Source organism: Arthrobacter sp. D1-17, from assembly GCF_054130535.1.
In genome coordinates this window covers 112,902-226,173 of sequence record NZ_CP096382.1, presented here as the reverse complement: position 1 = coordinate 226,173, position 113,272 = coordinate 112,902, and the positions used below count along the sequence as shown (strand labels likewise).

The following is a 113,272-nucleotide window of genomic DNA, read 5'->3' as shown; positions in this document are numbered from 1 at the left end:
CTCCTCCCGGCTCTGGGCCAGCTCGGCGGATTTGGCGAGCTCCTGCTGCAGGTCCGCCACCCGCGCGGCCACGAGCTCCAGTTTGGAGGCGTTGTCGAAGCCGAGGACGTAGTCCTGGCGGCTTGTGAAGCGGTCGTCCTTCTCTACGGTGTGCCGGTTGCGCTTGACCACGCCGCCCAGACTCAGGCCCTTGTCGAGCCCGGCGAGCTCGTCCGGGTTTTCGACGCAGGGGTAGGCGAAGTCCAAGGCGATGCGTTCACGGATCCAGGTGCTGGCGTGGGCGGCCGAGCCGTCCTTGTGCCCGGTGGTGAGGATGTCCAGCTTGGTCAGCAGGTCGCCGTCGGCCACGTCCTCAACAGCGAGCGCGCCACCCGAGAGCGGCTTGGACACGTCCACAGCACGCAGGGCGCCGCGGACCGCGTGGTCGTTCAGGTACCGCGTGACGGCGGCGAAGTGCTCCCCGGGCACCAGCAGCGTGGTGGCGAGGCTGCGCAGCGCACGCTCGGCGGCGGGCCGCCACCGTTCCTCCCCCTCGGCCACGTCGATGAGCTCGCCCCCGAAGGGCATCAGCTCCTCCGGGACACCCGTCGCTGCCGCGATGGCGGCACGGTTTTCAATGCTCGACGGCGGCAGCAGGGACTTCCGTGTCCTCAGCGACACGAGCTCCTGCTCCGCGGCCGCCAGCTCGCGCTTTTTCGTCGCGTGGAGGTCGAAGGCTTCGAACCGGAGCTCCTTCAGGGCCTCCGAGTCGTCCTGGAGCTCCGCCGACCGGGCAGCCGCCTGCTCGTGCGCCTGCTCCCAGCCCCCAGCCGTCCAGTCAAGCTCCAGACCGGCCTCGGTGAGCGCCTGGCGGGCCGCCTCCTCCACCTGCTGCCTCAGCTTCAGCCCGACCCGCGCATTCTCCAGCGACTGTTCGATGGAGGAGATGGCGTTGCCGCCCTGGTTGTTGTACTCGGCTTCCAGCTGGCGCAGTTCCTTGGCCAGGCCGTCACGGACAGCCCGTTCGGCACTGAGCTCCTTCGCTTTCGCCTGCGCGAGCGCCTTGAACCGGTCCAGCGTCTTCTCGTGGACTCCGACCGCGAGCTGCTGCCGGTACGCCTCAAATTCCTCGCCGGCCAGTTCCCGGAGCCGGTTGGCATCGAGCAGCGCCTGCGCATACTCGCGGTTAAGCTCAGGCACCGGAGCCAGCTGGTCACGCTGCTGGCGGACGTCCTCGAGGCGCTGCCGGATGGACATCAGGTTGCTGAATTCCTCGACCACGTCGTCCGCGGCGGCAAGCGTCGCCGGCGCATCCAGGACCTGGTCGCGAAAGAAGGTGTTGACGCTGCCGCCCAGGCCCTTGCCGGCCTGGATGACGCGGAGCAGCGGAAGCGCCTGGTCCGAGTTGATGCCCAGGAGCCGGCGGAAGCGTTCAGCGAAGGCCTTGTGCACGTCGAAGACCTGGGCCTCGGGAAAAATGCCCTCCAGGGCTGCCTTCGTGAACCGCTTCCCGGCGATGCCCTCGATCGCCGGGAGGTCCAGCGGCTTGTTATCGATCAGGTAGTACCTGCCGACGCTCGACTCCGTGCCGTTCTTTGGCAGGTCAAACAACGCCGAAACCGTCACCTTCGTACCGGCGGCGTTATCGAACGTCAGGGCGACGGCGGACCACGTCGCCCCCGGACGCTGGAAGGCACTCGCGGAGCCTTCACCGACAGCCTTGTCGCCCACCTTCCCCCGCATGTAGGTGAATGTGGTCCTCTTGTCCTCCACGGCACCACCGGAACGCTGGGCGGCGGCCTCGTTGGAGCGCGGCCTTGCGTCGAAGACGCGCAGCATGGCGTCGAACAGCGTCGACTTGCCGACGCCCGAGTTGCCGGTCAGCAACGTGCCGTTCCGGTCCACGTGCATTGTGTGCGCCCCGTGGAACGTGCCCCAGTTGACCACCTGAACCAAGGCCAGGCGCATCTGGCCCGGGTTCACCAGCTCGCTCATCGGCAGCATGGTTGCGATGCTCATCTGGCCTCCTCCGCTTCCTTGGTTGCCGGGCCGTCGGTCTCGGTGTCTTCTGAAGCGTTATCGCCGTCGAGCTCTATCAGCGGTTCTGTTCCTGACTGGTCCGCTGTGGCTGCCATGAGGGCCTCGATTTGGGACGGGATGTCACCGATGTTCTCGTACGGGAGGGCCAACGGGAGGGCGTTGGAGATTGTGTAGACGTCATCCAGTCCGGTAGTGAGCAGGAGTTGGCGGGCCAGGAGCTTGGCAATGGCACGGTTGACCACATCCGTGTCACGGAGCGCATCCTGCTGGCCTGCGGGCTGATAGTGCGCCACGAGCTCGCCGATCTCCTCACGGGTGATCGTCGGGTCGGTCTGGGCAGTGACATGACGGTCCAACAGCAGCCGGAGGCGGAGCAGCACAATTGTTTCCACCCGGCTCAGGGCACGCTGCTGGCGCAGAATGCTGGAGCGGGTGCTGCCGCCGATGGCTTCAGGGTCGACCGGACGCAGCACGGCGACCTTGCGCTCATGGTCCAGCTGCAGGGTGAGGAACAGTTCGGAAAGCCGGCTGCGGAGGATGAGCTGGTTGTCCAACAGGGTGGTCCACAGTTTTTCGTCCCGGCCGCCGTCGACGTACGGGCCTTTCAGCAGCTTCACCAGCGCCTGGCGCACCTTCATCGGGAGCACCCCGGTGTCACCGGGGAACAGGGCAGCGCCATCGACGAAGGTGTCCCTCGGGCGGACCGGGAAGGGGTCGGTTCGGGTATCGCTCCCCACCTCCCCCCTCACCTCGCCAGCTTGGCCAGGAAACCCGGCAGGTGTGGGTCCAGGGTCAACCAGCGGGGTTTCTTCAGTCATCAGAGTCCTTCGTGAGGGTGACCGCCGGCAGGTAGGCCTTGCGCGTGGTCCCGTCGATCTGTTCAAACTCGACGAGGTCCCAAACTTCGCGGTTGAAACCGGCGCCGTCGTGGAGGGCGTGCGAGAGCAATGCCCTGATGGAGTTGATGTGCCGTTCCTCTGAAGGGAGCTGCTGCCAGGCCTCTGCCAGGGTCGAGGCTCCGGCCATAGCGGTCCTGATGGCCTCGGGACGGGCTTTTGCCGTGCGGGGCGACCGCACGCGGTCGGAGTCGCTGAACGCGATCGGGTCGGCGAGCTTGGGCGGGGCCGCGAACTCATCGGGATCAAACAGCTTCACCATGGCCAGGGATTCGAAGCCGGCGTTATAGAGCACCGGACCCGGAACCAGGCCGGAGCGTTCGCGTTCGTACGGCAGGGAGCGGATGGCCTGCTCAGCTTCACGCAGCACCTTGCGGAGCCGGACGGACTGGCGGAAGTCATCGCTTTGAACATACGTGTTCAGGCTCTCGCTGAGCTTGCCGTAAATGCGCTGGATCTGGCTGTGCTGCTGGCGGAGCTCCGCGACGAGGTTCTTCAGGGTCTCCCGGTCCTCCGGAGACAGATCGTCCGCGAACTGGCGGCTGAGCACCTCCCCGATGGCCGACCGGAAGCGCAGCTGCTGCTGCGGGTCCTCAAGGAAGGCCGTGAAGGAGCGGAAGGTCCTGCCCTCGGGGCTTTGCCGCAGCCTTTTGTCGGCTTCGAGGACCTGAGCCATGGTGGCGCCCTTGGTCAGGGATTCCTCGATGATCTGGTTCCGGAGCTCACCCACAAGCTCCTCGATGCGGTCACGCATCTTCTTGTAGTCGGCGGGGAGACCGGCGGCGAGATCCAGAATGTTGCCGGCGGCTTCCACGGCTTCATCGTCGTCGAGCAGCCCATCAAAGTCGCCGGAACTGATGTCGTGGATAAGCTGTTGCCGCTCCTCGATCTCCTCCTCAAGCGCCTCCAGGCGGGCACTCTGATCCGGATTGGTCTCATTGGCGAGCTTTTCCACATCGCCAAGCAGCGTGCCCAGGCGGGATCCATTCAGGGTCGAACGTTCGCTGGACAGGCTATCCAGGAAGGCGAGCACGCGGGCGGCGGGCTCGGTGACTTCGTAGACGATCTGTCCGGACTGGTTCCGCCTCGTCAGGAACTGCTTCCGCGTCCATTCATCGCCGAAGGCCTTGCCGCTTGCGGCGCCGCCCAGCCCAGGGTCGTGGCGCCGGAGCTGCTCAAGGAAAGAGTCGACGTCGGCATGGAACTCTTCCAGCGGGAGCTGCGGCCGGACGCGGGTGAAGGAGGCCTGAAGCACCGCAATAACCCAGGGTGCGGAGCGGGTGAGCGCCCAGGCGGGTCCCTTGGTCAGGAGCTCGAGGTCCCGGAGCCGTGCGCTGATGGCATCAGCGGAGGACGTAGCGGACCGGGGCACGCACTCTCCTTAGGCAGGCGTCGGGGATGGTTGCGGCAGCGGGAAACACGAAAACTGCCAGATACAAGGTTAACGCAGAGCCACTTTCCACCGGCGCACTGGCAGGAATGGAGCTGACCCGCCTTCGGGATGGATGGGCGGGCAGCTCTGTCACCGAAGAAACGCAACGCATGTGGCTGATGAGGTTGGTGTGATCGGACTGTGACCTACGAAAGAGTATGGTTTCGATCCCGTATCAACATGGACGGCAGGCGCGGTCAGCTCTGGATGTGGCCGGGTCAGCGGACCTAGGCTCTTGCTACTGATCGAACCGCAGCAATGGCGCAGGGGGAAAGCATGGAGTTTGACCTAAGTGCAGTGGAAACAGCCACATTGGTGTTCATCGGGACTTTGGTGTTCGCCGTGGCCCTGGTTTTGTTCGTGACGGTAGCGGCTATGGCCGCTCTTGTCCTGGTGGGGGTCGGACGGCTCGCCTGGCTGATCGTCGCAGGCAGTCTGCTGGGCTTGGTGCACGGTATCAACCACCTGTGGGACCGGCTGGTGCACCACGCTTCCGGGGTGGAACTTCCGGCCGATTTTCAGGGCCAGCATTCCCCTAGCACGGGTACTTACCCGCGGGTAGCATTGAGGGACAGCTGAAGGGTTCTCCACCCGCGGCGGACCCATGGCTCGAGCCGTCTGACGGTTAGAGGAGATGTCCCATGAGCTCCGCCACCGAGAGTCCCGCCACTGAAGACCAGGCCGGACAGACCCGAACCGTTCGGCCCGTCGACAGCCCAGCCTCCGAGACTCCGGTCGCTGCTGAGAATATCGGGGCGGGTGCTTCCGCCGAGGATGCCCGGGCAGTCGCCGAGGCGGCCCGTGAAACAGCGTGGGAACGGCCCAGCTTTGCCAAGGGGCTGTACCTCGGCAACTTCGACGTGGGCCTCGTCCACCCTTGGCCCGCCGCCAAACCCGATGACGTGGAGCGCGGCGAGGCCTTCATGGAACGGCTCACCGCCGCGTGCCGGACGATGTCCGGCCGCGTGATCGAACGTGATGACAAAATTCCGGACGAGTATCTCAAACTGCTGGCAGACCTTGGCGTCTTCGGGATGAAGATTCCGCAGGACTACGGCGGCTTGGGGCTGTCCCTCGTGTATTACGGCCGGGCCCTTGGGTTGCTGGGATCGGTGCATCCCAGCCTCGGGGCCCTGCTCTCCGCCCATCAGTCCATCGGCGTGCCTGAGCCGGTCAAGGTCTTCGGCACCACCGAACAGAAGCAGGAGTACCTGCCCCGCTGTGCGGCAGGCGCCATCACTGCATTCCTCCTCACGGAACCCGATGTCGGCAGCGACCCCGCCCGGATGGGCAGTACAGCAGTTCCCACGGACGACGGCGAGGCGTACCTTCTGGACGGCGTGAAGCTTTGGACCACCAACGGCGTGATCGCCGAACTTGTGGTGGTGATGGCCGTGGTGCCGCGACACACCGATTCCGGTGGCGCCGTGCACAAGGGAGGCATCACGGCTTTCGTTGTCGAGATGGATTCGCCGGGCATCACCGTGGAAAACAGGAATGCCTTCATGGGCCTGCGCGGCATTGAGAACGGCGTCACCCGCTTCCACCAAGTGAGGGTTCCGGCAGCAAACCGGCTGGGCCGCGAGGGTCAGGGCCTGAAGATTGCCCTCACCACCCTCAACACCGGGCGGCTCTCCATTCCCGCACTCTGCGTTGCATCGGGCCGCTGGAGCCTGAAGATCGCCCGTGAATGGTCCAATGCGCGCACCCAATGGGGCCGGCCGGTGGGCAAGCACGAGGCCGTGGGCAAGAAGATTGCCTTTATCGCCGCATCGGCCTTCGCGCTGGACGCCGTCTTTGAGCTGTCCGCCGAGATGGCTGATGCCGGGCAGAAGGACGTCCGGATCGAAGCAGCACTGGCCAAGCTGTGGTCCACGGAGATCAGCTGCCGGATCGCGGACGAGCTTGTGCAGATCCGCGGCGGTCGCGGCTTCGAGACCGCCGACTCGCTGGAGGCGCGCGGAGAACGCGCTGTCCCCGCAGAGCAGCAGCTGCGCGATCTTAGGATCAACAGGATTTTCGAAGGCTCCTCGGAGATCATGAGGCTGCTCATCGCCCGGGAAGCCGTAGACGCCCACCTCACTGCAGCCGGCGATCTGGCATCGGCGGAAGCGAGCCTGCAGGACAAGGCCCGGGCCGCCGTCGGGGCTTCAGGCTTCTACGCAAAATGGCTGCCCAAGCTGGTGGCGGGCCCCGGCATGGACCCCCGGTCCTACAGCGGGTTCGGCCGGCTTGCCCGGCACCTGCGCTTCGTGGAGCGGTCCTCGCGGCGGCTCGCCCGCCAGACGTTCTACGGCATGGGACGGTGGCAGGCCGGGCTCGAACACAAGCAGGCATTCCTGGGACGGATCGTGGATATCGGCGCGGAGCTTTTCGCCATGGCCGCGTGCTGCTCCCGCGCGGAGATGCTGCTGCGCACCGCACCCGAGCGGGGCGCCGCCGCCTTCGAGCTCGCCGGGGCCTACTGCGATCAGGCCCGCGTCCGCGTGGACGAATACTTTGACCAGCTGTGGCGCAACACCGACGACGGCGACCGCGGGCTGTCGCGGAAGGTCCTAGCCGGGGATTACATGTGGCTGGAGGCCGGCGTGCTGGACCAGTCCGAGGGCACCGGACCCTGGATCGCGGACACCACACCCCGGGCTTCCGACAGGGAGAACCTGCACCGCAAATACCGCTGATTGCGGGAAGTGACCCCTCCGCCCGCGCCCTGGACGGCGCGAAAACCTGAATAGTAAGCATCCTTGCTATCAGGGATTGAACGGAGTTAGCTAGAAGTGGGGCCGCGGTTCGGTCCCAGCATTGCGTTGCCCGGCTTAGACCTTAAGCCAGGTCCGTTCAGTGAAAGTGAGATGTTCATGAGCAGCCCGATCGGTTCCGAGGAAAGACGGCCGCGGCATAACCAGCCCGAGCACAGCGCCGAGGACACTCCCGTGTACGACGCCACGCACTCACGCGATGCGGATGCGCGGAACAGCGGCAGCAGCGGACGGGACACCGACACAAGCACCAGAGCCATGACCACCCCGGTTCCCCGCTCTGAGCGGGAGAACGATGCCGACAGGGCGTACACGGCCGAGCGGGACTACACCCCCGACACGGGCAGTGATGGCACGCGGCCGCACTCCGACCCCAATCTCGCCTCACGCGAGACCGCGATCGCCCGCGAGAAGCAGGCATTCGGAGGGGTCAAAGTCGGCTCGGCATTCTTCGGCTGGCTGGCGGCCACAGGCATGGCAGTCCTGCTGACAGCCCTCGTTGCGGCAGCGGGAACGGCTGTGGGACTGGCCACCAACCCTGACATCAACTCCGCCCTGGGGCAGGCGGCCTCAAACCAGACGGTGAGCCTCGTGGGCATCATCGTGCTTCTCGTGATCCTCTTCGTATCCTATTACAGTGGGGGCTATGTGGCAGGCCGGATGGCGAGGTTCAATGGTGCGAAGCAGGGCATGATGGTCTGGATCTGGGCGCTTATCGCCGCGGTCATCATCGCCGTTCTGGGAATGATCGCCGGTGAACAGTTTAATATCCTGGCCCAGCTGAACAGTTTCCCGCGGATTCCGGTCAATGAAGGCCAGCTCACTACCACCAGCATCATCGCCGCGGTTGTGGTCGCGGCAGTTGCGCTCGTGGGCGCCGTCGTCGGAGGAATGGCCGGCATGCGCTTCCATCGCAAAGTGGACCGCGCCGGATTTACACCAACAGCAGACTACGAAGAGCACTAGATTCGTCCCGCACGCAGGTGCGCTGACACAGTTCCGGCTCAGCCACCGTCCGGACGCCAGTACCGCAGTCCGCCGCTGGTGGTGCCGTCCGGAGCGACGTCAACCACGGCGTAAGGAAACGCACGACGGTCCGACTGGTCAGGTCCGCGACCGCGGACATCCGAAGACCACGTGCCGGTGTTGACGTACCGGGTGGGGCACTCCTCAAGCGTCGACTCGAAGGCCCGGTGGGTGTGGGCCGAGACGTACCAGGCCACCCCGAAACCATGCGCCTCGAGGGTGCGTGCGAACCGGCCCGCTGCAGCAGGAGCCTCCGCGCCGCCGACCCTGCGCCCCGCGGCCGCGAGCGCCATGCGGGTCGCGGCGACCGGAAGCGCCGACACTGTCCGGAACCGGGACAGGCGCGCCAGGTCCCGAACGGCCAGCCCGTCCAGCGCGAGCCTCAGTGACTCGGTCTGCAGCAGCTCGTCGTATGCCAGTTCGCGGACACGGCGTTCCGCGCGCTCCGACGCCAGGCAGGCCCGCGCAACGGCCCGGGCACGGCTCAGGCGCGACCCCGACGGATGGGCATTCCACGCAGCGAGCGGAGGCAGGTCCAGCTCGTCCGTGCCGTTGACCGCCGCGCGGAGCACTTCGGGGATCCGATGCAGCGCGTGGTGCTGGTGCCCATGCTCGGCCACCAGCACGCGGGGCACGTGGAGGAACCACGGGTACACCCGGACCCGCGTCCGGTCGGCGGGTGACAGCAACGCCGCCAGCCGCGCGGCAACCGAGGGCCGGGCCAGCTCCACGTCGTGATTGCCGCACACGAAGTGCAGCAGCACGCCGCGTGCCGCACACTCCTCCAGCGTCTGGAAGGTATCCGGATGACGGGTAAGGATGGCCTCGAGCCGGGCCAGACTCTCGTCCTCCCCGAACCCGACCAGCTCGAACGTGTCACCAACGAAGGCGACGTGCTGCTGCGGTCCGGAGGCAGCGAGCACTTCGCAGCGCAGGAACTCGGGCAGCATTCTGCCAGGGCACCGGGGGTCATCATCCGATAAACCCAGATGGATGTCGCTGAGGAGCCACCACCGGGCCGCGCGGCTCACGCGAGCAATCCCAGCACGCGTGGCATGAAGAGGACGAAGTACATGACCCACATCACGGCGACGACCCCGCGGCTCACCGTTCGTCCGAGCAGCCTTTGGCGCGGGGGCTGCCCGGTGTTTGCTCCCGCGGTGTTTGCTCCGGCGGTGTTTGCTCCGGCGCGGCGCACCTCGAGCGCGATCAGGGTGATGAGCAGGGCGGCAGCGGCGAGCAGTCCCGCCAAGTCGATCAGCACGTTGATCATGACGCAGCCTCCTGCCTTGCGCGTGCCATGCACGCGAGGACGGTTATGATGCCCATCGTGACGACGCACGCCTGCCACGACCACACAGCGAGGTAGAACATCGCCGTGGACACTGCCGTGAGCGTGGCAAGGCCAAGTACCAGGACGAGCAGCGCGCCGAGCGCGAGATCGGTCACCTGCGTGAGCCGGGTCAGTGCCTGCCCCGGAAGCAGGACGAGGACCGCTATCGCGGCGACAGTCTGCAGTGGTGTCGGCAGCCCGATGAGTGTCACCAGCGACAGCGCGACGGCCGCGAGACCGAGCGCCGCAGTGAGCCGGCTGACGCCGCCGCCGCTCATGGCGTCACCCGGTAAGCGCGTGCATCGACGTTGCTGAAGGCGAGCTCCACGCCGTCCTGTGCACTGAGCCATTTCTCCAGCTCAGCGAGGTCGTGCTCGCTGCTGGCGCCCTGGAGCACAAGACTCGCCTCCGACGAGCGTGTGAGCAGCACCAGCGCACCGGCAGAGTTCTTCCGGGCGTAGTCGTACACGACGGGGCCGCATGTCGCCGTCGAAAAGTCGGACTGGCACAGGTCATCGATCGTCCGATACCGGTGTTCGAGGTAGGCCTCGCTGCGCCACGGGGTCGGATGGGCAACCGAGATCATCGCCGAGCCGGGGGGCGCGAGGCCCTGCACGGCCGCGACAGCGGCAATCTCATCGTCGCTAAAGACGTCATACTGCGCGTTTCCGAACCGGCCCGTCACTGTCAGTACAGCCAGCAGGAAGCAGGTGAGCGCAAGGCCTCCCGCGGCAAGGACGGACGAGCGTGTGCTGCCGCTCGTGGGAAGGGCGTCCGGGGAAAGGGAGGAGGGGCGTGTGTTGCCGTCCGTGGGAAGCAGGACGGAGCATGCCTGCAGGGCGATGAAGGGCAGCGCGAACAGCGAGACGCGGATGAGCATTTCCCCGCCGTACACCTGCGCAGGGAAGAGCAGCAATGGGGTGACGGCGAGGAGAACCACCCGGATGTCGAGGCGCCCTCTGCGCCAGTCGCGCACCGCCCCCGCTGCGGCGAGCGCCCACAGCGCGAGGGTGAGAACAACCCGGAGCTGCACCACGAGCACGTGCCCATCGGTCCCGCTCCAGCGGTCGACGACGTTCGCCTCAGCCGCGGCCTGCAGTCCTGCCTCCGCCAGGGGTGGGTGCCCGAGGAGGTATTCACTGGCGGGGTAGGCGAGCCATAGTGACAGCATGACGGCGGTGATCAGGGGCAGCCGGCTGGGCCAGACACGCCCGCTCAGGGTGAGAGCCGTCATGGCGATGAGCACCACGAACGGTGTCAGCTGATGGCTCGCGCAGATGACCGCCACGAGCAGGAGGGCCACCGCGAGTGCGCTTGCCCGGTGCCGGGGCCGTGACTCGGCGGGTGACCGCCCTTGCCACCACGCCGCCAGGTCGGGGCGCCGGAAGCTCCGGATCCCGGGAGCCCGCGCGGCCAGCGGGCCGACGAGCAGCGCGATCACGACAAGGTACAGGAAAAAACCGAAGGCCTGGGGAGACAGGTAGTCCTGGTCATGCCAGTTGCCGAGGCAGAAGAGCCAGAGGGCGAGCCAGCGCCGTCGCGGGTCGCGCGTCAGGTATCCCGTCAGCACGCCCAGGGCAGCGAGCCAGAGACCCATGTTGAGCACCGGTGCCCAGAGGGCAACGGCCACAGGGTCGAGACCGGTCGCCCTGAGCACCGTTGCCAGGAGGGCGAAGAAACCCGGCCAGTTGAAGTACCCGTCGATCTCCGGGTCGATCCCTTGCATGCGCGAGAGGGCGTCGGCGATACCGAGATGACGGAATGCGACCTCACCCCGCGGTACGTCCGTCACGAAGGCTGCGGTCCCAAAGAGCATGAGCACGAGCACCACGACGAGCCCCATCATGACTGGTCGGCGCGCAGGTCCTGTGGCATCCCCCCGCAGCGCCACCACGAAGGCGACGTTCAAAAGCAGGACCCCCACCCAGAACGGGTAGGGCAGCACGGCGACGAGTCCCAAGTCGCTGTTCACGGGCACGGCCACCGTAGAGGCGGCCCCCGCGGCAAGCGCCAGCGACACGATGCCCGCCACTGCGCACCATACGTCACGGGGCTTCCAGCGTCCCTCGTTGCGGCTTGTCGCATCAAGCGTGTCGATCATTGCGCGACTCATCGCTCCTCCTGAGTAACGTGCCGAAGGACTGCGACCAGCCGGAGACCGGCCGCCGCGGCCCCGATGGAGAGCACTACCAGCCAGGCAAGGGCCATGGCGCTGGCGCCCCGGTCGGCGGCCGACAGCGCTGAGGCGCAAAGGGCCACGCCGAGCGTCACGCCAACCACAATCGCCTCCGTGTAGAGGCCGCGGGCCCTGCACACGGCGTTGTAGGCCTGCAGCACCGCGTACGGCACCAGTCCGGCCGCCAGCCACCGCAGAGCGCCGGAGGACGCGTCGGCGTACCGCTCCCCCAGCAGACTGAGCAGCGGGTGGGCGAAGATGACGAGTACGACGGCTGCCAGACCTCCTACAGTGAGCGACCAACGAAGACTCGCCCAGGTGGTCGACACCAGGCGGTCCGCGTCCCGGACACCCTCGGAGAACTGGACGATGCCCATCAGCGTCGGAGCGGTATAAGCGGCCCATGCCATCATCCACGCCGGATACCAATAGGCGGCGGCCTCCGGCGCCACCATGTGCGCGAGCAGGAGGGGCAGCACCAACCCGGGGGCGCGCTCGCTAAGGGTAAGAAGCTGGTGCGGAAGGCCCAGCGCAAGCAGTGGACGGCCGCGCGCCGGGCGCAAGGACGGTCGCGGCCGGTAGCCGACAAGTCTTCGCAGCTGGACCGCACCGACGACGCACGCCACCGTCGCCCCCAGGGTCCAGCAGGCCAGCAGCACGTCGGCGGAGGCGCCGTGCGCCTGCCAGGCCACGATCGCTGCAGCCCCGAATGCGACCGTGCCGCCCAACGCATACCTCAAGGACGCGCTGGCACCGTGTCCCAACGCCACGAGCGCCTGATCCAGCACGATGACCAGGGTGCCGGTGACGGCAGCCACGAGGAACGTGAGCCAGAAGAGCACCGATGCCGAGCCCGTGTCCGGCATCACGGCTGACTGCAGCACGAGGTAGCCGAGGGCCAGCACGGTGCCGGCTACACCCACAATGGCGAATGCTGCGTCCAGCACCCGCGCAGGCGGCTCCCCTCGCCCCACCGCGACGATCACGGCCGACCCGGCGCCCAACACCGCGAGCTGCGTGCAGATCATCACCGCCGAGACTGCGGCCGTGGTGAGCCCGACCTCACGGTCGGACGCCGCGTGCGCGGCCACGATCCAGAAGGCGAAGCCCGCGCCGGTCTGTGCGGCCTTGCCCGCAACGAGACCGAGCGAGCTGTGCAGGGGGGAGTGCCGGACGGTCGGGGCGTCCGTGACAGCGGTCTCCCGCTTAGCCCTCATGACGCGACACCCCTGGCCAGGCCCACGTAGTTGTACCAGCAGAAGGCGACGTAGTAGCGCAGCCACCGAGGCTGGCCAGCGGCCAGGCTCAAGGCGCTGCCCCGGACTGCCGCGGCGGCGGGCAGCAGCGCCAACCTCGCACCGCGCCAGCCGTGCTTGCGGATCATCCTTCCCAGTCCCGTTCCGTCCATGAGGAACTGGTCGAGCGCGAAATTGAAGTCGTCTGCGGCGAAGCGATGTTCGACGAAGACCCGGCGTGACACAGCCGTTCGCAGCCCCGAGTCCCGCATCCGCCAACGCAGCTCGATGTCCTCCCCTGACTTGAACGCGTCGTCAAAACCCACGCCCAGCATCAGGTCTCGGTCGACGAGCGTCGCCACGAGCCCGAACCAGTTGCGGCTGCGCCCGGTGCGATGGTGATGTGCCAGCGCCTGCCCCCAGTAGCCCGGCCCGGCGACACTTTCCAGGCCCGCCTGGAGGGCGTCGTAGCCGCCCTCGACCAGCTCGGTGAGCAGGTCGGCGACCCCCGTGGGCCCGAACACGACGTCGGCGTCGACGAGTAGGACCCAGCGGGTGCTGCTGCTCTGCACTCCGAGCGTTCGCGCCAATGGCAGGCCGCGGCCCTCGTCACTCAGGACCCGGGCACCGGCCGCGAGGGCGATGCTGACCGTGTTGTCGGTGGAGCATCCGTCCACCACGATGATCTCGGCGACGCCGGACTGACGCAGGGCCTCCAGGCAGCGCGGTAGCAGGTGCTCCGCGTTACGGGCAGGAACGACGGCGGTGACTTCGGCAGGGCTGTGGTCCACTGTGTCCCACCCCTCAGGCTTGCTCTTCGAGGACCGACGGCAGCAGCTGCTCGAGATACCGGACGATGTCGTCCGACGCCTCGTCGGCCGTGTATGCGGAGGGCACCTGCAGCAGGTGGCAGGGCCGTCCGTCGAGCGCCTTGCTCAGCACGATCCCCTTCGCCACGAAGTGCTCCCGCCACGGGAGGACGGATGTGGCCGCCAGACCGGTCACGACCTGCTGCGAGAATCCCGCCATCTCAATGTGGAAGTTTCCAAGCATGCGGTCGACCATCCACTCGCTCGTCCGCTCGGCAATCCGGGACCGGGCGCCCTCGAAGCGCTCGACGTAGATGGCGGCCGCGAGCGGGGCCGACGTCGTTACTTCCCGGTCCGGGAACGCGGTCCCCGGGGCGACCATGCGGTGCTCCGGCGACCATCGCCGGGAGAAGTCCGCGAGTCGCGGATAACGGATGACGTACGGGTGCACCACCGTGGTGAGACGGCCGACGCTGTTTGAGAGCCGTGACGGGATGAGGGGCTTCCGGACCCCCTGGAACAGGTGCGGGTAGATGGCCCTGTGGTGCGGTTTGATGAACATCGGCTTTGCGTATCCAAGCAGCGTGGCGTCCTCGGCGAGGAAGGCCCAGTCGTCGCCCATGAACGACCACCCCTCGCGCCGCATCAGCTTGGCGACAGTGCTCGTCTTCCCGGTCCCTCCGGCAGCGGGAAGCGCGATCGCGTGACCCCGGTACGCCATCGTTGCCGCGTGGATCATGCCGGCTCCCCGTCCGACCATGGCAGCATCGAGGACAGGGACCACGGAGGTCAACAGCTCGCCGGGTCCATGAATGCGCCATTGCTCTGCATCCCTCACGACCTGGACCCGATCGTCTTCGAAACGCACGCTGTTCCCCGTGTACGCGAGTTCGTGCTCTAGCAGACCGGCGTCCGGCATCGGCTCGGGCCCGTCATCGACGACGATGTCGGCCGGGCGTTCGATGTCGGTGGCGAAGCAGGCCAACATGCTCTGAAGCTGGGTCGCTGCCGGCGCCTTTGCGTCAACGCGGATCGCGACGCGGCCGTGGATGTCGAAGTGCAGTGCCTTGGTCTGCCTGGTGCGCATGGTCGTCCCCTGTCTGGTGTCTTGTCGGTCTGGTGGTGTTGCTGGTATGGCCGGTGTCGAAGATGTCCCCTACTTCACTGTGATCACCAGTTTGGGTGCGGCTGTGCTGCCGGCTTCCTTGGAGTTGAGGTCCAGGCCGTCGCTGCTGCTGGAATCCAAGCCCAGTGAGAGCTGTTGGCCGAGTTCACCGGTCAGGCCGCTGACGGTCAGAGGAACGCTGTAGTTGGTGTTGGTCGTTGTCGGGCCGAGCGTGCCGATGCTGGTGCCGAGCGCCGGGCGGTTGCTGTACGTGATCGCACCGGTCCCGCTCTCGGTCCAGGTGTCGGTGGTGACCAGCTTGACGTTCTGCGTACCCGTGGAGCCGCTCCCGGCGCTGCGCAGCTGCAGCGTTGCGCTCTCCAGGGTCCTGCCCGCGTAGGCGGACAGGTCGAACTTCAGGTACGCGACCTCCACCGGACTGTTGTCCACGCCCAGCAGGGTGCTCGTGCCGTAGTTCGTCGTCGTCGCCCCGCTGGAAACGTAGCTGTCAGCGGTGGCCGTGAGCGTGACGGTCTCCGACGTGCCGCCGCCCGCGGCAGCCGTGGTGAACGTCCACGTCCTATCCGCCGCCAGCGCGTTACCGGCAACATCCTTCACCCCGGCGGAGCCGCCCTTGATCGTCGCCGTGTACGTCGTACCTGCTGCCAGATCGGCGTTGGGGTTCAGCGTCGCGGTCCGGTCCGTGCCGGTGTACGTCACAGCGGCCGGCACCGTCGTCGTTCCCGTGCCCGTCCCCGTCGTCAGCGTGAACGTGTCCGTCGTGACCGTCGCGGCATCCATCGCCTCGGAGAAGGTCCCGGTCACGTTCGCCGTCACCGCCACGCCGGTTGCACCGGCAGCCGGAGACGTACCCGTCACCGTCGGGGCGGTCGTATCACCAGGGGTGCCGCCACCACCGCCACCGCCGCCGCCCAGCGTGATCACCAGTTTGGGTGCGGCCGTGCTGCCGGCTTCCTTGGAGTTGAGGTCCAGGCCGTCGCTGCTGCTGGAATCCAAGCCCAGTGAGAGCTGTTGGCCGAGCTCACCGGCCAGGCCGCTGGCCGTCAGGGGAACGCTGTAGTTGGTATTGGTCGTTGTCGGACCGAGCGTGCCGATGCTGGTGCCGAGCGCCGGGCGGTTGCTGTACGTGATTCCGGTTTCGGTCCAGGTGTCATCAGCGACCAGCTTGACGTTCTGCGTACCTGTGGAGCCGCTCCCGGCGCTGCGCAGCTGCAGCGTCGCGCTCTCCAGCGTCCTGCCCGCGTAGGCCGACAGGTCGAACTTCAGGTACGCGACCTCCACCGGACTGCTGTCCACGCCCAGCACGGTGCTCGTGCCGTAGTTCGTCGTCGTCGCCCCGCTGGAAACGTAGCTGTCAGCGGTGGCCGTGAGCGTGACAGTCTCCGACGTGCCGCCGCCCGCGGCAGCCGTGGTGAACGTCCACGTCCTATCCGCCGCCAGCGCGTTACCGGCAACATCCTTCACCCCGGCGGAGCCGCCCTTGATCGTCGCCGTGTACGTCGTGCCCGCTGCCAGGTCAGCATCAGGGTTCAAGGTCGCAACCCGGCTAGTGCTGTCGTACGACACAGCGGCCGACACCGCTGTCCCCGTCCCCGTCGCCGTCCCCGTCCGCAACGTGAATGTACCCGGCGTGACCGTCGAGGTATCCATCCCCTCCGAAAAGGTCCCCGTCACATTCGCCGACACCGCCACACCCGTCGCACCATCAGCCGGAGACGTACCCGTCACCGTCGGAGCCGTCGTATCACCACCGCCGGCGGTAGCCGTGGTGAACGTCCACGTCCTATCCGCCGCCAGCGCGTTACCGGCAGCGTCCTTCACCCCAGTGGAGCCGCCCTTGATCGTCGCCGTGTACACCGTGCCCGCTGCCAGCTCCGCATTCGGGTTCAACGTCGCAACCCGGTTCGTGCTGTCGTACGTCACAGCGGCCGACACCGCTGTCCCCGTTCCCGTCGCCGTCCCCGTCCGCAACGTGAACGTGGCCGGAGTGATCGTCGAGGTGTCCATCGCCTCCGAAAAGGTCCCCGTCACATTCGCCGACACCGCCACACCGGTCGCACCATCAGCCGGAGAAGTACCCGTCACTGTCGGAGCCGTTGTGTCGCCGCCGCCGCTGCCGCCGCTGGGGTCGTAAGCGTGCCAGTACCGGCTGGTGGCGTTCACATCGGCCAGCAGCAGCAGACCGCTGTTCGCGGTGCCCCGCGCCGCGCTGTTCAGGTTTTGCTTCGTCGAGGTCACGTTGTGGACATACTGGTCGGCGTCCACGATATGAGCCGTCTTCGTGGTGGTGAAGCTGAAGTTGCCGGTGATGTCGCTCAGTGACGCGGACTTCTCGTAGATCGCACCGCCCGAGGTGGTGCAGACACCGGCGTTGGTCGTGCCGCTGGGCTTCGGATAGGTAGCGAAGGTCCGCAGCCTCTGCGTGCTCTCATCAATCAGGACAATCACCCGGTTCGGGCACTCCGCCACCGTCGCGATCGTGTGCGCCGACCATGCCGAGGTCGCATTATTCAAGGCCAACAGCTGGATCAGCGGCTGGGACGCCGACGTGAACGACGTCTTAATGGCCGCGAACACCCGGCCGCCGGAGGAATCCAGCCACTTCAGGTTCATATGGTCATCACCGCTGCGCTGCCCGTCCACCGCCGCCACAGGAGTGGTCCAGGCGGTGTTCGCCGCTCCGTCGACGTGGTAGCTCCAGTACATGCCGTCGGTGGCGTCACCGACCTGCCGGCTCCACATCACCCCGATCTTGCCCGGCCCGAACGCGATCACAGCCGAGGTGTCATCCACCGACACGTTGCTCAATGCCGCAGGATGCGGGAACGGCGTCCCCCACGTTGCTCCGTCCGTGCCGGTGACGTTCAGGTAGATCCGGTTCCCCTGCTGCCAGGTAGCCCACACCCGGCCCGTGGAGTCCTTATCGATGGTCAGGGCCTCAACACGGTGGTTGTTGATGGTTGACGAACCCCGCAGCGTGTACGTCTTGCTCGTCGCGTTGTAGCTGTAACGCCGCATCGTCGTCGGATAGTTCGGCTCGGCCGGCAGGCCGTCGTTGACGAACCGGTAGCTCGCCACGTACAGCGTTGTCCCGTCCCACAGCACGTCATGATGGGTGTTCGCCCGCGTGTCTGTCGCCACACCGGTATCAACCCACGAGCTGGTCGCGGCATTGAACCGGAAGATATGAAAATCCGAGCTGGCAGTGTCCCACAGGTTCCCCCACCAGGACCCGTCGTTGAACCACAGGCCACTCGTCGCCCGCTTCGAACCCGTCGGCGTCCCCGTCCCCGTATGCGAGGGACCCTCAACCCCAACGTCACCCGGGGCGGCCGACGCCGGGACCGGCACCACCAGGACACCACTCAACGCAAGCAGCACCGCTGTCAGCAGTGCCGGGAACCTTAAGTTCCGCGACGCGCGTAGACGAAGACCACCTCCACGCCTTACGCCAAACCAGGAAGTCCTGCGACCCCCAGCACGCCCGCCCATGTGAAAAGAGGTATCCAGCGACACTAGCCTCACCACTCATTGGAGTTGTTTGCCTATGCCAGTCCCTACCAACCTTCCCGGTTGGGTACGAGAACTCGAAGCCCCTGCTGCTGCGGTCCTGGCAACTTGCTTACACTCCCCCCTCGGAACATGTTCAGCCGAGCAAGTTATAAAAAGCTTGGGATTTCTTGAGCCGGCCCCAGTGTTAGGGGTTTAAAAATCTTGGGAACCGTGCATGGGGCGCTCAACCGTTCAACGCTGGTGAAGGACGACGGCATCAATGTAGTACCACTGGCCGTGCGCCTTGAGGAAGCGGCTGGTTTCGTGTTGGACGCCCCGTTCGCCGTTCTGCCTGAAATGGGCCTTGAACTCCACGGTGCCTTGGTGGTCCAGCGGACCGCCGCGGTGCGTGGAAAGAATGTCCAGCCGCCGCCACTCAATGCCGGGATCCAGTTCAAGCTCCGAGGGCCGGGTATCCGGATGCCACGTGTTCATGAGGTATGCGGCATCCAGGAGGACGAAGGCGGTATAGCGGGAACGCATCAGCTGTTCTGCAGTCGCTGCCTTCGCGGCTGCACTGTGGAAGCGGCCGCAGCAATGGACGTACTGCTCGCCCGAGAGGCACGGGCAGTTGCCCGAATAGGACTGGATGCGAGTCACTGATTCCCCTAAAAGTGTGGTGGTTGCATGCTGTTTCCGACTATAGGCGTCCGGCGGACAGCGCATCCTGTAACAGGTTCAAAACAACACCTGGCGGACCTTGCCATGCGTGCGTGTCGGCAGTAAATAGTCCGTATGGTGGTAAAGGGCAGTTGGCCGCCGGGACTGCAGCGGCATCAGGCGGCTGTTAGGAGGGTGAAGTGGAAGATCCGGCAACAATTGCACTGAACCTGACCTTTTTCGGCACCGTGTTCGTGGCTTTCCTCATGTTTCTTGGGCTGTTCATTGCCTTCATCGTGATGCTGGTGCTCGCCGGGGTGAGCCGCCTGCTCGCGTTGGCCGTCATGGCCCTGTTCGGCAGGTTCCCCAGGAATGAGACCATCGAGGTTGTCCGTCTGCCGGCCCCCGGGCAACAGGCTGCGGTGTCACCCGAAGCCGGGCAGTCTGGGCCGGCCAAGGAACGGCCCGCCAACGCCAGACCTGCCAAGCAACGTACCGCCAAGCAGCCACGCCCGCCCCGGCCAGTGCTGGCACCCCGTGCGGCAGTGGACTGGAAGGCGCTGCTGACCCGGGCGGGACTGCGGGAGGCGCTGCGCAACGCCGTCGCACATCACCCCCTGCTGACGGCGGCGCGGCCTGTGCCCCCGGTCCTGGCCAGGGACTGGGCAGAGGCGGTCGCCGCCGCCGACGCCCGTGCCGTGGCACGGGCCAGGGCTACCGCTCCCGTGCTCGGCAATCCCGTGCCGGAAGCGCCCATTACAGGGGTGGTCGAAGTGGTGAAGGTTGCGCCGCTCGTCAAGACCGCGCTGAACGAGGGTCTGCACGACGGCAGCCGCGCGCCCGTCGTTCAGGTCCCGCCGCAGCCCGCCCGCCTGCCGGGTGCTGCGACGCCGAGCCGCGCGGCTCAGGACGCCGAGGCTCCGAAGCAGGTCCAGCCCGTCAGCTCCTCACTCGCGAAGCCGGCTGAGCCGGCGCGCCCTGAGAAGAAGCCGGCGGACGCCGGGCACATGGCCATTCTGGACACGGGCTCCATGGTCTCGCTCGCCCAGCACACGGAAGCCCGCGTCCGTTCCTGAGGGAAGCCCGTCTTTAGGGAAACCCGTCTTTACGGGTACCCGTGCGGATGAAAGACGCCGCAAATGATGCTCAGGAATCCCTTACCCCGAGCAACCATCTCCGCTAGCGTGAAACCCATGGACTTCAGATACCTCGGAAACAGCGGCTTCAAGATTTCGGAAATCACGTTCGGCAACTGGCTGACGCACGGCTCGCAGGTGGAGAACGACGTCGCCACCCAATGCGTGCGGGCAGCGCTGGATGCCGGCATCAGCACCTTTGACACCGCCGATGTCTACGCCAACACGGCCGCCGAGACCGTGCTGGGTGAAGCGCTGAAAGGCGAACGCCGCCAGTCCGTCGAAATCTTCACCAAGGTCTTCGGTCCCACCGGCCCGAAGGGTAAGAACGACCTCGGGCTGTCCCGCAAGCACATCATGGAATCCATCGACGGCTCGCTTAGCAGGCTGCAGACGGACTACGTGGACCTCTACCAGGCACACCGCTACGACTTCGAGACGCCGCTGGAAGAGACCATGCAGGCGTTCGCGGACATCGTGCGGCAGGGCAAGGCGCTGTACATCGGCGTCAGCGAATGGACGGCGGAGCAGCTACGGAACGGACACGCACTGGCCACGGAGCTGGGATTCCAGCTGATCTCCAACCAGCCGCAGTACTCCATGCTCTGGCGTGTCATCGAAGAAGAGGTGGTCCCGGCCTCGGAGGAGCTGGGCGTCTCCCAGATCGTGTGGTCCCCCATGGCGCAGGGCGTGCTGAGCGGCAAGTACCTGCCCGGCAAGCCGGTGCCGGAGGGCAGCCGCGCGACCGATGACAAGGGCGGAGCCAAGACGATCCAGCGCTGGATGCGCGACGACGTCCTGGCCGCGGTGCAGGAACTGCGGCCGGTGGCCAGGGAAGCCGGCTTGACGATGCCGCAGCTTGCCGTGGCCTGGGTGCTGCAGAACCCGAACGTGGCCTCGGCCATCATCGGCGCGTCCCGTCCGGAGCAGATCGCGGATACTGTGGCGGCTTCCGGAGTCAGGCTCGAGCCGGAAATCATGAAGAAGATCGATGATGCGGTGGGTGCCCTGGCCGAGCGCGATCCGGCCCAGACCAAATCCCCGGCCAAGCGCGAGGCATAGGCAGCTAGGCACCTTGGAATGTGCGCGGGCAGAAATATGGATTGACGGCGTAGCGGACGCGGCGTAAACCTGTGACGGAGGGGGCATGCCCGTCCGCATCGAGCAGAATCGCAATGCCATGTCCAAGCTGACCTACCGTCGCCGCCAATCCACCAGACCCTCCCCGCATTCCGGGGAGCCAACCTACGGGCCACTCACGCCTGAGGAACTGCAGCTCGCGGTGCGGAACCACTCGCTGCCCCTGGAAGCACTCCGTTACGACGTGACGCCGCCCGGGCTGCACTATGTCCTGACGCACTTTGACATTCCGCACATCGATCCCTCGGCGTGGCATCTGAGGATCGGCGGCGCCGTGGAGCGGTCACTGGAACTTGGCATGGGCGCCCTCAGGAGGGACCCGGCCATCAGCGTTCAGGTGACGCTGGAGTGCGCAGGCAACGGACGGTCGCTGCTGAAGCCGAGACCGCTCAGCCAGCCCTGGACGGCCGAGGGCGTCGGCACTGCGGTGTGGACCGGGGTTCCGCTGGCCTACCTGCTCGCTCAGGCAGGCGTCGGGCCCGACGCCGTTGAGGTCGTTTTCACGGGAATGGATGAGGGGATCCAGGGCGGCATCCGGCACCAGTTCGCACGCAGCCTCCCGATCGCAGAGGCGATGCGCGGCGACGTCGTGGTGGCGTACAAGATGAACGGCAGCGAGCTGCCGCCGCAGCACGGTTACCCGCTGCGGCTGGTGGTTCCCGGCTGGTACGGCATGGCCAGCGTCAAGTGGCTGCAGTCCATCCAAGTGGTGACGGCGCCGTTCCTCGGCTTCCAGCAGTCGGTTGCATACCGCTACCAGCACAACGCGGACGACGTTGGCACACCCGTCACGCGCATCAGGGTCCGTTCGCTGATGGTCCCGCCGGGCATTCCCGACTTCTACACGCGGCGACGGCATCTGGCCCGGGGCCCGGTCATGCTGCACGGCCGCGCCTGGTCCGGTGAGGGCGCTGTGACAGGCGTGGAAGTGGGCATCGACGGCAAGTGGGCACCCGCCCAGCTGGACAAGCCGGCGGGTGCGTTCGCTTGGCGCGCCTGGACCTTCCCGTGGGTAGCCGACCCGGGTGAGCACGAGCTGCTGTGTCGGGCCAAGGACGCCACCGGGGCCGTCCAGCCGCTCGAACAGCACTGGAACTACCAGGGCATGGGCAACAACGTGGCCCAGTGCGTCCGCGTCACGGTGGACTAACGGCGTAGTTGCCGTACGTGAACACCACACCGGCTCCACTCTCGGCGGCTTTGGCCACGGTGTACGCCTGTTGCGCGGACGGTGAGGTGAAGATGTTCCCCACGACGGCGCCGTCGGCGAAGCCCGGACCGACGAGCCCGGCGAAGGCCGGATAGTGGCCCGAGCCTCCCCCGGCGAGGACCGCCACCTTGGGTGTCGCCGGCCGACGGCGGCGGGCTGCGCCGCCGGGGACCTGGCGGACCAGTCCGGAGTGAAAATCGCAGAACCCGGCGAGGGCTTCCTCGGCGAAGTCCGCGGGATTGCTGAAGATTCTGGTCACGGCTGACTCTCTAGGCTGGGTCGGAGCCCGGCTGGGCAGGTTGTTCAGTGCTGCTTGTTCAGTGCTGCTTTGCGACGCGACTGCGCTGGGCGGCACTGTCAGTGCATGTGGCTTCCGCCGTTGATGTCGATGGTGGTGCCGGTCAGGTACGCCGAGTCTTCGGAGGACAGGAAGGTGATGACGGCAGCGACTTCTTCGGTGGTGGCGTTGCGGCCCAAGGGAATGCCGGCATTGATGGCGGCTTCCTGCTCCTCGGTGCTGCCGACGCGGATGTTGGTGTCCACGGCGCCCGGGGTGATGGCATTGACGGTCACGCCGGTGTCGCCAAGCTCGCGGGCCAGGGCCTTGGTGAAGCCGAGGATGGCGGCCTTGGCTGAGGAGTAGGGGACCTTGCCGAACACGCCGCCGCCACGCTGGGCGGAGACGGAGGACATGTTCACGATCCGGCCCCAGCCGTTGTCGATCATGTCCGGCAGGAAGGCCTTGGTAACGAGGTACGTGCCGGTGGCGTTGACGTCCATCACCTTGTGCCAGAGCTCAAGGGTGGTCTCCAGGAACGGCAGCGGCGAGGTAATTCCGGCGATGTTGGCAAGGGCGCCGACTGCGGGCAGGCTGCCGGAGCTGACTTCGGTGGCCACGGCCTTGTAGGCGGCGTTTACGGAGTCCTCGTTGGCGACGTCAATCTCGTATCCGAATGCCGGGACGTTGAATTCGTTGCCGATTGCGGCTGCGACCTTCGCGGATTTCTCGCCGTCGAGGTCCAGGATCACCACGCCCCAGCCCAGGCTGGCGTAGCGGCGGGCGGTGTTGAGGCCGATGCCCCGCTCGGAGGTTGCCCCGGTGAGGACGGCGGTGCGCTGACTGGTGGTCATGATGCTCCTTGTAGTACGTGAGGTGTTTTTTGGTGGGATAAAGGTTCAGATGACGTCGGTGATGAAGCTGGCTGCCTTGGCGGCGGCGGCCGGACGTTCGTCATGGGTTACGTCGCGGGTCTCGAGTTCCAGGCTGAAATGACCGGTATAGCCCTGCTCAGCCAGTGAGCGCAGCCCTGCGGCGAAATCAGCCTGGCCGTTGCCTATGCTGAGGTTGATGTTGCCCGGCACGGCGTCGCGGAGGTGGACGTGGGCAATGCGGCCGACGTGGCGCCGCAGGTACTCCTGCGGATCCTCGCCGGCCGCAACGATGTGGCTGAAGTCCATGACGATTCCGACGCCGGAGCCTGCCAGCCGCTGTGCCAGCAGGTCCGCACGGTCCAGGTTCCAGCAAAACCTCAGGAAGTGCAGCGATTCGGTCCAGAGCCCGACGCCGAACTCCGCAGCCCGACGCTCGGCCCGGATCAGCTGGGTAGCTATTTCGTCCAGATCCTCCTCGAGGCTCCGGACCGGTCCATGGCTCAGGCCGCCACAGGGAAGAACCAGTGCTCTGGCTCCGGTTGTGGCCGTCAGGGTAAGCAGTGCCTCAAGGTGACGGTCTCGCGCATCCTGCCCGCCGGCGTCGAGCACTGCGTTAAGATCTCCGATGTCCCCGTTGACGGAGCGGACCCGTAGCCCGGACTCGCCCACGTCCTGGGCTACTGCCGTCACTGCGTCCGCGTCCAGCTCGTAAGGAACGTGATCGCAGACGCCAGGAAGGGCGCCCAGGTCGATCTCCTCGAAACCAAGGCCGACGATGGTCCGCAGGGCGGTGGGCAGGTCCTGGTGCCTAAAGCTGATGGATGAGCACCCAAGTCTGGAATGGAACATCGTCATTGATCCTCTGGTCGCGCCCGGCAGGCGGTAGTGATGGGCACCACAATATCCCCGGCAACTGTTAACAGTCAACTATAGAGGTTGACTGTTGACAGTGAAGATGACCCCGGTCACACTGGACGTATCTTGTTAACAGTCGACAGCGCTGATAGCTCTTCAGCCGCTCTTCGAAAGGGAACCACTATGAGCAACGAAGCTCTGAAAATGCGGGGCCATGTCCATGGCACCAAGGACGCCAAGCGGGTCGCGATCGGCTCTGGCGTCGGCGCCGTCATTGAGACGTATGACTTCATCGGCTTCGGCACCGCGGCCGCGCTGTACTTCGGTACGGCGTTCTTCCCGACCGGCGACCCGGTCACCGGAACGCTGGCCGCATTCGCCACGCTGGGTGTTGGCTTCGCAGCCCGTCCGATCGGCGGCATCATCGGCGGTCACCTGGGCGACAAGGTCGGGCGTAAGCCCGTCCTGGTCACCTCACTCATCCTGATGGGTATCGCCACCTTCTTTATCGGCCTGCTGCCCACGTACGAGCAGGTCGGGCTGCTGGCTCCGGCGCTGCTGGTCTTCGTCCGCATCGTCCAGGGCCTGGCCTTCGGCGCCGAGTGGGGCGGCGCCATCCTGATGAGCTACGAGCACGCACCCTGGAAGTCGAAGGGCAAATACACCGGCATCGTCCAGGCCGGCTTCCCCGTCGGCCTGCTCCTGGCAAACCTGGTCTTCCTGGTCAGCGTGAACCTTGGCGGCGAGCTCGCCTGGCGCGTCCCCTTCCTCGCCAGCATCGTTCTGGTGGTTGTCGGCCTGATCATCCGCTCCAAGGTCCCCGAGTCCCCCGTGTTTGACGAGGTCAAGGACAGTGGCTCGATCGTTAAGAACCCGATCATCGAGGTCATCAAGACGGACTGGCGCAGCATTGTCCGGGGCATCGGCCTGCGCATCGCGGAGACCGCCGGTTACGCCGTCTCCATCACGTACATGATTTCCTACCTTCACACCCAGCAGCTGGCTGACAAGACCGAGACCCTCGTGGCACTCTGCATCGCCTCCGCCGTCGGTATCTTCGCCACCATGGCCTGGGCACGGCTTACCGACAGGATCGGCCGCCGCCCCCTCTACATCTGGTCCTGCCTTTTTGCCGCACTGTTCGGCATCCCCATGTTCCTGCTCGTGAACACCGGAATGTTCATCTTCGTCATCGCCACCATTGTCATCTCCTACGCCGTCTGCCAGAACTCCCTCGCCGGAACCCAGGGCCCGTGGTTCCCCGAACTGTTCCAGGCCAAGACCCGCTCCTCCGGAGCCTCCCTCGCCTACCAGATCTCCGCCATGGTCTCCGGCTTCACCCCCTTCATCACCACCCTGCTGTTCGTGTCACTGGGCTGGATGGGCCCGGCCCTGCTCTTCAGCTTCTACGCAGCCATCGGCCTCTGGGCGGCCCTGGTCACCCGGGAAACCTGGGGCAAGCGCGAACGCCAGCTCGCTGACGAAGCCACCAAAAGCACCCCTGTACCCGCAGGCGTATAGAACGCATCCCGAAGCGGGCCCCTCGAAGGCACCGCCCACAACGCATCCACCACTTTCGAAAGGCAGAACTGTGGTCCTCACACAGGAAACAACGTCCACGGGCACGGCGCCTGAACTAAGCGCAGAACGCCTCGAGCGGGTCAGTGCCGCCGCCTACCGCATCCGGCACCACGCCCTGAACATGGGCGAAGTCCAGGGCCAGGGGTATGTGGGCCAGGCCCTCGGGGCAGCGGACATGTTCGCCGCGGTCTACGCCGACCAGCTCCGCTACAAGGCCCAGGACCCGCACTGGGAAGCCCGGGACCGGTTCCTTCTCTCCACCGGCCACTACGCCATCGGCCACTACGCAGCCCTCGCCGAGGCCGGCGTCGTCCCGGTCCAGGAACTCGAAACCTACGGCTCCGATGATTCCCGGCTGCCCATGTCCGGCATGTCCACCTATACCCCCGGCATGGAAATCTCCGGCGGCTCCCTGGGCCACGGACTGACCATCGCCGTGGGCATGGCCCTGGGCCTGCGCTACCAGGGCTCCAACGCCCGGGTCTATAACTTCCTCTCCGACGGGGAACTGGACGAAGGCTCCACTTGGGAAGCGGCCATGGGCGCCCACCACCACCAGCTCGGGAACCTCACCGCCATGGTGGACATCAACGCCCTGCAGGCCGACGGCAAAACGGACACCGTGCTGCGGACCGAGCCGGTCACCGAGAAATGGGAATCCTTCGGCTGGTACACCCAGCGGGTGGACGGGAACAATATGGGCGCGCTGCTGGCCGCGTTCGACAACGCCGCCGCGCAGGCCGCCGCCAAGGGACGTCCCTCCGTGATCCTCTGCGACACCAAGGTCGGCCGCGGCGTGCCGCTGCTGGAAGAACGCGAGAAGGCGCACTTCATGCGCATCGAAGAACACGAATGGCAGAGCTGCCGCGAGCAGCTGACCGCAGGATACGAAGGAAAGGCTGCCCGATGAGCACCACCACCGCAGTGAAGGGTACCGCCCCCAAGCTCAAAACCTCCGCCATGATCGCCTCCTTCGCCGATCCCGGCCAGAAAACCGCCCCGGCGCCGTTCGGGCACGCCCTCGTCAAAGCTGCGCAGGACAACGACAAAATCGTCGGCCTCACCGCGGACCTGGGCAAGTACACCGACATGCACATCTTCGCCAAGGCCTTCCCGGAACGCTTCTTCCAGATGGGCATGGCCGAACAGCTGCTCTTCGGCGCAGCGGCCGGCCTCGCCGAAACCGGCCTGGTGCCTTTCGCCTCCACCTACTCCGTGTTCGCCGCGCGCCGCGCCTATGACTTCCTCTGCCTCGACGCCGCCGAACCCAACCTGAACGTCAACATCGTCGGCGGCCTGCCCGGGCTCACCACCGGCTACGGTCCCAGCCACCAGGCCACCGAGGACATGGCGATCTTCCGGGGCATGCCCAACCTGACCATCGTTGATCCCTGTGACTCCCTGGATATCGAGCAGGCCGTCCCGCAGCTCGCCGCCAGCGACGGACCCACCTACCTGCGGCTGCTGCGCGGCAACGTCCCCACCGTCCTGGACGAATACGATTACACCTTCGAACTCGGCAAAGCCAAGGTCCTCCGGGGCGGCAACGACGTCGTGTTTATCTCCTCCGGACTCATGACCATGCGGGCCCTGCAGGCAGCCAAAGCCCTGGCCGAACACAACGTGGACGTCGCCGTCGTCCACACCCCCACCATCAAACCCTTCGACGCCGCCACAGTCCTGGCCGAAATCAACACCGACAGGCTCGCGGTGACTTTGGAGAACCACAGCGTGGTGGGCGGCCTGTTCGAAACCGTCGCCTCCACTGTGGTCACCGCCGGCCTGGGAAAGCGTGTGGTACCCGTGGCGCTGCCGGACCAGTTCCTGGACGCCGGCGCCCTGCCCACCCTCCACGAACGCTACGGCCTCACCGTCCAACGGATCGTGGCCAAGGTCCTCGCCGAACTCAGCTGAGCAGCTGCAGAGGGTGCGGGCGGCACCTGCAGCCCGCACCTCTGCCGTGGCATCATTGTTAACATCGAGACTGTAAACAGTCGACCTTTGAGTTTGGGAGATCATCCGATGGCCGCGACGACAGCGTCCCTCCTGGGACTGCAAAAGAAGAGCCTTCGCGAGCAGGCCCTGGCCGCACTGCGCGCCGCCATCACCAGCGGCGCCTTGGAGCCCGGCCGCCATTTGGTGGAGACCGAACTTTCCGAGATGCTGCAGATCAGTCGCGGAACCCTTCGCGAGGCCCTGCGCCAGCTCGAGCAGGAAGGCCTTGTGTCCCCAGGTCCCCGCGGGCGGCTGTCGGTCCGGCACCTGGACGCCAAGGAAATCCGCGACATCTACTCAGTCCGGGCTGCGCTGGAATCCCTGGCCGCCCGTACCCTCTGCGAGCTTCCTGACCGCCAGCGCGTCATCGATTCGCTCCGGTCGGCCATCCAGGCGATGGAAGAGGCCACCCACGGCAGCCTCGAGGAGCGTGTGGAATCCGACCTCGAATTCCATCGCACCATGTGCCGGCTCACCGGCAATGAGACGCTGCTCCACTCGTGGGAGTCGCTGGAGGGGTCCATCCGGATGTCGATCATGTTCGCCGGGCTGGAAAAGGGCGTCAAGAACATGAGCGTGGCCCGCCATCACGACATTGTGGCCGCCATCGAAACGGGCGACGCGTCCCTTGCCCGCAAAACCATCCGCGAACACATGGACACTGCAGCAGCCGTCCTGGTGGCGTAGGCCTCCATCCAGTCTGGACCGCCTGGACCGTCAGTCGTCCGTTTAGCCCTTCGCCCAGGTGGGTACGGGAAGCTGTGCACGGCCCGGACAACCTGATATCCCGGAAGGTGGTGAACCGTGAATCGCCGCACATCTGCCCAATGGGCAACAGGACCAGCGTCCGAGGATTCCGCCATTGACGTCCTCATCCCTACCTGCAACAGGACGGCCGAACTCGCCGTCACGCTCGCTGGCCTCGCAGCGCAGGACAGCCCGGCATTCCGCGTCGTTGTCAGCGACCAGTCAGACGGATCGCCCGCCTGGGACCTGGCGCCGGTCCCGGCCATGGTCCGGCTGCTCAGGGCGCAGGGCACGGAAGTCGAACTGCTCCAGCATCTGCCGCGGCGGGGCATGGCAGAACAGCGCCAGTTCCTCCTTGACCATGCCCGCGCGGACAAAGTGCTCTTCTTGGACGACGACGTGTGGCTGGAGCCCGGTGCTCTGGCCAGGATGAGCGAGGCCCTGGACCAGCTCGGCTGCGGCTTCGTGGGGATGGCACCCCAGGGCCTCTCCTACCTTTCCGACCGCAGGCCTCAGCAGACCGAGGTATTTGAGCCCTGGGAGGGGACGGTCAGGCCGGAACGGATCCGGCCGGATGAGCCCGCCTTCCAGCGGTGGCCCCTGCACAGTGCAGCCAACTTGACCCATGTGAGTGCTGACCTGCACCTGGAGCCCGGGCGGTGGCTGCCCTACAAGATTGCGTGGCTGGGCGGCTGCACGATGTTCCGGCGCCAGGCGCTGGAGGAAACCGGCGGCTTCCGCTTCTGGGAGCAGCTGCCGCCCGAGCACTGCGGCGAGGACGTAGTGGCCCAGTGGCGGGTCATGGAATCCTTTGGCGGCGCCGGAATCCTTCCTGCAGGTGCAGTGCACCTCGAGTCTCCGACCACGGTTCAGGACCGCCGGGTGGAGGCCTTCGAAGTAGTCCTCTCCGATACCCCGCATGAAAACGGCCTAACCCATCATTAAGGAAAGGAACTGACATGAGCGAGACCCCCAACCCGATCCAGATCCAGAAATTCCTCGGCGGCATCGATTACCCGGCCACCCGCGACACGCTCGTCGAACGTGCTCAGGAATCCGGCGCCGACGGCAATGTGATCAGCGCCCTTGAGAACCTTCCAGACAAGGAATACGACAGCCCGACGGCGGTCAGTTCCGCCATCTCGGATTCCTAGCCCCTGAGCAATCCGGCCTTGCCGACATGGAACGTCCCGCTCCTGCCTGCGGGGCGTTCCGTAAGGGCGCTATTATCGGCGCCACCGACCCCGGCGGTGGGAATATACTCGGCAGAAGCATGAGCAGTCTTCCTTCAGCCCCAGCAACCGTCCGGATAGATGCCTGGCTGTGGGCAATCCGTGCCTACAAAACCCGGTCTGCGGCTACCGCCGCCTGCCGGGCAGGGCATGTCCGGCTGAACGGCAACCCGGCCAAGGCCTCCCAGTCCGTCGTGCCTGGAGACACGGTCCGTGTACGGCAGCCGGGCTACGAGCGGATCCTCGAAGTGCGCCGGCTGATCGCCAAGAGAGTGGGCGCCGAGGCCGCTTCACACTGCTTCACCGACCACACACCTCCGCGCCCGGTCCCTGCCGAGCTCGGCCTGCCGCTGCGGGACCGCGGTGCCGGCCGGCCCACCAAGAAGGACCGGCGGGAAATGGAACGGCTTCGCAGGAGTTAGGTAACCTGTCCTGAACCGACGGGAGGTCCGCCGCCAGGCCTATTCCTTGATCTGCTCCCGCCCCTCCCGCACTTCGAATTCCCCCACTTCCAGCTCGGCGGCTCCGAAAGCCGCAGGAACCAAGGTGAGGTGGACGGCGCCGGCCGATGTGGCTTTGTGCCCGGCCAGGGTGTAAGCGGAGGGCATGGCGCCGCCGTCGAAGAGCCGTTTCCCTTGACCCAGCACCAAGGGAAAGACAAGGATCCGGTATTCGTCCACGAGCCCTGCGTCATGCAGCGCCCGGGCAAGGCGGTGGCTGCCATGCACTTGCAGCTCCCGGCCCGGCCCGGACTTGAGGTCATCAATCGCCTCGAGGAAGTTGCCGGAGAGGACGCTGGTGTTGCTCCACGTCGGGTTGCTGATGGTGTTTGAGACCACGTACTTAGGCAGTGAGTTCAGGGCGGCGGCCACGGCGTCGTCCGGGTCGGTGACCTGCTCCCAGTAGGGCTGAAACATCTGGTACGTCGTGCGGCCAAGCAGGATTGCGTCGGCCGCAGCGAACCAGCCGTCGACGAGGCGGCCAAAATCGTCATCCACGTACGGGACCAGCCAACCGCCGAATTCGAACCCGCCGCTGGTGTCCTCCTCCCTGCCGCCGGGACCCTGCATGACGCCGTCGAGGGTCACGAACGTATGGACGGTGAGTTTCATGATTGGCCTTTCGATGCGTCGGCACGCCCAGTGCCGACCGGGTTGGCTGGCGGGGCCCCGGTGCGCCGCCTCTTGGTCTGCTCGCCCTTTACAGGCTGGGTTCGCAGGGGCTCTCCTTTGAGCGGATAGCTCTTGCGGGTGTGGTCCAGGGCTGCGGGTGCATGGCCGCCATTGGTATTGCTGCCATGCGGGTGCGGCGGATCCAGGATCCGCAGCGGGCACAGCAGCCCCTTGTTGCCGGACGAGACGGCGAGATTGTTGAGCTGGACGGGGTCGTGAAGAACGTTGACGGCTTCGGTTGCAGCCCTCGCATGGGTGAGGTCAATGACGATTTCCCGGCCGGGCAGCAAGGCACTGGTCCTGCGCGCGATGACGTACAGTGCGCGCAGGTTGGCCACCGTCAGCGTACCGCGCACCTCGATGCTGGCGGTCTGCAGGCGCTCATCGATGTGAACGTGGATCTTAAGCCGGTGCTGGATAACGTTGCGGTCCACGGACGTCACACCCTGGCCGATTGCGATGGAAGGTCACGATGACCGACGAGGGTACTGTGCATAACGGCTGGATCCCCATTTCCTGCTGCTGGACGGGAAACGGCCCGGGCGGCCACGCCATTCCCCAACTATGGCGAGACCGGTCATCAACGGACCGCGGCCCCTCCCCCGACTTCTTTGTCGGAACCGCGTCCGTGTCCAGAATGCATGATTGCGCCGTTGCTGGGAAGAGGTGCCCTTAAATGTTGCAGGCCCGGGTCCGCCCCTAGCCTGTTCCTACTGCTTTACGATGCTCCCACCTCCATCGGGCACCGACCTGGTGCTGGCCTCCGCCAGGCAGCCCAAGTCGGCCGCGGTCACTGCTGGGCGCCAGGGCGGTGCTGGTGCTCGGCTCGGATGCCCGTTGCCGCGATGCTCGTGGCGGGCAGGTTTAGGCACCGCGCCCGGCGATGTAGCTCACGGACCGGGGAAGCGGATGGCTGTGTGCGGGGCTGGGCGACAGTGCCGCCTGTACACCTGGTGGTGCCAGTCGTAGAGTTAAATTTCTCCTTTAATGGAGTCTAGAAAGTCCTCAGGCCGACTGCATGGCCGGAACGAAAACCGCTGCAGCAGAACGGCGGCCAGGAAGCACCCCGCGGAAAGCGCCACCCATGGCCTCAACGCAGAAGCAGCTTATCCAAAAAGCATCGGCAGTCAGAACAGCGGGCACCGGCGCCACACATTCCACAGATGACCAGCGGATCCACAACCGCAGGTCAGTGTCCAGCCCTGTTCGCGCGGCCTAGCATGTCCTTCATATCCAATGGACACAGGCCAGGGGACCCGCGGCCGCCCAAGCCGCACCGCCTCCGCTGCGAAGAATGCGGCACCGAGCACAACCTGGCCATCCGGGCAATAACGGCATTGGCAGCCGGTGACGGCGACTTGGTCACGGTCGCCTACACCTGCATGGACTGCCTGCACTTTCATGAACATACCGCGTACATGGGCGACGTCACGGCAGCTTTGCGGCAAGTGCTCTGGACCCCGGACGTACTCATTTTCGGTGAGGAGTACATCCACTGCGGCTGCCCCATGGAGATAACCGGCCACGAGCTCGAGGTGCTGCATTACTGGTTCAGCAACGGCCCTTTTCCCGGCCGGCTGCGCAGCGTCTTGCTCCCCGTTCAGATGCTGGACTGCACCTGCGGCTTCCGGCTGGAAATTCCGGAGTGAGATGGAAGTCCACTGGCACCGGTGCTTATCGTTGCCTCACAACGCGTGAACCGAAAGCCAAGGCCGGAAGGGAACCGTACTCATGGTGAAAATAGCAGTGGTCGTCGGCAGCACACGGCCCCAGCGCCGCAGCAAACAAGTTGCCGACTGGGTGCTTTCAAGGGCTTCTGCCCGGGGCGGTGCAGAGTTCGAAATGCTCGACCTCGCAGATTATGACCTTCCGCTGCTGGATGAACCAATGCCGCCTTCTATGGGGAATTACACGCAACCGCATACGAAAGTCTGGGCCGGGGCCGTCTCAAGGTTCGACGGTTTTATCTTCGTGACGGCCGAATATAACCACTCCGTTCCCGGTGCTTTGAAAAATGCTTTGGATTACCTCTACGCGGAATGGAACAACAAGGCTGCGGGGTTTGTCAGTTACGGCAGCGCCGGCGGGGTGCGTGCTGTCGAGAACCTCCGGCTGATCACTGCCGAACTACAAATGGCCGGAGTGCGCGCTCAGGTGGCGTTGCCCTTCACCACCGAATTCGAGAATTTCACCACCTTCACCCCGAGTGAAAGCGCCGAAGAAGCTTTGGAGCCGCTCCTGGAGCAGCTCATCTCCTGGTCGACGGCGCTCAAGACGACACGCCTCTGAGCTGGGAAACGGCGGCCGGATATGTCCCCACCATCGCTGTTCGAGGTTGTCGAAGCTGTAAAGGTCAATGCCTGCAGGAGGCGGACGCGCGGCGGAGAGCTTGGAGATAAGGGACTCGGAAGAGTAGCTCCCTGAGGTCAGGAGCCTGCGGGAGAGTGGGTTCAGTGTGGTCTTGGTCACGGGCAGGTGTCAAAGCGAGACCTGTGTGCAGGTGTCCTGGCCGGTTCGAATCGAATGCTTCAAGAGCCGTCTACGGCCTCGATTTGGCCTCCGAGAAAATCTCCGGTAAGTTGTGAGCCGAATCACCACATTTTTATAGCCTTTCGAGCCGTGGCGGGAGAGTCCTCCCAGTCATTCACCGGGCAGGCGCCGTAGGAGCAAATCCTCCCCAGGAATCTCTCAGGCCCATGTACCGCTGCGGCGAGGCAACTCTGGAAAGCAGTCAGGCGACGTCCTGGCTCACCGACGGTGCAAGCGGAAGACCATCTCCGCGGAATCTCTCAGGTCCAATACAGAGCGGGGAGGAACCCAACCGACGCCGCGCCCCTCAGGGCCGGCCAGACCTGGAGTTCCTCATGACGATTCAATCGCTTCCGTCAACTTTTGCCGACCGGCACATCGGTGCCCGGCGCCAGGCCGACGTTGACATCATGCTCAAGAGCATCGGTTACGACTCGGTCGATGGCCTCGTTGAAACGGCCGTCCCGGCCTCCATCCGCCAAGAGAACGCCCTGCAACTCACCGCCGCGCTCAGCGAAGTCGAGGTCCTCGCCGAGCTCCGCAGGCTGGCCGCGAAGAACAAGACCGCGGTTCAGATGATCGGTCAGGGCTACTACGACACCGTGACGCCTCCGGTGATCCGCCGCAACATCCTGGAGTCCCCTGCGTGGTACACGGCCTACACCCCGTACCAGCCGGAGATCTCCCAGGGCCGCCTTGAGGCGCTGCTGAACTTCCAGACCATGGTCCAGGACCTCGTTGGCCTGCCAATCGCCAATGCCTCGCTGCTGGATGAAGCAACGGCGGTGGCCGAGGCGGTGCTGCTGATGCGCCGGGCCAACAAGAACAAGCAAGCCCGCGAGGGCAAGACCGTCCTGGACGCTGACTGCCTGCCGCAGACCATCGCCATCGTCAAGGGTCGCGCCGAGGCGCTGGGCTTCGAGGTCGAGGTCGCGGATTTGTCCTACGGACTGCCTGACGGTGACATCAACGGCGTCGTCCTGCAGCAGCCCGGAGTCTCCGGCCGGGTCTGGGACCAGTCCCCCGTGATTGCCGCCGCCAAGGAACGTGGTGCCCTGGTCACGGTCTCAGCTGACCTGCTGGCCCTGACCCTGATCACGCCTCCCGGCGAGCAGGGCGCGGATATCGCCGTCGGGTCCGCGCAGCGGCTGGGTGTGCCGCTGTTCTTCGGCGGACCCCACGCCGCCTACATGGCCGTGCGCACCGGCATGGAGCGCACGCTCCCCGGCCGCATCGTCGGCGTCTCCAAGGACAACGCCGGTGCCACCGCTTACCGGCTGGCGCTGCAGACCCGGGAGCAGCACATCCGCCGTGAAAAGGCGACGTCCAACATCTGCACCGCGCAGGCGCTGCTGGCCATCGTGTCCTCCTTTTACGCCGTCTACCACGGCCCTGACGGCCTCAAGGCGATCGCTGAGACGGTCCACAACAACACGCGCGTCCTGGCCGCCGCCCTGAAAACGGCAGGCCGCGAACTGGTCAGCGAGTCCTTTTTCGATACCCTCACCGTGCGCGTCCCGGGCAAGGCCCGCAGGGTCATCACCGCCGCGGAAGCCCTCGGCATCAATCTGCGCTTCGTTGACGAGGACACCGTGGGCGTCTCCGTTGATGAGACCACGACGCCGGCAACCCTGTCCGCTGTTGCCGTCGCCTTCGGCGCCGGGCCCGTGCGTGACGCAGCAGGCTTTGACCTGCCCAAGTCCGTCCTGCGCACCTCCGGTTACCTGGAGCATCCGGTGTTCAATACGCACCGGTCCGAGACGCAGCTGCTGCGTTATATCCGGCGGTTGTCGGACCGTGACCTGGCGCTGGACCGCACGATGATTCCGTTGGGGTCCTGCACGATGAAGCTGAATGCGACGGCCGAGATGGAGGCCATTTCCTGGCCGGAGTTCGCCTCGATTCACCCGTTCGCGCCGGATTCCCAGACGGCGGGCTGGCGTGAGCTGATCGCTGATCTGGAGGCGCAGCTGACCGAGATCACCGGCTATGACCAGGTCTCGATCCAGCCCAATGCCGGGTCCCAGGGTGAGCTGGCGGGTCTGCTGGCGATCCGCGGTTACCACCGGTCCCGTGGCGAGGGACAGCGGAACATTTGCCTGATTCCGGCCTCGGCGCACGGCACGAACGCTGCCTCGGCGGTGCTGGCGGGCATGAAGGTCGTGGTGGTGGCCACCGCGGCGGACGGCACCATTGACCACGCGGACCTGTACGCGAAGATCGAGGCGCACAAGGACGCGCTGTCGTGCATCATGATCACCTACCCCTCCACCCACGGGGTGTACGACGGGGACGTCCGTGAGGTCTGCGACGCGGTGCACGCCGCGGGCGGGCAGGTCTACGTTGACGGCGCGAACCTTAACGCCCTGGTGGGGCTGGCCCAGCCGGGCAAGTTCGGCGGGGACGTGTCGCACCTGAACCTGCACAAGACCTTCTGCATCCCGCACGGCGGTGGCGGGCCCGGCGTCGGCCCGGTCGCGGCCAAGGCGCACCTGGCACCGTTCATGCCCGGCAACGCGGCGTCCTGGAGTGAGGGTGATGACGTGCCGATCTCGGCCTCGCGCTTCGGCTCCGCCGGGGTGCTGCCGATCTCCTGGGCGTACGTGAAGCTGATGGGCGGGGACGGGCTGACCGAGGCCACGAAGTCGGCGCTGCTCGCGGCGAACTACGTCGCTGCGCGCCTGGATGAGCACTTCCCGGTGCTGTACACCGGTGAGGGCGGCCTGGTGGCGCACGAGTGCATCCTGGACCTGCGCGAACTCACGGCCCGGACCGGTGTCACGGCCGAGGACGTGGCCAAGCGCCTGATCGACTACGGCTTCCACGCCCCCACCCTGGCGTTCCCGGTGGCCGGGACCCTGATGGTGGAGCCGACCGAGTCCGAGGACCTGGCCGAGATCGACCGGTTCATCGAGGCCATGGTTTCCATCCGCCGCGAGATCGACCAGGTCGCCAACGGTGACTTCACTGTGGAGAACAGCCCGCTGCGTAACGCCCCGCACACCGCGGCCGCGGTCATCAGCTCCGACTGGAACCGTGACTACCCCCGCGAGCAGGCCGTGTTCCCCGTGCACTCCCTCAAGCAGGACAAGTACTTCGCGCCCGTGGGCCGCATCGACGGCGCAGCCGGGGACCGGAACCTGGTCTGTTCCTGCCCGCCGCTTTCCGAATTTGAGAGCTAAGGACTTCACAATGACTGAGAACTACACCGCGCTCTATGACGCGCATAAAGCGGCCGGCGCCTCCTTCACCGACTTCGGCGGCTGGCAGATGCCGCTCAAATACACCTCCGAGCTGGCCGAGCACCACGCCGTCCGCAACGCCGCCGGCATCTTCGACCTCTCCCACATGGGCGAAGTCTGGGTCACCGGGCCGGACGCCGGAGCCTTCCTGGACTACGCCCTCGCGGGAAAGCTCTCTTCCATTGCTGTCGGCAAGGCCAAGTACTCGCTGATCTGCAACGAGGACGGCGGCATCATCGATGACCTCATCTCGTACCGCCGGAGCGACGACAAGTATCTGGTGGTGCCGAACGCGGGCAACGCTGCCACCGTCGCCGCCGCCCTCGTCGAGCGCGCGGCAGGATTCGACGTCGTCGTGGACGACGTCTCCGCCGAAACCTCGCTCATCGCGGTCCAGGGACCCAACGCCGAGGCCATCCTGCTGGGACTGGTCCCGGCCGAACAGCACGAGCTCGTCACCGGGCTGAAGTATTACGCTGCCGTGGAGGTAGGAATATCCGTCAACAGCACCGTCCACACCCTGTTGCTGGCCCGCACCGGCTACACGGGAGAGGACGGCTTCGAAATCTACGTTCCCAACGCTGACGCATCCGGATTGTGGGAAGCGCTGCTGGACGCGGGCGCTGTGCACGGGCTCATTCCGGCCGGCCTGGCCTGCCGCGATTCCCTCCGTCTGGAGGCCGGCATGCCGCTCTACGGCAACGAACTGTCCCTCGACGGCGACCCCTTCGCCGCGGGCCTGGGTCCCGTCGTCGCGCTGTCCAAGGAAGGCGACTTCGTCGGCAAGGCAGCCCTGGCGGCCAAGAAGGAAGCCGGAGCCGGAACCAGCACGGGACGGAAGCTCGTAGGCCTCAAGGGCCTCGGCCGCCGCGCCGGCCGGGCACACTACCCCGTACTCAAGGACGGCAACGTCGTCGGTGAAGTGACCTCCGGCCAGCCCAGCCCCACCCTGGGTTACCCCGTCGCTATGGCCTACGTCGACGTCGAATACACCGAGCCCGGCACGCCCTTGGACATCGACCTCCGCGGCAAGGCAGAACCCTTCGAAGTCGTGGCACTCCCGTTCTACAAACGCGCCACGTAGCCTGCGGGACGGTTCCGGGACCACCCCCGGACGCTCTCTCACTTTCTGCACGGTTCAACCCGGCGCTCTCTCACTTTCCGAAATCACCGAAACCTAAGGAACCAACAACATGGCAAAAGTCGCCCCTGAACTTCAGTACTCCGACGAGCACGAATGGGTGTCCCGTGATGGCGGGAACCTGATGTCGATCGGCATTTCCGCCGTGGCCACGGACGCCCTCGGCGACATTGTTTACGTGGACCTGCCCGAGGTCGGCTCCACTGTGACTGCCGGCGAGACCTGCGGCGAGGTGGAGTCCACCAAGTCGGTCTCCGACCTGTACTCCCCCGTGTCGGGCGAGGTCACGGAAGTCAACGACGTTGTTGTTTCCGATCCGGCTGTCATCAACAACGACCCGTACGGTGCAGGATGGCTCTTCAAGGTTGCAGTTGAGTCCGAGGGCCCCCTGCTGTCCGCCGAGGAGTACGCGTCCAAGAACGGCGGCGAGCTGTGAGCGCCGCCCGTGCCGCAGGCATAGAGAGAATGGCCTTCCAGCAGGTTCTCTCCCCGAGCCTCAACGCCGAACTTGGCGAGCTGGACCCGGAGATCGCAGCGAAGATCGACGACGAGCTCGTCCGCCAGCGCGACGGCCTGGAGATGATCGCCTCTGAGAACCACACCGCTGCCGCGGTGATGCAGGCTCAGGGATCGGTTCTGACGAACAAGTACGCCGAGGGTTACCCGGGCAAGCGCTACTACGGCGGTTGCGAGCATGTGGACGTCGTCGAGCAGCTTGCGATCGACCGGGTGAAGTCCCTCTTTGGCGCCGAATTCGCCAATGTCCAGCCGCACTCGGGCGCGCAGGCCAACGCCTCGGTGATGCATGCGCTGATCAAGCCGGGGGACACCATCATGGGCCTGAACCTGGCCCACGGCGGCCACCTGACCCACGGCATGCGGATTAACTTCTCCGGACGTCTGTACAACGTGATCCCGTACCAGGTCCGCGAGGAGGACCACCGGATCGACATGGCCGAAGTGGAGCGCCTGGCGCAGGAGCACAAGCCGCAGCTGATCGTTGCCGGCTGGTCCGCCTATGCCCGGCAGCTCGACTTCGCTGAGTTCCGCCGCATCGCGGATTCGGTAGGCGCGTACCTGATGGTGGACATGGCTCACTTCGCCGGCCTGGTGGCAGCAGGCCTGCACCCGTCCCCCGTGCCGCACGCGCATGTCACCACCTCCACCACGCACAAGACCCTCGCCGGTCCGCGCGGCGGAATCATCCTGACCAATGATGCCGGCATCGCCAAGAAGATCAACTCGGCCGTGTTCCCGGGCCAGCAGGGCGGCCCGCTGGAACACGTCATCGCCGGCAAGGCCGTGGCATTCAAGATCGCAGCCTCAGCCGAGTTCAAGGAGCGCCAGGAGCGCGTGCTTGCCGGCGCCAGGATCCTCGCCGAACGTCTGGTCCAGCCGGACGTCACCGCCAAGGGAATCTCCGTGGTCTCCGGCGGAACCGACGTGCACCTCGTGCTCGTGGACCTCCGCGACTGCGAACTCGACGGGCAGCAGGCCGAGGACCGCCTCGCCTCCATCGACATCACGGTCAACCGCAACGCCGTGCCGTTTGATCCGCGCCCGCCGATGGTCACCTCCGGGCTCCGCATCGGTACCCCGGCCCTCGCGACGCGGGGCTTCGGCGAAGCCGCGTTCGCTGAGGTCGCGGACATCATCGCCGAGGCTTTGACTGCCGGCGCCGGTGCTGACCTCTCGGGCCTGCGCACCCGCGTCGAGGCTCTCGCCGCCGCCCACCCCCTCTACCCGGGCATGGCCAACCTCTCTCATTGAGCTTGTCGCAACCCCGGCCCATCACCTCCATTACTAACTTTTAGGAACTGATCATGGCTGTTGGTGTCTTTGACCTTTTCTCCATCGGAATCGGCCCGTCGAGTTCGCACACTGTGGGGCCGATGCGTGCTGCTGCGGTGTTTGCGGAGGAGCTTAGGGCGTCCGGGGTGTTGGAGCGGGTGGCGTCGTTGCGGGTGGATCTGTACGGTTCGCTGGCTGCGACGGGTTACGGGCACGGGACGATGACCGCGGTCCTGTTGGGCCTGGAGGGCTTTCATCCGGAGTTGATCCTGCCGGAGGAGGTGGAGTCCCGGCTGGCGGACATCGCGGAGACCGGGATGCTGCAGCTGGCCGGCGCGGGCGGCGGTGTGCGGTTGCCGTATGGGGTGGAGGATATGGTGTTGCGGCCCTTGACCGTGCTGCCCCGGCACACCAACGGGATGACGTTTACCGTGTCCGACGCCGCCGGCGAGGTGCTGCACAGGGCGACGATCTTCTCGGTCGGGGGCGGGTTCATTGTCCGGGAGGGCGAGGAGGACGCGGCGCTGCAGGAGCTGGAGGAGTCCAAGAAGGAGCTGCCGCTGCCGTTCCGCACGGCCGCGGAGCTGCTGGAGCATTGCCGCGCCCAGGGCCTGTCGATCAGCGAGGTCATGCTCGTCAATGAACGCGCTTCCCGTTCGGAGGAGGAGATCCGGGAGGGGCTGGGGCGCATCTACTCCGTGATGGAGGAGTGTGTGCAGACCAGCCTGAAGCGGGAGGGACTGTTGCCGGGCGGGCTGAAGGTCCGCCGCCGCGCCCCGGACTGGCATGAGCGGCTGCTGAAGGAAGACACGGACCGGGACGGCCGGTATTGGCAGGAATGGGTGAACCTGATCGCGCTGGCGGTCAATGAGGAGAACGCTTCGGGCGGGCGGGTGGTCACCGCCCCGACGAACGGGGCCGCGGGCATCATCCCGGCGGTGCTGTATTACGCGCTGCACTACGCCCCCGGCATGGACCAGGCGACCCAGGCCGACCGGGACGATGTGGTGGTGAAGTTCCTGCTCGCCGCCGGCGCGGTCGGGGTGCTGTACAAGGAACAGGCGTCCATTTCCGGGGCGGAGGTCGGCTGCCAGGGCGAGGTCGGGTCGGCGTCCTCGATGGCCGCCGCGGGCCTGGCCGAGGTGATGGGCGGGTCCCCGGCGCAGGTGGAGAACGCCGCGGAGATCGCGATGGAACACAACCTGGGCCTGACGTGTGACCCGATCGGGGGCCTGGTGCAGGTGCCCTGCATCGAACGCAACGCGATCGCCGCGGCGAAGGCCATCAACGCCGCGAAAATGGCGCTCTGGGGCGACGGCACCCACCGCGTCTCACTGGACGAGGTCATCATCACCATGCGCGAAACCGGCAAGGACATGAGCGATAAGTACAAGGAAACCGCCATGGGCGGCCTCGCCGTCAACGTCGTCGCATGCTAGTCGAAGCCCGGGGCCACGCCCCGCTGCGGCTGTCGACGTCCCATAACAAGAAAAAGCATTTCATCTCCGAAGGAGTTCTCCTGTGACACTGGCACCAGAAGGCCGGAAGATGCTGCGCATCGAGCAGCGCAATGCGGCCACCCCGGTGGAGCGCAAGCCGGAGTGGATCAAGGCCAAGGTCCAGATGGGCCCGGAGTTCGTCCAGCTCAAGAACCTGGTGAAGAAGGAAGGCCTGCACACCGTCTGCGAGGAAGCCGGGTGCCCGAACATCTTCGAGTGCTGGGAAGACAAGGAAGCGACGTTCCTGATCGGCGGCTCCGAATGCACCCGGCGCTGTGACTTCTGCCAGATCGACACCGGCAAGCCCTCCCCCGTAGACAGGTTCGAACCGACCAAGGTGGCCCGCTCGGTGCAGACCATGGCCCTGCGCTACGCCACCGTCACCGGCGTCGCCCGCGACGACCTCGCCGACGAGGGCGTCTGGCTCTACGCCGAAACGGTCCGCAAGATCCACGAACTGAACCCGGGCACCGGCGTCGAACTTTTGATCCCGGACTTCTCCGGCAAACCCGACCACATCGCCGCGATCTGCGACTCGGCCCCCGAGGTGTTCGCCCACAACGTCGAAACCGTGCCGCGGATCTTCAAGCGCATCCGCCCGGCGTTCCGCTACGAACGCTCCCTGGACGTCATCACCCAGGGACGGAACCTGGGCATGGTCACCAAATCCAACCTCATCCTGGGCATGGGCGAGACCCGCCAGGAAATCTCCGAAGCCCTGCAGGACCTGCACGAGGCCGGCTGCGACCTGATCACCATCACCCAGTACCTGCGCCCCTCCGAACGGCACCTGCCGGTGGACCGCTGGGTCAAGCCGCAGGAATTCGTGGACCTGCAGCAGGAAGCGGACGAGATCGGCTTCCTCGGCGTCATGTCCGGCCCCCTGGTCCGCTCCTCCTACCGCGCCGGCCGGCTCTGGGCCACCGCAATGCGCAAGAAAGGCCGGGAAATCCCCGCCGAACTCGCCCACATCGAATCCTCCGGAACCACCCGCCAGGAAGCCAGCACCCTGCTCGCGGGATAAGCCCGTCCGGGAGAATGGAGTCCCGCGAGAAGGAGTCCAGAGAAGGCGAGCCGGGGACGAATTAGGGCACATGATTGGGTCTTTTTGATCGGCCCGGACCGGCATACCGTGGACCCAAGGCGCTGCCCGTCCCGGGCAGCCGGACCAGGAGGAATCTCCCATGACAACGCACGTCGCAGACTGCAGCGTAACGAACTGTTCCTTCAACGACCACACCAACTGCAACGCCGCCGCCATCACCGTCGGCGGAGACGAAAACCATGCCCACTGCGCCACCTTCATCGACACCGGCTCCCACGGCGGACTCCCCAAGGTCCTCGCCGACGTCGGAGCCTGCCAGCGCTCCGAATGCGTCCACAACGACCACCTCATGTGCGGAGCCTCCGAGGTACACGTGGGCCCCGGCCGCGACAACGCCGACTGCCTCACCTACGCCCACCGGTAACCGCCGTCCTTACAGGGCTGGCCGCCTATTTCGCGGCCGGCCCTGTTTGCTTCCCGTACCCGAATGAACTGATGTTGCATTCCTGACTGGGACGAAGGAGTCCGCCATGAACCCGTTGCTTGCCTTAGTGGATGCCATTGAACGATTTGACCGCCTCGACGGGGTCGCATCCTCCGTTTCAAAGGTTGTGGGACAGGCGGTGCAGCCGCAGTTCGTCCGCAACCTGCTGAGCGGGACACCCATCGGACATCCCCTGCATCCAATCATGACCGACTTGCCTATTGGGGCGTGGAGCATGTCGACCGTGCTGGACTCGATAGGCGGGAAAGATTCCGAGCCTGCTGCCGACATCCTCGTGGCGGTGGGAATTGCGACAGCCATTCCCACCGCTGCCTCAGGGCTCAATGACTGGTCGGACACGACGGGGAAAGCGCGCAGGGTGGGCACGGTTCATGCCTTGGCGAACAGCACGGCGCTGTGCCTCTTCACCTCATCAGCAGTTGCGCGGGCCAAGGGCAGCCGGTCGGTCGGGAAAATCCTGGGGCTGGCGGGCTTCGGCATTCTGATGTTTGGCGGGTTCTTGGGCGGCCATCTCAGCTACAGCAACGCAGTCAACATCAACAAAACGGCCGGCAGGGCGGGGCCGAAGGAGTGGACGGCTGTCCTGGCGGAATCGGAACTCGCCGACGGCGAGCACCGGAAAGTGGACGCCGGCAAGGTAACCGTTCTGGTGCACCGTGCGGGCTCCAGATTTCTGGCGCTGGACAGCGTTTGCAGCCACATGGGCGGCCCTCTGGAAGAGGGAAACATCGAGGCCGGTTGCGTCACCTGCCCCTGGCACGGAAGCACGTTCCGGCTCGAGGACGGCGGGATAGTCCGCGGGCCCGCAAGCAACCCGCAGCCCAGCTACGAAACGCGGGCAAATGACGGCCAGATCGAGGTTCGCCGGCGCCGGTCCGTGAGCTGAAGCTTGTCAAGCCGCCGGGCTCGGCCTGATCCCCCACCCCTTTTGCATGCACTACTAAGCGTGCTTATGATGTTGTTCTGGCGGTATGCAGAGTCCGTCCCCGATCGCCCCCTCTCCGGAAAACCATGGCGGTGAAGTCCATGCGGTTCCGGGGGTGAACCCGACGGAGTGCATATGCCCGAGAACCAGCATCACGTCTATGACGTTATCGTTATTGGTGGCGGAGCCGCCGGGTTGAGTGCAGCTGTCACTCTCGCCTCCGCACGCCGTTCTGTGCTGGTCGTCGACGCCGGGAGCCCCCGGAATGCTGCATCGTCCGCCGTGCATGGCTTCCTGTCCCGCGAGGGAACGTCACCCCTGGAACTGCTTGCCGCAGGCCGGGAGGAACTCCATGGCCGGGGCGGGGAGTTCATTGAAGGCACGGCGGTCGCGGCCAGCGGCAACGCGGGAGAATTCACGGTGCGCCTGCAGGACGGGCGGTCGCTGACCTCGCGCAGGCTGTTAATTGCTTCCGGTTTCGGCGACGAGCTGCCCGACGTGGCGGGGGTTAAGGAGCGGTGGGGCCGGGATGTGGTGCACTGCCCGTACTGCCACGGCTGGGACCTTCAGGACCGGGCCGTAGGCGTTTTGGCCACAGAACCGGCGGCAGTGCAGGAGGCGCTATTGTTTCGGCAGTGGGCCGAGGACGTCACTCTTTTCCAGCACACCATGCCTGAACCAAGCGACGTGGAGCGCAAACAGCTCGCAGCCCGGTCCATAAGGATCATTGAGGGCAGGGTGAAAGCCCTTCATATCGTTGAGGACGCGCTCACCGGTGTGATTTTGGAATCAGGCCGGCTGGTTCCCTGCGGGGCCTTGGCGGTCAGTCCAAAGCCGATCACAGAGTCGCCCCTGCTGCAGTCGCTCGGCCTGCAGGAACATGATCCCGGCCACGCCTCCAATCAACATGTGAAGACCGACGAAAGCGGAGGAACCCCCATAGCCGGCGTGTGGGCCGCGGGTAACATCACGGATCCAGAGGCGCAGGTCATCACGGCAGCCGCCTCAGGACTGAAAGCGGCAAGCGCAATAAATACAGACCTGGTGGCAGAGGACACGCGGTGCGCGATCATGGCCGCACAAGGCGGCCTGACTTCTGGTGGAAGCCTGTGAGATCATCCGATATGAGCGAAAACCGCAGCGCCCGCGACGACGATTCCGTTCCAGCAACCGGAGTGAATGACCACGCGTGGGAACGGGAGCACCGCCATCCCACTGCTGCCCAGGCAAGGGCCATTGGCTACCGCCGCCGGGATGCCGAAGCGAAGCTGGAGCAGCACCTGCAGGACGCCCGGCACAAAACCGAGGAAGAGACGCAGGGGCAGCACGAGTAGGTGGACACCCGGAAGCTGAAGTGCCCGCCCAGGGGGTAGCCCGGGCGGCCACTTCCGTGTGAGCGTGCTCTGCGTCCGAATTTCTTCTGCCGCGACAAGAATCGCCCCTTGACTCAAGATACCCCCCGGGGGTATCTTTTCAGTGTTGTCAGTGAAGTGGTATGTCCAGGGGATGCCCTCCCCGTCACAGCCGTTCAACCCCAGCGCCCTACCCGTTTTCGAGGAATGGAACTGACATGCGTGATTCACAGAAGGACCTCGGGCTGGCGGAGTCCCGCTCCTCCGCCGGACACGCCCACGAAGAACACGGCCACCAAGAACAGGGCCACGGCCACACCGGTCATCAGCTGGACGACGACCACGTTGTACATACGCATGGCCAGCACGCCGGGCACAGCACGGCCATGTTCAAGGACAGGTTCTGGCTGACCCTGGCCCTGTCCGTCCCCGTCGTCTTCTTCAGTCCCATGTTTGGGCACTTACTCGGCTACACCGCGCCCCGGTTCCCAGGGTCGACGTGGATACCGCCGGTCCTCGGGACGGTGATCTTCCTTTACGGGGGCCAGCCGTTCCTCCGGGGCGGATTGAGCGAACTCAAGGCGCGGCGCCCCGGCATGATGCTGCTGATCGGCATGGCCATCACGGTCGCATTCATCGCGTCCTGGGTAACCACCCTGGGCATCGGCGGCTTTGACCTGGACTTCTGGTGGGAGCTTGCCCTGCTCGTGGCCATCATGCTCCTGGGCCACTGGATCGAGATGCGCGCCCTCGGCTCCGCCCAGGGTGCCCTCGACGCCTTGGCGGCATTGCTGCCGGACGAAGCGGAAAGGATTACCGACACCGGCACCGAAACGGTCAGCGTCTCCGCGCTTAGGGCAGGGGACGTGGTGCTGGTCCGCTCGGGTGCGCGGATGCCGGCGGACGGCACCATAACCGACGGGCAGGCCGAGTTCGACGAGTCCATGATCACCGGCGAGTCTAAAACGGTGCCCCGCTCGGCCGGGGATGCAGTGGTCGCGGGCACCATAGCAACGGACAACACGGTCCGGGTCCGGATCACCGCCGTCGGCGATGACACTGCGCTGGCGGGCATCCAGCGCCTGGTGGCAGAGGCCCAGGCCTCGTCCTCAAGGGCGCAGGCCCTGGCGGACCGGGCCGCCGCATTCCTCTTCTACTTTGCAGCCGGGGTGGGTGTCCTGACATTCATCGCCTGGACCCTCTTGGGCAGCCTTCCGGAGGCGGTAACCCGCACGGTCACCGTCCTGGTGATCGCTTGCCCGCACGCCCTCGGCCTGGCCATCCCGCTCGTGATCGCGATCTCCACAGAGCGCGCAGCCCGCGCCGGCGTACTGATCAAGAACCGGATGGCGCTGGAGCGCATGCGCACCGTCGACGTCGTGCTGTTCGACAAGACCGGCACCCTTACCAAGGGTGAACCGGAACTGATGGACGCCGCCGCCGTCGATGGCACCAGCCAGGAGGAGCTGCTGGCGCTGGCCGCGGCGGTCGAATCGGACAGCGAACACCCTGTTGCGCGAGCGATCGTGCGCGCCGCCAAGAACCAGGCCTTGGACATCCCCCGGGCATCAGACTTTAACTCGATGACGGGCAGGGGCGTCCGCGCAAGCGTTGCCGGCCGGGCCCTGCAGGTCGGCGGACCGGCATTGCTGCGGGAGCTGGCCGTCAGCGAACCTCCTGCCTTGGCGGAAACAACCCGGGCGTGGAGGGACCGCGGCGCGGCCGTGCTCCACGTCCTGGCGGACGGCAAGGTACTCGGCGCCGTCAGCCTCGAAGACGCCATCCGGCCCGAGTCCCGCCAGGCGGTGGCCGCCCTCCAGGAGCGGGGCATCAAGGTGGCCATGATCACCGGCGATGCCCGGCAGGTCGCCCAGGCGGTCGCCGACGAACTGAACATCGATGAGGTCTTCGCCGAAGTCCTGCCCGCCGACAAGGACAAGAAGGTCACCGAGCTGCAGCACCGCGGGCTGAAAGTAGCCATGGTCGGCGACGGCGTCAACGACTCCCCCGCCCTTGCCAGGGCAGAGGTTGGTATCGCCATCGGAGCGGGAACCGACGTCGCCATGGAGTCGGCGGGAGTTGTGCTGGCCGGCAATGACCCCCGGGCCGTGCTCTCCATGGTGGACCTGTCCCGCGCCAGCTATCGGAAGATGTGGCAGAACCTGATCTGGGCCACCGGCTACAACATCCTCGCCGTCCCGCTCGCAGCAGGTGTCCTGGCCTTCGCCGGCGTCGTGCTCTCCCCGGCGGCGGGCGCGGTGCTGATGTCAGCCTCCACGATCGTGGTCGCCCTCAACGCCCAGCTGCTGCGGCGGCTGAAACTGAACCCGGCTCAGGTTCACTAAGCCGCCGGCACCGGGACAGATCACCCACAGCTGCCGGTCACCGCGAGGGGCCTGACGGGCACAAGGATCTCCGCCAGGCCCTCCGGTACGATTAACGCTCGTCGGCAAGCTCACCGGGAACTGGCAGAAGGCCTGCCGAAGCAGCAGAACGAATCTCCCCGCGCACCCCAACCGCCAAAAGCGTACAGTGGAACAAGACGCCTGATTCTGGACGCCTTGCTGCAGAGGGAGAGATCGTGACGATTGACTGGGACGAAAAAAAGGCCCTGCTACAGGAACCGAACATCGCTGCAGTGACGCAGCTGTGCGACGAACTCATGGAAAAGAAGCCGGGATCCGTCGTTCCCTACATCGACCCGATCCACGACGAGGACGAATGCCGGATCGTGAGCCTGCACGTCAGTCCGGGCAAGGGCACCGAGTCGGGGTTCGTATCTCATTTCAATGATGACGAAGCCGCGCGCCGGGCCACGCAGATCTACGACCTCGCGGAGCTTGACCCGCGTTACGTCATGCCATGGAACGCCTACCCCTGGGTGCGCGACCCGGACATGCCGTCCGCACTCAGTGTCCAGGAGAAGACCGACGGGCTGCGCCCCTTCCGCCAGTTCCTGAAAATCAACAAACGTGTCTCCGCCATCATCGCCCACGGCACAGACGCCGCGACGTTCCTGACCCTCTTCGAGAAGACCTACCATTACTCACTGAAAAACAGCGGCATCAAAATCTACAAGGCCAGCGCGCTCGGCGGGCGGGCCTTTGCTGTTTCCGAAGCCAAGCAGGAAGAGCTCCTCACCAAGAGCGTGGCCATCTACAAGGACGCGATGCAGCGGGCGGGCATCCAGCACCTCTAATCCCTGCAGAAGAGGACGACGGCGCGAGCACACCCGGGAGGGCGGCTTGCCTCACGGCGTGGCTCACTTGAGCGCGGCTCCTTGGGAGCGTGGCTCACCCCTCCAGCAGCCTCCGCCGGTGCCTGAGCTCCTTGACCCACGCTCTGGTGACCATGTCCGGAAATGGCGAGCCGCCGTCGTCGTTTGTTGGTCCGAACGCGGTCCCGGCCTCCAAATCCGCAAGCAGCGGGCCTGCCGCTTTCAGTGCGAGCTCCACCGCCTGGACCGCGGCGCGTTCGGTCAGCCCCAGGCCAATGGCCCAGCCCACGAAGTGCTTCCGCGAGATGCCGTTACGCTTGCCGCCGAGCGTCAGGGCGAGAGTCCTGTCCCCGTAAACCACCGTGGAGGGGATGTCGTACACGGGGGCGATGGACCATTCCCCCTGCGGCTGCTGCACCATAGACACGTTCTTCGCGTGCAGGTCACCGTTGCCGCTGAGCCATGCGAAAGCCACCTGGATGGCCAGGTTCCGCAGCGCAGGCAGCGGCGCGGCGCAGTATTCGGCGAGGGCACGGCACACCGTCCCAAAACCAACGTTGTACTTGTCGGCCGGATACAGCTTCAGCACCTGCGCTCCGTCCTCGACGGCCAGGCGGGCCACGCGGTCACCGTCACCTGGCCCTCCCACCAACGGCACCCGGTCGAACCGCTCCACCAGCAGCCCAGGCCGGCCGGCAACGTCCCGCATCAGCTGCACCCGGCTCAACGGAATCCGCAGCCTGGCCGCATACCGGAACATGATGAACTCGTTCTCCACCACGTGCGGGAACTCCGGGGCATTGAGCTTTAGGATGAACCGCCGGCCCGCACTGGCCACCGGCATGGAGATCATTCCCGCGGACAGTTTGTCCTGCACACCCGCGAGCGCCACCGGGTCGATCAGGCCCGAGTCCCCCAGCAGCTCGTCGAAGTCCACGGGCTTTCGCGGGTCCACCTCCACCGCGTGCTCCTCCGGGTCCAGCAGCTCGCCGTGCCCCACGATCTGCACGTCGCCGACAGGGTTGCCGCCCGCGGCGATCAGGAGGGAAAGGTCGTCGTCGGCGCTGGTCTTGATGGACCGGCGCAGCGCGTTCAGCCGGCGCCCCTCGGGGAGCAGCCCCGTGAAGTACGGCGGGGCTGCCCCTGCCCCGGAGATCACCGGTTCCGGTGACAGCGGCAGCGAACTCGCGACGGCGGGGCGGCCGCTCTGCAGATAGGCCGGCACATAGCTGAACCTGGTGCCGCCCTCGTGCCGTTCCAAGCGTGCCGCGAGCACGCCCTGCTTGTAGATATCGGCGACGCGGTGCCTCATGGCCGGTTGTCCCCCGGGCTGCTGCTGACTTTTTGGCCGGCTTTCGCCTGCGGGGACGACGGCGGGGCGGCCGGCGGCTGGGGTGACGGCCGCGCCGGCGGCGGCTGGGGCACCGTCGCGTGGGCGGCGTCCCTGGACCTGGTGCCGAGCCTCAGCTCCAGGCCGAGTGTTTCCAGAACGGCCAGCAGCGAGTCCAGCTGGATGCTTGGCTTGCCCTGCTCCACGAACCGGACGAAGCGTTCGGAGACTCCGGCCATGTCCGCAACGTCCTGCTGGTTCAGCCGCAGCGCGGCTCTGCGGGCGCGGACTTCTGCACCGAGGGCTTCTGGAAAGGAGGCAACCACTCTGCCCTCCAAAGAATAGGAACGATCGTACCGATATCAGCAGGACAACAGTCTAAAACGTTTGGTGCTCTGTGCAAAGGGATCATCCGGCACGAACGTTCCGAAAGTTGGGCGGACCCCATATCCGCTGCCGCGGTTATTTGACAGCCTTGTGTGACCCGTGCCATATTCTTAATCGTGAACCTGTCAGACAGCCGGACAGCCGGACAGCAAGGAGCGGCTCCTTTGCCACTCGCCCGCCTAAGCGCCGCCGAAGCTGTCTTTAACGCTATCCGGGGCGACATCGAATCCGGGAAGGTTGCGGTCGGCGACAAGCTGAATTCCGAGGCGGCGCTCGCACAGGAGTACGGCGTCAGCCGCTCTGTAATCCGCGAAGCTCTGCGGTCCTGCAACGCCCTGGGCCTGACCGTCACCCGCACCGGCCGCGGCACCTTCGTCGTCGCCGACCACGTCGCAAACGATCTGGTCCTGGGCCAGTTCTCCGCCCGCGACCTGAATGAGGCACGTCCGCATATCGAAATCCCCGCCGCCGGCCTGGCAGCCGAACGCCGCACTGCCGATGACCTGGACATCCTGCGCGCCATGGTGGCGTCAATGGCCGTCGAAACCGATCCCGAAGCCTGGGTGGTGCTCGACTCCGGCTTCCACGCGGCCATCGCCCGCGCCAGTGGCAACAAAGTCTTCGAAAGCGTGGTTGCAGACATCAGGGACGCCCTCACCCACCAGTCCGAAACCCTGAACATGGTCACGGAAGACCGCCAGCACGCCTCAAACATGGAACACCAGCGCATCCTCGCTGCCATCGAGACCGGCTCAGCCGCGGAGGCCAGTGCCGCCATGAGCGATCACCTGCGCGCAGTCGGCGACGCCCTCGACTCCATCCTCAAGCAGTAAACGCCAGCAGCAACCCATCACCCTAGGACTCCATGCCCTCCCCCGCCATGCCCGCAAGCCCCCCGTTCACCGCGCCCGCAGACGCTGCCTCTTCCGCCGCCCGCCTCCCTCAGCACGAACCGCTTGCCGTCCAGACCCGTGACGGCCTCGTGGAAAGCATCCATTACGGCTCGCTCGTCGCCACCGCACCGGACGGCAGCATCCTGCTCTCCGCCGGCGAGCCGGCGGCAGCCTTCTATCCGCGGTCCTCACTCAAGCCGCTGCAGGCCGTGGCATTGGTCCGGGCCGGGCTGGACCTTCCGGCGGACCTGCTGGCCCTCACTGCCGCAAGCCACTCGGGAGCTGCCGAACACCGCGACGGTGCCGCCCGAATCCTGGAAATGCACGGGCTCACGGACGCGGCCCTCGAGAACAGCACCGACCTGCCCTACGGCATCCTTGAGCGCGAGGACTGGCTGCGCGCCGGCGGGCGGGCCACCCGGATCACCCAGAACTGCTCAGGCAAGCATGCCGCGATGGCCGCCACCTGCGTAATCAACGGCTGGCCGGTGCAGGGCTATCTGGACCCGTCCCATCCCCTGCAGCAGCTTGTCGCCGCAGCCGTGGCGGACCTGACCGGCGAGGAGCCTGCCGGCATCAGCACCGACGGCTGCGGGACCCCGCTCTTCGCCCTGACACTGGCGGGAATGGCCCGCGCTTTCGGCCGGCTCGCCGCGACTGGATTTCTGGAAGGCACCTCCGGCACCACTCCAGCCGCCACCCAAAGCCCGGAAGCCGCCGTCGCACATGCGATGCGGCGCCACCCGGCGATGGTTGCCGGCGAAGACCGCGACGTCACCGAGCTCATGCGCCGCATGCCCGGCCTCCTCGCAAAGGACGGCTTTGAGGGCATCCAGGCGGTAGGTCTGCCGGACGGCCGGGGCGTCGTCATCAAGATTTCCGACGGCGGGGACCGGGCGCGCATGCCGGTCACCGTCCGCGCGCTGGAGGTGCTCGACGTCGACACAGCACCGCTCCAGGACATCGCCGCCGGCATTGTCCTGGGGGGCGGCAAGCCTGTCGGCCTGCTCCAGGCCCTTGATTTTCCTCGCTCTGTCCCTGCCAACGACGCCAACTAAGGACTGCACATGACCGAAACCCAAACCCTCCCGGACGCGCAAGACCTGCACGTCAGGTCCGAGCATGACCTGCTGGGTGACCGCGACGTCCCCGCGGGCGCCTATTGGGGCGTCCACACGCTCCGGGCGGTGGAGAACTTCCCCATCACAGGACAGCCGCTCTCCACCAACATGCACCTGGTCCGCGGCCTGGCGGCAGTGAAGATGGCCGCCGCCCGGACGAACCTGGAACTGGGGCTGCTGGACGCTGAGCGCGCTGCCGCCATTGAGCAGGCATGCAAGGACGTTCTAAACGGCCAGCTCCATGACCAGTTCGTGGTGGACGTCATCCAGGGCGGCGCCGGTACGTCGTCGAACATGAACGCCAACGAGGTCATCGCCAACCGCGCCCTGGAAATCCTCGGCCACCCCAAGGGTGACTACGCGCGGCTGCACCCTAATGACCACGTGAACCTCAGCCAGTCCACCAACGACGTCTACCCCACCGCCGTGAAGCTTGGCACTATCTTCGCCGCGCGGGAACTCCTCGAAGCCCTGACCGAGCTGGAAGACGCCTTCGCGGAAAAGGCACTGGAGTTCCGCGCTGTGGTGAAGATGGGGCGCACCCAGCTGCAGGACGCCGTCCCCATGACACTGGGCCAGGAATTTGGCACTTATGCGGTGACCATTGGTGAGGACCGGCTGCGGCTGGCCGAGGCGGACCTGCTCATCCACGAGATCAACCTCGGCGCCACAGCCATCGGCACCGGCCTCAATGCCCCCGCCGGCTACGCTGAAACCGCCTGCCGGCATCTTGCCGAGATCACCGGCCTGCCGCTCGTGACCGCCGTCGACCTCATCGAGGCAACCCAGGACGTCGGCGCGTTCGTCCACCTCTCCGGCGTGCTCAAGCGCGTAGCCGTCAAGCTCTCCAAGATCTGCAATGACCTCCGCCTGCTCTCCTCCGGTCCCCGCGCCGGGCTCGGCGAGATCAATCTTCCCGCCGTCCAGTCCGGATCGTCCATTATGCCCGGCAAGATCAACCCGGTGATCCCGGAAGTAGTCAGCCAGGTGGCCTACGAAGTCATCGGCAACGACGTCACCATCACCATGGCCGCCGAAGCCGGGCAGCTGCAGCTCAACGCCTTCGAGCCCATCATCGTGCACAGCCTGCATAAGAGCATCTCCCACCTCGAGGCCGCCTGCCGCACCCTTACGGTACGGTGCGTCCGGGGCATCACCGCCAACACTGAACGGCTCCGCCTCACGGTGGAACAGTCCATCGGACTGGTCACCGCGCTGAACCCGCACCTGGGCTACGCCACTGCCACAGCCATCGCCCAGGAAGCCCTTGCCACCGGCCGGGGCGTCGCCGAACTCGTCCTTGAACACGGCCTCCTCACGGCAGAGCAGCTCCAGGAGCTCCTCAGCCCCGAGCGCCTGGCCAACCTCAGCAAGTAACGCCCCACCCCACCCGGAAACCGGAAACCAAAGGATCCCCATGTCCAATTCCCAACAGGGCACTGCTAGCCCGACGGCCGTCACGGACCACACGGTCCCGGCGCAGGCGCATGCCACCGAGACCCTCCTGCACGCCGAGGATAAGGGTTACCACAAGAGCCTGAAGCCGCGGCAGATCCAGATGATCGCGATCGGCGGTGCGATCGGCACCGGCCTGTTCCTGGGCGCCGGCGGGCGCCTGAACGCCGCGGGCCCCTCCCTCGTGATCGCCTACGCGGTGTGCGGGTTCTTCGCGTTCCTGATCCTGCGCGCCCTGGGCGAGCTGGTCCTGCACCGGCCCTCCTCGGGCTCGTTCGTCTCCTACGCCCGCGAGTTCTACGGCGAGAAGGCCGCGTTCGTCTCGGGCTGGTTCTACTGGATCAACTGGGCCACCACCACCATCGTGGACATCACCGCCGCAGCCCTGTACATGAACTTCTTCGGCAACTACGTCCCCTGGATCGCCGCCGTGCCGCAATGGGCCTGGGCGCTGATCGCACTCGTCATCGTGCTGTGCCTGAACCTCGTCTCCGTGAAAGTCTTTGGCGAGATGGAATTCTGGTTCGCCCTGATCAAGGTCGCAGCCCTGGTCGCGTTCCTGATCGTGGGCACCTACTTCGTCATCTTCGGCACCCCCGTCCCCGGGGCCGAAACCGGCTTCAGCCTCATCACCGACAACGGCGGGATCTTCCCCACCGGCCTGCTGCCCATGATCATCCTGATGCAGGGCGTGCTGTTCGCCTACGCCTCCATCGAACTCGTCGGCACCGCCGCCGGCGAAACCGAAAACCCCGAAAAGATCATGCCCAAAGCCATCAACTCCGTGGTCTTCCGCATCGCGGTGTTCTACGTCGGCTCCGTGATCCTGCTGGCCCTGCTGCTGCCCTACACCTCCTACGAAAAAGGCGTCAGCCCCTTCGTGACCTTCTTCGGCTCCATCGGCATCCAGGGCGTGGACGTCATCATGAACCTCGTCGTGCTCACCGCGGCCCTGTCCTCCCTGAACGCCGGGCTCTACTCCACCGGCCGGATCCTGCGCTCCATGTCCGTCGCCGGCTCCGCCCCCAAATTCGCCCAGCGCATGAACAAAGCAGGCGTCCCCTACGGCGGCATCGCCATCACCGCCGGAGTGTCCCTGCTCGGCGTGCCGCTAAACTACCTCGTCCCCTCCCAGGCCTTCGAAATCGTCCTGAACGTCGCCTCCGTAGGCATCATCGTCACCTGGGCCACCATCGTGCTGTGCCAAATGCAGCTCAAACGCTGGGCCGACAAGGGCTGGCTGAAACGCCCCTCCTTCCGCATGTTCGGCGCCCCCTACACCGGCTACCTCTCCCTGCTCTTCCTCCTCGGCGTGCTGGTCATGGTCTTCATCGACTCCCCCCTGACCCTGCTCGTCACCCTCGTCGCCTGCGCCCTCATGACCGCCGGCTGGTACGCCTGCCGCAAACAAATCCACGACATCGCCCAAACCCGCGAAGGCTTCACCGGCATGTCCCCCGTCATCGCCAACCGCCCCGGCCCGGGCGGAGCCGACCGCATCTGACCCCTCCTGTGAGGTGCGAACGGACACTTGAGGCCCCGCTCCTAAGGGCGCCAAGTGTCCGTTCGCGCCTGATCCGGAAGGTCCGGAAGGCTTGAAAGCAGGGCCGAAGAGTACGACGGCGGCGCGTCCGGTTCTGTCCCCACGGAACCGGACGTGCCGCCGTCGTACTGCTTTTAAGCAGGTTCAGGTCCTCTTGACGGGCGCACCGCCCGGGTCTACCGTCAGCCTCATCCCGGGTATTCAACGACGAATCAACGTAGGGAGCGTCATCATGCCGGAATTCATGGATGTCCACCACAATATGAAGGGGATTACCAAGGAGGACCTGCTGGCAGCTCACAATGCCGATCTCGCTATTCAGGACGAGGAAAAGGTCAACTTCAAGAGCGCCTGGGCAGACCCCGAATCAGGACTTGTCTACTGCCTCTCCGAGGCGCCTTCCGCAGACGCGGTGCAGCGCATTCACGAGCGCGCAGGCCACCGCGCGGACGAGGTTCACCCCGTCCCCCTGAAGGTCTGACCCCGCAAGACCACCACCGGCATTTCTGCACCACTTCCAAGCGTCCGCGGACACCCCGCCTGCATCCACCCGGGCCTGCATTGCGGGAAGCCGGGCAAAGTGGTGCAGATCTGCACGGCTTATGAATCCACATCCAGGATCGCTGCCTTGAAAGGAAGCGGATGCATGGACGTCGTCGTCATCGAAACCCCGCAGCTCGGGGACCGCAGCTATCTGGTGCACGACGGCCACGTGGCCCTGGTGATTGACGCACAGCGGGACACCGACCGGATCGAGGAAGCGGCGAGCGCGGCGGGAGTGCGCATCACCCACGTTGCCGAGACCCACATCCACAACGACTACCTCACCGGCGGACTGGTCCTCGCCCGTGCCCATAGCGCAAAGTACCTGGTCAACGCTGCAGACGCAGTCGGCTTCGAGCGGGAACCCATCTCGGACGGCCAGACCCTGCAGATCGGCCGTCTTTCCCTCCGCGCCCTGGCCACTCCCGGCCATACGCACACCCATTTGTCCTATATCGTCACATCCGATGATGGAAAGCAGGCTGTATTCTCGGGGGGCAGCCTGCTGTACGGGTCGGTGGGTCGGACGGACCTGCTCGGACCCGGGGATACTGACGGGCTGACGAGGGACCAGTACGCGTCGGTGCGCCGCCTCGCCGATGAGGCCGGACCGGAAGCCGGCCTGTTCCCCACCCACGGATTCGGATCGTTCTGCTCGGTGGGACCATCGACTTCCGCCACGGCCTCCACCATCGGTGAGCAGCTCGAGGTCAACCACGCGCTCAAGGATCCCGATCCGGACCACTTCGTCGCTGAACTCCTCGCAAACCTCGCGGCCTATCCCTCCTATTACGCCCACATGGCACCGATCAACTTCACCGGCCCGCGGGAGGCAGACCTGGGCCTGCCCGAACCGCTGGATCCTGAGGAACTGACCGGCCGGCTGGCCAGGGGCGAATGGGTGGTGGACCTGCGCCGCCGCATAGCGTTCGCCAGCAGCCATCTAAAGGGCACCGTGAGCTTCGAATACGGCTCGGGATCGTCGTTCAGCTCCTACCTAGGCTGGGTCCTGCCCTGGGGGGAGAAGCTGACGCTGGTGGGCAGCCGGGACGACGTGCAGAGCGCCATCCGCGACCTCTCCCGCATCGGCATTGACCGGCCCGGCGCCGCCATCGGAACGGACCCGGCAACACTCGCGCCCGGCGCTCCGGTGGCTTCGTACCCTCGGGTTGACTGGGCGGCAGTGATGCATGAAAAGCCTGCAGGAGACACGGTCCTGGACGTCCGGCGGGAGGATGAGTATGCCAAGTCCCATGTCTCCGGAGCTGTGAACGTGCCGCTGCACGAGCTGCTGGGCCGGCTCGGCGAACTGCCGAAAGGCCGGCTCTGGGTCCACTGCGCCTCTGGATACCGTGCCGCGGTAGCAGCCAGCCTCCTGCAGCGGGAGGGCCGGGACGTGGTGCAGATTGACGCCCGGTTTGGTGATGCCGCGGCAGCCGGCATGCGGCTGGAAGCGGCCCGGTTGGAAAAGGTTCGGCTGCATGCGCACGGGGCCCCGGAGGATCAACACGTCGAAGGAGAACAGTGATGGCAACGGAAGGAAAAGTAGTCGTCGGCGTCGACGGCTCGGAATCGTCCATACAGGCACTGCGCCTGGCGGCGCGGCTGGCGCCCGCCCTCGATGCCAGGGTCCACGTGGTCGCGTGCTGGGACTTCCCGCAAATGTATGCCGGCTATGTTCCGCCGGACTTCGAGGCGTTCGAGACGGCAGCGGCGAAAACCCTGGCCGAAACCCTCGACAAGGCCTTTGGTTCCGACACTCCTGAGGGCATCACCCAGGACCTGATTCGTGGACCGGCGCCGGCAAAGCTCGTCGAGGCCGGGGCAGGTGCTGCGATGCTGGTTGTGGGACGGCGCGGCCACGGCGGGTTCCTCGGCATGCACCTGGGATCGGTGAGCTCGGCGTGCGTCTCACACGCTGACTGCCCCGTGCTGGTGGTTCACACAGACGGCAGCCACCGCACCCACCATCTGTGGAAGGGCTCGAAGGGCCACAGACAGCCCGACGCTTGAGCTCCGTCGACCACTTGAGCTCCGTCTAACCGTCCCGTAACGCAACGCCCCCGCAACCCCGTGCGGGGGCGCGATCCCCTATGCTCAGCAGAGCACCTCAGCCTGGCTCAGCGACGAACCACAACAGGAGAAACCTCATGACCAACTGGCGGATCAGGGATTTTCACACGTCGGACCTGGACGGCATCCTGCACCTCTGGGAGTCGCTCAAGGCCAACAACGTCGAACCCGTCTACGCGCTCTCCGAGGTGCTGGCATCCTGCGAGAAGGACCACGCCGTGGTGGCCGTGCAGGGAGACCTCGTAGTGGGTGCCGCCGTCGGCCGCGCCGCCCATGACCAGGGCTGGATCGTCTTCCTCGCGACCCTTCCGGAATACCGTGGCCGCGGAATCGGCACCTCGCTGCTGGCCGGCGTCGAAAACCGGATGGCCCCGCTCGGGCTGAACAAACTCTCGGCCCTCATGCCCGAATCGGAGACCCGGGTGGAAGCCTTCCTGAGCCAGGGTTTCCTGCTGAAGAAGAACCTGCGCTACTTCGAGCGGACCATTCCCGTGCAGCGCCAGGAACTCGAGCCGCTCAGCCTGCTCGGCGGCCGGGTCCTCGCACGGGACCTGTGGGAAAACGTGGCCGGCATGCGCCGCGAGAAGGAACTACTGGAGCGCCGCCTGGTCCTCCCCCTGGCGGAGGCCGACCTCGCTGATGAGTACGGCGTGGTGCCGCCGCGTGCCGTCGTGCTGTTCGGTCCGCCCGGCACGGGCAAGACGACCTTCGCGAAGGCGATCGCCTCGCGACTGGAGTGGCCCTTCGTGGAGGTGTTCCCCTCCCGGCTGGCTTCCGACCCCAAGGGCCTGGCCGGCGCGCTTCGGGAAACATTCCTGGAGATTGCCGAGCTCGAGCATGCCGTGGTCTTCATCGACGAGGTGGAGGAAATCGCGGCCCAGCGGTCCGGCGAGCCTCCGTCGCCGCTGCAGGGCGTCACCAATGAGCTCCTCAAAATCATCCCGGCTTTCCGTGAACAGCCCGGGCGGCTGCTGGTCTGCGCCACCAACTTCATCCGTGCGCTCGACTCGGCGTTCCTGCGCCACGGCCGCTTCGACTACGTCATCCCCATCGGCCTGCCAGACCGCCAGGCCCGCGAAGCCATGTGGCAGCGCTTCATCCCGGCCACCGTCGTGGATGACGTAGACGTCGAGCTGCTTGTCGACCGCACCGAGGGTTTCTCCCCGGCAGATATCGAGTTCGCGGCACGCAGCGCCTCCCAGCGCGCTTTGGAGAAGGCAGTGTACGACGACGGCGGGCTGGCGTCCGGAGGCACCGTTGCCGTCCGCGATGCTGTCCGCAAAGGACCCGCGACCCAGGATTACCTTGATGCCGTCGCCGAAACTCGGACCACAGTGAGCAAAGAGGTGCACGAGCAGTTCCTCGAGGACATCGACGCCCTGGGCCGCGTGTAGCAGGGCCCGCCGCTTCGACGGTTCCCTGCTGACTCGACGTTCGCCGACGTCTAGCTGGCACGGAACCGTCGAAACGGCCGGCGGGAGGGGCAGCTACTGCTACACGCCCGGCCAGACCCACGCCTCACGCGGCAAGATTGCCGGACTGAACACGCGCAGCGCAGCTTCCAGGCCGTCGCCGGGCAAGCCGAGCGACACCAGAATTCTCCGGCGCGCTTCGGTGGCAGCGATCCCGACGGCGGCGAGGTCGGCGAGCGTGACCGCTCCGTCACGCTTGGCCAGCCGGACGCCGCGGGAATTCAGCACGAGGGGCACGTGAGCATATTCCACCGCGGGAATATTCAGGAGAGAGGCGAGATATGCCTGCCTGGGGGTGGAAGGCAGCAAGTCATCGCCCCTGACCACCTGGTCTACGCCCTGCGCCGCATCATCCACCACGACGGCCAAGTTATACGCCGTGACCCCGTCGTTCCGGCGCAGCACGAAGTCATCCACCACCCCGGTAAAGCTCCCGTGCAGCGCGTCCTCCACCATCCAGTGGTTCACCGCGGAGCGGAGCCTGATGGCGGCAGGCCGGATATGCCGCTTAGCCTGGAGTTCTGCCATGGACAGGTTCCGGCAGGTTCCCGGGTAGGCGCCCTGAGGCGCATGCGGCGCGGACGGGGCCTCCTGAATCTCCCGGCGGGTACAGAAGCATTCGTATGTCAGCCCGGCAGCGTCGAGCCTGCTGATCGCTTCCTGGTAAAGGCGCCCACGGTCGGTCTGGTGGACCACGGGCCCGTCCCATGTCACCCCTATCGCGGCCAGGTCCCGCAACTGCTGCGCCTCGGCACCGGCGCGGGCACGGTCCAGGTCCTCGACCCGCAAGAGGAAGCGCCGGCCAGTGGACCTCGCGAACAGCCAGGCCAACACGGCGGTGCGCAGGTTCCCGACGTGCAGCTCACCGGACGGGCTGGGGGCGAAACGGCCGGCGTGGGTCATGCCCTCCAGCCTAAAGCCGAACACCACAAGAGCCCCTCAGCTACCGTGCGGTCCGGATAGAATCCGGGGCTCGGTGGCTCAGGGGCTCTTGCCGTGCCGGTTCCGCCTGCGGAGGTTCGGCACTGCTTGCGGAATGACGATGCGTGAACAAGTGTCAATCAGCGGCGGCTTCTTTGCGGGAAGCGTCGTCCAGAGTCCGGGTGGTGTGCCGGAGCCCTGTAAGCCTTCGGGCTCCGGCGGTAGCCGTTGCCTTGTTGCCACTATTTGAGCAGAGGCCCTACAGTAGGCGCAACGCGCACTTGCAGCAGTAGTCAGAATGATCAACTGCAGGGGGGCAGAACCAGTAGGAAGTGATCATATTGCAGCAGCTGGACTCGACGGACAGACGGATCCTGGCAGCCCTGGACGAGGACCCGCGGCTCCCCATCATGGTGCTCGCCCAACGTCTCGGCCTGGCGCGCGGGACTGTCCAGTCCCGGCTGGAGCGGATGACGGCGTCGGGGGCCTTGCGGCCCAACAGCAGCCGCGTGCTTCCGGCCGCGCTGGGCCGGGGGGTCGCCGCGGCGGTCAGCGCCGAACTGGACCAGAGCCACCTCAATGAGGCTATTGCAGCCCTCCGGGAGATTCCCGAAGTGCTGGAGTGCCATGCCCCTGCCGGGGACACAGACCTGCTGATCAGGGTAGTGGCCACGAGCCCGGATGATCTCTACAGGGTCTCGGAGGAGATTCGGCTGTGCCCCGGGATCGTTCGTACGTCAACCAGCATGTTTCTCCGCGAGGTCATTCCTTACCGGACCACCGGGCTGCTGCGCACCTGACGGCGCGCCGTCCAAGCCACGCCGGTGCTGCGCGAATCATTGGGGAAAACTGCGCAAAATCTAACGGCGTCCCTGCGCTGCCGACTGTAGCCTGATTCAGCATCTGCCGCCGCGTTCTGCGGGGCTGCCGGTGCACTTCCATCCCAAGGTCTCAGCCAGGGTTCGGTCTCAATAAGGAACTCCATGCGCTCTTTTTCCCGTTCAATTGCCGCAGCGACCGGGCTGCTGGTCTTCGCCGCCGGACTTGTTTCGCTTCCGGCCAGCCCCACGTTTGCCGCGTCGGATCCCGCAGCGGAGGGCACCGCACTGACGGTGGAATCCCCTGAAGACTTCGAGCACCACTCATACGAGTCGGCGCCGGGCGTCCCTATGGACGGTCCGCCGGAGGGGCTGGCCCTGGATACCGAGGCCGGCACAATGGCTACCGCACCCATCAAGGTCAGGCTAGTCACCGCGAAACTTGCTGACACTGGCACCAGCATTGTCGACGTTGAGGCGGGGAAGCGCGCCATAGCCGCCACCAGCAACTACTGGAAGGCGATGTCAGGCGGCCGTGTCTCCATGACTGTGGAGCCGGCATGGACAAAGGTCGGGCACGTTTCCAAGGCCACGTCCACGCAACCGTACTGGGACGTCATCAACACGATCACCGCGGAGTTGAAGTGGTCCTACAGCACCAACACGGCTCTGGTCATCTTCGTCCCGACAGAGCGGCTGGGAGGCTGGGCCCTCGGCGTCGCCTACAGCAGCAGCGGTAACAGCGGCCGGGTCCTGATGCCAAAAATCAGCGGCTTCACGAATCCAGTGATGACGCACGAGTTCGGACATGTGCTGGGCGCCATGCATGCGGACTCTCTGCAGTGCCGCAGCGGCATTTCCGACGTCGGCACAACGAGCACAGGGCAGTTCCAGGACTCGACCTGCTCCATCCGCGAATACGGTGACAGCACCGACCTGATGGGGATGTCCAGCTACAGCATGCCGGTCATCAGCTCGCCCTCCTGGGAGGCCCGGGGGCTCGGCAACGGCAGGGAAGTACGGAACGTCGGCGTGGCCACGGGTATTAGGACCTACACGCTCCTGCCGTGGGGCGGAACATCTGATTACAGGGCGCTCAAATTCACCGACCCCATCAGTCGGGAGACCTACTACCTCGAGTTGCGTCAGCCTGTGGGCTATGACAACTACTTGAGCAATGACTATGCAGGCAACCGTGGCGTCAAAATCGTCCAGCGCGGCGGGGCCACTGCTGCATCATCGCTGATCCTGATGCCGTCAACCCGGCCGTTCCCGGGTTCGTACGCAACGAATCACACCTGGCAGGCCGGGCAGACATTTGTGACCCATGCCGGAACGCGCGTCACCGTCAAGACTGTCACGGCCACGTCAGCCACCGTCACCATCAACGCCGATCCGGGCACATGGACAAAGATCCAGTTCTCTGCCGGTGATTTCAACGGCGACGGCCGGCCAGACGTCATTTCCCGCGAAGGGGACGGCTCGCTCATGCTGCTCGCCGGCCAGGCCGGAAACAAGATCGGGTCACCGACCCGCTTTGCCGGCGGCTGGAACATCTTCAACACGGTGGTCGGCAATGCCGACTTCACTGGAGACGGAATACCGGACATCTTCGGCCGCACCTCAGGGGGCGAACTGTGGCTGTACCCGGGCAACGGCAACGGCCACTTCCTTCCCCGGATCCGCATCGGCGGCGGCTGGCAGATCTTCCAGCGCATCGTCACTCCCGGTGACGTCACCGGCGACGGCAAGGCGGATCTGGCGGGCATCAAGTCCGATGGGACGTTGTGGGTGTATCCGGGCAATGGCCGGGGCGGCCTGCTGCTTTCAAGCAACGTCGGCTCAGGGTGGGGGGGCTTCAACGCCGTCGCTCCTGCCAGCGGTTTCAGCGGTGCCCGCGGCGGTCTGTTTGCCCGCAATTCGACCGGATCCCTCTTCTTCTATCCGGGCAACGGGAACGGTGGATTCCTGCCGCCCACCGCGCTGGGAGGCGGCTGGGGACCCTTCAAGGACCTGATCGGCGGACAGGACTTTACCGGCGACGGACAGAAGGACCTGCTCGTCACCACGGCAACCGGTCCCGCCGCACTGTACCCCGGAAACCAGAGCGGCAAGTTTGCAACCCGGGTCACCATCGGCACTGGCTGGGACAAGTTCCGCCAGGTCTGGGAAGCCGGCGACGCGACCGGCGACGGCCGATCGGACATTTTCGCGCTCACACCCCAAGGCACCCTGTGGCTCTACCCCGGCAACGGGTCCGGCGCTTTCCAGACCGCACGGCAGCTGAACTCCGGATGGCAGACGTATGACCAGATCTTCAGCGCCGGCAATTTCAACGGAAGCGGCGGGATTGATCTCATAGCACGGGATGCTTCAGGCGTGCTCTGGGTTTACCCCACCGACGGGACAGGCAGGTTGCTGCCGAGAAAGCTGCTGAGCACCACGCTGAAGGGCTTTACCCGATTCCTGTCTCCCGGCGATTTCACCGGCGACGGCAAGAGCGACCTCCTCGCACTGGCACCCGACGGACGTCTCTGGCTCTATCCGGGAAATGGTGTGGGCGGGCTGCAGAGCCCCCGCTCACTGGGGCACGGCTGGAACGCGTTCAACCAGATTGTCAGTGCCGATGACTTCACGGGAGATGGCCGCAATGATCTGATGGCCAGGACCGTGGAAGGCAGGCTGTGGCTTTACCCAGGAAACGGCACAGGCGGTGTTCTTGCCAGGAGGGATCTGGGTGGCAACTGGAACATCTACAAGTCCATAGCCAACGTGGGCCGGTTCGCCGGAACCGCCAGCCCCGGCCTTATCGGGACGGCGCACGATGGCACGCTCTGGCTCTATGCCGGCGACAGGCGGGGCGGCTTCCAGGCGTCCATTCTTAACCCGCGCTGACCGGGTACGCGTCCCCACAATAATGCGGCAGGCTGCGGAAGAATCTCTTCCGCAGCCTGCCGCTGTTCAAGCCGCTTCTGTTCAGCCTTGCTTCTGCTAGGAGCAGCGGTCAGAAACCTACTGCCGCTATACGGGCGGACCGGCATTCGACTTGAGGTTCTTCATCACCAGCGTCGACGTCAGCCGTTCGACGCCGGGCAGGACCGTGAGCTCGGTGTCGTAAAACCGCTGATAGGCCGGAAGGTCCTCGGCAATCACCTTGAGCAGGTAATCCGGCGAACCGAAGAGCCGCTGCGCTTCCACAATATTCGGGTTCCCGGCCACGCGGTTCTCGAAAATCTCCATGGTGGACTGGTCAACCTGCCGCAGCGTCACGAAGACAATCGCCTCAAACCCCAGTCCCACAGCACTCGGGTCGATGTCCGCTTTGTACCCGCGGATCACCCCGGCGCTCTCCAGGTCGCGGAGTCGCCGATGGCAGGGAGCGACAGTGAGCCCGACCTTCGCAGCGAGCGCCGTGGCGGTCATCCGGCCATCCTCTTTTAGGTGGCGCAAAATGTTTCTATCGATATGGTCAAGCACGCAAAAATCTTACTCCTGAAGCGCGGGGCGGCGCGAAATCCGGGAGCACTTATGGTCCCTAATTTCTTAGGCTTTCCACAGAGCCCGTGTAGCTTTTCGCTGGGGCCGTTAAGGAGGAGCAGCGCCGTGAACCCCGAGTTATTCCTAGCGTTCGTGCTGGTCGCTGCGGCCCTGGCCTGCACTCCCGGGGTGGACTGGGCGTACTCCATAGCGGCCGGGCTGGGGCGCCGCAGCTTCGTTCCCGCAGTGGCGGGGTTGTGCAGCGGCTATGTGCTGCACACAGCGCTCATGGTGGCCGGGCTGGCTGCCGTGCTTGCAGCTTCACCGGAGATCCTCGGATGGCTCACTGTGGCCGGGTCGGCCTACCTGCTGTGGCTGGGGGTTGCGACCATACGGTCGTGGCGGGGTGCAAGCTTCACTGTGGCAGACGACCTCAGCACCGGCAGGAACCAGCTGCGGACGTTCTTCCAGGGCATGGGGACAAGCGGCATCAATCCCAAGGGCCTGTTGTTTTTCGTGGCCCTGGTGCCCCAGTTCGTCAGCGCGGAGGCTGCCCTGCCCGTCCCAGTGCAGTCTGGCCTCCTCGGACTGACCTTCGTGCTGCTGGCCGCCGTCGTCTACACCGCTGTGGCCCTGTTGGCCCGCAGGCTACTGCAGTCCAGGCCGGGTGCGGCCCGGCGGGTGACCCTGGCCAGCGGAATCATCATGGTTGGCCTCGGCGCCGCACTCCTCTCCGAACAGCTTCTGCCGCTGGTCCCAAGTCTCTGAGCAAAGGGCACTGAGCAAAGGGCACTGCATCAGGGTTTGCGCTCCATGAACCATTCGGTGAAGGCACTGGCACGTCCGTCCGGGGCAAGCCGGACCACCCACAGGTTCTCGTAGCTGGGCCGGTCATCCAGGTAGGTAGTCCGCCCTTGGACAAAGGCGAGGTCGCCGTCGGTGCCCAGCACGGACCATTCGAACCTCCAGTCCTCGGGCTCGTCAGCGGAGGCGATCCACCGGTCCACGATCTGCTCACGGCCGCGCCAGGCATCAGGGTCGTAGGGGCGAGTGGCGTACACGGCATCCTCGGTGAAGAGCGCCCGGATGTCCTCGGGTTCATTCGTTTCCCATGCAGCAATGTACTTTTCCATCCACTGCCGGATTGCATCAGTCATTTGTCCGTTGTACTCCGGCGGCCACATGCCCACAAGGTCCCGGGAAAGAGGGAACGCGTCAGTCCCCGTCCAGCCGCTTCCACTCCTGTTCCCAGAGCCTGCGTGCCTCCACGTCCTTGCGGATGACCTCAAATGTTTCCAACTCCGCGCGCCTGCGCCGCCAGTCGCGCGGGTTCAGGGATTTGCGGCCATTGTCCAGCGCCAGCATGGCGCGGTCGGTGATGGCGTCATTGCGCAGCGCCATGCTGGTTTTCCGTCGCCGCAGCACCTCCCTTAGCGCCCGCTGAGCATGCTCGTGCGCGCCCAGGCGGCGGAGCGAGCGGGCGCGCACCAGCAGCAGTGCGGCGGACAGGTCATCGGCGTTGAGCAGGCCCTCCGTCCAGATCACCACCTCCTGGTCGCGTCCGAGGGTGTAGGCCAGCGAGCATTTGGCCAGCGCGGTAGGCAACGACGGCGGCAGCATGGTCAGCGCTTCAAGAGCGGCTTCCGTCTGGCCCGTCTCACGCAGGGACTGGGACAGCGCCAGGAACACCGCCTCCTCGCTGAACAGCACCGGAACCTCGATGCGCTCCGCGACCTCAACGCGGGTGAGCACACGCGTGAGATAACTGGCGGCGAACTGGTTCGCTTCGTCGTCGTTCCTGATGCTGAGGCCGCGCTGCAGCAGCTCCACGGCACGCAGGTATCCGCCCTGCTTGTGGGACAACAGGCCGGCCATCACATAGCAAAGTCCGGCCCAGCCGGGGTATTCCCGGCCCAGCGCAATGAGCCGGTTGGGTTCGGTGCTGGTGAAGATTGCATCGTAAACCGCCTTGGCGGGCTTCCCCGGCAGGAGTTTGAGCCTGGGGACGGTGCCTTCCACGCCGATCAGGTCGGAATGCCGCCCGCCCAGTACGCCGTGGATCATCCCGCCCACGCCTTCGGCGATCTCGCGCACGGGCGTCCGGACCTGTCCGGCGCCGAACGGAGTGAGGTCACGGCTGTCGCGGTACATCGGTCCTGGAATCCGCCCGGCGCTCATTCTTCCATGCTAATAGCCAGAGAAATCTAGCCCGAAGCCGCGCCCACCCACACGCCGACCAACCAGGTACTTGCGGCAAGGCAAGCCAGTCCGAATTCCACCAGGATGCCCAGGCCGGTGGCCTTGAGGGCAGCCCAGCTGGTGATCATAGCGGTACGGGCGTTCCGTGTACGCTGGACCTCGCTCAGCAGCAGTCCGGCGGCGAACCCAACGAAAAGGCCCACCACGGGGATGACGAACATGCCCGCGATGCCCAGGACGATGCCCAGCGCAACGCTTCGGTTGGGAATCCGGTGCTGCTTGAGCTTTCGTCCAGCCAACACGGCACTGGCAGCCATGCCTGCAAGCACGAACACCATGCCGATGCCGAAAACCACCCACCCGGTGGTGCCTTCACCTCCCCAGATGGCCCAGGCCAGCAGACTGAGGCCGATCAGGAAGCTGCCCGGCAGGACAGGGATGACGGTGCCGGCCACACCCACGAGGATGGCCGCGCCGCACAGGACAGTCACTACGGTCTCGGGGTTCATTCCCCCAGTCTAGGGTCAGGCAGCAGCGCTGATTTTGCTCCCATACCTTCGGGGGCTGCCGTGTGGCCGCTTCCTCTAGAACGACGACGGCGGCGCCTCCCTGCGAGAGGAGGCACCGCCGTCGTACTGCCGGGTCAGCCGGAGAGACTCAGAGCGCTTCTGCCGCTGCCACTGCCGCGACAGCGGCCGTGACGGCCGGCGCCACGCGCGGGTCAAGCGGGCTCGGCACAATGTAGTCCGCGGACAGATCCTCAGCGGCCAGTTCTGCGATGGCGCGGGCGGCGGCCAGCTTCATGGCCGGGGTGATGCGGCGCGCCCCGGCGTCCAGGGCGCCGCGGAAGATTCCGGGGAAGGCCAGGACGTTATTGATCTGGTTGGGGAAGTCGCTGCGGCCGGTGGCGACGACGGCCGCATACTTTGCGGCGACCTCGGGCAGCACTTCGGGGTCCGGGTTGGAGAGTGCGAACACGATGGAGCTGTGGTTCATCAGCTTCAGGTGTTCCTCGTCCAGCTTCGAGGAGGAGACGCCCACGAAAACGTCAGCGTTCAGCAGGGCTTCGCCCGGGCCGCCTGTGATGCCGCGCGGGTTGCTCCGCTGCGCCATCTGCGCCTTCTTGCTGGCTGGGTCGGCGGCGATGTCGGCACGCTCGCTGTTGATGACACCGCGGGAGTCGAGCAGGACCACGTCCGTGATGCCGGCGGTGAGCAGGATTTCCGCGACGGCGATACCGGCGGCGCCGGCACCGGAAACCACAACACGCAGGCCTTCAATGTCGCGCCCGGTGACCTTGGCGGCTCCGGTCAGCGCGGCCAGGACGACGACGGCGGTGCCGTGCTGGTCGTCATGCATGACGGGGCAGTCGAGCGCCTCGATGAGCTTTTCTTCCAGCTCGAAGCAGCGGGGGGCTGATACGTCCTCGAGGTTGACGGCACCGAAACTGGGGCGCAACCGGACCAGCGTTTCCACGATCTCGTCTACGTCAGTGGTGTTCAGGACCAACGGAATCGAGTCCAGCTCGCCGAAGGCCTTGAACAGGGCGGACTTGCCCTCCATCACCGGGAGGGAAGCGCTGGCACCGATGTTACCAAGGCCGAGTACGGCGGTGCCGTCGCTGACCACGGCCACGAGGCGCTGGGCCCAAGTGTGGGTCTTGGCGAGTTCCGGGTCAGCGTGGATGGCCCGGCTGACCTCGGCAACGCCGGGGGTGTAGGCAATGGACAGGTCACGCTTGTTCGCCAGCGGGACGCTACTTGCGATGGAGAGCTTGCCGCCCTCGTGGGCTGTGAAGATTTCCTGCTCAGTCAGGGCTTCGGCCGCAGTGTTGTCGATAGAGGCGATCGTTTCGGTTGACATCGTTGTCTCCTGGGGCTAGCCGTGGGAGCACGGCACGGGATGGCTCAAGCATCAAAGGGCTCAAGATTGGTCAGGTGCGCGCTTCTCCGACGGCCCGAGGGTGGGGGTCCGCCGGGAAGCCCGCGGCTACGGGGGTGCTAGCCACTCCGGTCCTGCAATCGTAAGCGGGGGAAGAGAGAAGACTTCACCGGAACGGGCCTGATGTCCGGCATGCGGACGTGATTGTGGCCTAAGTCACAGGTTTTCAGGTGAAAAAGCGCTCACAGGTCTAGACCGGTTACGCTGTATGGCGCAGGGCACGGGGCTTAGGGACCAGCACCGAGCATGCTTTCTTGAGGTCTTCCTCCGCTTCGAGCAGCGAGAGCCGCCGGCACCGCACCGACTGGACTAGACCAGTGACCGCCAGGAGCAGCACCTTGGAGATGGCTTCATCGCCGCTGGCGGCCGTCACGGCCCGCTCAGACAGGGCGTCTATCTCCCGCAACAAGGCAGTGGTGTCCCGGTTCCCGACGTAGACGCCCTTGCTGAGGCACTGCTCGACGGCGGGCTGCATGACGCGCATGTGGAATATTTCCATCACCACCCCGGACAGGGCATGGACGCGCACGGTGCCGCCGCCCGGCCAGGTGTTCACCTTCAGTTCGCTCAGCTGGTGCCGGTAGAGAGCAAGCATCAGATGGGCGGGCGAGGGAAAGTAACGGTACAGCGTGCTGAGGGGGACGTTGGCCTGGGCAGCGACCTCGGAAAGGGTCACCGCTTTGAGTCCCTTGCGGGCGAAGCCGGCCGCTACGTCGAGGATGCGGGCATAGCGGGCCTGCTGCCGGGGAAGGGAGGGCGGAGCGGCCATGGGCGGAAGATCTGGATTAAATTCAAGCATCATCAGTCCGAGGGTTGTGATTCCGCGGGAGCCAGGAGAGCCCCCATCCCGATCCTGCCCGCAATTCGGAGTCAACTATACGGCACGGTGTTTACCTGGGCCCGATTTACCTGAGGCCGAGCGCCCCTCAGTCGACGCCCTTGATCTTGACTACGAACACGGCGCCCAGCAGCCCGATAACCGCGGCGGCGACGTAGAGAGAGACGTAGCCGCCCCACAGCGTGACGAAGGGCCAGGCCAGCACCGGGGCAATGACCTGGGGCAGGGAATTTGCAATATTGATGACGCCGAGGTCCTTGCCCCGGTCACCCGCGCTGGGCAGCACCTGGGTGATGAGGGCGAAGTCCACGGCAAGGTACGCGCCGAAGCCGATGCCCAGCACGCTGGCGCCCACAATGCCTCCGACCCAGGTGGGAGCGAAGGCCAGGATCAGGGATGCCAGCGCGATGATTCCGGAGGATGCGATGACCAGCGGCTTGCGCTTGCCCATCCGGTCACTAAGCCGGCCTCCCAGCACGCTGGTGATGATGACGAAGACGGCGTAGAGACCGGTCAGCACCAGCACTCCAACTGCCGGCTCGAGGCCTGCAGTTTCCTTCAGGCGCACAGCATCCGCGAGGAAGAACAGCAGATACAGGGTGACCATGTGGTTGCCGATGTTGACCAGCAGCCGGGTGATCCACGCCCAGGCAAAGTCGGGGTGGCGCAGCGGCCGGACAAAGCCGATCAGGAACTCGGCCCAGTTCAGCCCGGGGCGGGCGGCGGCCGGTAGCGGCGCGTCGTCGCTCTTGAAGAGGTACATAACGACGCCGGCCACCAGCGCTGCCGCACACACTACGTAACCCAGCGCGAAGTTTCCGCTGACGACGGCGGCAATCACCGCGCCGAGCAGGATGCCCACCGTCTGGCCCATCGCCGCCAGCCCGCCGACCGTGGCACGCTGCGGAACAGGAACACGGTCAGGAACGGCAGCGGTAATGGCTGCGTAGGCGCCGTTGCAGCCTGCCTGCACGAGGCACCACAGCAGGGTCATGGCCGCCACGTTCGGGGCTCCGGCCAAACCCACCAGCGCAACCGCACCCAGCACGGCGCCGGCCAGCACCCAAGGCACGCGGCGGCCGTAGCGGGACGTAGTCCGGTCACTAAAGGCGCCAAACAGGGGGTTCACTACGAGCGACACCGCGGCTCCGGCTCCAGTCACCAGGGCGAGGATTGCTTCCTTCTGGCCGGGATCGAAATGCTCGGCCTGCTGCCCAAGCAAGACCTGGATGGGCCCGAAGAAGGCCGCATTGATTCCCAGGTTGACCAGCACCACTCCGCTGATCCACAAGGGCCTGACGCGGGTTGTCGGCTCGGCGAGCGCACCGGCCTGCCGCGCAGCTATCAGGCCGGGCTCGGGAACTGCACCCGGAATGTCGGACAGACTCATGGCAGGCCCCCTGGAACGGTATTGGTCTTGTGAAATCAGACTATCGTGGGACCCGACGTGACTCACGAGCAAGGGAGAACCAATGACCGCTTCGCCTGCCAGCCCTTCCGCCGCCGTCAACACGGCCGACCTTTACGACGAACGCGGTGAGGAACTGAACTCCCTGTCCCTGCAGTTTCAGTCTTTGGGCGGCCACTCACATTTCAGCGGACCGGTCAGGACCATCCGCTGCTTCGAGGACAACGGGCTGGTCAAGTCCACCCTGGCCACGCCCGGCAACGGTGCTGTTCTGGTAGTGGACGGTTCCGGCTCCCTGCGCACCGCCCTGATGGGGGACATGATCGCGGCGAGCGCCGTGGCGAACGGCTGGGCCGGCGTCGTGATCAATGGCGCCATCCGCGACCGGGCGGCGGTCGCAGACATGCCCCTCGGCGTCAAGGCCCTGGGCAGCAACCCACGCAAAAGTTCAAAGGCGGGTGCCGGGGAGACCGACGTTGACGTGCTGATCGACGGCGTGACCATCCGTACGGGCGTCATGATCTGGTGCGACCCGGACGGCATCCTCATAGAGCGCTGAGCTCCTGTGCTCGCCTTCCGGGGTTCTGCAGGGGGTGAGGCGAAGGGCCTGCAGAGGATTTTCGTTGCCTTGGGGAACAAAGCGGGCGGTAACATAGTTACTGAAAGCAACTATCCTTTGCGAATCCGCCTTCTTTCCCTGGAGCACCCATGTCCACAACCACTGCCGGACGAGCGCCCGGAGATACGCTGACCAAACGCCAGACCATCACCGTCATGGTGGGCCTGATGCTTGGCATGTTCCTGTCCTCGCTGGACCAGACCATCGTGTCGACCTCCATCTACACCATCGCCAATGACCTCGACGGGCTCTCCCTGCAGGCCTGGGCCACCACGGCGTACCTGATCACGTCCACGGTGACCACGCCGCTGTACGGCAAGCTCAGCGACATCTTCGGCCGCCGCCCGCTCTACCTTGCAGCCATCGTGATCTTCCTGGCCGGCTCGCTGTACGCAGGGTCCGTGCACTCGATGACGGAACTCGCCATCGCCCGCGGCCTCCAAGGCATGGGCGCCGGCGGCCTGCTGGCCCTTGCGCTGACCATCATCGGCGACATCGTCTCGCTGAAGGACCGGGCCAAGTTCCAGGGCTACTTCATGTCCGTTTTCGGCATCTCCTCGGTACTCGGCCCCGTGGTGGGCGGCGCGTTTGCGGGTTCCGCCAACATCCTCGGCTTCGACGGCTGGCGCTGGGTGTTCTTCATCAACCTGCCCATCGGCCTGGCCGCCCTGGTGGTGGTGTACCTCTACCTCCACCTGCCCGCCAAGCACGTCAAGCAGAAGATCGACTACTGGGGCGCGGCGGCCATCACCCTGGCCATCGTCCCGCTGCTCCTCGTGGCCGAGCAGGGCCGCAGCTGGGGCTGGTCTTCGGCCGCATCCATCCTTTGCTACGGCCTCGGCATCATCGGCATCATCGCGTTCCTGCTGGCCGAGAAGCGGGCCGGGGACTACGCACTGATCCCGCTGCGCCTCTTCCGCAACATGACGTTCGGCCTGTCTTCGGTGCTGAACTTCATCATCGGCATCGGCATGTTCGGCGCGATCGCCATGCTCCCGATGTACCTGCAGCTGGTCAAGGGCCTCACTCCCACCGAGGCCGGCCTGATGATGATCACCTTCACCATCGGCATTCTCTCCGGCTCCATCACCGCAGGCCGCACCATTTCGGCATCGGGAACCTACCGCATCTTCCCGATCCTCGGAACCGCGATCCTGACCACCGCCGCCGCCGTCATGGGCCTGTCCCTCGGGGCCGACACGGAGCTCTGGGTGCCGGGACTGATCGCCGTTTTCTTCGGCCTGGGCCTGGGCTTCTGCATGCAGCCGCTCACCCTGGCCATGCAGGTCTCCGTGCCGCCAAAGGACATGGGCGTGGGCACCTCCTCCGCCGCGTTCTTTCGATCCATGGGCGGCGCGGTAGGCACGGCAGTGTTCATCTCCATGCTCTTCAGCCTGGCCGCCGACAAAATCGCCGCCGCCATGAAGGACGCGACCCGGAACGCCGACTACCTGAAGGTGCTTAATGATCCTGCGGTGGCGGCGGACCCCGCCAACGCCAAGCTCTACGAGTTCTTCAAGAACGGCGCCAGCAACGACTCGCTCAACGACACCAGCTGGCTGCACGCGGCGGACCCGGTACTCACCCGGCCGATCACCGAGGGCTTTGCGCAATCTATCGACGCCGTGATGCTCACCGCCGCCGCCCTGACCGGCATCGCCTTCCTGATCAGCTTCGCCCTGCCGAACAAGAAGCTGACAGACCCGAAAGCTGCCAGGGCCGCTGAGGCTGGGAAGGGCGCTTCTGCCGCCAAGGCCGAGGCCGTACGCCCGCAGTAAGCAGGCTCCTGGACCGACAGCACCGTGTCCTCGCGCAGCACCGTGTCCTCGCGCAGCACCGTGTCCTCGCGCTGCCCGGCGGTATCAACCGGTGTGAGGCCGGACTTTTTGGACAGCACGGCGGCGACGTTCCGCACCGCCAGTTCCCCCATGGCGTGATTCGGTAGAGCGGCGAACAGTCCGCCATCCGCAATGGCCAGCCCCTGTGCAACCCGGTATGAACGGAGTACATTTCCCGGTACGGCTTCGGTTTTTGTTACTTGTCTTGAGCCCCGTTGCCTAGACCGGGAACCCGTCAGACGTTCGACACCGGTTGCAGTATGGACGGTCTCGCGTATCAGGGAATGCCTTTACTGGGAAGACGGCACAGGGGACGGCTTCCTTCATCGGGTCATCAGGACCCCGGAGTGAGGACATTGACATGCTCAACAATAAAAAATGTTCGCCTGTTGCGGCCATTTTGCTGGGTTCACTGCTGCCCGGCATGATCATCGCAACGCCGGCAGTAGCTGCCGTTTCAGTTTCCAAGGCGGAGGTCAGCGGTTCAGCGCTGCGTATCGAGGGAACCGCTATTGCCTCCCGCGACATCAGCGTCGATAACGTGGTGATGGGCCGCAGCGACAGCTCGGGTAAGTTCCGCATCGAGCGTGACCCGTACACAGCGCCCGGAGATTGCACTGTGGATCTGCGGGACGGCTCAACGACTGTGACCACCAGGACCTTGGCCGGGTGCACCGTGACCCAACCGCCGACGTCGGACAGCACTCCTCCCAGCACACCTACTAATCTCACCGCAGCACTTTCGGGCACCACCGCGAACCTCACGTGGACTGCCAGCAGCGATAACGTGGGCGTCACCGGGTATCGCGTGACCCGTAACGGAACCGTGCTAGCTGGCACCGTCACTGGCACGTCCTTCTCCAACTCCGGTCTTGCTGCAGGAACGTACACCTACACCGTGGCCGCGGTAGACGGTGCGGGCAATGTTTCTGCGGCCAGCAACAGCGCATCGGTGACGGTGCCGGAACCTCCGGCCACGGACACCACCGCCCCCTCGGTACCGACAAACCTGAACACCACTATTGTCGGCTCCACCGTCAGCCTCAGCTGGGCAGACAGTACGGATGACACACGGGTGGCCGGTTACCGGGTCAACCGAAACGGCGCCCTCCTGGCTACGACGGATTCGGCAAGCTTCACCGACTCCGGCCTCGCCGCTGGCACCTATACGTACACCGTCGCCGCTTTCGACGCCGCCGGGAATACCTCCGCCGCTTCCAGTAGCGCTTCGGCGACGGTAGCAGCATCCGAGCAACTGACTTTCCTGACTCCGGCACAAATGCCAGATGCCACGGTGGGACAGGCCTACTTGGGCTATATCGTATGCAGTGATCCGCCCGGACCCTCGACGTTCAAGTTCAAACTAACCTCCGGCAGTGTTCCCGACGGAACGCGCTTCGTCGGAAACACTCTCGAGAACAGGCCTGAGGCCAGGGTCACCGGCACACCGACGAGGACCGGTACGTTCACCTTTACCGTGGAGGTCAAGGACAACACCGGCGCGACGGCGCGCAGGACCTTTACGATCAGGGTCCTGCCCGCATAGCTTCGACGCGCTGGTGAACGGCCCAGTTCGCAGGCCGGAGTCCCACCGAAGGTTCTCGGCCTAGCACCACCATAGTTCTCCTGCGGCCGGTCGGCGGCGCCCCTTATTCCCGGTAAGCACAACGGAAGGAACGACGACGGCGGGACATCCTGCCGTCGTCGTTCTGTGTCCCGAAGTGGAACAGCAGGCGGTGACGTGGCACACTGTTAGGCGCGTGTGCGCCGGCTATCTGGCCGGTACCGCAGCCGACGACGTCCGCACCGCAGAAAAACCACCCCCCAAGCCAAGGGAGATCCATGTCCACCGCCCATGAGCACATCACCGCCAAGATCCCGAAAAGGGTCATTTGGCTGGCGCTTGCCGGCGCCGTGGGGGGCTTCCTCTTCGGCTTTGACTCCTCGGTGGTGAACGGTGCCGTCGACGCCATGAAGGACGAATTCGCACTGAGCGAAGCGGTGACCGGCTTTGCCGTGGCCGTTGCCCTGCTGGGATGCGCGGCCGGCGCGTACATGGCCGGAAAGGTCGCGGACCGCTACGGCCGCATTCCCGCCATGAAGCTGGGTGCCCTGCTGTTCCTGGTCAGCGCACTCGGCACCGGTTTCGCCTTCAGTGTCTGGGACCTCATCTTCTGGCGTCTCGTCGGCGGCCTGGGCATCGGCCTCGCCTCGGTGATTGCCCCGGCCTACATCTCCGAGATCTCCCCGCGCCACGTCCGCGGCCGCCTCGCTTCCCTGCAGCAGCTGGCCATCACCACCGGTATCTTCGCCGCCCTGCTGTCTGATGCACTTTTCGCAACCTCCGCCGGCGGTGCCGACCAGCCGTTCTGGCTCGGCATCGAGGCCTGGCGCTGGATGTTCCTGGGCGCCGTGCTGCCCGCCGTCGTCTACGGCTGGATCTCCTACACCCTGCCCGAATCACCGCGCTTCCTCGTGATCCAGGGCAATGAAGCCGAAGCACGGAAGGTCTTTGATTCCATCGCCCCTGACGAGGACACCGACCGCCATCTCCGCGAGATCCGCGAGGCCATCGAGGAAGACGAACTGGCCGGGCTGAAGGGATCGCTGCGCGGCAAGACCTTCGGCCTGCAGGCGGTCGTCTGGATCGGCATCACGCTGTCCGTCCTGCAGCAGTTCGTGGGCATCAACGTGATTTTCTACTACTCCACCACCCTGTGGAAGGCCGTGGGCTTCGAGGAGAAGGACTCGCTCACCATCTCGGTAGCCACCTCCATCACCAACATCCTGGTGACCCTCGTAGCGATCGCCCTCGTCGACCGCATCGGCCGCCGCCCCATCCTGCTGGCCGGCTCCATCGGCATGGCCGTCTCGCTGGCCGCCATGGCCGTCGCCTTCGCCTCGGCACGGGGCACAGGATCAGAGATCTCGCTGCCCGGTGCATGGGGCCCCGTCGCCCTCGTTGCCGCCAACGTCTTCGTTATCAGCTTCGGCGCGTCCTGGGGCCCGCTGGTGTGGGTCCTGCTCGGTGAAATCTTCCCGTCCCGCATCCGCGCCCGCGCCCTGGGCCTGGCGGCAGCCGCCCAATGGATCGCCAACTTCGCCATCACCCTGAGTTTTCCCGTGATGGCAGCAGCTTCCCTGCCGCTGACGTACGCGATGTACGCGCTGTTCGCCGCAGCGTCATTCTTCTTCGTCATGTACAAGGTGCCGGAGACAAACGGCATGTCGCTGGAACAGGCTGAAACCCTGTTTGTTCCGAAGGGGTCCGTTAAGGTCTGACCGGCCCTTAGCACCCGGACATGTCGAGGCGCCAACGTTCCGCTGGGATGTTGGCGCCTCTTTGCTTGTGCCGCCCTGTCCTGCGGTTCTTCCCGGGAGGCTCTTCGCTTGCGGGGTCTTTTGCGGTTTTCCTGGGGCGTTGGCTCCCTGTGAATATCCCGCCGGGCGGGACGGCAGCATCCTGCAGTACGGGTGGGTTCGGCCGCAGCAGGACTACCCTGTTGTCATGAGCAACACCGAAGCCGTCCCTCGGGAAATGCTGTGCGAAGCAGCAGAGGCAGCGAGCGACATCGAAATCCTCGTTCCCCGGGCTGTGCCGCTGGGCGGCCCGCGCGCCATGGACGTCCGCCGCACCCTGCCCCAGCGCCAGCGCAGCCTCATCGGTGCCTGGTGCTTCCTTGACCACTACGGCCCGGACCGGGTGGGTGCTACCGGAGGCATGCAGGTTCCCCGCCACCCGCACACCGGCCTTCAGACCGTCAGCTGGCTGTTCACCGGCGAGGTTGAGCACCGCGACTCCGCGGGATACCACGCCATGGTCCGGCCCGGGGAGATCAACCTCATGACGGCCGGCAGGGGCATCAGCCACTCGGAGTTTTCCACGCCCAACACAGAGATCCTGCACGGCGCCCAGCTCTGGGTGGCCCTGCCTGACACCGCCCGGCACATGGAGCCAACCTTCGAAAGCTACCGGCCTGAACCCGTTGCGGGAGAAGGATGGGCGCTGCGGGTCTTCCTGGGCACGCTCGCCGGCAGCACGTCCCCCGTCACCACCCACAGCCCGTTGCTTGGCGCCGAAATCCTGCTCGAACCCGGGGCGAGCCTCGAACTGGCACTTGACTCCGCCTTTGAGCACGGCGTTCTGCTGGATGCAGGAATCCTGCAGCTGGACGGAAATCTGCTGGAGAAAGACCACTTGGCATTCCTGCCGGTGGGACGCACCGCCTTGACTCTCACCGCCAGCGGGGAGCCGGTGCGGATGCTCCTCATCGGAGGGGAACCACTGGGCGAACAGATCCTCATGTGGTGGAACTTCGTCGGCCGCAGCCATGAGGAGATCGTCAGCTACCGGGAGCAGTGGCAGGCCGAGATTGGGGCGGAGCCCGCGCCCGGGAATCCAGCAGAGGAGCTCCCGGGCACGCTGCGCTTCGGCAGGTTCCCTCCCGGCCAGCCCGCACCGCTTCCTGCTCCGGCACTGCCGACCACCCGCCTGCGGCCCCGGGGGTAAGCGGGCTTGCTCCTTAAGCTGGCTTAGTCTCTTAAGCAGGCTTGGTCTTACGCGGGCTCCCGAACGATGTCGCCGGCGTGCTCGGCTATCCAGGCCACCAAGGGCAACATCAGGGCGGCAAGCTCCCGGCCGCGCCCGGTAAGGCTGTAATCAACCCTGGGAGGAATCGTCGCCTGGGCATCACGCTGCACAAAGCCGTCGCCTTCGAGCGTCTTCAGCGTCTGCGCAAGCATCTTCTCGCTGATGCCCTCAGCCCGCCGGCGCAACTCACTCCAGCGGTGGGGCCGCTCGGACAGAGCGACCAGAATCAAGACGCCCCATTTGCTGGTGACGTGGTCCAGGACCGTCCGGCTCGGACAACCTGCCGGAAAAATGCCGCCCACGGAAGGGAAGACAGGCATAACGGCGGAAGTGCTTACTTTCATCATAGGAACTTACCTTAAAGTGCGTACTCTCTTTTGGGAAGTATCCTCCACCGCAGCGGGTTGCAGACATTGACAGTCATCCACGTGTGAAAGGACCATCATGACTTTTGTTATCACCGGTGTCACTGGCAGCCTCGGCCGCCTCGTCGTCGAGGCACTCCTCGACCAGGAAGTTCCTGCTGGCCGGATTGTGGCCACCGGGCGGGACGTCGCCAAGATTGCGGATCTGGCCGATCGGGGCGTTCAGGTGCGCCCGATCGACTACAACGACCCCAGTTCTCTCCGGAAAGCGTTCCAGGGTGCCGAGAAGCTGCTCCTGATCTCAGGCAGTGAAGTAGGCCAGCGGATTGAGCAGCACCGCAACGCCATCAATGCCGCGAAAGAGGCCGGCGTTGCGTTCGTCGCCTATACCAGTGTGGCCAAGGCGGACAGCACCGGGATGCAGCTGGCAGCAGAACACCAGGCAACGGAAGAGCTCCTGCGTGCTTCCGGCGTCCCGTTTACCCTGCTTCGCAACAGCTGGTACCTGGAAAACTATACTGAGCAGCTGGCCGTGCACCTCCAGCACGGAGCCGTTCTGGGCAGCGCCGGCGTGGGACAGGTCAGCGCTGCCACCCGGGCCGACTACGCCCAGGCAGCGGCAGCGGTACTACTCAAGGATGGACACGCCGGGAAGGTCTACGAGCTCGGCGGCGACCAAGCCTTCACCCTCGACGACCTCGCCGAGGCGATCACCGCCGTCACGGGACAGCCGGTCAAGTACCAGAACCTGCCGGCCGAGCAGTATGCGAAGGTGCTTCAGGACGCCGGACTGCCGGAGGCCTATGCCGCCATTCTGGCGGACAGCGACCTCGGCATAGCCCGCGGCGACCTGCTCGTCACCGGCCGCGACCTCAGCTCCCTCATCGGCCGGCCCACCACGCCGTTGCGGGAAGCAGTGCAGGCAGCGGCCAACGGCCTCTCCGGCCGGTAACCCTCTCGCACATCCTGCCGGCAATCCACCGGCGCTCCTGCACTTTTCGCAGCCCATCCACGGACGCTCCTGCAGATCTTGCAATCAAGTGCCGACCCCTGGCGACAGGTGAGAGAGCGTCCCGGTGAAAAGGACAGGATGTGAGAGAGCGTCCGGGAAAAGCCGACAGGATGTGAGAGAGCGTCGGTTGGGGTAGAAGACGACGCCGGAACCCGAGTGAGTTCCGGCGTCGTCTTGTTCCTGGGTCGTCTGCCTGGCCTGGTCGCCGTGTTGGTTCCTAGAGCGCGGCTGTCACGCCCTCCGCCTTGCGCTCCTCAACGAGGCCGCAGACCGGCGCGAAGAGCGGGTGGTCGGGGGTGAGCCCGGTGATCCGCTCGGTCGCCTCAGCAGGTTCGGTGGAGGTGAGGATCTGCCCAAGTTCAACTGCCTCGGTATCGGCAGGGTCGTTGAAGCGGAGGGCAGAAGCGATCGCCCCCAGCAGGGCCTCGGGCACGATGCCGCGCTCGGCCAACTCGGCGGCCGGGCCGATAAAGCGTTCGTGCCGGCTGAGCTTGCGCAGCGGTGCCCGGCCCACGCGGTGCACCGTGTCAGGCAGGTACGGGTTTGTGAAGCGGCCCAGGATTTTTTGCACGTAGGCTTCCTGCTCGTCATGGGTGAACCCGTGCTTGGTCACGAGCAGCTGCTTGGTCTCATCAAGCACCGCCCGCACGTCAGCGGCCACATCCTGGTCCGCCATGGCATCGGAAATCTTCTCGAAACCGGCTTCGAAACCAAAGTAGGCAGCGGAGGCGTGGCCGGTATTGACCGTGAACAGCTTGCGCTCAATGTAGGGCCCCAGCTCGTCCACGAAAGTGGCACCGGGAATCACCGGCGCCGCCCCGCCGAACGGAGTCCGGTCGATGACCCACTCGTAGAACGTTTCCACCGTGACATCGAGGCCCTGCCCGGGTTCCTGGTTGGGCACGATCCGGTCCACCGCGGTGTTGGCGAACACTGCGGCCTCTGACAGAGAGCCCGCGGCGTCATCCCAGGACGAGACGATGGCCTCGCGCAGGATGTCCGTGGCGTTGATGGCGTTCTCGCAGGCCATCACCTGAAGCGGTGCCGAACCCGGGGCCCGTGCGGCGATGCCCTTGGTGATCGCCGGAGCCACGAACTTCAGGATGTGCGGCCCCACAGCGGTGGTGACGATATCCGCCGTTGCAATTTCCTCGATCAGCTGCGCCTCCTGGATGCCGGAGTTCACCGCCCGGAAGTTGTCCACCGTGCGCACCGCGGGGTTCTCCCCCACCTCGTGCACCTGGTAGCTCTCCGCATCGGAAAGCTGGGCGATGAGAGCCTCCGCAACATCGGCGAAGACCACCTCGTACCCGGCATCGTGCAGGAGCAGTCCCACGAAGCCGCGGCCGATGTTGCCGGCTCCGAAATGTACAGCCTTCACTATGCGTTGACCTTTCCGAAGAGCTCCAGGACTTCGTCCACGGAGGTCGCCGCCTCAAGCTGCGCCACCTGCGCCTTGTTCGTGAAGACCTTGGCAATCGAGGACAGGATATGCAGGTGCTCATTGTTGACGCCGGCGACGCCCACCACGAACTTCACCTGCTTGCCGTTCCAGTCGATGCCCTCCGGGTACCGGATTACCGAGACGGCAGACTTCCTGATGTGGTCCTTGGCCGCGTTGGTTCCGTGCGGGATAGCAAGGAAGCTGCCCATGTATGTGGACACGGATTCCTCACGCTCGTGCATGGCGCGGATGTAGTCAGTGTCCACCGCGCCGCGTGCCAGCAGGAGCTGCCCCGCTTCGTCGATGGCCGCGTCCCGCGTGGTGGCGGAACCGCTGAGGACCACGCTCTCCGCTACCAGAATGTCCGACGGCGCGGTGCCGGTTTCGGGGGCGGCCCCGGCTTCCGCTGCGGGAGCCGGGGCGGCCGCGTCCGCGGCGGAAGCAGACGTTCCGGCGGCGTTGCTGCGCTGGACCAGTTCCACGATCTCGTCATACCGCGGGCTGTTCATAAAGTTGTCCACGGAGACATGGAGGGCACCGGACGTGGCAGGCTTGGCGCGTTCGGTGAGGTCCTGGTGGGTGACCACCACGTCGTAGGTGTCGCTGAGGTTGGCGATGGAGGCATTAGTGACCTTGACGTCCGGGAACCCGGCATCCTTGATCTTGTTTCGCAGCACAGAGGCGCCCATCGCGCTCGAACCCATGCCGGCGTCGCAGGCAAAGACGATGTTCTTGATGGGGCCCGCCATGACTGCAACGCCGCCTGCACCTGCACCCGCGCCTGTCAGGGCGGAGGAGACGGAGCTCTTCTTGCCTTTCATGGCTTCCATCTTGGAGGTGGCAGTGCTGAGGGCATCTTCCTCGGTTTCACCCACCGGAGTCTTGCTGGCCTTCAGGAGTACCGCGGCGATCAGGAAGGAGACGGTGGCAGCGAGCAGGACCGAGAGGATCACTCCGACGTAGCTGTCGCGGGAAGTCTGGGCGACCACGGCGATGATGGACCCTGGAGCCGCCGGCGCCACGAGCCCGGAATTGGTGACAGCCAGGGTCGCGATGCCGGTCATGCCACCGGCGATTGCGGCGAGGATGAGGATCGGCTTCATCAGCACATAGGGGAAGTAGATCTCGTGGATGCCGCCGAAGAAGTGGATGATGGCCGCGCCGGGAGCCGATGCTTTGGCCAGGCCCTTGCCGAAGAACATGTAGGCGAGGAGGATGCCCAGGCCCGGGCCGGGGTTGGCTTCAAGCAGGAACAGGATCGACTTGCCCTGCTCCAGGGACTGCTGGACGCCCAGCGGGGTCAGCACGCCGTGGTTGATGGCGTTATTGAGGAAGAGCACCTTGGCCGGTTCGATGAAGATGCTGGTCAGCGGCAGCAGGCCGTTGTTGACCAGGAACTGGACCACGTTGCCGGCCCCGGTGCTGAAGGCGGTGACCAGCGGGGAGATGCCATAGAAGCCGAGCATGGCCAGCAGGGCGCCCCAAATGCCGGCCGAGAAGTTATTCACCAGCATCTCGAAGCCCGGCCGGATCTTGCCCTCCCAGATGGAGTCGATCTTCTTCATGGTCCAGCCGCCCAGCGGCCCCATGATCATTGCCCCGATAAACATCGGGATGCCGGCGCCGACGATTACGCCCATGGTGCCGATGGCCCCCACGACACCGCCGCGGACGTCGTACACCATCCGGCCGCCCGTGTACGCAATCAGGAGAGGCAGCAGGTAAGTGATCATGGGACCCACGAGCCCGGTGTTCGGCACACCCTCGGCATTCGTGCCGAAGCCGCCAAGCTGCGGGACGGGGACCCAGCCCTTTTCTATGAAGAGCGCAGTAATGATGCCCCAGGCGATGAACGCGCCGATGTTGGGCATGATCATGCCGGAGAGGAACGTCCCGAACTTCTGGACGTGCACCCGTGCGCTGGTCTTGGGTTTTGCAACTGTCTCTGTTGCCATGTGATTTCCTAACCGTGATTCCTGCTGCTCCGCAGGATGGTGCGTTATTTTCGACGACTAGCTGGTGGAACTGGTGGAGATCCGGTGGAGCCATTCGAGAAAGAGCTTGAGTTCCGAGCTGGAGAGCTGGTCCGAGTGGGATGCCTGCAGTGCCGCGTTCAGGGCGATGGCGGCCACCACCACTGAGGACTTCCCTGATTCGTCCTGGCCGGTTGTCCTTGCCTGGTCCGTGGACACGGCAAAGATCATGGCGTCCCGGGTCATGGTGGAAAGTTCAAGATTCCGGTCGGCCGCGGCTTCCGAAATCAGCATGAGCGTGACGCCGACGTTCGCTGCCAGGATGCTCCTGGCGGCTTCCCGCGGCTGGACGTTCAGCTGTCCGGCCGCGGCGGCCTTGTTCAGCATCTCCTCCATCAGGGCTTCGGCATCGGCCACAATGGCCGGGCGGCTTTCTGGGCGGATATTACCGAACATGACCAGATACAGTTCCGGCTGATTGAGGCCGAACTGCACGTGGTTGTCCCACATCCGACGGATGTCTTCCAGCGGATGCCCTGACGGGGCGAAGTCCCTCTCACCGGCGACATATTCTTCAAAACCCGCGGAGACGACCGCGTCAAACAGGCCTTCCTTGTCACCAAAGTGGTGGTAAAGGGTAGGTGCTGACACACCGGCCAGCTGCGTGATCTGCCGGGTGGAAACCGGCGCGCCCCCGGACTTGGCCAGCAATTCGGCCGCTGCGCGCAGCAGCCTCATTTTGGGCGGCAACTGGCCATCGAAACTCATAACCGCTACCCTAGCACCTATAGCAACGCTATATGAACTGCATCACATACAATTTTTTCAGGCACCGTACAAGCAGCTGTATCGAACAGCCCGGACCGTCCGGGAAGAGACCGCGGGCCTGGCTACCGGCAGAGAATGAGGACCTTCAGTGCAGAACTTCCCAGGAGTTGGCGTCAGCCCCGGCCGCGTCATCGGCACCATCCGCCAGATGCCCAAGCCCATCAGCGAACCTCCGGCCGGCGAACAGCTGCCTGCCGGCACCACGCCGGAAGAGGCCACAGCCGCATTGAAGGCGGCCGCCAACGCCGTCCATGATGAGCTGCGGGCCCGCGCCGATCACGCAAGCGGTGACGGCAAGGCCGTCCTGGAAGCCACCGCCCTGATGGCGAAGGACACCATGCTGATTAAGGGCGCCGCGAAGCTCGTCGCCCGCGGGGTATCCGCCCAGCGGGCCATCTGGGAATCCGGGTCCTCGGTTTCCGAGATGCTGCATAACCTTGGCGGCTACATGGCAGAGCGTGCCACCGACGTGCTGGACGTACGCGCGCGCATCGTCGCCGAATTGAGGGGCGTGCCTGCCCCGGGCATCCCGTCGTCGGAAACGCCGTTCATCCTCGTGGCCGAGGACCTCGCGCCCGCCGACACCGCCACCCTGGACCCGAACAAGGTCCTCGCGCTGGTGACCGCCGGCGGGGGTCCCCAGTCGCACACTGCAATCATCGCCCGCTCACTCGGACTCCCGGCAGTGGTGGCAGCGGTGGGCGTGGATGAACTGCCCGAGGGCACCGAGGTCTACGTCGACGGCGCCGCAGGTTCGATCACCGCTCACCCGGACGAGTCGCTGCGTGCTGCAGCCGAGGCCTGGGCCACGACGGCGTCCCTCCTTGCGGACTTCAGCGGTACGGGCACGACGGCGGACGGCCACGAGGTCCCGCTGCTCGCCAATGTGGGCGGTGCCAAGGATGCGGAGGCTGCCGCGAAGCTCGGGGCCCAGGGCGTAGGCCTGTTCCGCACCGAGTTCTGCTTCCTGGAGCGTGATACCGAACCGAGCGTCGAGGAGCAGGCCGCCGCGTACAAGGGCGTCTTTGATGCCTTCCCCGGCAAGAAGGTGGTTCTCCGCACGCTGGATGCCGGAGCGGACAAGCCGCTCCCCTTCCTTACCGACTCCACGGAGCCCAACCCGGCCCTGGGCGTCCGCGGCTACCGCACCGACTTCACCACTCCGGGCGTCCTGGAGCGGCAGCTCGAGGCGATCGCCCTGGCCGAAAAGCAGTCCGGAGCTGACGTCTGGGTCATGGCCCCGATGATCTCCACAGCAGAAGAAGCCGCCCGGTTTGCCACCATGTGCGCGGAAGCCGGCATCAAGACTCCGGGTGTCATGGTAGAGGTCCCGTCTGCCGCCCTCACCGCCGACGCCATCCTGCGCGAAGTTGCCTTCGCCAGCTTGGGCACCAACGACCTCACGCAATACGCCATGGCAGCGGACCGCCAGCTCGGACCTCTCGCGGGACTGAACACACCGTGGCAGCCTGCCGTCCTGCGCCTCGTGGGACTGACCGTGGAAGGTTCCAGGGCTGAAGGCCACAACAAACCGGTGGGCGTGTGCGGCGAGGCCGCGGCGGACCCGGCCCTGGCCGTCGTCCTGACCGGACTCGGCGTGACCACGCTGTCCATGACCGCCCGGTCCCTGGCGGCCGTGGCCGCCGTCCTCAAGACGGTAACGCTGGCCGAGGCGCAGGAGCTGGCCAAGCTGGCCCTCTCCGCACCCAGTGCCACCGAGGCGCGCGCCTGGGTCCGCGAAAAGCTGCCCGTGCTGGAGGAGCTCGGCCTGTAACCGCGCCGACGACAACAGGCAAGTGACAAGAGGCAGGCACCCAAAGAATCGGGGTGCCTGCCTCTGCCTTTTGGAACCCGGGCCTTCTGGCCTAAGCGGTGACGCCGTCGTCCGCGGTGCTCGCCCAGGTGAGGATAGCCCGGGCAACAGCCTCAGGTGCACTGTCCTGCGCCACGTGGCCGCAGCCCGGCACTTCCACCAATGACCCAAGGCGCGGCTGGTTCGCGAGTTTTTCACACCACGGCCGGCGGGCAATGGGGTCCCTCGCGCCTCGCAGCACAAGCACGGGCTGGGTCACTTCACGCGTCCGCTGCTCCATCGGATAACCGAGCATCACCGGCAACTGTGTTAGGTACCAGCGCAGTCCGGTCCTGAAATAGTCGCCGAACACCACGATGTTGGTGGACGGCTTTTCACTGAACAGCGCGTCGCGGGTGAGCGCGAGGGCATGCCAGGCTGTACTTTTCCTGGCAGGATCCACCACCGGGCCCATGAGTACAACACGGCTCACGAGGTCCGGCTGCAGCAGTGCGAGCTCGACGGCGAACTGCACGCCCATGGAGTGGCCCACCACCACGCAGGACTGGACGCCCTCATCGGCGAGGACGGCTGCAACGAAAGCGGCATATTCAGCGACGGACACCTGGTGTCCGGGGCGCGGCGTGGCGCCGTAGCCCGGCAGATCGAACGTATGGACGACGGCGTCACGCGCCAGAGTACCGGCGGCAATGCTCCGGGCCAGTTCCTGGTGCAGCTTTGACAGATAGCGGTGCGAGACCCCGATGCCGTGGAGCAGCACGTAGGCCTGGCGCCCGGTCTCCGCTCTGCCGGCCGCGCATCGGGCCGCGGGCCGGGCTGCGGGTCCGGCCGGCATTGTGGCGGCGGCATTTCCGGCCGCGCTGGCCGCGCCGGTACCCGGCCCGGGGTCCACTACTGATGAGTAAAGGCGGCCTGTCAGGCCGTTCACCGTAATGTCCCGTCCGCCTTGCAGCTGCATCCGCCGAGCATACCTGACCCGCGTGCTTGCCTGGGGAAGCACCGGGATCTCCACTGCGGCCAGCGCTCTGCACTGCCAGCAGTTAGGCTTTCTGCCATGGCACTGATAGCTCCCAGGGTGGCGGGCGCACTCCCTGCTGAGGACGCGAGGAAACTCCAGCAAGCGCTCGACGGCGGCACGGACATCACCGTCTTCGTGGACGGCACTGTCCACCGGCTGCCGCCCCAGGCGAGGGACGCCGTCGTCGACCTTCTCTCCAGGTTCAGCCGCGGTGAGGCGGTGACGGTCAGCAGCGTCGAGGAAATGCTGACGACGTCGCAGGCGGCGGAGCTCGCGGGCATCTCCCACACCTATCTGCGGAACATGACAGACCGCGGCGAGATCCCCGTGGAGTATCGCGGCACGCACCGGCGGATCCGGCTGGCGGCCATCATGGCGTGGCTGGAGGGGCAGCGCAAGAGAGAGGCGGCCGCGGAGCTGGCCGCCGACGCTGCTACTGACGCCTCTCCCGGAGGTGGAGGTCACCGTGGCGGAGGCAAAACAGGAACGGGCGGGAAGCCAGGGCGAACATGACGCAGCGCCGCGCCTCAATGACACGGTGATAAGGATCAAGCAACGATCCCCCGAAACGAGGGAATCCAAACGGTACCCGGGGTTACTCTTTATTCGTGTTGAGATTCCGGGGGTTGCACATCATGGCGGGCATTGGCGCCATGGGCGTGGCTGCCCTACTCGGAATGCTCATGGAACTGAGCAACACGGCGATCTTCACATCCAGCTGCGTGGTGTACGTCGCGGTCTCAATGTGGACGGAAAGCCGGATCGCCCGGCGCCGCAGCCAACTTCAGGGTCCTCCGCCGGCCGAATCCGCCGTACCGCATCCCACTCCTGAAACAGGCGCCAGACAGCTGTCCGCACAGGAACAGAATCCTCATGAGTCCCGCCAGCAGCGCCGGCGGGAAACCAGGGGCGGCAACGCCGCCTGACGTCCCCAGGTCGCGGGCTGCTAGATTCTGGGCCTGCCCGCCCAGCGCCGCGCCTTAAGCGCTGCATGCAGCTCCAGCCGGACCATGCCCCGCAAAGGGTCCACGCCCAGCAGCTGCCGGATCCGGCCCAGCCGGTTGTAGATGCTGCTGCGGTGCAGGTGCAGTTTCGCGGCGACTTCCTGGACGGAGCCGTCGTTGTCGTAGAACAGCTCCAGGACGGGCAGCAGCTCGCCGTTGCGGTCATGGTCCTCCAGTGCCCGGAAATTCACGGAACCGGCGTCGCCCCACACGCCTGCACCGGCGCCGGACGAGGCCAAAAGCTGATAGACGCCCGTCGCCCGGCATTCCACCAGTTCGCCAAGCTGGGCATCGACTGCCGCTGCCTGGGCGGCCACCTTCGACTGCCGGTACGCCTCGGACAGCTCCTTCGGTCGGCTAAAGCCCTCGCTGATGCCGAGGATGATGCGCTGCACCGGGCGCCCCGCACGTTTGGCCAGTTCCAGCTGGTAGTGCACCAGCACCTGCGCGTGGCTGGCCCGGCCTGACGATTCCCGGAACAGCACCACGGAATGGGTTTCGGTTCCGGCGCTGAACAGGGCCGCGTCTACTCCGATGGTTGCCTGCAGGGCTGCGGAGCGGTGGATCAGCGTCGCCGCGATCGGGTCCGGCCCGGCTGCCCAGCCGTCGGCGTCGAGGACCGTCACCAGCTGCCACGGACCGCGGTCCTGCACTTCCTTCCAGCCCGCCACGGCGGCCACGGCGTTGGCCTCCCCTGCGCAGGCCGCCAGGAACTCGCGTTCGCGGCTCCGCCGGAATTCGGACTCGGCCGTGTTCGAATCCAGCAGCAGGCCGGAGAGCAGCTCAAGCTCCTCCCGGACGTCGGGCAGCTGGCTGAGTATCGCCGTCGCGCTTTCCTCCTCCAGGTCCTGCTGCACCCAGAGGTAGCCGACGCGGAAGCCGCGGACCATCAGCGGGACGCACACGCGTCCGAGCATTCCCAGCTCCTCGTTGGCGGGAACGACGACGGGACGCACGGCGGTGGCGATGCCGTGCGAGAGCTGCCACGCCTTGACGTCGACCGGCACCCGCTTGCTGAGGAGGAAGTTCACGCGGACCCGGTCGGCGTGGGACTGGTTGGAGCTGTAGGCGAGCAGGAGCCCGTCCAGGTCCTCGAGCGACAGTCCGCGGCCAAGCTTCTGCGCCACCCGTTCCACGAGCTGTTCCACGTCCTGCTGCATGCAGCAAGACTACGTCCCGACGCTCACTCGCCGCGAACGGACAGCAGGCGACACTTGACGCTTGCAGGATCGACAAACGTCGAGTCAGGAAGAGCAAAAACCGCGTGAATTCGCGGATCTCGCTTCGTGCCCGGGACACCCATCCTGTCATCTGCCTCACAGCCGGATCTATTCTGGAAACACAACTCGCCCGTAACTTTCCGGCCCACAAAGCCACCGACCTTGGAGCCCAAAAATGATCATCGGTGTCCCCAAAGAAATCAAGAACAACGAATTCCGCGTCGCCATCACCGCCGCCGGCGTCCACGAGTTCCGCACGCACGGCCACACGGTCCTGGTAGAGCGTGGCGCCGGCCTGGGCTCGGGCATCACCGACGAGGAGTACGCCATCGCCGGCGCCGAGATCGTCGCCGACGCGGACGACGTCTGGGGCCGTGCCGACATGGTCATGAAGGTCAAGGAACCCATCAAGGCCGAATACCACCGCTTCCGCAAGGGCCTGATCCTCTTCACCTACCTCCACCTCGCCGCCGAACCGGAACTGACCCGGGAGCTCATCAACTCCGGCGTCACCGCCATCGCCTACGAAACGGTCCAGGAAGGCCGCACCCTTCCGCTGCTCGCCCCGATGTCCGAGGTAGCCGGCCGGCTCTCGGTGCAGGTCGGAGCCACCTCCCTCATGGCCCCCGCCGGCGGCAAGGGCGTGCTCCTGGGCGGGGTCCCCGGCGTCCGCCCGGCCAAGGTCGTGGTCCTGGGCGCCGGCGTGGCCGGCACCAACGCCGCCGCGATGGCCCTGGGCCTCGGCGCCGACGTGACCATCCTGGACATCAACATCCACCGCCTGCGCGAACTCGACGCCCAGTACCAGGGCCGCCTAAAGACCGTGGCCTCCAACAAGTACGAGATCGAAAAGTCAGTGGTCGACGCCGACCTCGTCATCGGTTCCGTCCTGATCCCGGGCGCCAAGGCGCCCAAACTCGTCACCAACGAACTCGTGGCCCGGATGAAGCCCGGTTCCGTGCTCGTGGACATCGCGGTGGACCAGGGCGGCTGCTTCGAAGACACCCGCCCCACCACGCACCAGGAACCCACCTACAAGGTCCACAACACGATCTTCTACTGCGTGGCCAACATGCCCGGCGCCGTCCCGAACACCTCCACCTACGCCCTGACCAACGTCACGCTCCGCTACGGCGTGGCACTGGCCAACCTCGGCGTCAAAGCCGCCTTCGAGAAGGACCCTGCCCTCGCGGCCGGCCTGAACATCGCAGCAGGCCATGTGGCACACCACTCCGTCTCCGAGGCCCACAACCTGCCCCTGGTAGCGGACTGGCACAAGCTGGTCACCGCGTAAGTCACGTCGGCGCCGGGACGGCAGCCATCCCCGGGTGCTCGCTCCTTCGTCACTGAGACGCGCGCTTCCGGATGGCCCCCGTCCCGGCGTTACCCGAGCTGCGCCGATGCCAGCTGGCGCGCCTTTTCTATTAATTTGAGGACTTCCACCGGACCGGCCGGGTCCACCGGGAGCGGCAGCGCGGAGGCGCTGCCGCCGTCGGAAATCTTGTCGGCGAGGATCCGGTAGAACTCCGGGTAGGCGCCGCGTTCGGTGGACAGCCGGTCGAGGTGTCCGTCGCGCCCCAGCTGCCCGGCCCATTCGCGGGCTTCCACCCCGTAGTCGGCGTCCAGGGGGCTGCCGCCGGCCACGATGTACGGCTCCTGCGGATCCACGCCATGCTTTGTGAAGGCGCCCTCGGTGCCAAGCAGCCGGTACCGGGGGCCCTGCTGCGCGCAGAGCATGTTCATCCAGAGGTGGCTCAGCACGCCCGACCCGTGCCTCAAAACCAGAAAGCAGTCATCGTCCGTGTTTTCACCGGGCCGCCGGGCCTCCAGCTCCGCGTGGACAATCTGGCCGGGGCCGAACAGTTCCAGCGCCTGGTCGATGAGATGGGTGCCGAGATCGAACAGGACGCCGCCGCCGGTCGCCGCGGTCGCTTCCGCCTTCCATGCCTTGGACACGTCCGGCGACCAGCGCTCGAACCGGGATTCGAACCGCGTCACCTGGCCCAGCGCCCCGGCGTCGAGCAGCTTTTGGACGGTCAGAAAGTCGCCGTCCCAGCGCCGGTTCTGGAACACGGTCAGAACGCGGCGATGGCGCTGCGCCAGCCCAATCAGCTCCTCGCCTTCCACGCTCGTCACGGCGAACGGCTTGTCCACCACGACGTCAAGCCCCGCTTCCAGCGCCGCCTTCGACAGCGGATAGTGCGTCGCCGGAGGGGTTCCAAGGACCACAAGGTCAAGGTCGGCCGCCAGCGCCAGGACACCATCGCCGTCGGGCACTGTTTTTACGCCGGGATAACGTTCGGCGGCGGCAGCCTGGCGGACGGCGTCCGACGTCGCGATGACGTCCAGCGAGTACCGGGCATCGGCAGCGATCAGCGGAGCGTGAAAGACGCTTCCGGCAAGGCCAAAACCGACGACGGCGGTCCGGATGGGCGCGCGTTCACCGGGCGGCTGTTCCGGGCGGGACATAGGCGAGGAGGATTCGGTGCTCATGCAGCAACGCTACTCCGCGTTTGCCGCCCCGGAGCCAGACCCAGAGGCGGATCCCAACCCAGAACCGACCAGGCGCGTAACGAGTTCCCGCCATGACGCCTCCAGCCGCTTCGGAGAAACGCCGTGCACACGGACGGCGTGGAGCAGGCGTTCGGGGTCGAGGGTGGCGCTCAGCGACATGGCCATGAGCCACGGGTCCGCGTCGAAACCGGCCTCACGCAAGAGATACTCGATGTGCCGATGCCACAGCACGACCGCCGGCACCTCGAAGCGGTTGTACACCGAATGGTCGGCAGCCCTGGCCAGGTCACCGTATTCCAGCACGTAACCAATGCGACCCGCACCGAAGGCGACCAACCGCTCGAGAGGCGGCGCGCCCGGACCCAGCGGCGGCGGGCCGAACATAAAACGGCTTTGGAACTCAGCCTCGGCGTCGCTGAGCAGCGTCATCATCAGCCCTGCCCGGCTGCCGAAGCGGCGAAACACCGTCCCCTTGCCGACGCCGGCCCGCTCAGCAAGCTTGTCCATGGTGAGTCCATCAGCACCGCATTCCTCGATCAGCTGGCGGGCGGCGCACAGCAGCAACTCCCGGTTGCGCGCGGCGTCGCGGCGTTCCTGGCCCGCAGCGGCGGGGGCTGCGGAGCGGATTGGGATGAGGCTCACAATCATTATTCTAGCCCGGGGAATAATATCCGGACCGCAGTCCGTTTAGTATCAGTGAAGGCATCAACGCCTCGACACCCAGCCGCCGCGGACGCTCCGCGGCCTGACCCAAGGAGTTCACATGTCCAAGAACACCGTCCTCGCCCTGGTGGGCAGCCTTCGGGCCGATTCCATCAACCGCAAGCTCGCCGAAGCCATCCAGCTCAACGCTCCCGAGGATCTCGAGATCGTGATCTGGGAGAGCCTTGGCAACCTCCCGTTCTACAACGAAGACATTGACGTCGAGGGCCAGGTCCCCCCTGCCGCCGCCGCGCTCCGCACCGCGGCCGGTGAGGCCGACGCCCTGCTCCTGGTCACCCCCGAGCACAACGGCACCATGCCCGCCTCCCTGAAGAACGCCATCGATTGGCTGTCCCGCCCGTACGGGGCCGGCGCCCTGACGGGCAAGCCCACCGCCGTCGTCGGAACCGCCTTCGGTCAGTTTGGCGGCGTCTGGGCGCAGGACGAGGCCCGCAAGGCTGCCGGCATTGCCGGCGCCCGCGTCCTTGAGGACGTCAAGCTCGCCGTCCCCGGCTCCATGGTCCGCTTCGCGGAGACTCACCCCAAGGACGACGCCGAGGTTGTCGAGCAGATCAAGGGCATCTTCAGCGCCCTCGAAGCAGCCGAGAAGGCTGAGGCTGCAGCCTAGCCTGCCCCGCCCTTCACCACCTCAAACGCCCCCGCGCCGGACTGGCACGGGGGCGTCGGTGTTTCCGGCCCACGGCCTCCGTGACGCCCGCCCCCACCCCCCACGCGCGACGGCGCAACCATTCTGTGACTGAGCTGCAGCCGAACTGACACCGGCACCGCATTCCACACCCCATTATGCGGATCTAACGTTGATGTACGGGACGTACCGGAACAGGTTGATGTACGGGAACAGAGAGTGCGGTGCAGATGAAGACCAGCCGGGGAGGCAGGGCACGTACGACGGCGGCCGCCGCCTTCTGCCTGCTGCTTCCGTTGTGGCTGGGGTCCTGCATGCCGGCGCCCGCAGAGTCAGGAAACGCCGGCGCCGCACAGCCACCTGCCGCAGCGCCTGTTCCTGAGCCGGCCCCGGCTCCCAGCCCGGCCACCTCCCCTGAAGTGCCTGCTCAGGGCGGTTCGGTTCAAGGTTCTGGTGCAGAACCCGGTGCTGCTGTCGGGATCGAGCCCGGTTCGGCAGCCCTCCCGCCACAGTCCGGTGCACTTCCTGTCCCCCCTGGCGGAACGGGGCAGGGCGGTGCGGGGCAGGGCAGTGCTGGGCAGGGCAGTGCTGGGCAGGGTGGAGTGGGGACGCCGGGCCCCATCCCGTCAGGACCTTCATCCCCGGGATCCCCTGAGGAACCCGTCTCGGGACCGGCCCCGCAGCAATTGCCTTCGGCTGGGACACCTGCCATACCGCCACAGGCAGGCAAAGACCCGGGCACCGGCGGTGCGGGTGCCGGTGCCGCACCGGGTACCGGTGCGGGACCAGGCGGAACAGGCTCAGGCGGAACAGGCTCAGGCGGCGCCGGTTCCGGCGGGCAAACAGGCACCCCCCAAGGGGCGGCGGTCTACTACGTGGCGCTGGACGACGGCGGCAGCTCCGGCGTGCGTTTCGGCTGCAATGACAGCCTCGTTCCCGTCCACCACGCCGACCCCGTCGTTCGTGAACCACTGCAAGCCGCCATGGGCCGTTTGCTGTCCGGAGGCGCACCGCCGGCCGGCCTGTACAACGCACTGTCATCCTCCACGTTGCAGTACGTATCCGGTTACCTCGACGGCGCCACGGTGGTGGTTAATCTCACCGGCGCCGTTCAGCCCGGCGGAACCTGCGACATTCCCCGGATCGACGCCCAGCTGACCCACACTGCCGTTACCGCTGTTGGCGCCATCCGCGCAGAAATCTACGTCGATGGCGTCCGGCTGGCCGATGTCCTGGGCCTGCGCTAGGTGTCGCTGGCAGCCCCGGTTCCGGGCTTCGGCGCAAACAGGGCATCCATCTCGGCATGGCTGGGGGCTCCGGCCAGTTCGGACCAGTTGCCGTAGCCGAGGACTTCCTCGGCTACCCGGGAGACCGTTGCATAAGCCGCCTTCGCCGTATTGCCGCCGATGCTGATTCGCCGCACACCGGCGTCGTGCAGTTCCCCCACCGACGGCGCGCCCACGCCGGCGAGCGCGTTCAGCGGCGCCGGTATCCGCCGGGAGAGCTCGTGCAGCACGTGCAGGTCGGTGACGCCGGGAACGAAGATACCGTCCGCGCCGGCCGCCAGGTACGCCGGCACGCGCCGGAGCGTCTCCTCGAACGCCGAATCGGGGAAGTGGCCCGAGAGGTAGGTGTCGGTCCGGGCATTGATGAAAAGCCGGACTCCCGATTCCTCTGCGACCGTCCTGATAATGGCGATCCGGCGCGCTTGTTCGGCTGCGTCAGTCAGGGTCTCACCACCGGAGTCCTCGATGTTGACGCCCACGGCACCGGCCGCCAGCACTGCCTGTATGGTCCGCTCCAGCAGGGTGTCGTCAAAGGTGCCGTCCTGTCCCGCGTAACCGGCTTCAACGTCCGCCGTTACCGGCAGGTCCGTGGCAGCGACGATCCTGGCTAGCGCCTCCAAGGCCAGCGCAGGCGGCAGCTGATTGCCGTCCGGAAAGCCCAGGCTCCAGGAGATGGCTGAACTTGATGTGGCCAGCGCATGTGCTCCGGCCTGCTCCACCAATTTCGCCGACGCCGCATCCCACACGTTCACGAGCACCAGGGGCTCGGGCCCTTCTGCATGGAGTCCGCGGAAAACTGCGGCTTTGTCGGAGGAGGCAGGAAAAGACGGCGAACTGGTCATGGCTCCATCCAATGCGGTCGGAGGTGGAACGTAAAGGGACCAGACAGTGGGTCCTCGTTCTTTGTCAACAGTCGTTGCCTGCGCGGCAACAGTTCGTTGTATCCTTGGCTTTGTGACCCACGAAACAATTGACGGCGCCGAAGCCGTCCTCCCTGCCGAAGCCATTGACGCGATCGAACGGGCGGCCACGTCGGCCCACCGCCACGAGCAGCTGTTTTCCGCGCGGGCGGCAAACATCAAGCAGTCGGCCGTCCGGGACGTCTTCGACATCTCGCTCCGGCCGGGGCTCGTCTCCCTGGCCGGCGGCAGCCCCTACCTGCAGTCGCTCCCGCTGGACCGGCTGGCCCGGACCGCTGCCGACATCATCGCCGCAGACGGGCTGACTGCCCTGCAGTACGGCGCAGGCCAGGGCAGGGAGGAACTCCGGGCCCAGATCTGCGAAGTGATGGCCGCCGAGGGCATTCTGGATGCCGTCCCCGAGAACGTGGTGATCACTGCGGGTTCGCAGTCAGCGCAGGACATTGCCACTAAAGTGTTCTGCAATCCGGGCGACGTCGTGCTCGTGGAGGAACCCACGTACGTCGGGGCCCTGAACACCTTCGAGTCGTACCAGGTGCAGGTCGAGGCCGTGGAAATGGACGACGACGGCCTGGTGCCTGAGCTTCTCGAGGCCCGGATTGCGTCGCTCCAGACCGTCGGAAAGAACATCAAATTCCTTTACACGATCCCCAACTTCAACAACCCCTCAGGCATCACCCTCGCGCAGGAACGCCGGCAACAGATTATGGACATCTGCCGCCGCGCCAACATCCTGGTGCTGGAAGACAACCCCTACGGCCTCCTGCGTTACGAGGGTCAGTCACTGGAACCACTGCGCGCACACAACCCGGACGACGTTATCTACATGGGATCGTTCTCCAAAATCTTCGCCCCGGGGCTGCGTATCGGCTGGGCACTGGTACCCGCGCATCTGCAGCGCCGGTACTACCTCGCGGCGGAGGCCGTGACGCTCTGCCCGCCCACCTTCAACCAGATGCTGGTCTCGGCCTACCTCCGGGAGTACGACTGGAAGGGCCAGATCGAGACCTACCGCGGCCTGTATGCGGAACGGTGCCACGCCATGCTGGCGGCCCTGGAAGCATACATGCCCGCAGGCCTGAGCTGGACGCGGCCGGAGGGTGGCTTCTTCGTGTGGGTCACGCTTCCCGCGGGTGTGGACACCTACCCCCTGCTGCACAAGGCGATCGATGCCGGGGTCGTCTTCATCCCGGGTGCGGCCTTCAGCCATTTGGATGAGCCGTCCAACAAGCTGCGGCTGGCGTTCAGCGCTGTGCCCCCTGATGCCATCACCGAGGGCGTACGGCGGCTCGCTCCTGTGCTGCAAGAAGCCATAGATGCACTCCGGTCAGGGCATACTGGGCTCTGACGCAGCGAAGCAAAGGAGCGGCACCATGAGCGGAATCATTGTTGTAGGCGTGGACGCCAGCGGCACTGCACGCAAGGCGGCAGAGACCGCCCGGGACTTGGCGGTGGCGCTGGACGCGACCCTGCATGTGGTCTCGGCCTTCGACACCGACCGGACCGAAGTGTACGGCAGCGGCAGCGACAAATGGATCGTTTCCGATGCCGGAGAAGCGGAGAAGGTGGCCCGCGACATCGCTGCCAGCCTTGCGGTTGCCGGACTTCCTGTTACCTACTCGTCTGCGCGCGGCAAGCCTGCTGACGCCCTCGTCAGGGAAGCCGAACGGCTGGAGGCCCGCATGATCGTGGTGGGCAACCGCCGCATGCACGGCCTGGGCCGCGTACTGGGCAGCATCGCCAACAGCGTTGCCCACAGCGCCTCCTGTGACGTGTACATCGCCAACACATACGGCGCCGACTAAGCGCTGGCCGGGCGGTGCAGCAGTCCGGGGTGTTGACCCGGGTCACGCTGCCTGGTGGGCAGTCTCACCCGGTTTTCGGGGGAATGCGTGGTGCAGCGGCGATAAAATTAGAGGTGCCCCCGATGGTGCGGACAAACCACAGCACCTACCAGCGCCAGGACCTCAAATGCTTACGCTTCAGCGACGCCAGCTTGTCGGCCACGACATTCTTCTTGCCCGCCACGGCAACCACATCTGCTCGATGCGGCTCGACCGCAGCGCCGGCCGGGTCATCGCGCTGCTGGACGATGGCTCGGTGGACAGCGCCCCGAACGTCATCTCCCCTGACCTGCAGCTTCCTGAGACCATCCAGAGCGTGATGCGGGAGGACTGGAAGTTCCTGGCCACCGTCACCGGCTCCGTGGCCGCCCTCGCCGGCCTCATGATCGCGGCCGCGTTCAGCCTCGCCGGCGTTTCGGCCGATCCCGCACTGGCCGAGCTGATGACCACATACCCGGCGTACTAGACCGCCGCACTTCTCCTCCCCCGCTCCGCACCACGGACTCCCCTCGCCCACCATCGCACGCAGGCACTGCGCGAACGGGCGGGCGCTGCGCGAACGGGCAGGCACTGCGCGAACGGGCAGGCACTGCGCGAACGGGCACTTGAGGCCCCCAACTCCTCGAAGTTGGGGGCCTCAAGTGCCCGTTCGCGCGTGTTCAGTTGCGTGCAGACTTTCAGTCCAGCAGCAGGGCGGGCTCTTCCAGGATGGCGGCAACGTCGGCCATGAACCGGGCGGACAGGTCGCCGTCCACCACCCGGTGGTCAAACGACCCCCCAAGCGTGGTGATCCAGCGCGGAATGACCTCGCCGTCCAACACCCACGGCTTCTGCTTGATCGTGCCGAACGCCACGATCGCCACTTCGCCCGGGTTGATGATGGGCGTTCCCGTATCAATGCCCAGGGCGCCTATGTTCGTGATGGTCAACGTGCCTCCCTGCATCTGCGCGGGCTGCGTCTTGCCGGCGCGTGCCGTGGTGGCCAGGTCGTTCAGCGCCAGGGCCAGCTCCTTGAGGGACAGGTCCTGCGCGTTCTTGATATTCGGAACCATCAGGCCCCGCGGAGTGGCCGCGGCGATGCCGAGGTTCATGAAGTGCTTGACCTGGATCTCGGCGGACCCGTCCGGGCTGTCCACCCATGTCGCGTTGACGCTGGGGTTGCGCGCCGCAGCCCATATGACTGCCTTGGCCAGGATCAGAAGCGGGGAGACCCTGATCCCCTCGAAGTCGCGTGAGGCCTTGAGCCGCTTGACGAATTCCATGGTGCGGCTGGCATCCACGTCAACGAAAATGCTGACGTGCGGGGCGGAGAAGGCTGAATCCACCATCGCCTTCGCTGTGGCCTTGCGGACGCCCTTGACCGGAACCCGTTCGATCCGCTGTTCCTGCGGCCGGCCGGACTTGCCCCAGAACGTGTCCGCCTTGTCCAGTTCCGCGTCCCGCTGTGCCTGGTAGCTGACCAGGTCCTCCCTCGTCACCTCGCCGCGGGCTCCAGTGGGGATTACGTCCGCGAGGTCAATCCCCAGGTCCCGTGCAATCTTGCGGACCGGGGGCTTGGCGAGAACCTTGTTCACCAGCCCGGTGATGGCACCCCCGAAGGTGGGTTTTTCCGCCGTCGGACCGTTCATGGCGCCCGCTGCAACCTCGGGGTTGGTTATGCTGGTCGAAGCCGAGGCCCCGTCCGCCGAAACCCCACCGCTGGATGGTCTTGGCGGAAGGCCGGGCTCGGCCACTGGAACGGGCCGGGCGGAAGGCTTCCGCGGGCGTCGCTTCACGGCGTCGGCCTTCGGGCCGGAACCCACCAGCGGGCCACCCGGCGGCGCACCGGCAGCAGCGCCGCCGTCGGACAGCGTTTCGTGGCCGTGCTGGTGCAGCTTCCCATACATGAGCGGCTCGGGCTCAGCCTCCTGCAAAGGGGGCAGCGGGACGTCGGCCGGAGTCGGATCACCCGCAACGTCGTCCGAAACGCTCACGATGGGAGTACCGACGTCGACCGTCACTCCTTCGGGTACGAGCAGTTCCCGGACGGTCCCGGCGAACGGGGACGGCAGTTCCACCAGGGACTTGGCCGTCTCGATCTCGCAGAGGACATCGTTGATGGCGACGGAGTCGCCCGGCTTGACCTTCCACGAAACGATCTCGGCCTCGGTCAGGCCTTCCCCCACATCGGGGAGGTTGAACTTGTTGAGAGTCATGGTGTCCTCGGGTTTCGAAAGCTCAGGGCGGCCCGTGCGTGAGCGTCCACGGGCGGATCTGCAGGAGGGGAAGCGTCAGCAGGAAAAGGCGTCAGTAACTGAAGGCACGGTCCAGCGCCTCAAGGATGCGGTCGATGTCCGGCAGATAGTCCTCTTCAACCTTGGCCACGGGGTAGGGCATGTGGAAGCCGCCCACGCGGATGACCGGGGCCTCGAGGGAGTGGAAGGCGCGCTCACTGATGCGGGCGGCGATTTCCCCGCCGATTCCGCCAAACGTCGGGGCCTCGTGTGACACGATCAGCCTGCCGGTCTTCTTCACGGATGCTTCGATGGTGTCGAAGTCGATCGGCGAGAGGGACCGCAGGTCGATGACCTCGATGCTGCGCCCGTCCTCCTCAGCGGCGTTTGCCGCCGCAAGGGCCACAGGAACCAGGGGCCCGTACACCACGACTGTGGCGTCAGTACCTTCCCGAACAACGTGCGCCTTGAACGGGTCCTCGGCCAGGCCGGCGGATTCGATGTCCACCTCGCCCTTGAGCCAGTAGCGCCGTTTGGGCTCGAAGAAGATCACAGGATCCTGGCATGTCACCGCCTGCTGGATCATCCAGTAGGCGTCGTGCGGGTTGGACGGTGTGATGATGCGGATGCCGGCGGTGTGTGCGAACAGCGCTTCCGGGGATTCCGAGTGATGCTCAATGGATCCGATCCCGCCGCCGTAAGGAATGCGGATGACCACGGGCACCGTAAGGTTGCCGTTGCTGCGTGAATGCATCTTCGCTAGCTGCGTGGTGATCTGGTTGAAGCCGGGGAAAACGAAGCCGTCGAACTGAATCTCGGCCACGGGCAGGTACCCACGCAGCGCCAGGCCGATTGCCGTACCGATGATTCCAGACTCGGCGAGCGGTGTGTCCACAACGCGGTCCTCGCCGAACTCAGCGATCAATCCGTCCGTCACTCGGTAAACGCCGCCAAGCGGCCCAATGTCCTCGCCCATCAGCAGCGTCTTGGGGTTGTTGCTGAGGGTGGCGCGCAAGCCTTCGTTGATGGCCTTTGCGATCGTCATGGTGGTCATCAGTGGCCAGCCCCTTCTGCAGTCCCCTCGCCGGCAAATCCTGCGCTGTACTCCTCGAACCAGGCCAGCTCCTCGGCTACCAGCGGGTGCGCCTCGACGTAGGTGTTGGCGAAGGCCGTCCGGATGTCCGGCGTGTCCGAATCGTAGGTGGATTTGCGGATGTAGGCGGCCAGTTCATCACCGTCAGCTGCCACCTGCTTGAAGAAGGCATCGTCGGCCATGTTTTCTGCTCGGAGGTACTTCTCCAGCCGCTCCAGCGGATCCTTGGTCCGCCACAGCGCCTCCTCGGACGACTCACGGTACTTCGTGGGGTCATCTGCGGTGGTGTGCGCACCCACACGGTAGGTGAAGGCCTCGATCAGCACCGGGCCGTTGCCCTGCCGGGCGTGCTCGAGAGCCCATTCGGTGACAGCGTGCACGGCAATGACGTCGTTGCCGTCCACCCGGATGCCGGGGAAGCCATAGCCCTTGGCGCGGTTGGACAGCGGAATCCGCGTCTGCACCGTGGTGGGCACGGAGATGGCCCAGTGGTTGTTCTGGCAGAAGAAGACAACCGGAGCCTTGTAGGAGGAGGCAAACACCATCGATTCGTGGACGTCGCCCTCGGAGCTGGCACCGTCACCGAAGTAGACCATGACGGCGGCTTTCGGTTCGGCAGACCCGTCCACTCCTTGGGCCTCGAACCCCTCGGCGGCCCTCCGGGCCTCAGCCAGCCGCTGGTCGCGCTGAATCCCCATGGCGTACCCCACCGCGTGCGGCGTCTGGGCAGCGAGCACCAGCGTGTACAGGTGGAAGTTGGTGTCCTTCGGGTTCCAGCCGCCGTTGGAGATCCCGCGGAACTGCCGGAGGAGCTCTGCCAGGTCCACGTTCCGCGTAAGGGCCACACCGTGTTCGCGGTATGTGGGAAAAATATAGTCCTGCGGCTGGCTGGCCCTGCCGGACCCTATCTGAGCGGCTTCCTGTCCGGTCAGAGGCACCCAGAGTGCCAGCTGGCCCTGCCGCTGGAGGGCGGTGGCCTCCTGGTCGAAGCGCCGGATGGCTGCCATGTCAGCATAAAAGCCCCGCAGCGTTTCCGCGTCCAGGCGGTCGGCGTATTCAGAGAACACCGTGTCGCTGCTGAGCTTTCCGTCAGGTCCAAGCAGCTGGACCATCTCCGCCGGGGGTTCTCCCAGGGCAGCCTCGGCCTCGGCCTCTAGCTGGTCGTCCACCCCGGTTCCTTCGAACTCGGTGGTGGGCAGATGTGTTGCGCCCATACCGTCTCCTTGCCTGCCGCATGCGGATGCGTTGCAAAATCGCTGGGATATATTCCTCACTGGGAATACATTCCCTACAAGGCATATATTTTGGCTTACTGTTCCTTACTTTATCCGGCGTAGGTAGGGCCGGGGGTTTATTAACCGCTAGGAACGCCGTGCCGGTTTTGTATAGACCGCACAGAGCTCAAGGAATCGGGCGTTCGCCTCGGGCTCACCGATACTGACCCGCACGCCCTCATCCCCAAAGGCACGGACCGACAGCGCCCGTTCCCCAGCCAACTCGGCGAATTCGGCACTGTTCGCACCGAGACCCAGCCAGACGAAGTTCCCCTGCGCCTCCGGAACGAACCAGCCCAGGTCGCGCAGACCTGCCGTTACGCGCTCCCGCTCGTCCACCAGGCTTTGTACCCTTTCTACAACCTGGTCGAAATGCTCGAGCGACACGACAGCAGCCTGCTCGGCAATTTGCGACACGGCGAAGGGGGTGGCGGCGACCCGAAGGTGCTGGGTTAGCCCGGGCTGGGAGATGCTGTAACCAACGCGAAGGCCCGCCAGCCCATGGGCTTTGGAGAAGGTCCGGAGCACCGCCACATTCGGGTACTTCCGGTACATCCGGATGCCGTCGACTGCATCGTCTGCACGCACGAACTCCTGGTACGCCTCGTCGATGACCACCACGACGTCGGATGGAACTGCGTTGATGAACCGCTCGGTCTCCTCGGTTGTCAGGATGGGGCCCGTGGGGTTGTTCGGGGTGCACAGGAGAATCACCTTGGTGCGCACCGTGACGGCCGCCGCCATGGCGTCAAGATCATGCCTGCCATCGGAGGTCAGGGGGATCTGAACGCTGTGGGCCCCGGCGAGGCCTACGGAGATGGGATATGCCTCGAAGGACCGCCAGCCATAGATGACTTCGTCGGCCTTCCCGTCCTCGTTCTGTCCTGCGAAGGCGGCCAGGAGCTGGTTGAGCGCCCCGAGGCTGCCGGCGCCGGTGACGATGTCCTCAGCGGGCACATCCAGGAAGCCGGCCAGAGCGGTCCGGAGCTTGGTGCTTAGCGGATCGGGGTAGCGGTTGAAGTCCGTTTGCGAGGCGATTGCCTGGGCCACCGCCGGGATCGGCGGGAGCGGGTTTTCATTCGAGGACAGCTTATAGCTCGCCAGGCCCTCAACGGCGACGGGGGGCCTGCCCGCGGCGTAGCGGGGCAACCGGTCAACGACCGGCCGCGGCCTGACGCCGCCCGCCATGGTCTCTGATGAAGTCATGCCAACTAGCCTACTTCGCCTCTGTAGCACGGTTGCGCTGCTGTCCGGGCCAGGATCGGACCGCCCGTGACAGCAGGGTGACCGCTCAGTAGCGACGGCCAGTGTGAAAGCATGGGCGCATGCGGTCTTTCATTGTGCGGGTGCTCATCAACGGACTGGCTCTCTGGATCGCCAGCTGGATTCTTCCCGGGCTGGACATCACCACGTCTGCGGCCACTGAAGCCATTGCGAAGACCGGAGTCACACAAGGAACGGACGCAGCGGGCATCGTCCTGGCATACCTGTTCGTCGGCCTGATCTTCGGCCTGGTCAATGCCTTCGTGCGCCCGATCGTCAGCTTCCTGTCGTTGCCCATCACCATCCTCACCTTGGGCCTGTTCACCATCGTCATCAACGCGGCCATGCTGTACCTGACGTCATGGATCAGCAGCCACACCCCGATCAACTTCACCATCGATTCCCTCTTCTGGACCGCGGTGCTGGCGGCCATCCTTATCACTCTCATTTCCCTTGTGGCCGACAGGATCCCCGGTGCACGCCACCGCTGACTCCCGGGGCCAGGGCTCCAAAACTCCTGAGCTCCAGAGCTGGCCGGTCCTACCGGCCCTGCCTGGCAGCTGATCCCTTTTCCCCCGGTGTCTTCTCCGCGGATGTCTTCCCAGCCGCCACCTTTCCTTCCGTTGACTTGCCTTCTTCCGATGATTTGCCTTCAAGGGTGCGGATGCCCGGTTCAATCGCAGGGATTTGCCCCGCGAACGGATGCTGGGTCTTCGGAGTGCGGACCAGCTGAAAGCGTGTTGCCGTTGCCCCTCCCCCTGCCCCCACGACGGCAGCGAGAGCCGCTGTGGATGCCATGAGGGACGGATCGCTGCTGGCTGCGACCGCGCGGGCTCCGTCTTCATAATTGATGAGCCGATGGCCCGGCCCGAGCCCCGGATCCTCGCCGGGCGGCGTCAGCAGACGGTCCTGGAGCGTCACGGTGACACGGTCCCGAGTATCAGGATTCGGCGCTCCGTCGGCGCCCGGCACCCAGTCCTGCCGGTGTTCCAGATGCAGGCTGGTAATTCCCGGTGCTGGGGTAATGCCGCCCACGGGGGACCCCGCCGTCAACACGTATCTAAGGTCGTACTCTGTGAGGAACGCCTTGTCCTGGCTCAGGTTCATCGCATGAATCCCGCCCTGGCTATAACCAACGGCCACCACCTGCGCGCCTGCCTCCGCCCCCGCCTGCCGCAAAGCGGACCTGATAGCCGCACTCGTATGCTCGGACCCGAATCCAAGCGCCTCTGCAATGCCGGCCTCGTCAAACGGGTTGGGCCCGCCGGTGTTTCCGGGCTGCGTTCCGGGGACAACCACGATAAATGCTTCGCTCCCACCACCGGCCGTCCTGATGACTTCGATGGTTCCAGGATTGCCTGCATCCAGCGTGCGGGCACGGGCGAGCAGCCCGGCGGGGGAGGCGTCCAGATCGACGTCTGCGCTCGTGCCGGGGAAGGCGGCAACCGGGCGGGGCATGAGATCAGGCCTCACTCCCTCGACCAGCGCACGGGTCACGATGGGGATACCCGTCCCTTTCATTCCGGTCTCAGCAGCCATGGCGAGGGCCTCACCCATCAACATCGGATTCGTTCCGGTCAGGGCCACCAGCATCAGCGGGTAGCTGCCCGTCAGCGCCTCGGAGCTGTCCCTGTTGAGCAACCGGCCGACATCCAGACTGAGCGGGTCGGCCGCTCCGCCGGGGAACGCATCCTGCAGCTGTGGGGGCACGAGCTTCAATGAGTCGGTGCTGAGCCGCAACTGGGACGCGGCCTCGTATTCAGCCTCCTCATACTCCTGCAGACAAGCCTGCACCTGGCTTCCAATGTCCTGCAGTTCTGCCCGCACAGCCGCGACAGCGCGCCGCCCCTCCCAGATTGCCGTGACGGATTCGACGCCGCTGGACGGCGGATCGTTTTGGTACTGCCCGAGCTCCGACCAGATCCTGTAGGCAGCCGCCTCCACTGCTGCCAGGTCCCGCGCCAGGCCACCCAGCCCTCGTGCTCCCGCGCCGAGTTCCTCTAATTGGAACGAGATGCCGGCTACGCCGCCCCGAACCAGCAGATGTCCGTCCTGCACAGGCTCCTGCGGCCGAAGGGGACCGCCGCTCCCCAACGGCGTCACTTCGGGCATCAGTAGTCCGCCGCCCTCGTCGGGAGGGAGGACAACGTCACGTTCCGGGCGTGCTGGCGGATGCTTTGCGCCGCGATCTCCATTCGCTCCTTGGCCCTCCGCAAGGCGGCGGCTTGCAGCCCGATGTTCATCCTGTATGCCACGCCTGCGGGGGACTGCCAATCCGCCAGTTGCAGCTGCGAAAGTCTGGCCAGGACTGCGTCGACCTCCCCCACGCACGTCTCGGCCTGCGCTGCCAGGAGCTGTACCTCAAAGCTCCGCGATGAGCACGCGGCCGCATCCGCGTCGGTGATGTTGGTGCTCATGAATCCCCCCGTTCCTCCAGCCGGTGCTTGCTGACTCTGAGGCTAGGGAAGGAAGCAGCGCGGGGTAACACCCGCCGTCGCCCATGTGGAGAAGCCTGCAGCACACCGCCTGGTGAGGAGAGGTCACAAGCACCGGCGGGCTTCGGCGGGTGTCGGAGTTCATGAAAGAATCAGTGGCATGCCTGAAACTGCCGCCACAGCTGACACCCGTACGCCTTCCGGACGCCTGGCCCTCGCCGCCTCCGAGGAACACATTGCGCTCGGCCCGCTGGACGGCCGCTACCAGTCCGCCGTCGCTCCCCTCGTCGACTACCTGTCCGAGGCGGCTCTCAACCGGGACCGCGTCGCTGTCGAAGTGGAGTGGCTTATCCACCTGACCAGCAACAACGTCCTGCCGGGGGCCGGTCCGCTGACAGAGGAGCAGCAGCAGCAGCTGCGCGCCATCGTCACCGAATTCGACGCCCGCTCCGTGGCCGAACTGGCCGAAATCGAGGCCGTCACGGTGCACGACGTCAAGGCCGTCGAGTACTACATCGGCCGCCGCCTGCCCGCGGTCGGCATCGAGAACCTCACCGCGATGGTGCACTTCGGCTGCACGTCGGAGGACATCAACAACCTCTCCTACGCCCTCGGCGTGAAGGGCGCTGTGGAGGACGTGTGGCTGCCCGCCGCGCGTGCCCTTGTGGCCCAGATCAGCAAGATGGCCGAGGACAACCGCTCGGTACCGATGCTGTCCCGCACCCATGGCCAGCCGGCAACGCCAACAACACTGGGCAAGGAACTCGCCGTCATCGCGCACCGCCTGGGCCGCCAGCTGGACCGGATCGCTAAGACGGAGTATCTCGGCAAGATCAACGGCGCCACGGGCACTTACGCTGCGCACGTGGCTTCCGTCCCGGGCGCGGACTGGCAGCAGGTTGCCAGGTCCTTCGTGGAGAACCTGGGCCTGACGTGGAACCCGCTCACCACGCAGATTGAAAGCCACGACTGGCAGGCCGAGCTGTACGCCGACGTCGCCCGCTTCAACCGGATCCTGCACAACGTCTGCACGGACATCTGGAGCTACATCTCGATCGGCTACTTCGCGCAGGTTCCCGTTGCAGGCGCCACCGGCTCCTCAACAATGCCGCACAAGGTCAACCCGATCCGCTTCGAAAACGCCGAGGCCAACCTCGAGATCTCCTGCGCACTGCTGGACGTGCTGGGTTCCACGCTCGTAACCTCCCGCTGGCAGCGGGACCTCACGGACTCCTCCAGCCAACGCAATATCGGCGTGGCTTTCGGCCACTCCCTGCTGGCCATCTCCAACGTAGCCAAGGGCCTGGAGCGCCTCGACGTCGCGGAAAGCGTGCTCGCCGAAGACCTTGACACCAACTGGGAGGTCCTGGGGGAGGCCATCCAGATGGTCATGCGCGCAGAGGCCATCGCCGGCGTCGCGGGCATGGAAAACCCGTACGAGCGCCTCAAGGACCTCACTCGCGGGCAGCGCGTGGACGCCGCCCGCATGCAGGAGTTCGTCCAGAGCCTGGGCCTGTCCCCGGAAGCCGAGGCGCGGCTGCTTGCCCTCACGCCGGGCAAGTACACGGGCATTGCCGACCAGCTGGTGGACCATCTGAAGTAAGTACGACGGCGGTGCCGGACTTTGTTGCCCGGCACCGCTTCCTTTGAGCCGCTTTCGGCAAAACGCGGAGCGCCTCAGTTCCCGACGACGACAAGGAAACGCAACCATGCGGCTGCTGCTCATCCGCCACGGTGAAACTCCCGGCAACGTGCTGGGACAGCTGGACACAGCCCACCCCGGCCCCGGCCTGACCAGGTTGGGGGAGCGCCAGGCTGAAGCCCTTCCCCGGGCACTGGTAAACGAGCCCATCGGCGCGTTGTACGCGTCGACACTTGTCCGCACCCAGATCACTGCCCGCCCCCTGAGCCGGGAGCTCGGGCTGGACGTCCAGGTCCTGGACGGCATTCATGAAATCGAGGCCGGCGCCTTGGAAAAGCTCACCGACCACGAGTCCCACCGCCGGTACATGAGCACCGTCTTCGCATGGGCTGACGGTGACTTTGACCGCCGGATGCCTGCCGGGCCGAACGGGTATGAGTTCTTCGAACGCTACGATGCCGCCATTGCCAAAGTGGCAGCCGAGGCTGCGGGAGCTCCGGACTCAGCCGCTGTTGCCGTCGTGAGCCACGGCGCCGCCATTCGTACCTGGGCAGGGCGCAGGGCGGGCAACATCGACATGGAATTCGCAGCCCGGCACGTGCTCGCGAACACCGGCATCGTGGCGCTGGATGGCGATCCCGACGCCGGCTGGAACCTGATCCACTGGGACGCCAGCCCGGTGGGCGGCCTGGCTTTGGCTGATCCCGCGGCCGAAGACCCGATGGGGAAGACCACCGGGTGAGCGCCGGGCCCCCTGACAAGCCCCGCCAACTGTTCCCATGGCGCTTACCGGCAGGAAACACCGCGGTAACGGCGGCCCTCTAGCCTTGATCTGCATAACCCTTCGGCGAATCGAGGCAGACATGCAGACCAATCCCAGGCTCAACATCCGGAAAGTCAGCTGGTCCAATCCCGTGGGGGCCGACCTGCGCGCTGCACAGCAGGCGGAACTCGACGCCCGCTTCGGCTGCGCCGACCACGAGCCCGGGCCCAAACCCTCGGAAGTGGATACCGCCGTCTTCCTGGTCGCCTACGACAAGGGGTCGGGCCAGCCCGTTGGCTGCGGAGGGCTCCGCCTGCTCGACTCCACCACCGCCGAGATCAAGAGGCTCTACGTCCTCCCTTACACCCGGGGCTCCGGGATTGCCAGCTCCGTTCTTGCGGCCCTTGAGGCAGAGGCGCATGCGCTGGGCATCACCCGGATGACGGCAGAAGCAGGCTCGGCCCAGCCCGACGGCCGGAACTTCTACCAGAACGCTGGCTTCGAACCGGTGCCCAACTTCGGTCCCTACGTCGGCGTCGAGCACTCGTACTGCTATGCCAAGCCCATCAACGCCCGCAGTGCGGCCCACACCGCCATGGCCTAGTTGTCACACTCGGAACCGGTGGACCGCCGTCGACTAACCTCGCTGTATGGCAACCGCAGACATTACCTTCCGCACCCGCAAATGGGTGCGCCCTGAAGACCTCAACGCGAACGGCACACTCTTCGGAGGGAGCCTGCTGAAGTGGATTGACGAGGAAGCCGCCATCTACGCCATCCTCCAGCTGGGCAACGGCCGGGCTGTCACCAAGTACATCTCCGAAATCAACTTTGTTAGCTCGGCGGTCCAGGGCGATCTGATCGAAATGGGTTTGACGGCCACCCGTTTCGGACGCACGTCGCTGACCATGAGGGCCGAAGTGCGGAACATGATCACGCGCCAGAGCATCCTCACCATCGAGGAGATTGTGTTCGTGAACCTGAGCCCCGGCGGCAAGCCGGAGCCGCACGGCTACACCGAAATCACCTACGACCGCGACCGCATCCCCACCCACCATCTGACGGAAACGGTTCCGCAGAACTGAACCATCGGCCGTCGCGCCCTTCCGCCGTAACCGGCGCTGACCCGCTTAACCGGCCAGGACCAAGGCCGCCCATGCGGGGCGGGGCGGCTCGTGCGGGGCCTGACCGCGTCAGGAACGTCCGACGGCGGCTGCCGGGGTTTTGCGGGTCGCCACCCGGAGCAGGCGGTCGCGCAGGGGCTGGCCGCGGTCAGCGAGCGCAAGGCGTGTCATGCCCGAGGAGGCCAGGCGGAGAAGCTGTGTCCGGGCGACGCGCTGGCTGTCGTAGGCCCTGAGCGCCGCCGGAGCGGGACTGCGTGTTCAGCAGCTCGGCGAGCGTGACAGCGTCCACGAGTGCCTCCCAGGCACCCCGGCCTAGGTTCGGCGTCATGCCGTGCGCGGCGTCTCCCACGAGCACGGCTCCCGGCCGGACGTAGCTTGTGAGCATGGGCACCGTCCAAATGCGTTGGGCCAGGGACGTCTCGGGTGTGGCGGCTTCCAGCACACGCAGGATGGCAGGAGCGCCGCCGGCGAAGCGCTTACGTGTCTGCCGCATAGCCTCGGCTACGTCCAGGCGGACGGGGCCCTCCTCTGAGCGGAATGACGCGTACCAGTAGGTACGGCCGCCCGACGCCGGGGCGATTCCGAAGAGCGCCCCGCGGCCCCAGTACTCGCCGCCTTCGTCATTGCCCGCACTCTCGGGCAGGTTCCCGCAGGACCATGCCGCCAAAGCCGGCACCGGCCCGCCGGATATCCGGCAGGATCCCGAGCACTGCCAAGGCAGCGTGTGCGTCCGGCCACATGGCAAGCGACGCCTCCACCAGCGGCAGCCCGGGACGCTGCTCGTACAGGGTGACATCGAAGCGCTCCGGATCAAGGCCCGCCGCGAATGCGAGACCGGCCACGCCGCCACCAATGATGCTTATGGCCTCCATGGACCGATGTTAAGCCCGACTGCGGCACTGCCCGATTGGCAGCCGGACCTTTAAGCAGCCCCCCAGCATGAGCGGCTTTCCCCGCATAAGCGGCCCGGGGCAGGGCCGCCTGAGCAGAGCCGGGCCGCCTGTGCCTAGCGGAACCCGGGTACCGTGAACGGACCTAGGCAGACGGCCAGCCGGTGTAGGCTTCGGCGAGGTAGGCCTGGCCGTGACGTGATGAGACCACGGAGTTGAGCTCGCCGAGCTGGCGTGCCCGGGAGAAGTCGTCGGCGTCGGCGGGGGTGTGCAGCATGGAGGTCATCCAGTAGGAAAACTGTTGTGCTTTCCACACGCGCTCCAGGGCGCGGTCGCTGTAGGAATCCAGGAGAGCCGTGGCGCCGGTGCTGTAGTAGCTGTCCAGGCCTTCGAAGAGCACCTTGACGTCGTGGATGGCCAGGTTCAGGCCCTTGGCGCCGGTCGGCGGGACGGTGTGCGCGGCGTCCCCTGCCAGGAACAGCTTCCCGTGCCGCATGGGAGTGTGCACGAAGCTGCGGAACTTCAGGACCATCTTGTCGATGACCGGTCCCTCTTTCAGCTCGAAGCCGTTGCCGTTGACCCGGCTCCGGAACGCCTCCCAGATGCGTTCCTCGCTCCAGTCGTTCACGTCCTCGTTCGGGTCACACTGGAAGTACATCCGCTGCACGGTCTCGGTGCGCTGGCTGATCAGCGCGAAGCCGTTCTCGGAGTTGGCGTAGATGAGTTCGTCGGCGCTGCGGGGCGCTTCTGCCAGGATGCCGAACCAGGCAAACGGGTATTCGTGGAAGTACCACTTGCGGTGGGCCTCGGGGATCTGGAGGCGGCAGTGGCTGCGGGAGCCATCCGCGCCGGCAATGAAATCGGCCTGCAGTTCGCAGTCGATGCCATCGGCATCGGTGAACCAGACCTTGGGGGAGCCTTCCAGGTCGTGCACGCTGGTGTCCGTGACGCTGTACCGGACGTCGCCGCCGTCGGCCTCACGCCGTGCGGCGAGGTCCATGAAGACGTCGGTCTGCGGGTAGAGCCAGACCGACTCCCCCACCAGTTCCTTGAAGTCGATGCGGTGGCTTTCGCCGTTGAAGCGCAGTTCGATGCCGTCGTGCCGGTCGCCTTCGCGCAGCACCCGGTCTGAGACGCCTCTGTTCACCAGCATGTTCACGGTTCCATGCTCGAGGATGCCCGCGCGCACGGTCTCGGAGATCTCCTGGCGGCTGCGGATCTCGATGACGGTGGATTCGATGCCCGCCTTTGCCAGCAGATGGGAGAGCATGAGGCCGGCCGGGCCGGCGCCCATGATGGCGACCTGGGTTTTAATGATCTTGCGTGCTGCCACGATGTTCCTCGCTTCGTTGCGGGGCCCTCGGCGTGAATACTGGGGCCGGCGTTGCTTCTGCCCTACAGTCTGCGCCCGAGAGTGTGAACGGCGTTACGCCGATTCCATTGAACGGAACTCGGTTCCAGATTCGACGTCGCCCAGGCGCCGTGCGATGCCCCTGGCTGCCGTCTGCAGCGCCGGCACCAGGGCCTGCAGGCGCACCTCCTCCTTCAGCGGAACGACGACGCCGAGGGCGGCCACCGAGCGCTTCTTGCCGTCCAGCACGGGAACAGCAATACCCCAGGTGTCGGGGTCGATCACGCCTGCGAGCTGGGCGTAGCCCACGTGGTGCGCTTCGGCGAGCAGCGCGCGGAGGTTCTCCACAGTCACCTTTCCGGCCGGATCCTTGAACTGCCCAAGGTACCCGGCCTGCACGGACGGCGGCTGGTGGGACATCAGTGCCAGGCCGGCAGAGGAGACGTGCACCGCGAGGCGCCCGGCGATCTGCGCGCGGTTGGCGACGGAACCGCGGCGGGAGAGCCGCTCCACGAAGAGGGCCTCCCAACCGTCGAGCACCGCGAGGTTCACGTTCTGATTAAGGACGTGCTGGATGTCCTCCATGAACGGCATCGCGGCCTGCCGCAGAGCGAGCGTCGGTGAATTGCGGTTCACGATTTCCCACAGCCGCAGGCCCAGCCGAACGGAACCACCGGGAGTCGTTTCCAGGAGCCCGTGCCCCGCCAGCTGCCGGACCAGCCGATGCGCGGTGGTCAGCGGAAGCTGCGCGCGGACGGCAAGTTCGGAGAGCTGCAGAACAGAAACCCCTTCAGGAAAAGCGGCGATGACGCGCACCACGCGGTCCACCACAGAGTCGCCGGAGACGGAATTGGCCACAGTCACTGCTTCCATTGAATGGTTTTCGTGGTCCCAGATTACATCCGCTGGTGATACAAATCTCATGTCGGCCGGTTGGCACGCCCGGCTGACCGCTTTCTTCCCACAGTCCCGACCGAACAATGAGGTTCCCATGACTACGCTCCCGGCCACCCGTCGTTCACAATGGCCCGTTTGGCTTTGCTGGCTCGCCATGGTGCTGGACGGATTCGACCTGGTGGTGCTTGGCACCGTAATTCCAACTCTAATCAAGACCCAGGATCTCGGGTTCGACGCTGTCGGAGCCACCTATGCCGCCACCATTTCGCTGGTCGGCGTAGGCATCGGCGCGCTGTTCATCGCACCGCTCTCCGACCGCTTCGGACGCCGCCGCCTGCTCGTGGCCTGCGTGGCATGGTTCTCCCTCTTCACCCTCGCTGTGGTGTTTGCCCCCAATGTGGCCGTGTTTGGCATCTTCCGGCTTCTCGCCGGCGTGGGCCTGGGGGCCTGCCTGCCCGCCGCACTGGCCTACATGAATGACTACGCACCCGCCGGCACCGCAGGAAAATCCACCACACGGACAATGACCGGGTACCACGTGGGCGCCGTCGCCACCGCGTTCCTCGCGATCCTTGTGGTCCCGGACTGGCGCATCATGTTCGTGGTCGGCGGCGTGGCCGGCTTCGTGCTCGTGCCGTTCCTGTGGTTCCGGCTCCCGGAAACCCTGCCCCCTGTCCACGCGGAACACGGCAAGGACACCAGGGACACAACGGCTCCACCGGCACCTGCACCAGCTTCGGTCCACGCTGCGCGGACACACCGCCCGATTGCCGTCCCGGCAGCCGAGCCGGAAGCCTCGCCCGCGTCACTCGTGCCGGCTGACGCCTCCGGAGAACGCGCCAGCTTCCGTGACCTCACGAAAAAGCCCTACCCGCTGGTGGCGCTGGGCATTGCCGTGGCATCCTTCATGGGCCTCCTGCTCGTATACGGCCTCAACACCTGGCTGCCGCAGCTCATGTCCTCAGCCGGCTACACCGTGAGCACCGGCCTGGTCCTCCTGCTCGTACTCAACGTGGGCGCCGTCGTAGGCCTGATCATCGCCGGCATCCTGGCTGACAAGCACGGGACGAAGAAGATCGTGCTGCTGTGGTTCGGCCTCTCCGCCGTGTTCCTCGCCGTGCTCAGCGTCAAGATCCAGAACGAATTCCTGCTCAACGCCGCCGTCTTCGTCACCGGCGTCTTCGTCTTCAGCTCCCAGGTCCTGGTCTACGCCTGGGTCAGCCAACTCTTTCCGGCCCGGCTACGCGCAACCGCGCTCGGCTTCGCAGCCGGCGTCGGCCGCCTGGGGGCCATCATGGGCCCGGCCGTCACCGGATCCCTCGTGGCCGCCGGCATCGCCTACCCTTGGGGCTTCTACGTCTTCGGCGCCGCTGCCCTGCTTGCCGTCATTGCCCTGGCGACCGTCCCCCACACCATCGCCCCGGCACCCAACCAGGCACCCGCCGTCGGGCACTCCTGAGGGCGGACTCCTGCTGCCCCCTCTTACAACCGGCCCTGCCCCGCATGACCGGCCCCACCCAGGGCCGGTCAAGCGGGTAGGGGCCGGTCATGCGGGAGAAGGCCGGTCAGCGGGTGCGCGCCTTAAGCACCACCACGTCGAACGTCTTTGGGTTGGTGACCCCGAACTTGGCGTTCACCGCGGCGAGCTTCTCCCCGAACAGGGCCGCCGTCGTCGGAATGTTGAAGTTCCTGCTCCTGAGGACTTCCCGTACCGTTCCCGAAGAATCCCGGAAATCAACGTGGAGGCGGCTGATCTGGTTGAGGAAGTTCTGGACCGCCCAAACGGTATCGCCCTTTACCACGATGCCGTCGACGTTCGGAAGGGTCACCCCCGCGATTCGG

At 65.9% G+C, this 113,272-nt stretch carries 105 protein-coding genes, 1 pseudogene and 2 riboswitches (2 of these 108 only partly in view); of the genes and pseudogenes, 59 read left to right on the top strand and 47 right to left on the bottom strand.

Going from position 1 to position 113,272, the window contains the following annotated elements; genetic code table 11:
- The 3 genes in view from M1E01_RS01055 to M1E01_RS01045 are tightly spaced (each overlapping or abutting the next) and all read right to left on the bottom strand, a layout consistent with a single transcriptional unit that may run on beyond the window.
- Positions 1 to 1,998, bottom strand: partial view of an ATP-binding protein gene (locus M1E01_RS01055; protein ID WP_457973282.1) — the 5' portion only. Its footprint begins 1,473 nt before the window's first position; only the first 1,998 of its 3,471 coding nucleotides appear in the window; it begins with the start codon at positions 1,996 to 1,998; its stop codon lies off the left edge, out of view.
- Positions 1,995 to 2,837, bottom strand: a complete 843-nt coding sequence (locus tag M1E01_RS01050; protein ID WP_457973281.1) for a DUF4194 domain-containing protein — start codon at positions 2,835 to 2,837, stop codon at positions 1,995 to 1,997. The genes M1E01_RS01055 and M1E01_RS01050 overlap by 4 nt, the downstream gene beginning before the upstream one ends.
- Entirely contained in the window at positions 2,830 to 4,287 is a 1,458-nt protein-coding gene (locus tag M1E01_RS01045; RefSeq protein ID WP_457973280.1) for a DUF3375 family protein, read from the bottom strand. Before M1E01_RS01045 ends, M1E01_RS01050 begins: the two co-directional genes overlap by 8 nt.
- A gap of 336 nt (positions 4,288 to 4,623) precedes the next feature.
- On the opposite strand from M1E01_RS01045, the gene M1E01_RS01040 reads away from it, so the two are divergent.
- The 3 genes from M1E01_RS01040 to M1E01_RS01030 all read left to right on the top strand — a co-directional run bounded on the left by M1E01_RS01040 (position 4,624) and on the right by M1E01_RS01030 (position 8,072).
- Complete coding sequence (locus M1E01_RS01040; protein ID WP_457973279.1) at positions 4,624 to 4,926, top strand: hypothetical protein; 303 nt, start codon at positions 4,624 to 4,626, stop codon at positions 4,924 to 4,926.
- 62 nt (positions 4,927 to 4,988) lie between these two features.
- Entirely contained in the window at positions 4,989 to 7,028 is a 2,040-nt protein-coding gene (locus tag M1E01_RS01035; protein ID WP_457973278.1) for an acyl-CoA dehydrogenase family protein, read from the top strand.
- 177 nt (positions 7,029 to 7,205) lie between these two features.
- Positions 7,206 to 8,072 carry a TIGR04086 family membrane protein gene (locus M1E01_RS01030; RefSeq protein ID WP_457973277.1) on the top strand — a complete coding sequence of 289 codons (867 nt, stop codon included), beginning with the start codon at positions 7,206 to 7,208 and terminating at the stop codon, positions 8,070 to 8,072.
- 38 nt (positions 8,073 to 8,110) lie between these two features.
- Here the strand turns inward: M1E01_RS01030 and M1E01_RS01025 are convergent, their stop codons facing one another.
- From M1E01_RS01025 to M1E01_RS00985, 9 genes are all read right to left on the bottom strand, one after another.
- Complete coding sequence (locus tag M1E01_RS01025) at positions 8,111 to 9,082, bottom strand: hypothetical protein (protein WP_457973276.1); 972 nt, start codon at positions 9,080 to 9,082, stop codon at positions 8,111 to 8,113.
- A gap of 77 nt (positions 9,083 to 9,159) precedes the next feature.
- Entirely contained in the window at positions 9,160 to 9,405 is a 246-nt protein-coding gene (locus M1E01_RS01020; RefSeq protein ID WP_457973275.1) for a hypothetical protein, read from the bottom strand.
- Positions 9,402 to 9,677 (bottom strand): hypothetical protein, encoded by a 276-nt coding sequence (locus tag M1E01_RS01015; protein WP_457973273.1) that lies wholly within the window; start codon positions 9,675 to 9,677, stop codon positions 9,402 to 9,404. The genes M1E01_RS01020 and M1E01_RS01015 overlap by 4 nt, the downstream gene beginning before the upstream one ends.
- A gap of 62 nt (positions 9,678 to 9,739) precedes the next feature.
- Positions 9,740 to 11,578 carry a glycosyltransferase gene (locus tag M1E01_RS01010; RefSeq protein WP_457973272.1) on the bottom strand — a complete coding sequence of 613 codons (1,839 nt, stop codon included), beginning with the start codon at positions 11,576 to 11,578 and terminating at the stop codon, positions 9,740 to 9,742.
- Positions 11,575 to 12,858 (bottom strand): lipopolysaccharide biosynthesis protein, encoded by a 1,284-nt coding sequence (locus M1E01_RS01005; RefSeq protein WP_457973271.1) that lies wholly within the window; start codon positions 12,856 to 12,858, stop codon positions 11,575 to 11,577. Before M1E01_RS01005 ends, M1E01_RS01010 begins: the two co-directional genes overlap by 4 nt.
- Positions 12,855 to 13,667 (bottom strand): glycosyltransferase family 2 protein, encoded by an 813-nt coding sequence (locus tag M1E01_RS01000; RefSeq protein WP_309032664.1) that lies wholly within the window; start codon positions 13,665 to 13,667, stop codon positions 12,855 to 12,857. The genes M1E01_RS01005 and M1E01_RS01000 overlap by 4 nt, the downstream gene beginning before the upstream one ends.
- A 13-nt stretch (positions 13,668 to 13,680) precedes the next feature.
- Entirely contained in the window at positions 13,681 to 14,772 is a 1,092-nt protein-coding gene (locus tag M1E01_RS00995; RefSeq protein ID WP_457973270.1) for a hypothetical protein, read from the bottom strand.
- 69 nt (positions 14,773 to 14,841) lie between these two features.
- Positions 14,842 to 18,303: an Ig-like domain-containing protein gene (locus M1E01_RS00990; RefSeq protein WP_457973269.1), complete on the bottom strand. Its 3,462-nt coding sequence runs from the start codon at positions 18,301 to 18,303 to the stop codon at positions 14,842 to 14,844.
- Positions 18,304 to 18,555: 252 nt separating this feature from the next.
- Positions 18,556 to 18,963, bottom strand: a complete 408-nt coding sequence (locus tag M1E01_RS00985) for a YchJ family protein (protein ID WP_457973268.1) — start codon at positions 18,961 to 18,963, stop codon at positions 18,556 to 18,558.
- A 200-nt stretch (positions 18,964 to 19,163) separates the two neighbouring features.
- Here M1E01_RS00985 and M1E01_RS00980 point away from each other — a divergent pair, with 200 nt between their 5' ends.
- From M1E01_RS00980 to M1E01_RS00970, 3 genes are all read left to right on the top strand, one after another.
- Positions 19,164 to 20,039 carry a hypothetical protein gene (locus M1E01_RS00980; RefSeq protein WP_457973267.1) on the top strand — a complete coding sequence of 292 codons (876 nt, stop codon included), beginning with the start codon at positions 19,164 to 19,166 and terminating at the stop codon, positions 20,037 to 20,039.
- Positions 20,040 to 20,156: 117 nt separating this feature from the next.
- Positions 20,157 to 21,161 carry an aldo/keto reductase family protein gene (locus tag M1E01_RS00975; RefSeq protein WP_457973266.1) on the top strand — a complete coding sequence of 335 codons (1,005 nt, stop codon included), beginning with the start codon at positions 20,157 to 20,159 and terminating at the stop codon, positions 21,159 to 21,161.
- A 118-nt stretch (positions 21,162 to 21,279) separates the two neighbouring features.
- Positions 21,280 to 22,389, top strand: a complete 1,110-nt coding sequence (locus M1E01_RS00970) for a sulfite oxidase (protein WP_457974820.1) — start codon at positions 21,280 to 21,282, stop codon at positions 22,387 to 22,389.
- Position 22,390: 1 nt separating this feature from the next.
- Here the strand turns inward: M1E01_RS00970 and M1E01_RS00965 are convergent.
- The 3 genes and pseudogenes from M1E01_RS00965 to M1E01_RS00955 form a co-directional block, all read right to left on the bottom strand.
- Positions 22,391 to 22,708, bottom strand: a pseudogene (locus M1E01_RS00965) (dihydroxyacetone kinase subunit DhaK); the annotation flags it as partial.
- A 98-nt stretch (positions 22,709 to 22,806) separates the two neighbouring features.
- Positions 22,807 to 23,580, bottom strand: coding sequence for an SDR family NAD(P)-dependent oxidoreductase (locus tag M1E01_RS00960; RefSeq protein ID WP_457973265.1), 774 nt, complete (start codon positions 23,578 to 23,580; stop codon positions 22,807 to 22,809).
- A gap of 45 nt (positions 23,581 to 23,625) precedes the next feature.
- Positions 23,626 to 24,450 (bottom strand): sugar phosphate isomerase/epimerase family protein, encoded by an 825-nt coding sequence (locus M1E01_RS00955; protein WP_457974819.1) that lies wholly within the window; start codon positions 24,448 to 24,450, stop codon positions 23,626 to 23,628.
- A 189-nt stretch (positions 24,451 to 24,639) separates the two neighbouring features.
- Here M1E01_RS00955 and M1E01_RS00950 point away from each other — a divergent pair, with 189 nt between their 5' ends.
- The 7 genes from M1E01_RS00950 (at position 24,640) to M1E01_RS00920 (ending at position 30,433) form a co-directional block, all read left to right on the top strand.
- Positions 24,640 to 25,977 (top strand): MFS transporter, encoded by a 1,338-nt coding sequence (locus M1E01_RS00950; protein WP_457973264.1) that lies wholly within the window; start codon positions 24,640 to 24,642, stop codon positions 25,975 to 25,977.
- Positions 25,978 to 26,047: 70 nt separating this feature from the next.
- The gene (locus M1E01_RS00945) at positions 26,048 to 26,947 is read left to right on the top strand and encodes a transketolase (RefSeq protein ID WP_457973263.1); all 900 of its coding nucleotides are present in this window, start codon (positions 26,048 to 26,050) and stop codon (positions 26,945 to 26,947) included.
- Positions 26,944 to 27,951 carry a transketolase family protein gene (locus M1E01_RS00940; protein WP_457973262.1) on the top strand — a complete coding sequence of 336 codons (1,008 nt, stop codon included), beginning with the start codon at positions 26,944 to 26,946 and terminating at the stop codon, positions 27,949 to 27,951. Before M1E01_RS00945 ends, M1E01_RS00940 begins: the two co-directional genes overlap by 4 nt.
- A gap of 108 nt (positions 27,952 to 28,059) precedes the next feature.
- The gene (locus M1E01_RS00935) at positions 28,060 to 28,719 is read left to right on the top strand and encodes a GntR family transcriptional regulator (RefSeq protein WP_457973261.1); all 660 of its coding nucleotides are present in this window, start codon (positions 28,060 to 28,062) and stop codon (positions 28,717 to 28,719) included.
- Positions 28,720 to 28,836: 117 nt separating this feature from the next.
- Complete coding sequence (locus M1E01_RS00930; RefSeq protein WP_457973260.1) at positions 28,837 to 29,724, top strand: glycosyltransferase family 2 protein; 888 nt, start codon at positions 28,837 to 28,839, stop codon at positions 29,722 to 29,724.
- Positions 29,725 to 29,738: 14 nt separating this feature from the next.
- Positions 29,739 to 29,933 carry a DUF2795 domain-containing protein gene (locus M1E01_RS00925; protein WP_457973259.1) on the top strand — a complete coding sequence of 65 codons (195 nt, stop codon included), beginning with the start codon at positions 29,739 to 29,741 and terminating at the stop codon, positions 29,931 to 29,933.
- Positions 29,934 to 30,052: 119 nt separating this feature from the next.
- Positions 30,053 to 30,433 (top strand): RNA-binding S4 domain-containing protein, encoded by a 381-nt coding sequence (locus tag M1E01_RS00920; protein WP_457973258.1) that lies wholly within the window; start codon positions 30,053 to 30,055, stop codon positions 30,431 to 30,433.
- Between the two features lie 39 nt (positions 30,434 to 30,472).
- On the opposite strand, the gene M1E01_RS00915 is transcribed toward M1E01_RS00920, so the two are convergent.
- Together M1E01_RS00915 and M1E01_RS00910 are read right to left on the bottom strand one after the other, a co-directional pair.
- The gene (locus M1E01_RS00915; protein ID WP_457973257.1) at positions 30,473 to 31,123 is read right to left on the bottom strand and encodes a dihydrofolate reductase family protein; all 651 of its coding nucleotides are present in this window, start codon (positions 31,121 to 31,123) and stop codon (positions 30,473 to 30,475) included.
- Positions 31,120 to 31,617 (bottom strand): hypothetical protein, encoded by a 498-nt coding sequence (locus M1E01_RS00910; protein WP_457973256.1) that lies wholly within the window; start codon positions 31,615 to 31,617, stop codon positions 31,120 to 31,122. Before M1E01_RS00910 ends, M1E01_RS00915 begins: the two co-directional genes overlap by 4 nt.
- 786 nt (positions 31,618 to 32,403) lie before the next feature.
- On the opposite strand from M1E01_RS00910, the gene M1E01_RS00905 reads away from it, so the two are divergent.
- The 14 genes from M1E01_RS00905 to M1E01_RS00840 all read left to right on the top strand — a co-directional run bounded on the left by M1E01_RS00905 (position 32,404) and on the right by M1E01_RS00840 (position 48,411).
- Positions 32,404 to 32,832, top strand: coding sequence for a hypothetical protein (locus M1E01_RS00905; protein ID WP_457973255.1), 429 nt, complete (start codon positions 32,404 to 32,406; stop codon positions 32,830 to 32,832).
- A 97-nt stretch (positions 32,833 to 32,929) separates the two neighbouring features.
- The gene (locus M1E01_RS00900) at positions 32,930 to 33,472 is read left to right on the top strand and encodes an NADPH-dependent FMN reductase (RefSeq protein WP_457973254.1); all 543 of its coding nucleotides are present in this window, start codon (positions 32,930 to 32,932) and stop codon (positions 33,470 to 33,472) included.
- A 324-nt stretch (positions 33,473 to 33,796) separates the two neighbouring features.
- Positions 33,797 to 33,897: riboswitch (glycine riboswitch) on the top strand.
- Positions 33,898 to 33,997: riboswitch (glycine riboswitch) on the top strand.
- 50 nt (positions 33,998 to 34,047) lie between these two features.
- Positions 34,048 to 36,894: an aminomethyl-transferring glycine dehydrogenase gene (gcvP, locus tag M1E01_RS00895; RefSeq protein WP_457973253.1), complete on the top strand. Its 2,847-nt coding sequence runs from the start codon at positions 34,048 to 34,050 to the stop codon at positions 36,892 to 36,894.
- Positions 36,895 to 36,904: 10 nt separating this feature from the next.
- A complete protein-coding gene (gene gcvT, locus M1E01_RS00890) occupies positions 36,905 to 38,038 on the top strand; it encodes a glycine cleavage system aminomethyltransferase GcvT (protein WP_457973252.1) in 1,134 nt (377 codons plus the stop codon).
- 109 nt (positions 38,039 to 38,147) lie between these two features.
- The gene (gcvH, locus tag M1E01_RS00885; protein ID WP_457973251.1) at positions 38,148 to 38,531 is read left to right on the top strand and encodes a glycine cleavage system protein GcvH; all 384 of its coding nucleotides are present in this window, start codon (positions 38,148 to 38,150) and stop codon (positions 38,529 to 38,531) included.
- A 29-nt stretch (positions 38,532 to 38,560) separates the two neighbouring features.
- A complete protein-coding gene (glyA, locus tag M1E01_RS00880; RefSeq protein ID WP_457973250.1) occupies positions 38,561 to 39,865 on the top strand; it encodes a serine hydroxymethyltransferase in 1,305 nt (434 codons plus the stop codon).
- A 53-nt stretch (positions 39,866 to 39,918) separates the two neighbouring features.
- Positions 39,919 to 41,325 (top strand): L-serine ammonia-lyase, encoded by a 1,407-nt coding sequence (locus M1E01_RS00875; RefSeq protein ID WP_457973249.1) that lies wholly within the window; start codon positions 39,919 to 39,921, stop codon positions 41,323 to 41,325.
- An 82-nt stretch (positions 41,326 to 41,407) separates the two neighbouring features.
- Positions 41,408 to 42,409 carry a lipoyl synthase gene (gene lipA / locus M1E01_RS00870; RefSeq protein ID WP_457973248.1) on the top strand — a complete coding sequence of 334 codons (1,002 nt, stop codon included), beginning with the start codon at positions 41,408 to 41,410 and terminating at the stop codon, positions 42,407 to 42,409.
- A 160-nt stretch (positions 42,410 to 42,569) separates the two neighbouring features.
- A complete protein-coding gene (locus tag M1E01_RS00865; RefSeq protein ID WP_457973247.1) occupies positions 42,570 to 42,854 on the top strand; it encodes a DUF1540 domain-containing protein in 285 nt (94 codons plus the stop codon).
- 106 nt (positions 42,855 to 42,960) lie between these two features.
- The gene (locus M1E01_RS00860; protein ID WP_457973246.1) at positions 42,961 to 43,821 is read left to right on the top strand and encodes a Rieske 2Fe-2S domain-containing protein; all 861 of its coding nucleotides are present in this window, start codon (positions 42,961 to 42,963) and stop codon (positions 43,819 to 43,821) included.
- A 174-nt stretch (positions 43,822 to 43,995) separates the two neighbouring features.
- Positions 43,996 to 44,973: an NAD(P)/FAD-dependent oxidoreductase gene (locus tag M1E01_RS00855; protein WP_457973245.1), complete on the top strand. Its 978-nt coding sequence runs from the start codon at positions 43,996 to 43,998 to the stop codon at positions 44,971 to 44,973.
- An 11-nt stretch (positions 44,974 to 44,984) separates the two neighbouring features.
- Entirely contained in the window at positions 44,985 to 45,194 is a 210-nt protein-coding gene (locus M1E01_RS00850) for a hypothetical protein (protein ID WP_457973244.1), read from the top strand.
- A gap of 236 nt (positions 45,195 to 45,430) precedes the next feature.
- Positions 45,431 to 47,557 carry a heavy metal translocating P-type ATPase gene (locus tag M1E01_RS00845; RefSeq protein ID WP_457973243.1) on the top strand — a complete coding sequence of 709 codons (2,127 nt, stop codon included), beginning with the start codon at positions 45,431 to 45,433 and terminating at the stop codon, positions 47,555 to 47,557.
- Positions 47,558 to 47,793: 236 nt separating this feature from the next.
- A complete protein-coding gene (locus M1E01_RS00840; RefSeq protein ID WP_457973242.1) occupies positions 47,794 to 48,411 on the top strand; it encodes a uracil-DNA glycosylase in 618 nt (205 codons plus the stop codon).
- 94 nt (positions 48,412 to 48,505) lie between these two features.
- On the opposite strand, the gene M1E01_RS00835 is transcribed toward M1E01_RS00840, so the two are convergent.
- Positions 48,506 to 49,741: a type II toxin-antitoxin system HipA family toxin gene (locus tag M1E01_RS00835; protein ID WP_457973241.1), complete on the bottom strand. Its 1,236-nt coding sequence runs from the start codon at positions 49,739 to 49,741 to the stop codon at positions 48,506 to 48,508.
- On the bottom strand, positions 49,738 to 50,085 hold the full coding sequence (locus tag M1E01_RS00830) for a helix-turn-helix transcriptional regulator (protein WP_457973240.1): 348 nt from the start codon (positions 50,083 to 50,085) through the stop codon (positions 49,738 to 49,740). The genes M1E01_RS00835 and M1E01_RS00830 overlap by 4 nt, the downstream gene beginning before the upstream one ends.
- A gap of 177 nt (positions 50,086 to 50,262) precedes the next feature.
- Here M1E01_RS00830 and M1E01_RS00825 point away from each other — a divergent pair, with 177 nt between their 5' ends.
- The 8 genes from M1E01_RS00825 (at position 50,263) to M1E01_RS00790 (ending at position 59,168) form a co-directional block, all read left to right on the top strand.
- Positions 50,263 to 50,979 carry a FadR/GntR family transcriptional regulator gene (locus M1E01_RS00825; RefSeq protein WP_457973239.1) on the top strand — a complete coding sequence of 239 codons (717 nt, stop codon included), beginning with the start codon at positions 50,263 to 50,265 and terminating at the stop codon, positions 50,977 to 50,979.
- A 32-nt stretch (positions 50,980 to 51,011) separates the two neighbouring features.
- Positions 51,012 to 52,097, top strand: a complete 1,086-nt coding sequence (locus M1E01_RS00820; RefSeq protein WP_457973238.1) for an asparaginase — start codon at positions 51,012 to 51,014, stop codon at positions 52,095 to 52,097.
- Between the two features lie 9 nt (positions 52,098 to 52,106).
- Entirely contained in the window at positions 52,107 to 53,537 is a 1,431-nt protein-coding gene (locus M1E01_RS00815) for an aspartate ammonia-lyase (RefSeq protein WP_457973237.1), read from the top strand.
- Positions 53,538 to 53,577: 40 nt separating this feature from the next.
- Complete coding sequence (locus M1E01_RS00810) at positions 53,578 to 55,119, top strand: amino acid permease (RefSeq protein WP_457973236.1); 1,542 nt, start codon at positions 53,578 to 53,580, stop codon at positions 55,117 to 55,119.
- A gap of 271 nt (positions 55,120 to 55,390) precedes the next feature.
- Positions 55,391 to 55,639 (top strand): SCO4226 family nickel-binding protein, encoded by a 249-nt coding sequence (locus M1E01_RS00805; protein ID WP_457973235.1) that lies wholly within the window; start codon positions 55,391 to 55,393, stop codon positions 55,637 to 55,639.
- A 165-nt stretch (positions 55,640 to 55,804) separates the two neighbouring features.
- Positions 55,805 to 57,229, top strand: a complete 1,425-nt coding sequence (locus M1E01_RS00800) for an MBL fold metallo-hydrolase (protein WP_457973234.1) — start codon at positions 55,805 to 55,807, stop codon at positions 57,227 to 57,229.
- Positions 57,229 to 57,714 (top strand): universal stress protein, encoded by a 486-nt coding sequence (locus M1E01_RS00795; RefSeq protein ID WP_457973233.1) that lies wholly within the window; start codon positions 57,229 to 57,231, stop codon positions 57,712 to 57,714. The genes M1E01_RS00800 and M1E01_RS00795 overlap by 1 nt, the downstream gene beginning before the upstream one ends.
- Positions 57,715 to 57,851: 137 nt before the next feature.
- Entirely contained in the window at positions 57,852 to 59,168 is a 1,317-nt protein-coding gene (locus M1E01_RS00790; protein ID WP_457973232.1) for an ATP-binding protein, read from the top strand.
- A 99-nt stretch (positions 59,169 to 59,267) separates the two neighbouring features.
- Here the strand turns inward: M1E01_RS00790 and gluQRS are convergent, their stop codons facing one another.
- The gene (gene gluQRS, locus M1E01_RS00785) at positions 59,268 to 60,149 is read right to left on the bottom strand and encodes a tRNA glutamyl-Q(34) synthetase GluQRS (protein ID WP_457973231.1); all 882 of its coding nucleotides are present in this window, start codon (positions 60,147 to 60,149) and stop codon (positions 59,268 to 59,270) included.
- A 359-nt stretch (positions 60,150 to 60,508) separates the two neighbouring features.
- Here gluQRS and M1E01_RS00780 point away from each other — a divergent pair, with 359 nt between their 5' ends.
- Positions 60,509 to 60,967: an Lrp/AsnC family transcriptional regulator gene (locus M1E01_RS00780; RefSeq protein ID WP_457975028.1), complete on the top strand. Its 459-nt coding sequence runs from the start codon at positions 60,509 to 60,511 to the stop codon at positions 60,965 to 60,967.
- Positions 60,968 to 61,150: 183 nt separating this feature from the next.
- The gene (locus tag M1E01_RS00775) at positions 61,151 to 63,880 is read left to right on the top strand and encodes an FG-GAP-like repeat-containing protein (protein ID WP_457973230.1); all 2,730 of its coding nucleotides are present in this window, start codon (positions 61,151 to 61,153) and stop codon (positions 63,878 to 63,880) included.
- Positions 63,881 to 64,006: 126 nt separating this feature from the next.
- On the opposite strand, the gene M1E01_RS00770 is transcribed toward M1E01_RS00775, so the two are convergent.
- The gene (locus M1E01_RS00770) at positions 64,007 to 64,462 is read right to left on the bottom strand and encodes an Lrp/AsnC family transcriptional regulator (protein WP_457973229.1); all 456 of its coding nucleotides are present in this window, start codon (positions 64,460 to 64,462) and stop codon (positions 64,007 to 64,009) included.
- A 126-nt stretch (positions 64,463 to 64,588) separates the two neighbouring features.
- Between M1E01_RS00770 and M1E01_RS00765 the strand changes: the two genes are divergently transcribed.
- The gene (locus M1E01_RS00765; protein WP_457973228.1) at positions 64,589 to 65,230 is read left to right on the top strand and encodes a LysE family translocator; all 642 of its coding nucleotides are present in this window, start codon (positions 64,589 to 64,591) and stop codon (positions 65,228 to 65,230) included.
- 29 nt (positions 65,231 to 65,259) lie between these two features.
- Here the strand turns inward: M1E01_RS00765 and M1E01_RS00760 are convergent, their stop codons facing one another.
- The 6 genes from M1E01_RS00760 to M1E01_RS00735 all read right to left on the bottom strand — a co-directional run bounded on the left by M1E01_RS00760 (position 65,260) and on the right by M1E01_RS00735 (position 70,830).
- Entirely contained in the window at positions 65,260 to 65,619 is a 360-nt protein-coding gene (locus M1E01_RS00760) for a nuclear transport factor 2 family protein (protein ID WP_457973227.1), read from the bottom strand.
- A 58-nt stretch (positions 65,620 to 65,677) separates the two neighbouring features.
- Positions 65,678 to 66,640, bottom strand: coding sequence for a tetratricopeptide repeat protein (locus tag M1E01_RS00755; RefSeq protein WP_457973226.1), 963 nt, complete (start codon positions 66,638 to 66,640; stop codon positions 65,678 to 65,680).
- Between the two features lie 26 nt (positions 66,641 to 66,666).
- Positions 66,667 to 67,170, bottom strand: a complete 504-nt coding sequence (locus M1E01_RS00750; RefSeq protein WP_457973225.1) for a DUF456 domain-containing protein — start codon at positions 67,168 to 67,170, stop codon at positions 66,667 to 66,669.
- Between the two features lie 148 nt (positions 67,171 to 67,318).
- Positions 67,319 to 68,524 (bottom strand): NAD(P)-dependent malic enzyme, encoded by a 1,206-nt coding sequence (locus tag M1E01_RS00745; protein ID WP_457973224.1) that lies wholly within the window; start codon positions 68,522 to 68,524, stop codon positions 67,319 to 67,321.
- 277 nt (positions 68,525 to 68,801) lie between these two features.
- Positions 68,802 to 69,401: a TetR/AcrR family transcriptional regulator gene (locus M1E01_RS00740; RefSeq protein WP_457975027.1), complete on the bottom strand. Its 600-nt coding sequence runs from the start codon at positions 69,399 to 69,401 to the stop codon at positions 68,802 to 68,804.
- Between the two features lie 127 nt (positions 69,402 to 69,528).
- Positions 69,529 to 70,830, bottom strand: coding sequence for an MFS transporter (locus M1E01_RS00735; protein WP_457973223.1), 1,302 nt, complete (start codon positions 70,828 to 70,830; stop codon positions 69,529 to 69,531).
- Between the two features lie 82 nt (positions 70,831 to 70,912).
- Between M1E01_RS00735 and rraA the strand changes: the two genes are divergently transcribed.
- The 5 genes from rraA to M1E01_RS00710 all read left to right on the top strand — a co-directional run bounded on the left by rraA (position 70,913) and on the right by M1E01_RS00710 (position 77,815).
- On the top strand, positions 70,913 to 71,407 hold the full coding sequence (rraA, locus tag M1E01_RS00730) for a ribonuclease E activity regulator RraA (RefSeq protein WP_457973222.1): 495 nt from the start codon (positions 70,913 to 70,915) through the stop codon (positions 71,405 to 71,407).
- 149 nt (positions 71,408 to 71,556) lie between these two features.
- Complete coding sequence (locus M1E01_RS00725) at positions 71,557 to 73,245, top strand: MDR family MFS transporter (protein ID WP_457973221.1); 1,689 nt, start codon at positions 71,557 to 71,559, stop codon at positions 73,243 to 73,245.
- Positions 73,246 to 73,666: 421 nt separating this feature from the next.
- A complete protein-coding gene (locus M1E01_RS00720) occupies positions 73,667 to 74,851 on the top strand; it encodes a fibronectin type III domain-containing protein (protein WP_457973220.1) in 1,185 nt (394 codons plus the stop codon).
- Between the two features lie 296 nt (positions 74,852 to 75,147).
- Positions 75,148 to 76,587: a sugar porter family MFS transporter gene (locus M1E01_RS00715; RefSeq protein ID WP_457973219.1), complete on the top strand. Its 1,440-nt coding sequence runs from the start codon at positions 75,148 to 75,150 to the stop codon at positions 76,585 to 76,587.
- 226 nt (positions 76,588 to 76,813) lie between these two features.
- Positions 76,814 to 77,815 (top strand): pirin family protein, encoded by a 1,002-nt coding sequence (locus tag M1E01_RS00710; protein ID WP_457973218.1) that lies wholly within the window; start codon positions 76,814 to 76,816, stop codon positions 77,813 to 77,815.
- A 47-nt stretch (positions 77,816 to 77,862) separates the two neighbouring features.
- Here M1E01_RS00710 and M1E01_RS00705 read toward each other — a convergent pair whose 3' ends face one another.
- Entirely contained in the window at positions 77,863 to 78,240 is a 378-nt protein-coding gene (locus tag M1E01_RS00705; RefSeq protein ID WP_457975026.1) for a winged helix-turn-helix transcriptional regulator, read from the bottom strand.
- A 100-nt stretch (positions 78,241 to 78,340) separates the two neighbouring features.
- On the opposite strand from M1E01_RS00705, the gene M1E01_RS00700 reads away from it, so the two are divergent.
- On the top strand, positions 78,341 to 79,213 hold the full coding sequence (locus M1E01_RS00700; RefSeq protein WP_457973217.1) for an SDR family oxidoreductase: 873 nt from the start codon (positions 78,341 to 78,343) through the stop codon (positions 79,211 to 79,213).
- A gap of 277 nt (positions 79,214 to 79,490) precedes the next feature.
- Here M1E01_RS00700 and M1E01_RS00695 read toward each other — a convergent pair whose 3' ends face one another.
- From M1E01_RS00695 to M1E01_RS00685, 3 genes are read right to left on the bottom strand one after another with little or no spacing between them, the layout of a single operon-like run.
- Entirely contained in the window at positions 79,491 to 80,654 is a 1,164-nt protein-coding gene (locus M1E01_RS00695; protein WP_457973216.1) for a mannitol-1-phosphate 5-dehydrogenase, read from the bottom strand.
- The gene (locus tag M1E01_RS00690) at positions 80,654 to 82,672 is read right to left on the bottom strand and encodes a PTS mannitol transporter subunit IICBA (RefSeq protein WP_457973215.1); all 2,019 of its coding nucleotides are present in this window, start codon (positions 82,670 to 82,672) and stop codon (positions 80,654 to 80,656) included. Before M1E01_RS00690 ends, M1E01_RS00695 begins: the two co-directional genes overlap by 1 nt.
- A 57-nt stretch (positions 82,673 to 82,729) precedes the next feature.
- Positions 82,730 to 83,458, bottom strand: coding sequence for a TetR/AcrR family transcriptional regulator (locus tag M1E01_RS00685; protein WP_457973214.1), 729 nt, complete (start codon positions 83,456 to 83,458; stop codon positions 82,730 to 82,732).
- A 148-nt stretch (positions 83,459 to 83,606) separates the two neighbouring features.
- Here M1E01_RS00685 and ptsP point away from each other — a divergent pair, with 148 nt between their 5' ends.
- Entirely contained in the window at positions 83,607 to 85,292 is a 1,686-nt protein-coding gene (gene ptsP, locus M1E01_RS00680) for a phosphoenolpyruvate--protein phosphotransferase (protein ID WP_457973213.1), read from the top strand.
- Between the two features lie 91 nt (positions 85,293 to 85,383).
- Here ptsP and M1E01_RS00675 read toward each other — a convergent pair whose 3' ends face one another.
- Entirely contained in the window at positions 85,384 to 86,289 is a 906-nt protein-coding gene (locus tag M1E01_RS00675) for an alpha/beta fold hydrolase (protein ID WP_457973212.1), read from the bottom strand.
- 96 nt (positions 86,290 to 86,385) lie between these two features.
- Here M1E01_RS00675 and M1E01_RS00670 point away from each other — a divergent pair, with 96 nt between their 5' ends.
- Positions 86,386 to 86,862: a helix-turn-helix domain-containing protein gene (locus tag M1E01_RS00670; protein ID WP_457973211.1), complete on the top strand. Its 477-nt coding sequence runs from the start codon at positions 86,386 to 86,388 to the stop codon at positions 86,860 to 86,862.
- A 95-nt stretch (positions 86,863 to 86,957) separates the two neighbouring features.
- Positions 86,958 to 87,275 (top strand): hypothetical protein, encoded by a 318-nt coding sequence (locus M1E01_RS00665; protein WP_457973210.1) that lies wholly within the window; start codon positions 86,958 to 86,960, stop codon positions 87,273 to 87,275.
- 20 nt (positions 87,276 to 87,295) lie between these two features.
- Here M1E01_RS00665 and M1E01_RS00660 read toward each other — a convergent pair whose 3' ends face one another.
- Entirely contained in the window at positions 87,296 to 88,513 is a 1,218-nt protein-coding gene (locus M1E01_RS00660; RefSeq protein ID WP_457973209.1) for a PucR family transcriptional regulator, read from the bottom strand.
- Positions 88,514 to 88,748: 235 nt separating this feature from the next.
- Here M1E01_RS00660 and ald point away from each other — a divergent pair, with 235 nt between their 5' ends.
- Positions 88,749 to 89,867, top strand: a complete 1,119-nt coding sequence (gene ald / locus M1E01_RS00655; RefSeq protein ID WP_457973208.1) for an alanine dehydrogenase — start codon at positions 88,749 to 88,751, stop codon at positions 89,865 to 89,867.
- A gap of 89 nt (positions 89,868 to 89,956) precedes the next feature.
- On the opposite strand, the gene M1E01_RS00650 is transcribed toward ald, so the two are convergent.
- Entirely contained in the window at positions 89,957 to 91,066 is a 1,110-nt protein-coding gene (locus M1E01_RS00650) for a Gfo/Idh/MocA family protein (RefSeq protein ID WP_457973207.1), read from the bottom strand.
- Between the two features lie 9 nt (positions 91,067 to 91,075).
- Entirely contained in the window at positions 91,076 to 91,729 is a 654-nt protein-coding gene (locus tag M1E01_RS00645; RefSeq protein WP_457973206.1) for a TetR/AcrR family transcriptional regulator, read from the bottom strand.
- Positions 91,730 to 91,850: 121 nt separating this feature from the next.
- Here M1E01_RS00645 and M1E01_RS00640 point away from each other — a divergent pair, with 121 nt between their 5' ends.
- A complete protein-coding gene (locus tag M1E01_RS00640; RefSeq protein WP_457973205.1) occupies positions 91,851 to 92,417 on the top strand; it encodes an NAD(P)H-dependent oxidoreductase in 567 nt (188 codons plus the stop codon).
- Positions 92,418 to 93,121: 704 nt separating this feature from the next.
- Positions 93,122 to 93,682: a GerMN domain-containing protein gene (locus M1E01_RS00635; protein ID WP_457973204.1), complete on the top strand. Its 561-nt coding sequence runs from the start codon at positions 93,122 to 93,124 to the stop codon at positions 93,680 to 93,682.
- Here M1E01_RS00635 and M1E01_RS00630 read toward each other — a convergent pair.
- Entirely contained in the window at positions 93,679 to 94,563 is an 885-nt protein-coding gene (locus M1E01_RS00630) for an isocitrate lyase/PEP mutase family protein (RefSeq protein WP_457973203.1), read from the bottom strand. The genes M1E01_RS00635 and M1E01_RS00630 overlap by 4 nt on opposite strands.
- 112 nt (positions 94,564 to 94,675) lie before the next feature.
- Between M1E01_RS00630 and M1E01_RS00625 the strand changes: the two genes are divergently transcribed.
- From M1E01_RS00625 to M1E01_RS00615, 3 genes are all read left to right on the top strand, one after another.
- Complete coding sequence (locus M1E01_RS00625) at positions 94,676 to 95,989, top strand: aminotransferase-like domain-containing protein (RefSeq protein ID WP_457973202.1); 1,314 nt, start codon at positions 94,676 to 94,678, stop codon at positions 95,987 to 95,989.
- A gap of 25 nt (positions 95,990 to 96,014) precedes the next feature.
- Positions 96,015 to 96,446, top strand: a complete 432-nt coding sequence (locus M1E01_RS00620; protein WP_457973201.1) for a universal stress protein — start codon at positions 96,015 to 96,017, stop codon at positions 96,444 to 96,446.
- 166 nt (positions 96,447 to 96,612) lie between these two features.
- Complete coding sequence (locus tag M1E01_RS00615; protein WP_457973200.1) at positions 96,613 to 96,951, top strand: hypothetical protein; 339 nt, start codon at positions 96,613 to 96,615, stop codon at positions 96,949 to 96,951.
- Between the two features lie 211 nt (positions 96,952 to 97,162).
- On the opposite strand, the gene M1E01_RS00610 is transcribed toward M1E01_RS00615, so the two are convergent.
- From M1E01_RS00610 to M1E01_RS00595, 4 genes are all read right to left on the bottom strand, one after another.
- Positions 97,163 to 98,680, bottom strand: a complete 1,518-nt coding sequence (locus M1E01_RS00610) for a dihydrolipoamide acetyltransferase family protein (RefSeq protein WP_457973199.1) — start codon at positions 98,678 to 98,680, stop codon at positions 97,163 to 97,165.
- A 91-nt stretch (positions 98,681 to 98,771) separates the two neighbouring features.
- Positions 98,772 to 99,752 (bottom strand): alpha-ketoacid dehydrogenase subunit beta, encoded by a 981-nt coding sequence (locus M1E01_RS00605; RefSeq protein WP_457973198.1) that lies wholly within the window; start codon positions 99,750 to 99,752, stop codon positions 98,772 to 98,774.
- Positions 99,752 to 101,005 (bottom strand): thiamine pyrophosphate-dependent dehydrogenase E1 component subunit alpha, encoded by a 1,254-nt coding sequence (locus M1E01_RS00600; RefSeq protein ID WP_457973197.1) that lies wholly within the window; start codon positions 101,003 to 101,005, stop codon positions 99,752 to 99,754. Before M1E01_RS00600 ends, M1E01_RS00605 begins: the two co-directional genes overlap by 1 nt.
- 147 nt (positions 101,006 to 101,152) lie before the next feature.
- A complete protein-coding gene (locus M1E01_RS00595; protein ID WP_457973196.1) occupies positions 101,153 to 102,271 on the bottom strand; it encodes a histidinol-phosphate transaminase in 1,119 nt (372 codons plus the stop codon).
- A gap of 119 nt (positions 102,272 to 102,390) precedes the next feature.
- Between M1E01_RS00595 and M1E01_RS00590 the strand changes: the two genes are divergently transcribed.
- Entirely contained in the window at positions 102,391 to 102,819 is a 429-nt protein-coding gene (locus M1E01_RS00590) for a phage holin family protein (RefSeq protein WP_457973195.1), read from the top strand.
- Positions 102,820 to 102,868: 49 nt separating this feature from the next.
- Here the strand turns inward: M1E01_RS00590 and M1E01_RS00585 are convergent, their stop codons facing one another.
- Together M1E01_RS00585 and M1E01_RS00580 are read right to left on the bottom strand one after the other, a co-directional pair.
- A complete protein-coding gene (locus M1E01_RS00585) occupies positions 102,869 to 104,386 on the bottom strand; it encodes a hypothetical protein (RefSeq protein ID WP_457973194.1) in 1,518 nt (505 codons plus the stop codon).
- 53 nt (positions 104,387 to 104,439) lie between these two features.
- Complete coding sequence (locus tag M1E01_RS00580; protein WP_457973193.1) at positions 104,440 to 104,745, bottom strand: hypothetical protein; 306 nt, start codon at positions 104,743 to 104,745, stop codon at positions 104,440 to 104,442.
- A gap of 178 nt (positions 104,746 to 104,923) precedes the next feature.
- Here M1E01_RS00580 and purB point away from each other — a divergent pair, with 178 nt between their 5' ends.
- From purB to M1E01_RS00560, 4 genes are all read left to right on the top strand, one after another.
- The gene (gene purB, locus M1E01_RS00575) at positions 104,924 to 106,366 is read left to right on the top strand and encodes an adenylosuccinate lyase (RefSeq protein WP_457973192.1); all 1,443 of its coding nucleotides are present in this window, start codon (positions 104,924 to 104,926) and stop codon (positions 106,364 to 106,366) included.
- A gap of 106 nt (positions 106,367 to 106,472) precedes the next feature.
- A complete protein-coding gene (locus tag M1E01_RS00570; RefSeq protein ID WP_457973191.1) occupies positions 106,473 to 107,147 on the top strand; it encodes a histidine phosphatase family protein in 675 nt (224 codons plus the stop codon).
- Positions 107,148 to 107,268: 121 nt separating this feature from the next.
- Positions 107,269 to 107,772 carry a GNAT family N-acetyltransferase gene (locus M1E01_RS00565; RefSeq protein ID WP_457973190.1) on the top strand — a complete coding sequence of 168 codons (504 nt, stop codon included), beginning with the start codon at positions 107,269 to 107,271 and terminating at the stop codon, positions 107,770 to 107,772.
- A gap of 46 nt (positions 107,773 to 107,818) precedes the next feature.
- A complete protein-coding gene (locus M1E01_RS00560; RefSeq protein ID WP_457973189.1) occupies positions 107,819 to 108,253 on the top strand; it encodes an acyl-CoA thioesterase in 435 nt (144 codons plus the stop codon).
- 187 nt (positions 108,254 to 108,440) lie between these two features.
- On the opposite strand, the gene M1E01_RS00555 is transcribed toward M1E01_RS00560, so the two are convergent.
- The 4 genes from M1E01_RS00555 to M1E01_RS00540 all read right to left on the bottom strand — a co-directional run bounded on the left by M1E01_RS00555 (position 108,441) and on the right by M1E01_RS00540 (position 111,391).
- Positions 108,441 to 108,959, bottom strand: coding sequence for an FAD-dependent monooxygenase (locus M1E01_RS00555; RefSeq protein ID WP_457973188.1), 519 nt, complete (start codon positions 108,957 to 108,959; stop codon positions 108,441 to 108,443).
- Positions 108,913 to 109,164 carry an FAD-dependent oxidoreductase gene (locus M1E01_RS00550; protein ID WP_457973187.1) on the bottom strand — a complete coding sequence of 84 codons (252 nt, stop codon included), beginning with the start codon at positions 109,162 to 109,164 and terminating at the stop codon, positions 108,913 to 108,915. The genes M1E01_RS00555 and M1E01_RS00550 overlap by 47 nt, the downstream gene beginning before the upstream one ends.
- A gap of 163 nt (positions 109,165 to 109,327) precedes the next feature.
- Positions 109,328 to 110,476, bottom strand: coding sequence for a 4-hydroxybenzoate 3-monooxygenase (locus M1E01_RS00545; RefSeq protein ID WP_457975025.1), 1,149 nt, complete (start codon positions 110,474 to 110,476; stop codon positions 109,328 to 109,330).
- A 132-nt stretch (positions 110,477 to 110,608) separates the two neighbouring features.
- Complete coding sequence (locus M1E01_RS00540; RefSeq protein ID WP_457975024.1) at positions 110,609 to 111,391, bottom strand: IclR family transcriptional regulator; 783 nt, start codon at positions 111,389 to 111,391, stop codon at positions 110,609 to 110,611.
- A gap of 133 nt (positions 111,392 to 111,524) precedes the next feature.
- Between M1E01_RS00540 and M1E01_RS00535 the strand changes: the two genes are divergently transcribed.
- Complete coding sequence (locus M1E01_RS00535; RefSeq protein WP_457973186.1) at positions 111,525 to 112,889, top strand: MFS transporter; 1,365 nt, start codon at positions 111,525 to 111,527, stop codon at positions 112,887 to 112,889.
- A 106-nt stretch (positions 112,890 to 112,995) separates the two neighbouring features.
- On the opposite strand, the gene M1E01_RS00530 is transcribed toward M1E01_RS00535, so the two are convergent.
- A protein-coding gene (locus tag M1E01_RS00530) for a hypothetical protein (protein WP_457973185.1) crosses the window boundary here: on the bottom strand, positions 112,996 to 113,272 show its final stretch. 689 nt of this gene lie beyond the right edge of the window; only the last 277 of its 966 coding nucleotides appear in the window; its start codon lies beyond the right edge, outside the window; its stop codon occupies positions 112,996 to 112,998.

What these genes read in the sequence shown, in the direction of transcription:
- M1E01_RS01050 (WP_457973281.1), bottom strand. Translation starts at nt 2,837, where the DNA reads ATGACTGAAGAAACCCCGCTGGTTGACCCTGGACCCACACCTGCCGGG.
- M1E01_RS01040 (WP_457973279.1), top strand. Translation starts at nt 4,624, where the DNA reads ATGGAGTTTGACCTAAGTGCAGTGGAAACAGCCACATTGGTGTTCATC.
- M1E01_RS01035 (WP_457973278.1), top strand. Translation starts at nt 4,989, where the DNA reads ATGAGCTCCGCCACCGAGAGTCCCGCCACTGAAGACCAGGCCGGACAG.
- M1E01_RS01030 (WP_457973277.1), top strand. Translation starts at nt 7,206, where the DNA reads ATGAGCAGCCCGATCGGTTCCGAGGAAAGACGGCCGCGGCATAACCAG.
- M1E01_RS01025 (WP_457973276.1), bottom strand. Translation starts at nt 9,082, where the DNA reads ATGCTGCCCGAGTTCCTGCGCTGCGAAGTGCTCGCTGCCTCCGGACCG.
- M1E01_RS01020 (WP_457973275.1), bottom strand. Translation starts at nt 9,405, where the DNA reads ATGATCAACGTGCTGATCGACTTGGCGGGACTGCTCGCCGCTGCCGCC.
- M1E01_RS01010 (WP_457973272.1), bottom strand. Translation starts at nt 11,578, where the DNA reads ATGAGTCGCGCAATGATCGACACGCTTGATGCGACAAGCCGCAACGAG.
- M1E01_RS01005 (WP_457973271.1), bottom strand. Translation starts at nt 12,858, where the DNA reads ATGAGGGCTAAGCGGGAGACCGCTGTCACGGACGCCCCGACCGTCCGG.
- M1E01_RS00995 (WP_457973270.1), bottom strand. Translation starts at nt 14,772, where the DNA reads ATGCGCACCAGGCAGACCAAGGCACTGCACTTCGACATCCACGGCCGC.
- M1E01_RS00990 (WP_457973269.1), bottom strand. Translation starts at nt 18,303, where the DNA reads ATGGGCGGGCGTGCTGGGGGTCGCAGGACTTCCTGGTTTGGCGTAAGG.
- M1E01_RS00975 (WP_457973266.1), top strand. Translation starts at nt 20,157, where the DNA reads ATGGACTTCAGATACCTCGGAAACAGCGGCTTCAAGATTTCGGAAATC.
- M1E01_RS00970 (WP_457974820.1), top strand. Translation starts at nt 21,280, where the DNA reads ATGTCCAAGCTGACCTACCGTCGCCGCCAATCCACCAGACCCTCCCCG.
- M1E01_RS00960 (WP_457973265.1), bottom strand. Translation starts at nt 23,580, where the DNA reads ATGACCACCAGTCAGCGCACCGCCGTCCTCACCGGGGCAACCTCCGAG.
- M1E01_RS00955 (WP_457974819.1), bottom strand. Translation starts at nt 24,450, where the DNA reads ATGTTCCATTCCAGACTTGGGTGCTCATCCATCAGCTTTAGGCACCAG.
- M1E01_RS00950 (WP_457973264.1), top strand. Translation starts at nt 24,640, where the DNA reads ATGAGCAACGAAGCTCTGAAAATGCGGGGCCATGTCCATGGCACCAAG.
- M1E01_RS00940 (WP_457973262.1), top strand. Translation starts at nt 26,944, where the DNA reads ATGAGCACCACCACCGCAGTGAAGGGTACCGCCCCCAAGCTCAAAACC.
- M1E01_RS00935 (WP_457973261.1), top strand. Translation starts at nt 28,060, where the DNA reads ATGGCCGCGACGACAGCGTCCCTCCTGGGACTGCAAAAGAAGAGCCTT.
- M1E01_RS00925 (WP_457973259.1), top strand. Translation starts at nt 29,739, where the DNA reads ATGAGCGAGACCCCCAACCCGATCCAGATCCAGAAATTCCTCGGCGGC.
- M1E01_RS00920 (WP_457973258.1), top strand. Translation starts at nt 30,053, where the DNA reads ATGAGCAGTCTTCCTTCAGCCCCAGCAACCGTCCGGATAGATGCCTGG.
- M1E01_RS00915 (WP_457973257.1), bottom strand. Translation starts at nt 31,123, where the DNA reads ATGAAACTCACCGTCCATACGTTCGTGACCCTCGACGGCGTCATGCAG.
- M1E01_RS00905 (WP_457973255.1), top strand. Translation starts at nt 32,404, where the DNA reads ATGTCCTTCATATCCAATGGACACAGGCCAGGGGACCCGCGGCCGCCC.
- gcvP (WP_457973253.1), top strand. Translation starts at nt 34,048, where the DNA reads ATGACGATTCAATCGCTTCCGTCAACTTTTGCCGACCGGCACATCGGT.
- gcvT (WP_457973252.1), top strand. Translation starts at nt 36,905, where the DNA reads ATGACTGAGAACTACACCGCGCTCTATGACGCGCATAAAGCGGCCGGC.
- gcvH (WP_457973251.1), top strand. Translation starts at nt 38,148, where the DNA reads ATGGCAAAAGTCGCCCCTGAACTTCAGTACTCCGACGAGCACGAATGG.
- glyA (WP_457973250.1), top strand. Translation starts at nt 38,561, where the DNA reads ATGGCCTTCCAGCAGGTTCTCTCCCCGAGCCTCAACGCCGAACTTGGC.
- M1E01_RS00875 (WP_457973249.1), top strand. Translation starts at nt 39,919, where the DNA reads ATGGCTGTTGGTGTCTTTGACCTTTTCTCCATCGGAATCGGCCCGTCG.
- M1E01_RS00865 (WP_457973247.1), top strand. Translation starts at nt 42,570, where the DNA reads ATGACAACGCACGTCGCAGACTGCAGCGTAACGAACTGTTCCTTCAAC.
- M1E01_RS00860 (WP_457973246.1), top strand. Translation starts at nt 42,961, where the DNA reads ATGAACCCGTTGCTTGCCTTAGTGGATGCCATTGAACGATTTGACCGC.
- M1E01_RS00855 (WP_457973245.1), top strand. Translation starts at nt 43,996, where the DNA reads ATGCCCGAGAACCAGCATCACGTCTATGACGTTATCGTTATTGGTGGC.
- M1E01_RS00850 (WP_457973244.1), top strand. Translation starts at nt 44,985, where the DNA reads ATGAGCGAAAACCGCAGCGCCCGCGACGACGATTCCGTTCCAGCAACC.
- M1E01_RS00845 (WP_457973243.1), top strand. Translation starts at nt 45,431, where the DNA reads ATGCGTGATTCACAGAAGGACCTCGGGCTGGCGGAGTCCCGCTCCTCC.
- M1E01_RS00835 (WP_457973241.1), bottom strand. Translation starts at nt 49,741, where the DNA reads ATGAGGCACCGCGTCGCCGATATCTACAAGCAGGGCGTGCTCGCGGCA.
- M1E01_RS00820 (WP_457973238.1), top strand. Translation starts at nt 51,012, where the DNA reads ATGCCCTCCCCCGCCATGCCCGCAAGCCCCCCGTTCACCGCGCCCGCA.
- M1E01_RS00815 (WP_457973237.1), top strand. Translation starts at nt 52,107, where the DNA reads ATGACCGAAACCCAAACCCTCCCGGACGCGCAAGACCTGCACGTCAGG.
- M1E01_RS00810 (WP_457973236.1), top strand. Translation starts at nt 53,578, where the DNA reads ATGTCCAATTCCCAACAGGGCACTGCTAGCCCGACGGCCGTCACGGAC.
- M1E01_RS00805 (WP_457973235.1), top strand. Translation starts at nt 55,391, where the DNA reads ATGCCGGAATTCATGGATGTCCACCACAATATGAAGGGGATTACCAAG.
- M1E01_RS00800 (WP_457973234.1), top strand. Translation starts at nt 55,805, where the DNA reads ATGGACGTCGTCGTCATCGAAACCCCGCAGCTCGGGGACCGCAGCTAT.
- M1E01_RS00795 (WP_457973233.1), top strand. Translation starts at nt 57,229, where the DNA reads ATGGCAACGGAAGGAAAAGTAGTCGTCGGCGTCGACGGCTCGGAATCG.
- M1E01_RS00790 (WP_457973232.1), top strand. Translation starts at nt 57,852, where the DNA reads ATGACCAACTGGCGGATCAGGGATTTTCACACGTCGGACCTGGACGGC.
- gluQRS (WP_457973231.1), bottom strand. Translation starts at nt 60,149, where the DNA reads ATGACCCACGCCGGCCGTTTCGCCCCCAGCCCGTCCGGTGAGCTGCAC.
- M1E01_RS00775 (WP_457973230.1), top strand. Translation starts at nt 61,151, where the DNA reads ATGCGCTCTTTTTCCCGTTCAATTGCCGCAGCGACCGGGCTGCTGGTC.
- M1E01_RS00760 (WP_457973227.1), bottom strand. Translation starts at nt 65,619, where the DNA reads ATGACTGATGCAATCCGGCAGTGGATGGAAAAGTACATTGCTGCATGG.
- M1E01_RS00755 (WP_457973226.1), bottom strand. Translation starts at nt 66,640, where the DNA reads ATGAGCGCCGGGCGGATTCCAGGACCGATGTACCGCGACAGCCGTGAC.
- M1E01_RS00750 (WP_457973225.1), bottom strand. Translation starts at nt 67,170, where the DNA reads ATGAACCCCGAGACCGTAGTGACTGTCCTGTGCGGCGCGGCCATCCTC.
- M1E01_RS00745 (WP_457973224.1), bottom strand. Translation starts at nt 68,524, where the DNA reads ATGTCAACCGAAACGATCGCCTCTATCGACAACACTGCGGCCGAAGCC.
- M1E01_RS00740 (WP_457975027.1), bottom strand. Translation starts at nt 69,401, where the DNA reads ATGCTTGAATTTAATCCAGATCTTCCGCCCATGGCCGCTCCGCCCTCC.
- M1E01_RS00735 (WP_457973223.1), bottom strand. Translation starts at nt 70,830, where the DNA reads ATGAGTCTGTCCGACATTCCGGGTGCAGTTCCCGAGCCCGGCCTGATA.
- rraA (WP_457973222.1), top strand. Translation starts at nt 70,913, where the DNA reads ATGACCGCTTCGCCTGCCAGCCCTTCCGCCGCCGTCAACACGGCCGAC.
- M1E01_RS00725 (WP_457973221.1), top strand. Translation starts at nt 71,557, where the DNA reads ATGTCCACAACCACTGCCGGACGAGCGCCCGGAGATACGCTGACCAAA.
- M1E01_RS00720 (WP_457973220.1), top strand. Translation starts at nt 73,667, where the DNA reads ATGCTCAACAATAAAAAATGTTCGCCTGTTGCGGCCATTTTGCTGGGT.
- M1E01_RS00715 (WP_457973219.1), top strand. Translation starts at nt 75,148, where the DNA reads ATGTCCACCGCCCATGAGCACATCACCGCCAAGATCCCGAAAAGGGTC.
- M1E01_RS00710 (WP_457973218.1), top strand. Translation starts at nt 76,814, where the DNA reads ATGAGCAACACCGAAGCCGTCCCTCGGGAAATGCTGTGCGAAGCAGCA.
- M1E01_RS00705 (WP_457975026.1), bottom strand. Translation starts at nt 78,240, where the DNA reads ATGAAAGTAAGCACTTCCGCCGTTATGCCTGTCTTCCCTTCCGTGGGC.
- M1E01_RS00700 (WP_457973217.1), top strand. Translation starts at nt 78,341, where the DNA reads ATGACTTTTGTTATCACCGGTGTCACTGGCAGCCTCGGCCGCCTCGTC.
- M1E01_RS00690 (WP_457973215.1), bottom strand. Translation starts at nt 82,672, where the DNA reads ATGGCAACAGAGACAGTTGCAAAACCCAAGACCAGCGCACGGGTGCAC.
- M1E01_RS00685 (WP_457973214.1), bottom strand. Translation starts at nt 83,458, where the DNA reads ATGAGTTTCGATGGCCAGTTGCCGCCCAAAATGAGGCTGCTGCGCGCA.
- M1E01_RS00675 (WP_457973212.1), bottom strand. Translation starts at nt 86,289, where the DNA reads ATGCAGCTGCAAGGCGGACGGGACATTACGGTGAACGGCCTGACAGGC.
- M1E01_RS00670 (WP_457973211.1), top strand. Translation starts at nt 86,386, where the DNA reads ATGGCACTGATAGCTCCCAGGGTGGCGGGCGCACTCCCTGCTGAGGAC.
- M1E01_RS00660 (WP_457973209.1), bottom strand. Translation starts at nt 88,513, where the DNA reads ATGCAGCAGGACGTGGAACAGCTCGTGGAACGGGTGGCGCAGAAGCTT.
- ald (WP_457973208.1), top strand. Translation starts at nt 88,749, where the DNA reads ATGATCATCGGTGTCCCCAAAGAAATCAAGAACAACGAATTCCGCGTC.
- M1E01_RS00650 (WP_457973207.1), bottom strand. Translation starts at nt 91,066, where the DNA reads ATGAGCACCGAATCCTCCTCGCCTATGTCCCGCCCGGAACAGCCGCCC.
- M1E01_RS00640 (WP_457973205.1), top strand. Translation starts at nt 91,851, where the DNA reads ATGTCCAAGAACACCGTCCTCGCCCTGGTGGGCAGCCTTCGGGCCGAT.
- M1E01_RS00630 (WP_457973203.1), bottom strand. Translation starts at nt 94,563, where the DNA reads ATGACCAGTTCGCCGTCTTTTCCTGCCTCCTCCGACAAAGCCGCAGTT.
- M1E01_RS00620 (WP_457973201.1), top strand. Translation starts at nt 96,015, where the DNA reads ATGAGCGGAATCATTGTTGTAGGCGTGGACGCCAGCGGCACTGCACGC.
- M1E01_RS00615 (WP_457973200.1), top strand. Translation starts at nt 96,613, where the DNA reads ATGCTTACGCTTCAGCGACGCCAGCTTGTCGGCCACGACATTCTTCTT.
- M1E01_RS00610 (WP_457973199.1), bottom strand. Translation starts at nt 98,680, where the DNA reads ATGACTCTCAACAAGTTCAACCTCCCCGATGTGGGGGAAGGCCTGACC.
- M1E01_RS00605 (WP_457973198.1), bottom strand. Translation starts at nt 99,752, where the DNA reads ATGACCACCATGACGATCGCAAAGGCCATCAACGAAGGCTTGCGCGCC.
- M1E01_RS00600 (WP_457973197.1), bottom strand. Translation starts at nt 101,005, where the DNA reads ATGGGCGCAACACATCTGCCCACCACCGAGTTCGAAGGAACCGGGGTG.
- M1E01_RS00595 (WP_457973196.1), bottom strand. Translation starts at nt 102,271, where the DNA reads ATGACTTCATCAGAGACCATGGCGGGCGGCGTCAGGCCGCGGCCGGTC.
- M1E01_RS00590 (WP_457973195.1), top strand. Translation starts at nt 102,391, where the DNA reads ATGCGGTCTTTCATTGTGCGGGTGCTCATCAACGGACTGGCTCTCTGG.
- M1E01_RS00580 (WP_457973193.1), bottom strand. Translation starts at nt 104,745, where the DNA reads ATGAGCACCAACATCACCGACGCGGATGCGGCCGCGTGCTCATCGCGG.
- purB (WP_457973192.1), top strand. Translation starts at nt 104,924, where the DNA reads ATGCCTGAAACTGCCGCCACAGCTGACACCCGTACGCCTTCCGGACGC.
- M1E01_RS00570 (WP_457973191.1), top strand. Translation starts at nt 106,473, where the DNA reads ATGCGGCTGCTGCTCATCCGCCACGGTGAAACTCCCGGCAACGTGCTG.
- M1E01_RS00565 (WP_457973190.1), top strand. Translation starts at nt 107,269, where the DNA reads ATGCAGACCAATCCCAGGCTCAACATCCGGAAAGTCAGCTGGTCCAAT.
- M1E01_RS00560 (WP_457973189.1), top strand. Translation starts at nt 107,819, where the DNA reads ATGGCAACCGCAGACATTACCTTCCGCACCCGCAAATGGGTGCGCCCT.
- M1E01_RS00550 (WP_457973187.1), bottom strand. Translation starts at nt 109,164, where the DNA reads ATGGAGGCCATAAGCATCATTGGTGGCGGCGTGGCCGGTCTCGCATTC.
- M1E01_RS00545 (WP_457975025.1), bottom strand. Translation starts at nt 110,476, where the DNA reads ATGGGCGCCGGCCCGGCCGGCCTCATGCTCTCCCATCTGCTGGCAAAG.
- M1E01_RS00535 (WP_457973186.1), top strand. Translation starts at nt 111,525, where the DNA reads ATGACTACGCTCCCGGCCACCCGTCGTTCACAATGGCCCGTTTGGCTT.